Raw genomic sequence first — 115,343 nt, forward strand, 5'->3', positions numbered from 1 at the left:
TAAAACTTTACCAATTCCACTTATATATTCTGGTTCAAATTCCATTTCGTTTTTTTTATTACCTACAACGGTTTTGTATATGATACGTTGCGTGGTTTAGCACGTAATTTAGCAAATAAAAACCGAATAGAAAATCCGCGAGGATTTTCGTAAGTAGGCTCTCACTAGCAATGGATTATATACGTTGTTACCCAACGTTTTTATTCCTAATTTTCTTTTTTCGGTCATAGTTGATTTTCCATAAATGGTATTTTAATTTTCCGAAAAACTTATTCCATTCGTGTCTAATTCCTCCAAGTTCCCAATTAACGTCAAATTTTCGTTCGATTTTGTTCGAGTTTGGTGATTCCGTAATATAAAATGGTCGAGCGACTTTACAATGCAACATTGGCTCGTTATTTATAATTGTCGGATAAAATTCTGTTGTGTGGGAAGTTTTAAGAAAATATCTGATTTCTATTATTGTTTTATTTGACAACGATTTATAAATGTAAAGATTTATGTCATAAAGATTTTCATAAATCTCAGTCAGTTCCGCCACAATTTCGGTCAAAGTTTTTGGGCTTTTTTTATCATTAATCTTTTTTCTAATTTTCGCTTGTTCAAAAAAGTTTTTTCCGATACTCTCATCAATTTCTGACATTATATACTCGCAATTTCTCGAAATTTTATTCCAACAAATATCGGTCGCCATATCAATCAAACTTGATGTTGCATCTTGGATTTTATTTTCGAGTTCTGCTTTTTTCAAATGATGGGTAAAGGATTTAGATGATTATTCGTTGTATGGTATAAGTCCTAGAAAATGTAACGAGATAAGAATAATTGATAATACTATTCCAGCGATTTTACTATAAAAAACACTAATGGTAGTGTAATTAGTATCGTTCTGATATTTATAATACCATTTTTTAATTCCTACTAAAGAGTAAATAAAAAATCCGATACAAAAAATCACAAGTAAGGTTGAACTTTTCATTAATTCATTGTTTTTTGGGGTTTTGTTCAAATGTTGGGTAACGTGTTTGTGTATGATTAGTGGCGTGTTTAAGCACCTAATTTAGCAAATAAAAACTGAATAGAAAATCCGCGAGGATTTTCGTAAGTAAGCTAAAACTAGCCATTAATTATACACGGTGTTGTGCAACGTAATTTTTATTCTAAATAATCTTCAATTTTCTTAATTTCAATTACAATTCTATGATTTTCTGGCAGACATTCAAGTAATTCAGAAGGTCTTGCTAGTCCATTTTCAGGTGTTTTCATATACCAATTCAATACTTTTTCAAAGAATACTATTCCTGCAGTTTCATTTCCTAATTTATAAGTACAAAATCCAATTTGTTCAATCAATTTTACATATCTCCAAAGTTGAAATTTTTTCAGAGCTTTAGTGTCAACCTTTAAATAATTTTTAAGTGCAAGTTCTAAATTTCCGATATCGTGATAAATATGTGCTAAATATAATTGAGCCATAAAATTCGATTTGTCTTTTTCAACTGCTTTTTTAAAATTCTCAATTATTTTTTTTGAATTATTTCTCCAATCGTCACTTCCTGTATCAATTAATCCAAGCAATTGATAATCTAAAGAATTCAATTCGGTTTTAGCGATTATTTTCTCACGAATACTTTTTCTCAATGATTCTTTTTCAATTAGATTTTCCGAAAGAGAAAACTTGTCATATTCTCCCAAAATGTCTTTTTCAAATTCAGATTTCATTCAGTTTCCGTGAGTTTGAGTTATGTTGCACAACGTGTTTGTATATGGTTTGTTGCGTGTTTCAAGCAACTAATTTAGTAAATAATTACCGACCAAGAAAGTCCGCGAGGACTTTCGTAAGTAAGCAAAAAGCCAGCAATAAATTATATATGGTGTTAGCTGTAGTGTTTATATTATCATTTTATTTTTTTGTAATAATTCGAATTTTTTTGAAAGTTCCTCAATCTTATTTCCTTCTGATTCATAATCTTCTACAAACTTTAAACATCTTTTCAAAACAGGCTCAAAAAGAGCATTTATTTCAGGGTTTTCTAATTCAGAGTTTTCAATTATTAACATAATCTCCTCGGCAAAATTAGATGCCGTTTTTGACATAGATAATTGTGAATCGTATAATGATGTTAGATAATTTGTTCGGTTTACAATACTTTCTCTTCTTGCCTTATATTTAGAAGAAATTACTTTCATATTGTTTAGAAATAAATTCTCAAAAGTATTTTCATATTCAGTTTCGTTTTCAGGTTTTTTGGATTCAGTAAATTTTAAGAATCTATTTCTAATTCCAGAATCAAATTTGCCTAAAATATAAGTAAAACTATCACTTTCAATATCGTGTAAGAACTTGTTTCTTAAGTTCATTTGTAATTCTAAATTCTGATGTTCTATTTTGTTCAAAACATTAATATCAAAGAGTAAATCAATTTTACTTTTGAATGAAATACCAGCTTTGTTTCCGAAATTTTTTGTTTTCTCTTTATCAAATATCTCTAAATGTCCAAGTAATAATGTATTTATATGACTTTCGATTTTGAGTGAATATTCTAAAACGAGAGTTCTAATTTTTAAATTCATATTTCTGTTTTTGTAATATCATTCAATTGATTTCGAAATGTTGCTCTCACATTACAGCTAACGTTTATGTATAAGAATAGTTGCGGGTTTGTATGCGAGGATTTTCCGAAGGAAAATCAGACGTTACAAACACGCAACGACCTTTGATTAAGCACTAAACCGCAATTATTTTTATACGGTGTTGTAAATAGTTATTTTTTTCTTACTCTCACTATTTCCTGTAATAAAACATCTAAATCATTCTTAAAATTGATTTGAGTTTTATTTGGTAAAGCCTCTCTTTTTCGGATGTGAGAATGTAAAAAAGAATCCGCTATTTTTCTACTTGAATTATTTAAGTTCTTCATACTCTCTTTGAAACTATGTGTTCCGTGACTTCCACAAACATCTGAAAAATTTGCTTTATTAAAAACTGGCGGAATATGGTCAATTATAGCTCTGACCAATGGTGGAATGGAAAGATAAAGTCCGTGTGAATATGCTACATTTAGTTCTTTTAAATAAGCAGTTAACTTGGTGAAATCAAAGTCATCGTCAACAATATTCGTCAATTCATCAATTCTTTCAGGGTCTACATAATGTTCGGCTGTTCCAACTTCAAGTCTGACATCTTTTAAATAACCATAATCATCTGTAATAAAATCATCAGTTACTCGGTTACCTAATTGTTCCAATATTTTTACTGGAATCCATTCATTAATTCCCAAATAGCCACTTTCATAAAGGTCATTTCTCGCACAAACTTCTAATAAATCTTTCTCGTTTTTAATTTCTGCGTGTTCAAATGTGAAGATTTGAATTTCATAAAGTTTAGTGAACCAATATTTTCTGCCTTTAATGAATAGGGAATCTTTTCCATATTTATAAACGTCAAGAATTTTATTCAGTTCGTCTTCGCTTACGTCCAAAATATTGAACGAACCACTTTGGTTTCTTAAAAATAGATTGTAGTTCACTGTCTCTTATAATTATTTACAACGTTGATGTATATGGTTTGTTGCGTGTTTCAAGCAACTAATTTAGTAAATATTTACCGACAAAGAAAGTCCGCGAGGACTTTCGCAAGTAGGCAAGAAGCCAGCAATAAATTATATACGGTGTTGGCAAATCGTATTTTAATCAAAGTAACCCTCAAATTTTATTGATTCTAAAATTCCGTTTTCAAATAGAAAAAAGAATAATGAGGTTTGCTCTAAATTTCCAAGAGTTACTTTATCAGATTCTATTTTAGTTTTTAATATATTTTCAAGTGTTCTTTTATTAATTCCTATGTTTAATGAATCAACGAACTTTATTTCAGGATTTTTGATAATTCCGCCAATAATTGATTCCCAGTTTTTTGCTTTATAAAATTCCAATTTAGTTTTGTCAAAAGTCAGAGTTTTCATTGTGTCAATAACACTTTTGTCGTGATGGTTTTGATAAGGTTTTAACTCTATTTTGAATAAAGAACTTTTAAGAGCATAATTTTCCAATTCAGATTCAAAAGCAAATGTTAAACTGTCATTTTCTACAAACTGTTCCACCGCAATGTTTTCCTCAACTTTTATTTCCGTTTCGGTTTTTAATTCAATCGTTGCATTTTGTTCGACAATTTCAGTCTTTTTGGTTTCAGTTTGTTTGCAAGAAACCAATAATATTAAAATTAGAATCGATGTTTGTAATTGTTCTCTCATATGTCTTGTCCTGAAATACGGCTACAGGTTAAAATTGAATTAAGCTGATAATTTATATACCATATTTGGTGTTTTATAGTCTAAAGATAAGTGTAATCTTATTTCGTTGTATAAATTAATTGCATTTTTTGCAGCTCTCTTTGCGTGAGCTACACTATCAAAGGTTTGGTCGAGATAAAACTCATCTTTTAAGATGCCGTTTACACGCTCAGCCATAGCGTTTTCGTAACAATGATTTTCTTCTGTCATACTAATATCTATCTTTTTTCTTTTGAGTATTTGTGTGTATTGATTACTACAATACTGTATTCCTCTGTCTGAATGATGTATGAGTCCATTAATGTTTTTAGCTTGATAAATAGCCTTATTAAGCGCTCTTACGCATCCTTTTAGTTCCAAGCTATCACTAATGTCATAACCCACTATTTTTCTTGAATACATATCTGTTATTAAAGCCAGATAACAAAAACCTTTTAGGGTTCTAATGTATGTGATATCAGATACCCAAACTTGGTTAACTCTAGAAACTTCTAAGTCTTTTATGATGTTATTGTATTTATAAAAACGATGATAAGAGTTGGTGGTTCTAGCACTGGTTTTCTTTCTAAGTGTAAGCATGTTATGCTTTCTAAGTACTTTAAATAAAGTGTCTCTCCCAACTTTAATATTAGCATTAGTAAACTCTTTATTTAGAGACCTAATAAGTTTACGTACGCCTTCTCTAGGAAGGGATTTACGTCTTTTACTAACAATATCTATAATCTGTTGTTCTAGGTTTAAACGCTTATCAGCTCTATTTTTATGCTTGTAATAAGCATTGCGTTTAAGTCCAAAACAATGAGTTATCGTTGTCAAAGAAGCAAATCCCTTAGCTCTCTTTTTAGCTTTAATTAAGGCTTTATACTTAGCTTTTTTTTTAGTTCATTAACTGATTTATAGCCGAGATCTTCAGCTGCTACTTCAAGATAACAATCTTGGACCATAGCATCAAGATCCTTTTTAAGTAGTAGCTTTTTAAGCTGTTCCACCTCTTTTTGAAGCGCTTTAATTCTAGATATTTCGTCTTTTGTTTCCACTTTCACTCTGGTATTCATTAAGTCTTTACGATTATATTTTTTAATCCACACATTTACCGTGGTAGGTGCGATAGAGTAGAGTTTACAAAGTTCGCTCTTTGTGTGTTTACCGGTTGTAAGTTCGGCTAAAATTTTTAATTTAAAAGGTTCGCTGTAACGTCTAATTACTTTGTCATTTCTGTACATAATGTTTAAAATTATGTAGCCTTATTTCAGGACGGGTCAATATGTTTGCCAACGTTGTTGTATATGGTTTGTTGCGTGGTTTAAGCAACTAATTTAGTAAATAATTACCGACCGAGAAAGTCCGCGAGGACTTTCGTAAGTAGGCAAGAAGCCAGCAATAAATTATATACGGTGTTGTAAAACGTATTATTTTAAAATTCTTCAAGTAATTTCGCACCAATTCCTTTCAATTGTTTTTTTGTGATTTTTAATGAATAGATATATTCATCTTTATCTATTTTTTCGCCATTTTCTAAATTAATTATAATTTTTAGATTCCATACTTTACCATATTTATATTCTGAAAAAATAGCATTAACATTTTTAACTTCATTTAGTTTCCATTTTTTTAAATATGTTCTTTTTTGCTCTTCAATTATTTTTTCTAATATAAAATCTTTAAGTTCATTAATTTTATATTTTTCCAATAAACTATAGATTCTGTCTTTTTCTATTTTTTCCTTTTCTGCTTTTAGTTGCTTTTCTTCTTCTATTTTTGCAAATATTGGAGAGTTCATTTCTACTTTATAAGTTCCGTATATTTCTTCTTCTTCTCCGTTTTCTAAAACTCCATAAACATCAACGTAACCATATGTTTCAAACATACTTTTCTTTCTTGTTGGTTTAATATTAATTGTCTTGTAAGACTTTCCGTTTTTGTATTCCTTTTCTATTTTGGATTTAAGTATAGATAAATAGGTTTCACCCATTTTTTCTTTTTTAGCAATTTCAACTATTTTCGCGACCTTTTCATTTATTAGTTTTTCTTTTTCCGTTTCTTTAATTCTTAAGTTTTCAATAAGAGTAATCTTATCATTAATTTCTTTTTCTGGTATTATAAAATTTATTGCTTTTGTGCTACCTGTTAAAGAAAAAACAATATCATTACTTCCGTATTTGTCAGAAGTTCTAATAGAAAGTTTAGATGCTTTTTTCAATTTTTCAAGAAATTCATATTTACTAATCTTAAATGAAGAATTTGGATCATTAAATGTGTCAAAAAATATTATTTTTCCATCTGATGAAAATGTAAATGAATATGAAGAATAAATAACATTAGGTTCATTATCGAAAACAAATTTAATCCCTGCATTAGTACCTTCTTGAAAATAACCTGCTCCAGAAATATAAAAGTTTAAGTTTTCATTTTTGTCAAATTTGTTTATTGTTAACATTGGTTTGTTGTAAGGAAAGTTATTTCCTTTTCCAATAACATATGAAGTTTTGTATTTTCCATCAAAATCAGATTTTCCTGATTCAAATTTCCAATTTTGAGCGTTTACATTTATAATTAATAATAAGGTAATTGATGTTAATAGTTTTTTCATTTTCAATAGTTTTTTTTAATTTTAATATGATTCTCTCATATGTTTTACAACGGTCTCGGCTATGAGTAGTTGCGTGGGTTAGCACTTAACTTTGCAAGTACACACCAAACTGAAAATCCGCAAGGATTTTCAGAAGTAGGCGAGAACAAGCAATTACTTATAGCCATTGTTGTGCGCAGTTATTTTTTATTCAGTTCCTCTTTAATTTTCAAATAAGTTTGGAACTGCATTTGTCCTAAACTAAAATCATAATTTGTTTTTCCTCTTACACGAAATTTAACGTCATCGATATTATTAATTTTTTCAATTAATCGAATTGGCAATGCAAATAGTGTACTTTCTTCTGTAAATCCAAAATCTGAATTAACTTCTCTTTTTGTTGTTAGTTCAAATCTTTCTGTTTCTCCATCAGATGTTAATACGATTATCTCGTCCAAGAATTTCCAATTACTACTTTGTGAACCAATTTTCATTAAGAGTTCTTTCTTTTGGTTTTTTATCATTCCGATAAATTCCACGGACAATTCTTCTCCATTTTCAGTTTCCAAAAACAATCCGTTATTTTGAGGAATTAGATAAGTGGTTTTTGAAAATTCATCATATTTCTCTTTAACAAAGATGTTTATTTTACGTATGGTTAATCCACTATACTCAGACATACTACCATAATATATTGCCAAGTCATATTCAAAATCTTTGGATTGGAACTTATAAGTGTTGGTGTAACCATTTTTGAAAAGTTTATTAGCTATTCCATAATGCTTTTCTAGTATTTTATAAATTTCCTCTCCATATTTCTCGATAGTCTTTGAATTTTTGAAATCCAAACTAACACGTTGAAGATTTTGTCGTTGGTCAAAATTGTAATTTACTTCTTTGAAGATTTTATGTTTTATCGTAAAATTTGCGTCCGAAGTTCCATTTTTTAGGATATTAGGTGATAGCTTTAAATCTTTTGATGGTTTTTGTCCAAATTCCAAGTTTTCTATTTCCAAATCCGATGTCAGTCTATCAACATTTTCTTGACTGAAAAGATTAATAACAGAAAAAAAAGCTAAAATTAAAATTACTTTCATTTGGTTTTGTTTTAATTGCGCACAACTTGTTATATAAAAACAAATATAAACGATAATCACTTGTTTTTTCGGGATATCAGTACTTTTTTGTTGTCATATCCATTTCCTTTTAATTGATCTATAGTTACATCCAACGGACTTCGAATACTCATTAAGTCCTTTTGTGCCACATGTGTATATATCATAGTGGTTTCAGGCTTAGCATGTCCCAATAAATCTTGAATATAACGTAAGTCTACACCATTTTCTAACATATGCGTGGCATAACTATGGCGTAATGTGTGCGGACTTATTCGTTTACTAATTTTTGCCACCTTAGCAGATTCGTTTATAAACCGGCGTACAGAACTGTCACTGTAAATACCTCCATCTCGTCCTTCAATTAAATATAAATCTGGCATATAAGTATGTATATAATTATAAAGTAGTGGTTTAATAACCTCACTCATAACTACCATTCTATCTTTTCTGCCTTTACCTTGTCTGATAAGAATTTGACTTCTGTCAAAATCTAAATCTTTAACTTTTAAATTTAATAATTCACTAATCCGTAAACCACTAGAGTATAGTAAACTAATTATCGTTCTGTGTTTTAAGTTTTTAGTAACCTGTATTAAGTTAATCACTTGTTCTTTAGATAGTACGACGGGTAAATATCTGCTCTTTTTGGGGCGTTCTAAATGACTTGCATCAAAATCTTCAAAATTACAAAATGTGCTAAAGAGTTTTAAGGCACTTATACATTGTCGATGACTACTAATACTGTAACCTTCTTTAGCAATTACATCTTCTATAAAATGCTGTATATTGCTAAGATTCCAATTATCCATAGCTATAGTTTTGCTATAGTGTATATAGCGTAAAATAAAAGTACCGTATGTAGAAATTGTAGAATTACTATACCGTTTACCTTTTAAAAACACAATAAATTGTTTTAGGCAATCTCGTAATTCTATGGGTAAATCTTTATAAAGTGTAATGCTATTATAATTGGTTTCCTTTTGTAGTTTAGGTATAGGTTGTAATTTTTTCTGTTTCATAGCACTATAATCTACGTAATAATGTAGTGCGCGTAAATACTTAAATAGTGCATGAGAAACCCCTTCATTATCTTTTATATAATAAGTTTTATAAGATTGAGACCAACGCATTCCAGGGTAAGATTTTATTTGTGTTTTAACAATATTATCAAATTTAAATCCAATAGCAATGTTTTGTTCATTACGATGTAAAAAGGGAGTAAATGTGATAATTGTGCTCATTATTAGTGTTTTAAGTTATTTAAATTTACAATAAAAAATACAATTATCTATTTTGAAACTTCTATTTGTTGATTAGAATTCCCATTTCAAACTTCTGTTTAGGTGTATTAAGCTTATATGTAGCGGGCTCAGAATTTAATAATTATAGATATTGCGTGCCTTTTTTATTAAAATTTATTTTTTTAAAAGGGAGTATTCATACATAAAAAGTATAAGTATATATTTCAATAAACTTTATCGTTAACCAGAGATTAAAGTCTATATTATTCGATATTTTTGTTTTTAATAAAATAAATTTTTAATGCAAAACCTAAAACCTATCATGTTAGTTGGTACAGGTTCCGATGTTGGTAAAAGCTGGATAACAACAGGAATTTGCAGATGGCTTAAACAAAGAGGATTTCAACCTGCTCCGTTTAAAGCACAAAATATGTCGTTAAACAGTTTTTCTACACCCGATAATCTTGAGATAGGTAGGGCACAAGCGGTACAAGCAGAAGCTTGTGATATTCCCCCCACGGTAGAAATGAATCCTATTTTATTAAAGCCTTCATCATTAAATAAATCACAAATTGTGTTGCATGGGAAACCCATTGGAGACCAAACCGCCAAAGAATACTTTTTAGGGGATAATAAAAAGCAGCTTTTTGAAGAAGCTAAAACATCTTTCAGGCAATTAGCGTCAAAGTACAATCCTATTGTTATGGAAGGTGCAGGCAGTATTAGCGAACTGAATTTAAAACACAGAGATATTGTAAACATGCGCATGGCAGAAGCCGCTAATGCATGTGTTTATTTAGTGGGCGATATTGATAAGGGAGGTATATTTGGGAGTGTTTATGGTACCATTGCTTTGCTTGAAGACTGGGAACGTAAACTTGTAAAAGGTATTATTATTAATAAGTTTAGAGGCGATGCCAGTTTGTTTGTTGAAGGTAGAAAAACCTTAGAAACCCTTACAGGGCTTCCTGTTTTAGGTGTTTTGCCTTATGCTAAAGATATTATTATTGAAGAAGAAGATTCGGTTGCTTTAAATCGCAGGTCTACTACAGCTATCGACGGGAAATTGAATGTTGCCGTGGTGAAACTTTATTACATGTCTAATTATACCGATTTTCAAGCTTTAGAGCAAGAGTCACTTATCAATATTTATTTTACAAGAAATTCAGAAGAAATAAAGAAAGCCGATGTTATCATCATTCCGGGCACTAAAAATACCATTGAAGATTTAATCGCTTTAAAAACCGATGGTTTAGATACGGTTATTAAAGATAGATACACGCAAATTCCTGTAATCGGAATTTGTGGAGGCTACCAAATATTAGGAAAATCTATTTCAGATCCTTTTTCAGTTGAAAGCCATGTTAAATTAGAAACAGGTTTGGGTTTGTTTGATATAGAAACCGAACTTTCCCAAACAAAACAAACCATACAACGTCATTTTAAATTTAAGGGTTTTGATTCGGTTTGCGTAGGATACGAAATTCATATGGGTGAAACGCGTGTACCTAAAAATAAACATCTAAACCTTATAGACGAGAAGGAGGAAGGGTATTTTGATGGTGATAAAAGCTGGGGAACGTATCTTCACGGTATTTTTGATAATCAAGATGTCGTTACCGAATTATTGCAATTAAAATTCCCTGAAGCTCAAGCAAAAAATTACAGACAGTTTAAAGCAGAACAGTTTGATAAATTAGCCGACTGGATAGATGAAAATTTAGACATGAATGCGATTGTAAAAAACAGTTCAGAAACATGCTAAACGGACACGGCGATGATCTTCATTTAATTGAAGGCGAGATTAAACATAATTTTAGTTCTAATGTGTATTATAAAGGATGCCCTAAAATGTTGCTCGAAGAGATCTCAAAAAATATTAATCAAATTCAAAGTTATCCCTCTCCTTCGGCAAATGAGCTCAATGTATTAGCGGCTAAAAAATTTCAACTAAATAGTGAACAATTTTTGTTTACAAACGGGGCAACCGAAGCATTTTATCTTATTGCTCAATTATTTTCTAATAAGACGGCAGCTATTGTAGCACCTACGTTTGCAGAATATGAAGATGCTTGCAAGATTTTTAATTTAAATTACGAATTAATAGCTTCAACAGAATTGCAAAATACAAAGGCAGATCTTGTATTTATCTGCAACCCCAACAACCCGAATGGAAACGTATTTTTTAAAAATGAATTAGAGTTTCTTTTTCAGCAAAAACCAGAGACTACCTTTGTTATTGATGAAGCCTATATTGAGTTTACCACTCGAATTGAATCTATTGTGTTATTAACCACGAAGTATAGTAATATAATAATAGTGCGTTCGTTAACCAAAACATTTACCATTCCAGGATTACGTTTAGGGTATGTCGTTTCTAATGCTTCAATTATAACAAAATTATTAAGTTTAAAAATGCCATGGAGTGTTAATTTGTTGGCTATAAAAGCGGGCGAATTCATCTTGAAAAATTATGATATGCTTCAGTTTAATGCCTCAGAATTATTAGAGGAAACAACCTTCTTTAGAAAGCAATTATCAGAATTAAAGGGGATTAAAGTTTGTGAAAGCAATACGTCTTATTTTTTAGTGGAATTGTTACATAAATCGGCAAAAGAATTGAAACACTATTTGATTAAAGAACATCAAATTCTTGTTCGAGATGCCACCAATTTTAATAAGCTAAAAGGGGAGTACATCCGACTTTCAACACAAAGTAAAGACATTAATAATGTATTAATTCAAATTTTGAAAGCATGGATTTAAATACCATTTACATATTAATTTTTGCTTTTGCTTTCGACTTTATTTTTGGAGATCCTGTAAAAATGCCGCATCTTATTGTGGGTTATGGGAATAGTATATCTTTTGGAGAAAAAAGGCTTAATAAAGGCCGTTATAAATTTTTAAAAGGTGCTTTGTTAGTAGTGGTATTAGTTGGTACCTCTTTTGTTGTGCCTTATTTAATAATTAGATGGTTAAACAGTTATAATTATCAGATTTTTGCTATAATATTCTCTGTATTTATGTTGTTTTACTGTTTAGCAAACAAAACATTAGTTAAAGAAGGTTTTGCTGTTTTTAATGCTTTAAAAAATGAAGGGTTGGATGCTGGACGCAAGCGTTTATCTTGGATTGTAGGTAGAGAAACCACTAATTTAAGTCCGCAGCAAATTAGAGTAGCTACTTTTGAAACCATGTCTGAAAATTTAAGCGACGGTGTCATTGCCCCCCTTTTTTATTTTTTAATTTTGGGTGTGCCAGGTGCCATGGCTTATAAAATGATAAACACCTTCGATTCTATGATTGGGTATAAAAACGATCGTTATATATGGTTTGGAAAATTTGCAGCAAAATTAGACGACGTTGCTAATTACATTCCTGCCAGAATTACGGCAGTGTTAATGCTAATTGTTGAATTTAAATTAAATGGATTAAAGTTTGTTTTTAAAGAAGGCGTTAAGCACAGTAGTCCGAATGCTGGCTATCCAGAAGCTGCTTTAGCATATATTTTAAATTGCCAGTTTGGAGGGGCTAATTATTATCATGGAAAATTAGTAGAGAAACCTTTTATAGGAAGCAATAATCGAGAGATAAAACACGAAGAAATTAAAACGGTTAGCCATATTAATTATAAAGTAAGCATCCTGTTTTGTTTCATAATTATTGGAGTGTTATTACTGTTTCAATATGTATAGTCTTCAAAAAAAATATATTATTACAGGAGCTCCAGGCACAGGGAAAACGACGACCATAAATCTTCTGAAAAACACGATTCCTTGTATGGATGAAGTGTCTAGAAAAGTGATTCTAGAGGAACAACAAAATAATAGAAATGGTGTGCCTTGGGGAGATATTCATCGTTTTTCCGATCTTGTATTCCATGTAACGAGTCAAGAATTATTAACTAGCAATGCTCAAGTTTGCGATAGATCGTTATTAGATTTAGAAGCCTATTTAGCATTAGAAAATAAAATCATTCCCCATTACTTACAAGATTTTCCTTACCACGATACTTACCATAATACCGTGTTTTTTGCACCAACTTGGTTTGATATTTACTGTCAAGACGGACAACGGTTACAAGAGTTTGATTACTGTTTGAAATTAGAAAAAGCACTTTTAGAGCAGTATAAAAACAAAGGGTTTGAAATTATAACTTTGCCTAAAGTGTCTCCTCTAAAAAGGGCAAAATTCATTATAGAATCAATCTTATAATTCAAAAATTAGTTATACATTTGGATTGCTTAAGGTTTCTTATTCTTTTAATTAAGAATATCGAATTAAAAGGGAATTTGGTGAGAATCCAAAACTGTTCCCGCAGCTGTAAGCTCTAAAAAAGCTTTTAACATCTAGAAGTCACTGTTCTTAGGAATGGGAAGGCGTTAAAAGTAGAGTGAGTCAGAAGACCTGCCTAAAGAAAAACCTAATTTAAACTTTCGGGATAAAAGTTGATGTGTTTGAATGCCTCGTTTTTGGGCTTTCTACTCTTACTTTTCCCATAATTGTTATACTAATTTAATGGGAAAAAACATAGCCAATACAACACATACATTTTTCTTTTGCGACGGTGGTTCTTGTCAGAAAGCAGGCGGAGAAAAAGTAGTAAGAGCTGCAAGAGCTTATTTACGTAACAATGATAATTGGAACACTACACATACTATTAAAACCAGATGTAATGGTAGGTGTGAAGATGCACCTACTTGTATTGTGTACCCTGGAACATTTTGGTACAAAGAACTTACACCAGAAAAAATTACTCATATTGTTAAAGGACATATACATAATGAATGTCCTTTAGAAACTGAACTATTGTTTAAAGAAGGCTGGGAAGAACAGGTTTCTAATAAAGAAATAGCACCTATAAAGCCAAAGCCTTTTGAATTTAAAAGCGATGAAGAATTAGGAGATTGCCTCATTACAAAAGGGTTTAGTTCAGATCAATATTTATATCCATTATTCTTATTTCTCTTAGATAAACCAGAAGGTGTCACACTTCAAGTGCCTAATAAACCTCACTTAGCGTTTAAAAATATTAAAGAAGTAAACTATTCAAAAGAATTCACGCTAGAACTTCAAACCCAAACCGAATGTTTAGAATTTGTTATTGCTGCTGTTCCAAAAGATGATAAGGAATTGCAACAATTAAAAATTTCGAGTACAGAATATTTTTATCAAAAGGAAACGGCAAAAACAGGGATTCGTTTTAAAAATAAATTCGGAAAAACTTTAGGTAGAATAGAATTTGATTCTATACATACCGAAGCTTGGACATATTGTACAAAAATTCAGTTGCAACGTCTAACTCTAGATTTATCACAGTTATGAATACGCATATCGCTATTTTAGGATTAGGCTGGTTAGGTTTACCACTAGCCTTAGAACTTCAAAAAAAAGGATATACTATTAGTGGTAGCACGTCCGATCTAGATAACTTAAAAACGTTAAGTAAATATTCGTTTCCTGTAAGTAGAATAAAAATAGAGGCTGATAAAATTATTGGAGATTGGGATGCTTTAATAAACGGAGCCTCAACGCTAATTATTAATTTTCCACCAAAGCGTGTTGAAACTATTGAAACGATACACCCACTTCAAATAGAACAAATTATTAAGCATACACCTAAGTCAATAAAGGTAGTTTTTGTTAGTTCTACATCTGTATATCAAAATACCAATGGTCTTATAGATGAAACAATAGGTTGTTACCCGGAAAAAGCTTCAGGACATGCTTTAATTAAAGCAGAACACTTATTGAAACAGCATTTTGGAAGCAATTTAACTATTTTGCGCTTGGCAGGATTAATAGGACCCAAGCGTCATCCTGGTCGGTTTTTAAGTCATAAAAAACAATTAAAAAATCCAAATGTGCCCGTAAATCTTATTCATCAAAAAGATGCTGTGGGTTTAATTGAAGCTATTTTAAAACAAAACTGTTTTGGAGAAGTTATTAATGGTTGTGCAGATGTACACCCAAAAAGAAGGGCGTATTATGAAAATGCAGCATTTCATTTAAACTTACCTACACCTGTTTTTGAGGTAACTACAGAAGAACGTTATAAGATTATAGATAATTCTAAATCGAAATCGTTACTTAATTTTGAATATCAATTTTCTAATCCTGAATGGATTTTCACAAAAACGTATTTACCAGAAATTTCTATTGTTGGTGGAGGGCCTGGAAATAAAAATTTATTAACCTTAAAAGCTTTTGATGCTATTAAAAACGCTGAAATTATTTTATACGATAATTTAATTTCTGCTGAAATATTAGAGATTAATACACTTGCAAAACACATTTATGTTGGTCGTAAGTTTGGAGATACAGAAGATCCAAAAGCGCGTCAGAATAAAATTAACCAATTACTTAAAACGCATTGTGAGCAAGGTAATAGAGTCGTTCGTATAAAATCTGGTGATCCGTATATTTATGGAAGAGCTGCTGAAGAAGCCCGTTTTTTAACGGAACATAATTTGCCTTTTACAGTAGTACCAGGAATTTCTGCAGCCTTAGCGGCTGCGAATGGATTAAACATTCCTATTACCGAAAGAGGACACTCTAATGCAGTTTTAATTTGTACAGCGCATACCGCCGATTATTCAACCGCACAATTTAAAGGTATTGCCGAAATGTTAAAAGCCGGTAACACCTTGGCGCTTTATATGGCTTCTAAAAGTTTAAGTAAAATAATTCCTAAACTTTTAGAAGTTTGTAAAAATCCCAATATTCCAATAAACGCCATATCTAATGTTTCTAGAGAAGATGAAATTTTATTGTCATCAACCTTAGGAAATATAGAAGTCGATATCCAAAAACAAGCACTACAAATGCCCGTCGTATTTTTAATAGGAGCAGAACCAATTACATAAAACAATGAAAAAAGGAATTTTACTTTGTGGACATGGCAGTCGAACCAAAACAGGAACCGATTCATTTAAGGAATTAGTAGCGCTGCTACAAGCACGTTATACCGATTACGAAGTGGACTATGGTTTTTTAGAATTTAACCACCCTGTTTACGAAGCTTCTGTTGAACGGATGTATCAAAAAGGGATTCGTGAAATTTATGCGTTGCCAGTTATTCTTTTTGCAGGTTCTCATGCCAAAAATGATATTCCTTACGAGATGAATACCATACAAAGCTATTATAAAGATTTAACCATTAAAATGGGGAAACACCTTGGTGTAAACTCCTTTTTACTAGAGTTAGCTCAAAAAAGAGTTTTAGAAGAGGAAAGCAAACATGCACCAATAGACAGGAAGGACGTTTGTTTAATGGTTGTAGGCAGAGGAACAACCGATACCGATGCCAATTCCGATGTGCACAAATTAGCCTGTATGTTAGGTGAAGGTATGGGATTTGGTTTTACAACCGTTGCCTATAGCGGTACTGCTTACCCAAATGTAACTAAAAGCCTAGAACTTACTTCTAAGATGGAATTTAAACGCACTATTGCGATTCCGTTTTTCTTTTTCACCGGAATTCTTTTAGAACGTATTTATAAGCAAATAAGAGATTTTAGCGAAACTTCACTTCACGAGTATATTTATACTCAGGCTTTTGGTAGTGATGAGTTGATTTTAAAAGCTTTTGATGAGCGTTTAGATGAAGCCATTAACGGTACGGCAAATATGAATTGCCAACTCTGTAAATACCGTAAGCAAATTGTAGGTTTAGAATCGGAAATTGGTAAAGAACAAATAGGGCATCATTTAGGTGTAAAAGGTCTGTTGTTTGAAGAAGATGAAAAAGTAGGTCAAAAAAACAGTGTGTTTACTAAAATTAAAAAAGGTTTGGGTATATGATAGAAGGAAAAATTTATGGTGTCTCTTTAGGTCCTGGTGATGCTGATTTAATTACCCTTAAAGGATTAAAAACACTGCAACAAGCAGATAAGATATACTATCCAGGATCTTTATTTAAAGACGGTAGGAAAGAAAGTTACTCGTTATCTATCTTAAATCAGTATGATTTAGATTCGAATAAACTAGAAGGTTTCTACTTAAAAATGGATTTGGAACGCGAGCAAGCGAAAGTTATTTACGAAACAACGTTTCAACACATTTTAAGCGATTATAAAAAAGGATTATCCATTGCTATAGTTAGTGAAGGCGATATTAGTACGTACAGTTCTTTTTCTTATTTGTTAGAAAAAATGCAAGAGCATGACTTAGCTATAGATTTAATTCCTGGTATTAGTTCTTACTTGCATTTAGCTTCAGAAAGTAAAATGCCTTTGTGCTTACAAAACGAAAAAGTAGTAGTTATTCCTCGTGTACAAACCAAAGCAGAATTACAAGAAGCTATAGATAATTTTGACACCGTAGTATTAATGAAAATAATATCGGTAATAGATATTATCACATCAGTAATCGATACAGAAAAGCACAGTATCACTTATGCCGAACGTTTAGGAACCGATCAACAATTTATCACAAACGATTGGGCAACTGCAAATAAACGAGAGATCCCTTATTTTTCTCTTATCATTATTAAAAAAAGCACCTCATGAAAATAACAGTAGCAGGCTTAGGTCCTGGAGATATTGATTATATGTTACCCATAGTTAAAAACGCTTTAGAAAAAGCAGATGTGGTTATTGGTTATGACTATTATTTTCAATTTGGAGCCACTTTATTTAAAGCAGATGCAGAACTCATCTCCATGCCCTTAGGTAAAGAAGAAGCCAGAGCTCATAAAGCTATTGAAAAAGCTAAAGAAGACAAACATGTTGTTGTTATTGGTTCTGGAGATGCCAGTATTTATGCTATGGCGGCTATTGTTTACGAAGTTGTTTCTAAAGAAAATCACGATGATATTGAATTGGAAACCTTACCAGGTGTTTCTGCTTTTTTAGCCGCAGGAAGTAAATTAGGTGCGCCATTAGGTCACGATTTTTGCTGTATTTCTTTATCAGATTTAATGACGCCATGGAACAGAATAGAAAAAAGAATTAAAGCGGCAGCAATGGGCGATTTTGTTACCAGTTTATACAATCCGAAAAGTATAAAAAGGCATTGGCAATTAGGTAGATTGCAGAAAATATTTTTATCAGAGCGTTCACCTAATACGCCCGTTGCCATTATAAGGCACGTAACACGACCAGAAGAAGCACTTAAAATTACCACTTTAGGTGAGTTTAATCCTGAAGATGTCGATATGTTTTGCTTGGTGATGATTGGAAACTCTCAAACGTATCGTTTTAAAGACTACTTGGTTACACCACGAGGTTACCTGAATAGAAAACCGCATACGGGTAAAGAAATTCAGCAAGAAAGTTTTAGAATTGTTACAGAACATATTAAAGATTTGCCATTTTCTATCGCTGATAAATGGGCAATGACGAGAGTGATTCATACCACAGGGATTTTAGAAGATTTTAATCATTATTCGGCGACTTCAAAAGCCATTGAAAATTGGCATCATCATCTTAAAAACGGAGGAGAAATTGTAACAGATGTTACGATGGTACAAGCTGGAATCACAAAAGCGTTCACTAAGGAATTCGGTAATCAGATACATTGTTTATTAAATGACGAAGACGTACAACTCTTAGCAAAATCAGAAAATATTACACGTTCGCAAGCAGGTATTAGAAAAGCCATTGAAAAACATCCGAATGCTTTATATGTTGTGGGAAATGCGCCTACGGCTTTATTCGAAATTGTAGACCAAATAAGAGCTAACAACAATTTTAAACCTGCAGGAGTTGTTGGTGTACCTGTTGGTTTTGTAAATGTTTTAGAAGCTAAAGAGCAATTATCACAAACGAATAATACAAACTGGGTCATTATAGAAGGTAACAGAGGCGGAAGTAATGTTGCCGCAGCCATTGTTAATGCTGCTTTTACGTTACCGGAAGCTTCAATCTATTTTAAATCTTAAAAGATGAACAAATTTACTCCAGAACATATTGAAACCTTAGAGCAAATAATACTTGCCCGTAGAGACGTTAGAGGGAATCGTTTTATAAATAAACCGATTGCTAAAGCCGATCTAGATAAAATTCTATTTGCAGGAGTAAACGCACCTTCGGTTGGTTTTTCGCAACCTTGGGAATTTGTTGTCATTAACGATTTAGACATTAGAAATAAAGTTAAAGACAGTTTTTTTGAAGAAAATGAAAAAGCCAAAACACTTTTTGAAGGAAATAAAATAGATGCTTATACCCAATTGAAATTAGAAGGTATTATTGAATCTGCATTGAATATAGCGGTATTCTATAAGCCTAGTGAACACCCTGTTTTAGGACAAACGGCCATGAAAGAAGCTGGTGTATATTCTGTTGTTTGTGCGATTCAAAATATGTGGTTAATGGCGAGAGCGTTAGATATTGGTTTAGGTTGGGTGAGTATTTTAAATCCCGATACCATTAAAACCATATTAAAAGCACCAAAAGACAGACAATTAATAGGGTATCTATGTTTAGGGCATGTCGATGAATTTTATGAGAACCCAGAATTAGAACGTTTACAATGGGAAAAACGTAAGAACATTAACGATGTGGTAATTAAAGAATCGTATATGTAAATGATACAAAATGATACACATATCGATTTTTATTTAATTGGAATTAGCAATCATCCTACTCCAAAATGGAGTGATGATGTCTTGGAGTTAATTCAGAAGTCAACTGTATTTTCTGGAGGGAAACGTCATTATGAATTGGTGAAATCGTTCTTACCAAAAATTCATACTTGGATTGAAATTTCAGGTAAGATGGATGCGTTAATTCAACACTATAAAACGATTGAAGTTTCTATAGTTGTTTTTGCTTCCGGAGATCCTTTTTTCTATGGTTTCGGAAACACGTTACAACGTTTATTACCAAATACAAAACTCAAAGCTTTTCCTTATTTCAATAGTATTCAGTTATTATGTCATAAAACACAAACGAATTATAACAACCTAAAATCAATATCGGTTCACGGTAGAGATTGGTCGGCTTTAGATGAAGCTTTAATTAACAGAACCAAATTAATAGGTGTATTAACAGATAATAAAAAAACACCAGCAGTAATTGCGAAACGTATGTTACAATATGGTTTCGATAATTATTCGATTACTATTGGTGAAGCCTTAGATGGAAATGAAGAACATATTGAACAACTCGATTTATCGGCTTGTACACCCCAAACGCATAACGCATTAAACTGTGTGTTATTAAAACAACTAACACCTAAAAACAAACCTTTTGGTATTCCAGATGCTGCTTTTATTCCGTTAGAAAATAGAGCAAATATGATTACCAAAATGCCTATTCGTTTAAGTACCATAAGTGCATTAGCATTACAAAATAAAAATGTTTTTTGGGATATTGGTGCTTGCACAGGCTCTGTAGCTATTGAAGCGAAACAACAGTTTCCGCATTTAAAAATAGTTGCTTTTGAAAAGCGAGGAGTATGCACAACCATTATTCAACAAAATGCAGAACGTTTTAGTACACCAGGTATTGAGATTGTTATAGACGATTTCTTTAATCTGAATTTAAACGATTTCCCTATGCCAGATGTCGTTTTTATTGGCGGACACGGCGGACGATTAAAAGAATTAATCGAAACCGTTTATCAATTAAATCCATTGGTTCGTTTTGTAACCAATGCTGTAAGAGACACAAGTAGTTCTGTATTTATAGAAACACTTACAGACTTAAATTATGCGATTAGCACGAATAGTATTCAGCTAAACGATCACAATAAAATTAGCATTCACACCGCAGAAAAGCAATAAATGAAAAAAATAGTCATCATAGCAGTTACTGAAAAAGGGTTAGAAAAAGCCCTTATTATTCAGCAAGAATTTCCAAAATCGTTAGTTGTAACAACCTTAAGTTCTACGAATAAAAATGTATCAACCATTGCTTCAATTTCAAGTTATCTAAATGATAATTTTGCGAAGTTAGATGGTATATGTTTTGTAACGGCTTTAGGTATTTGTGTGCGTTTAATTGCATCTCATCTTGAAAGTAAGAGTACAGATCCGGCTGTAATTTCTGTGGATGACTTGGGTGTAAATGTACAATCTGTATTAAGCGGACATAAAGGTGGCGCAAATGATTTTGCTTTAAAGGTCTCAACTATCTTGGGTTCAAATGCTATAATATCAACATCAAGCGATGTTCAAAATATTTGGGCTTTAGATACACTTGGAAGTCAGTTTGACTGGCAAGTAGAACGTTCATTATCCATGAACAAAACCATGGCTCTGTTTGTCAATAATAAACCAACCGCTTTATTGTTGGATGTTAAAGATAAAGGGACACAGCATTTAGAAAAAACGGTACCTGATTTTGTGACTCTTTTTTATAATGAAAGTGATATTGATTACACCCAATTCGAATTGTTTATAGCCGTAACGTATAAGATTTATGAGGTAGCAATTCCGAGTTTATTATTTATTCCAAAAGTACTTTCAGTAGGATCTGGATGTTCTAAACAATTAGATTCAAAACTGTTTGAAACCACTTTAAGACGAGAACTTCAAGCATTACGAATTAATTTTTCAGCGATTAAGAATTTTGGTTCTATAGATATCAAAGGAAAACAACAAGCGTATTTAGATTTTAGTACAAATAATGCAATTCCGTTTAGCACGTTTACTTCAGATGAAATAGATACGGTTACAGTGCCTAACCCAAGTGACATGGTACAATCTAAAATTGGTGTCGATGGCGTTTCAGAATCGACTGCAATGTTACTTTCTGGAAGCAAAAACGTATTGATTGAAAAACAAAAAATTCATTTAGATAATGGTGAGAAATTTACATTTTCTGTGGCTTTAAGTGTTAATGCGGCTCGTAAAACAGCCATTGCTATTATTGGTGCAGGACCAGGAGATGAAGAATTAATAACCGTAAAAGGAAAGCAATATTTAGAGCAAGCAGATTGCGTGTTATACGCCGGGAGTTTAATTCCTGAAGAAATGACCAATTGGTGTAAAGCAGGAGCAGTAGTTAGAAATTCTGCTATGATGACTTTAGAAGAGCAAATTACTTTAATGCAAGCGCATTATAAAAAAGGGAATTTCGTTGTGCGTTTACAATGTGGAGATCCGTCTTTATATGGCGCGATTCAAGAACAAATGACCATTTTTGACGACTTAGAAATGGATTACTTCATTGTACCTGGTATTTCTTCTTTTAGTGCAGCAGCAGCGACTTTAAGATCAGAATTTACAATTCCTGAAGTTGTGCAATCTATTGTATTAACGCGTGGTGAAGGAAAAACACCCATGCCTCCAAAAGAAAGTATTGCTGCTTTTGCAGCCACTAATGCTACTATGTGTATCTTTTTAAGTGTGGGAATCGCTAAAAAAGTACAAGCACAATTATTAGAACATTTTGATGCCGATACGCCTGTAGCTGTGATGTATAGAATTAGCTGGAAAGATGAAGAAGTTTATCAAGGGAAATTAGAAAATCTAGCAAAAATTGTAAAAGACAGTAAAAAAACAAGAACGGTATTAATCATCGTAGGTCACGCAATTGGAGCTCGTAAAAACAGATCACAATTATACAGTCCAGATGTGAAACACATTTTTAGAACCAATAAGAAATTTGTAGTAACAGAATAATCATTCATAATAAAAAGCAAATGATATTAGTTTTTGGAGGAACAACAGAAGGGAAAAAAGTAGCCGCTTTATTAGAAAGTTTGGCTATGCCATTTGTGTATTCAACTAAAACAAATATTCCTTTTGAAGATAATGAAATAGCTCGTTATAGACATGGCGCTTTAGATGAACAACAACTAGAAGAATACCTATTAAACAATGAAATTCATACGATTATAAATGCTTCGCATCCTTTTGCTGAAATATTACATAGTACAATAGCAAAAGTTGCAGAACGTTTAAAAATTCCAGTGATACGATTTGGAAGAAAGTTACTTTCTAAAATAATTAACCCATCTGTATTTTATGTAGATTCTTATGATGCTGCTTTAGAATTGTTTGAAAAGAATCAAATTGTATTAGCGTTAACAGGCGTGCAATCTATTAAAAGATTAAAACCTTGGTGGGAAAAACAGACCACTTATTTTAGAATACTAGATAGACCGGAATCACTAGCTATTGCTGCTGAAAGTCATTTTCCCGAAAAACAATTGATTTTAGGTTTGCCTTCGGAAGATTTAAAAAAAGAGGTTAGTATAATTGAAGCGAACGATATCAACGTTGTTTTAACAAAAGAAACAGGTGATAGTGGATTTTTAAGCACAAAAATTGAAGCTGCTTTACAAACAAATTCACAAATTATTATTATTGAACAGCCAAAAATACCGACATATTTTAAAGTCGTGTTTGATGTTAGTACATTGGAATTACTCATTCTTAAAACATTGAAAATATGAGTTTAAGAGAGATTCCAAAAGGGCCGTTAAGAGAAGGGTTTACAACAGGAACCTGTGCTACAGCTGCAGCGAAATCTGGGTTGATGGCTATTATTCATCAAAAGGAAATCGCTTCTGTAAAAGTTCACTTGCCTATTGATAAAATATTAGAAATTCCTGTGCATCATTGTGAGTTTACAGAAAACACCGCAAAATGTTCTGTAATCAAAGATGCAGGCGACGATCCTGATGTAACTAATGGCGCAGAAATTGGATGTGTTTTGAATTTAACACAAGAAAAAGATATTCAATTTATTGCAGGTGAAGGTGTTGGAACGGTAACGCTTAAAGGCTTAGAATTGGCTATTGGAGAGCCGGCTATTAATCCAGTACCTAGAAAAATGATTACAAGTGCTATTCAAAAACTCTTGCACGCTTACGATTTAGAATGTGGCGTATCTGTGACTGTATATGTTACTAATGGACGAAAGATTGCTAAACGCACACTTAATGAGCGTGTGGGCATTATGAACGGCATTTCCATTTTAGGAACAAGTGGCATTGTTAAGCCCTATTCGTCATCATCTTATATCGCAAGTATAGAGCAAGGTATTGATGTTGCTGTTGCCAATAATGTGACGGAATTGGTCATTAATTCAGGAGCAAGAAGTGAAAAATATTTGTCGGCTAAATTCGATCATTTACCCGAATATGGGTTTATCCATTACGGGAATTGGATAGGGGAAACGCTGACTAAAATCAATCAATGCCCAATTGAAAAAGTTAGCATTGGTATCATGCTTGGTAAAGCTGCAAAATTAGCAGCAGGTATTACCGATACGCACAGCTGTGTATCGAGTTGGAATAAAGATTTTATAGTGCAATTGGCCGAAGAGGTCGGTTTTTATGAAGCAGATAAAATTAAAGCCTTAAATATGGCGGGACGGTTAACCGAATTATTTGATTTTGAACAACACTCACCTTTTTTTCAGTTGTTGCTTAAGCATTGTTACCAGCATACACATATAAAAATGAAACAGGTAGAATTAGATATCTATCTTATAGATAAAAATGGAACACTTATTAAATTTATTAAAAAATGACAGTAATTTCTTTAATTAGGCCATTAATGGCAGGAATACTGCATTCCTTTGAGCCAGATCATGTTACGGCAGTTTCAGTATTAGCTTCCGAAAATAGCATTAATAATAAACGCGTAAACTTTAAATCAGTTTTTAAAGCTTCTCAATGGGCATTTGGACATTCGGCAACTTTATTACTTTTTGGAGGTGCAGCTCTTCTTTTTAAGAGTATGGCAACTTTAGTGGTGCATAATATTTCTTTTTATGCAGAATTAGCTGTTGGCCCTATTATGATTTGGTTAGGGATTGTCGCCATAAAAAGGAATCATGCTATTAATAACATGGTAAAAGATCATAAAAAAATAGAAGCTCACGAACATGATCTTTCTAATCCTATACATCTACATGGTACCAAAGGTGAAGAAATAGCCGTAAATCCAATGAATAAATCATTTTGGATTGGTATGCTGCACGGCTTAGCTGGTACAGGAGGTGCTTTAACATCGGCCTTAGTATTAAGTAGTGATACCATAGGCGAAGCTATTTTAATTCTAGCTGTAGAAAGTCTCGGAATTATTATAGCCATGGGGGTTTATAGTTATGTTTTAATATCTGTAATGAGTCGGTTTTTAGAACGCAATTTATCCATTTTTAAGTGGATGAATGGTATTGCAGGCATGGCTTCTGTAATTATTGGAATGGTTTGGATTTATAACGGTTTTTATGCATAATGAGACAAGGTAAAGCACATATAAATTTTCCGTTTTCTGCCATTGTAGGGCAAGACCATTTTAAGTTAGCACTTATTTTAAATTTGGTAGATCCTCTAATTGGAGGCGTATTAGCAATAGGAGATAAAGGTACAGGAAAAACGACTTTGATTAGATCGTTAACAAGTTTAATGGGAAATCAAGAAAACTATCCTTTTGTTAATTTACCTATTGGTGTTTCGGAAGATCGATTAATAGGAAGTATAGATTTAGAACAATTGATAAATGCTAAAAAAGAAGTTGTGAATCTAGGCTTAATGGCACAAGCACACCAAGGTGTTTTGTATGTAGATGAGGTGAATTTATTGCAAGATTATCTTACCGATATTTTATTAGATGCTGCTGCTTCTGGTAATTATTATTTAGAACGGGAAGGTATTTCACGTTATTTTGAAAGTCGATTTTGCTTAGTAGGTTCTATGAATCCTGAAGAAGGAAATTTAAGACCCCAACTTAAAGATCGTTTTGGTTTAAGTGTAAACATTACAACGTCTGTAGATCCAAAAGTACGTGAGAAAATCATCAAACAACGTTTTGAATTTGATGATGATCCTTTACAGTTTGTCATAGATTATAAAGTTGAAGATGATCGTATTAAATCACGAATTGAAGCTGCTAAAAACAGATTGAAGTCGATACCAATTACTGATGACATTATAGCCTATTGTAGCCAATTAGCCATACAGCATCAAGTAGAAGGGTTACGGGCAGATATTTTACTATTAAAAACTGCCAGAGCTTTTGTTGCCTATCAAAATACTTCTAACATTACCATAAAAGATGTGGATGCTATTGCCGATTTGGTATTAAACCATAGAAGTTTAAATAATGAACCTAATAAGGAAAAATCCTCTCCAGATCAAAACAATCAACCAGAAGAAAAATCTTCAGAAGTTAGTCCTTCAAAAGAAGACAAAGTACAGATGTTGCTTCCTCAAAATAAGTTTCAGAAGTCCAAAGACATCCGTACAAATACCATTCAAAACGGAACACATTCCATTCAAAATTCAGAAGGAAATATTACGTTAATTGATACCAAAAAAACAGTAAGTCAGTATTTAGTAACCGATAAATTCGAATTAAAAAACAAGCGTAAAAATAAGCTTTTAAAACAGCATCATATCTTCTTGATAGATTCTAGTGGTTCCATGTTAAAAGATCAAATTATAGCTTACGCCAAAGGCACGGTAAATAAAATAGCAGAAGCCTCTAAAAATCAAAACACACAGTTTTCTATTATTTCTTTGTTTGACGGAGAAGCACAACACCTTTTAAATAGAACAGGGGCTTTAAAAGCTATTGAAATGGCTTTAACCGCTCTTAAAACAGGAGGGAAAACCAATTTAACCGCTGGTTTTAAACTAGTAAAAGGGGTTTGTTCTGATATAGAATTTAATCATAACCTCCATATTATTACTGATGGTAAATTAAATTCGGAAAACAATTTGGAAGCTACCGTATTGGCTTTTCAAACCTATTGTAAAGGCGTACATACTACTCAAATTATTGATGCCGAACAAGGCATGGTTAAAATCGGTGTTGCTTCTGATTTAGCCAACCGAATTAATGCGAATTATGAACGTTTAATCACAGACAATGAGCACTAAAATAGTACATATTATTACAGGTGGACAGCGCTCTGGAAAAAGTGAATATGGCGAGACAATTGCTTTAAATCTAGACGATGCTCCTACGTATTTAGCTACCTCTAAATATTGGGACGATGAATACCGTAAACGTATTGAAATCCACAAACAAAGGCGTACAGATCATTGGACAACTATTGAAGAGGAACTCAATATTAGTAAAATAACGGCAGTTAATAAGGTGTTGTTTGTAGATTGTATTACACTTTGGATCACTAATGTTATGTATCATTTTAAATACGATGCGACTTTAAGTTTCGACTTTGTTATTAAAGAGTGGAATGTATTATGCGAGAACAACAATATTGTAATTGCAATTACAAATGAAATTGGTTTAGGCGTAATACCTATGGAAAAAGCAACCCGGCAATTTGTAGACTTACAAGGAAAAGTGAATCAATACATCGCCAAGAAAGCAACTAAGGTAGACTTTATGGTTTCTGGAATTCCAATACATACAAAAGGATGATAAAACAACTCATCATATCGGCTCCAAGTAGTAACGCAGGTAAAACAACCCTTACTTTAGGTTTGTTGCGTGTATTGAAACGTAAAACAAAAGCGGTACAGCCTTTTAAAGTTGGTCCGGATTATATAGACACAAAGTTTCATCAATTGGCTTGTGGACAAACAGGTGTCAATTTAGATTTGTTTATGATGTCTCAAGAAGATATTAACAACAATCTAAATTTTTACGGTAAAGATTCTCAAGTAAATTGCATCGAAGGTGTAATGGGTTTATTTGATGGTGCTCAAAAAGACAAAGGTAGTACGGCAGAAATGGCTAAGAAATTAGAAACACCCGTTTTATTGGTGATTGATGCTAAAGCGGTTGCCTATTCTGTTGCGCCGCTTATTCAGGGTTTTGTCAATTTTGATGCAGAAGTAAAAGTAATGGGTGTTGTTTTTAACCGTGTCGGTTCCGAAAGGCATTATACCATGTTGCAAGAAGCTTGTGAGGATATTGGAGTGCAATGTTTTGGTTATTTATCAAACTTAAAAAACATTGAAATTCCATCACGGCATCTTGGGTTAAATATTCAGGAAATAGAAAAATTTGATATTCTGATTGATGAAATTGCTGATGCTTTAGAAACAACCATGGATTGGAAAGCAATATTAGAAGCTTCAAAAGATGTGGTTTGTATCCCTATTTCATCCGAAGAAAAAAATCTTACTGAAAAAATAAAATTTGCGGTCGCTAAAGATGAAGCTTTCAACTTTATATACCCTCAAAATATAACAGCAATGGAACAATTAGGGATTGTTCAGTTTTTTAGCCCTATTCACGATACTGAGATTCCTGATTGTGATTTTATATATTTTCCCGGAGGCTATCCTGAGGTTTATTTAAAAGAATTGTCTAGTAATAAAGAAATGCTTGCTAGTATTAAAACATTTGCAGAAAATGATGGTGAAATATATGCAGAATGTGGAGGGATGATGTACTTAGGGAAATCTATTATTTCTGAAGATAATGAACCTTTTGAAATGGTTAATTATTTTGATTTTGAATCTACAATAGCTGATAAAAAGCTGCATTTAGGATACCGTACTTCTACTATTAATGAGCATATTTTTAAAGGACACGAGTTTCATTATTCTAGTTTGATACATGATAATGAAACAACAAGTAACGCCACCATTACAAATGCTGTAGGTGTTTGTACATCAACAAAAATTTATAAAAAGCAGAATGTTATGGCGTCTTATGTGCATCATTATTTTGGTACAACAGAAACGCTGATACAATTGATTAACGAAATAAAAAATAACAGATGAAAATTTATACAAGAAAAGGAGATAAAGGTACTACAGGCGTTTTTGGAGGAAAACGAACCTTTAAAAATTCGGCACGAATTGAATGTATTGGTACGTTAGATGAGGTGAATTCTACCATTGGCTTAATGCGCTCTAAACTAGGTAACGATCACGAATGGCAACCAAATTTACATCGTGTTCAAAAGGATATGATGAATATGATGTCGCATTTGGCACGTCCGTCGGATTCTAAAAAAGAAAACCCAAATCCAAAACCAGAAGACGGTCCAGAGTTTTGTGAACATTGGATGGATGAAATGGAAGAAAAAATCACGTCTCCTTCAGATTATTTTTTACTACCGGGTGGTAATGAAATATCGGCGCTTTGCCATGTGTGTAGAACACAAACCAGACGAGGCGAAAGGCAATTGGTTACACTAATGCAAGAAGATCCAGACTGTGTTCACGATTATATTATGAGCTATGTTAACCGGTTATCCGATTTGTTTTTCACCATGGCGAGAGCAGAAATGGACAAGTATGGCGTAGCCGAAGAAAAATGGAATTTATTTTTATATAAACGAAAGAAGACAGCAAAATAATTTAAGGCAATTCAGAAAAAAAACAATTTAATACATAACAGTTTAACCTTTAAAAACAAATATTATGCACATTGAACCAGGAATAGTAGATTCAGCGAAAATCGGGCTTTCATACGTAACAGCCGCAGTCGCCATTATGGGAGTAGCAAAAGCTTCATTTAGCAACATTAAAAAGACCAATCCGTTGACTTTTTTAGTCAAATCTGTTGCAACTACAGCTTTAGTCTTTACATTTTTTCAAGTATTACCACATTATTCCGTCGGTGTTTCAGAAGTTCACTTTATTTTGGGATCCACATTATTTTTACTCTTTGGACTCGCACCTGCTAGTATTGGTCTGGCACTAGGTTTATTAATTCAGGGCGCATTCTTTGCACCAATTGATTTACCACAATATGGAATGAATGTTACCACCTTACTTATCCCTTTAATGGCACTTTCTTATGTTGCTAATAAAACGATAACAAAAGATACGCCTTATATTAAATTGAAGTATGCACAAGTTTTAAAATTGTCTTTAGTGTACCAAGCAGGAATTGTTGGTTGGGTTACATTTTGGGCTATATATGGTCAAGGTATTGGCGTAGAAAACCTATTAAGCATTCTTAGTTTTGGTGGCGCTTATATGTTAGTGGTGTTAATAGAACCATTAGTAGATTTGGGGGTATTAGCCATCGCAAAATTCTCTGCAAATAGATTTCATAAAACGACCTTTTTTGAAAAACGACTTTATAACGCTGTACAAGCATAAGTGGTTATTTAAAAGAATTAATAATTTTCAATTTATAAAACATGAATAAAATACCAATTACTATCGTTACCGGATTTTTAGGTGTGGGAAAAACGACCTTAGTACATAATATGCTAAAAAATGCCCATGGAAAGCGTATTGCTGTTTTGGTAAACGAATTTGGAGAGGTAGATGTCGATGGGCAACTTATCGCATCTTCTGAATGTGGTGATGAAGGGTGTAACTTAATTCAATTACCAAACGGATGTATTTGCTGTACGGTGCAAGAGGAGTTTTTACCTTCTATGTTGCGGTTGTTAGAACGTAAAGATGAAATTGACCATATTGTTATAGAAACATCGGGTTTATCTATGCCTAAGCCCTTAGTGAAAGCCGTAAACTGGCCCGATTTAAAACCTCATATTACTATAGATTCTGTGATTACGGTGGTAGATGCTGTAGGCATAGCTACTGGAGAAATTTGTGATAGAGAGCGTGTACAAGCACAACGCTTAGCCGACGATTCTTTAGACCACGAAACGCCTATTGAAGAATTGTTTTTAGATCAATTAGTTTGTGCAGATTTGATTTTAGTTAGTAAAAGCGATTTAGTTGATGATGCCAAGTTTGAAGAAATTACTAAAATAATCACGGCTAAAGCCAGACCAAACACTAGAATTATTCCTGTTGTAAATGGTGAATTAGATAATACCTTGCTATTGGGAGTTGAAGCGTCTGCAGAAGATGATGTAGATAACCGTCATTCCATTCACGAAGCGCATCATAAACACGGCAATCACCACCACCATAATGATGATGTTAAAACGGTTTTACTAGAATATGCTGAAACAGCAGATATTAAAACTTTAGTAAAAGAGTTAAAAGCACTTGTAGCACAACACGAAATTTATAGAATTAAAGGTTTTGTAAACATACCAAACAAACCGATGCGTATGGTTTTACAAGGCGTAGGCTCTCGTTTTGATTACTATTTTGAAAGACCTTGGGGAGCTACTGAAAATCGTAAAACAACTATTGTCGTTATTGGTAAAAACATAGAACTTACGGAAGAGAACAACATAAAGACGCATGCACATAGTCATAGTCACGACCATGAGCACGGGCATTCTCATTAAAAGAGTAATTATAAATTTTTAATGTTAAATTATAAATGATGAAAGTCTTAATTAATTATAAATTTTGATACTAAATTATAAATGATGAAAGAGAACATTATAAAAGATAAAAGTTTTAATTTTTCTTTACAAATAATTCAACTTTATAAAGAGTTGCAGTTTAACAAAGAATATGTTTTGTCTAAACAGTTATTAAGGAGTGGTACAAGTATTGGAGCTAATGTTTCTGAATCAGAAGCTGCTTTAACCAAGAAAGATTTTATTCATAAACTGTCTATATCTTCAAAAGAAGCTAGAGAATCACTTTATTGGTTAGAATTATTAGAACAAAGTAGATTGGTTGATTTAAACTATACCTCTTACATTAGAGATGTAAAGGAATTGATTAGAATATTAACATCAATTATTAAAACTTCTCAAGCTTCGTTAAGTAAATAATTCAACATTAAAAATTTATAATTTAACATTCTTATAAAAAGTGCATTTAATTTCTACCATACCAGGCGGCTGGAATCCTAATGATGAAGGGGTGTTTTACATCGATCAATCTCCGGGAGACATCGTGTTTTTATCTTCGGCAGATTCCGATTTGTTTATGATGAACACTGCCTACAAATTAATACATGATTCTGTAGGCCATGTTCCTTCATTCAGGTTTGCCAACCTTAGCTATTTTAAGCAAGAACTCACTATTGATACGTATGTTGAAGATGTGATTACTACGGCCCAAATTGTTGTACTTAAACTTTTAGGCGGTAAAGGGTATTATAATTATCTGTGCGAAGCGATTTCAGAGTGTTGTGAAGAGCATAACATTCAATTGGTGTTTTTACCAGGTGATAATAAACCCGATTTAGAATTGATGCAATCTTCTAATATTCCATTAAAAGAAGTCGATTTAATTTGGAAATATATACAGTCTGGTGGTATCGAAAATTGTCAATCTGCATTGCAATTAATTAGTAATAGAATTACGAATTTAAATGTAGCTCCCAATCCAATTCAGACCATTCCCGATTTATTTCTGTATCATCCTAATCAGGGAATTTGGGATGCAACACCTATAACAGAAAAAAAGGAGGCAGTTATTTTTGGCTATAGAAGTTATTATTTATCTAATAATTTAGAGCCTATTCATAGTCTTATTAGCGCTTTAGAGGGCGAAGGTATCGCCTCTGTAGTACTTATGGCGGCGGGCTATCGCGATCATGATATTCAGCAACAAATTTTCGACTTATTAAAAACGCATCACATAGAAACCCCTCAAGTTATTATAAATACTACAGGTTTTAGTGTGCAAGGATTTCATGAAACGTCAGAAAGTTTGTTTGATGTGTTTAACGTTCCTGTGATTCAGGCCATCATGGGAAGTTGTAATCGTGAAAGTTGGCAGGAAGGTAGTTTTGGCTTACCACCTACAGATATAGCTATGAATATAGCTTTGCCAGAAGTGGATGGTAAAATTATATCAAAAGTCATTTCTTTTAAAGAAGCTGTAGAAAAAGATGCTTTAACCGATTCTGAAGTGGTTTCTTATGTCTCAAATAATGAAGGCTGCGAATTTGTAGCTCAAATGGCTAAAGCGTGGTTAAACCTTCAGAATACGACTAATTCAGTTAAAAAAATAGCTTTAGTTTTGCCTAATTACCCCAATAAAAACAGCCGATTAGCCAATGGTGTGGGGTTAGATACGCCACAAAGCACCTTGCAGATATTAGCGCAATTGGCAGATGAAAATTATAGCTTAGCTTCAGATTATCCGAAAACCACAAAAGACCTTATACATAAATTAACCAATTCGGTTACCAACAGTTTAGAAACGATAAATACGTTAAACGAACGGCATGCTATTCAGTTAGATGAGGTTGTGTTTTATCGTTATTATAATCAATTATCAGCTAAGCTTCGTGAGACTATTGAAGCCCAATGGGGGCCTCCAAAAGCATCTCCCAATTATCAGAACGGACATTTTTTAATTCCAGGGTTTATTTCAGAAAACGTATTGGTAAGCATTCAGCCAAGTCGAGGGTATAATTTAGATTTACAAGCCAGTTATCATTCGCCAGATTTACCACCACCACCAGCGTATTTGGCCTATTATATTTGGTTACAACACGATTTTAAAGCAGATGCTTTGGTGCATATTGGTAAACATGGAAATTTAGAATGGTTACCCGGTAAAAGTGTCGCTTTAAGTAAAGAAACGTGTTTTCCTGCGGCTATTTTAGGGGCAATACCTCATTTTTACCCGTTTATTATTAACGATCCCGGGGAAGGCACTCAAGCAAAACGAAGAAACCAGGCTATTATTTTAGATCATTTAATTCCGCCCATGACACGGGCCGAGAATTATGGCGATTTATTAAAGTTAGAACTATTAATTGATGAGTTTTATGAAGCCGCTTTAGTCGATAAAAGAAGAGCTACACTTATTAAAACTAAAATTGAAACTCTTGTCAATGAAACCCATCTTAAAGCCGATTTAAATGAAGATGGAAAAGACATTGATGCTTTATTGGAAGTTATTGATGGGTATTTATGCGAATTAAAAGAATCCCAAATAAGGGGAGGTTTACATATTTTAGGACAATTGCCTGCCAATGAAAAACTAATCGATTTAATTGTCGCTTTACACCGTTTACCGCAAGCCGATTTAAAAGGAATCACTCAATGTTTAGCAGATGATTTACAACTTGGCTTCGACCCTATAAACGTAGTGTATTCTGATTCTTTTGAAAAAGAGATTTTAGGTATTCATTGCAGAACTTACGGACAAGCGGTTGAGTTATTAGAGAACAAGGCTAAAAATTTGGTAACTCAATTATTCAATAATGATGTACTTGAAAATATTGGTCAATATACACAACAAATACTAAGTTATATACAACAACATACATTGCCCGTTTTAAATAAAACAAGCCATGAAATAGCGCATTTGATTAAGGGATTAAACGGACACTATATTCCTGCTGGTGGTTCTGGTGCGCCTACACGTGGTCGATTGGATATTTTACCCACAGGGCGGAATTTTTATTCGGTAGATGTCCGTACCGTTCCCTCAGAAACCGCCTATCAATTGGGTGAAAAAAGTGCCAAAAACATTATAGATCGCTATTTACAAGAACATGGAGAATATCCTACGTCTATTGGTCTCTCTGTTTGGGGAACGTCTACTATGCGCACCAGCGGAGACGATATTGCACAAGCTTTAGCTTTAATTGGAGTAAAACCCGTTTGGCAAGGCAGTAACCGACGCGTTAAAGATTTTAAAGTACTTTCTACCTTAGAGTTAAAACGACCACGAGTAGATGTTATGCTGCGTATTTCTGGGTTTTTTAGAGATGCTTTTCCCGATTTAATTTCCTTATTTAATGCTGCGGTAGAAAAAGTAGCGTCATTAGATGAAACCGAGGAACAAAATCCTATTAAAAAACGTTTTGATGAGGAGAAAAAGCAATGGCAAGATGAAGGTTTAGATGAAAAGCAAGCTAATGAAAGAGCGTTATATCGTGTGTTTGGATCGAAACCTGGTGCTTACGGAGCTGGATTACAAGGTTTAATTGATGGGAAAAACTGGACCACATCAGACGATTTAGCACAAGCGTATATTAATTGGAGTGGCTATGCGTATTACGGAAAAAACAATAGTGGCACTTCTGCTCACGAAACCTTTAAAACACGATTATCGTCTATAGAAGTGGTGATGCAAAATCAAGATAATCGAGAGCATGATATTTTAGATTCCGATGATTATTATCAGTTTCAAGGCGGAATGACAGTCGCAGTACATACCATAAAAGGTTCACAACCCGAAACCTATTTTGGAGATCATTCTCGACCAGATCATCCGAAGGTAAAAACGTTGAAAGAAGAGTTGTTAAAAGTATTCCGTTCTCGGGTCGTGAATCCGAAATGGATGCAAGGGATGCGCGAACACGGTTACAAAGGTGCTTTTGAAATGGCAGCCACTATGGATTATTTGTTTGCCTATGACGCAACCACTAACTTGATAGAGGATTTTATGTATGAACAAATTACCGAAAATTATTTGTTTGATGAGGAGAACAAAGCATTCGTAGAAGAACACAATCCGTGGGCATTAAAAGACATGTCTGAGCGCATGTTAGAAGCCATTCAAAGAGGCATGTGGGAAAATCCATCAGAAGAAACCATTGAAGCCTTAAAAGCACTTTATAAAGAATCAGATAATATAACAGAATAACATACTATGAAAACATTTAATATTGAAACACCAGATCAGGCTATTTTAGCAGATTTACATCACAAAGTAAATAATAAAACAAAACCTGTTGGTTCTCTGGCAGATTTAGAAGTTGTTGCTGTAAAAATAGGTGTTATACAACAAACGTTAACACCTAAATTAAGTAAACCAACGATTGCTTTATTTGCAGCCGACCATGGTATTGCCGAAGACGGTGTTGTAAATCCCAATCCGCAAGAAGTGACTTGGCAAATGGTGTATAATTTTTTAAGTGGTGGTGCCGGTATTAATGTGTTTACAAGACAGCACAACATTGCATTAAAAGTGATTGATTCGGGAGTGAAATATGATTTTAAACATTGTAAAGGACTTATTCATGAAAAAATTGATTTAGGCACAAAAAATTACCTGTATCAACCTGCAATGACTAAAGCGCAATGTGATATGTGTATTGAAAAAGGAGCAGCTATAGCCACCCGTATTTATTCGGAAGGGTCTAATATTATTGGTTTTGGAGAGATGGGTATTGGTAATACCAGTTCGGCATCTTTGTTAATGAGTACGTTGTTGGGCATGCCAATTGAAGATTGTGTTGGACGAGGCGCAGGGTTAGATAGTGCAGGTGTTATTGCTAAAAAGCAGGTGCTTAGAGCGGTTATAGATAAACACAGTTCTGTTTCATCTCCGGAAGCCATTTTACAAACCTTTGGTGGTTTTGAAATCGCGATGATAGCTGGAGCGATGTTACAAGCCGCAGAATTAAAAATGGTTTTATTAATAGATGGTTTTATCATTACGTCTGCTTTGTTAGTGGCTTCTAAACTGAATCCAGCAGTGATAGATTATTGCATTTTTGCACATACTTCTGGAGAACCTGGACATCAAAAATTATTAGATTATTTTAAAGCTAAACCTTTATTAAATTTAGGATTACGATTAGGTGAAGGTACAGGAGCAGCCATTGCTTTTCCTTTAGTACAATCGGCAGTGCATTTAATAAATGAAATTGCCAGTTTTGACAGTGCAAGCGTGTCTAATAAAGGGAATGAATGAAAAAAGAAATTCAAATATTCTTTACAGCATTAATGTTTTACACTAGGATTCCCATTCCTAAGAGCATACCATTTAACAAAGAGTATTCAATAGCGTCTGTTAAATATTTACCGCTTATTGGTTTGTTGGTCGGCGGATTTTCTGCAGGAATATTAATGTTGTCGCTTACTATTTTACCTGTTTCTGTTGCGGTAACAATCTCCATGATTAGTGGTTTGTTATTAACAGGCGCATTTCATGAAGATGGTTTGGCGGATACCGTTGATGGTTTTGGAGGCGGATGGAACAAAGCAAACATTCTTTTGATTATGAAGGATAGCACGATAGGAGCTTATGGTGCGATAGCTTTAGTTATGGCGCTTTTATTGAAGTTTCAATTATTAGTGGCTTTGGTCGAGTTACCGGTTGCCCATGGAATTCCTACTCCATATTTTGTTTTATTTGTTTTGCTTGCAGGTCATAGTCTTAGTAGGGTGTTAGCTGTTAGTGTTATGATTACGCATGAATATGCTCGTGTAAATGACGACACTTCAAAATTAAAAGCAATAACACCAGAGGGTTTAAAATGGACCAGTCCAGCATTTATTTTAGCGCTTGCGTTTGCTTTGTTTCCATTGTTTTTATTTCAAACCCCTTATGTTTTTTTGTTGCTTGTTCCTGTTTATTTGGTAAGGCTGTTACTGACTCGTTTTTTTAATACATGGATTGGCGGTTATACCGGAGATTGTTTGGGAGCTATTCAGCAAATTTGTGAAATTATATTTTACTTAAGTATACTTATACTATGGAAATATATTTGATAAGGCATACTACGCCCGAGATTGAAAAGGGTATATGTTATGGAGATAGTGATATTCCTTTAAAAGATAGTTTTGCTTTAGAAGCCGAAACGGTTTTGAGTGCCCTTCCAACGTATTTAGAAAAAGTATATTCCAGTCCTTTGCAGCGGTGTACACAATTGGCTCATGTTATTTCAGAAGATATTACCACAGATACTCGTTTAAAAGAACTTTATTTTGGTTCGTGGGAACTTAAAAAATGGAGTGATATACCTTTTGATGAGATACAGCCTTGGTATAATGATTGGGTGAATACACCAACGCATAACGGGGAGTCTTATCAGGACCTGCAACATCGCGCCACAGCATTTATAGAAGACTTACCACAGCACTACAATTGCATCGCTATTGTTACACATTCGGGGGTAATAAGAAGCCTATGGGCCTATTTTAACGCTATAGATTTAAAAGATTCTTTTAATGATTTGGTTATTGCATATGGTGCTGTTTTAAAAATAAAGTATTCAAAAATATAAGCCTAATATAGAATAGGAGCGTCTTTAAGTTGAGGATGGAAAGTAATGTTACATTATAAAATTTGTAGTCTTATAATTTGTAATGCTATAATTATACATGGGGTTACTATATGTATTCATTACTATAAGCATGGTATAACCACGCTATAACCCCTACGTTGCCCCGTCTTTGCCATATCTGTTGTCGCAGTAAGTAACGGTGTTATTCTGAAATTAAATTGATACTATTAGCGATGGATTTTTATTATAGTCTGAAATTGTTTTTCATGTTTTCTAGTTACAATTTTAAATAGAACGTGATTGTTTTGTCTATCCGGAGCATTTCCGATTTTTTAGTGACAGGCGAACCCACGTTTAAAGATGTGATGGCAATTATTTTAGATTTGGTTTAAACGATACAAGCTCAATGTAGGTCTATACTGCGCTTGTATGTCATTTTTAGCAACTCTATACCATAACTGGCAGAGACTATAGGCGTTTGACTAACAGTTGGTATGCACCTTATTTTGACGTTTTAAATTACTTTTGATGATTATGGTTTTCAGTAAAAAGATATCATAGAAATGTTTTATTTTTAGGAACATTAATTTTAATAGGGCTTTTGGGCTTGATGGACTTAGGTTTGTTTTGGTTTCAAGAACTTGGCTACAATTATAAGAAAACTATATTTATGAAAAAAAAACTACTTGATTTCTTATTAATTGCTTCAAAAACACTTGAAAAATTACATTTTAAATTTTCTGAGAAAAAATTAGAAAAGTTAGATTATTCATCTCTTTCTCCAATTGCTAATGGAGATAAAGAAGGTCATTACTCAAAAGCTTTACAATGGGCACTTGAAAATCGTGAGGAAGAGGATATAAAAAATATAGCACTTACTGGATCATATGGCTCAGGTAAAAGTACAATTCTGAAAACTTTTCAAAATAACTATAAAGGAACTGAATTAGAATTTCTAAATATTTCTTTAGCAACATTTAAAGAAGAAAAACCAAAATTTGATAAACTAGGTAACCCTATTGAAAAAGACAAAGAAGAACTTTTAAGATTAATAGAAACAAGTATTTTACAACAAATATTTTATCACGAGGAAGATAAAAATATTCCAGATTCCAGATTCAAAAAAATTAAAAGTTATAGTGGGAAAAAACTTTTATTTACTACAGTCGGTATTCTACTATTCATAATAGCTTTATTAAATTATTTTAATCCATATATTATACAAAGTGTTTTTAAAGATAACCCTTTAAGTATTTTTATTTGCAACGCATTACACTACAGTAGTATTTTAATAATTATAATTGGCATTTTCTTTTTAATTTATAAATCCATTAGAATTATTAGTTCTATAACAATTAATAAGTTTAAGTTTCAAAATGCTGAAATAGGAATTGGAGAAAGTATTAACAAGTCTATATTGAACCATCACTTAGATGAAATCCTTTATTTCTTTTCAATAAGACCTTATAACATTGTAATTATAGAAGACCTTGACCGTTTTGAAGAAACTGAAATCTTTACAAAGCTTAGGGAAATTAACCTTCTATTAAACAACTCTGAAAAAACCAAAAAGAAAAACATCACATTCATATATGCTGTAAGAGATGATATGTTTTCAGACAATGAAAGAATTAAGTTTTTTGATTTTATAATTCCCGTTATCCCAGTAATTAACTCATCAAATTCAAGTGAAATTTTACTACGCAAGAAGGAAAAATATAATTATGATTTAACAGATACTTTTATTGAAGACATATCCTTTTTTATAGATGATATGCGTTTACTTCATAATATCTCTAATGAATTTTACTTGTATAAAGTAAAACAAGGTGAAACTCCTTTAAACCAAGATAAATTATTTGCGATTATTACTTATAAAAACAAATACCCTAATGATTTTGTTTCTTTAAGTAAAAATGAAGGGCATTTATATAATATTCTAAACTCCAAATCAAAATATGTAAATCAAGAGGTCAATCAAATAGAAGAAAAAACATCTGTTTTGAAAGAAGAGATTAAAAATCTAGAATTGGTAAACATCAAAAGTATTAAAGAACTTCGCCAATTATATATAATTCGAGTAATCGAAACATTAGATAATTTTAATTCTTTAGTCCTTAATAAGGAAACTATCACTATTGATGATTTATTAAAAGATGAAAACTTTGAATATTTAAAAAGTAATAAGTTATTTTATCAATCATCTTACCATAATAGAGGTTATAATAGAACTGAATATCCAATTAAGAAAGTAGAAATTTCATTTTCTGAAATTGAAAAAAAGGTTGATTCAAAAAAATCTTACACTGATAAGGAACAAGAAATTATCGATATTAAATCAAATAAATCAAACTCTTTAAGGCAAGAAATACAAAAACTTGAAAAACAAAAAAATATAACTAGAAATTTAAACATTTCTGAATTATTACAATCAAATAAAAAAATTGATTTAAATATAAATGAAGATTTAGATAAGGATTTTATTACAATATTAATTAGAAATGGATATATCTCGGAAGATTATATTGATTACATTTCTTTGTTTCACGAAGGTAGTATAACAAGAAATGACCATAAATTTATTATCAATGTAAGAAATAGACAAAAATTAGAGTTTGAATATAAACTTTCAAAAATTGATAAAGTAATTTCAAAAATAAATCCAGTTGATTTTAACTCTGAATATATCTTGAATTATGATTTATTAGACTGTTTACTTAAAAATCATAAAACGAATAATATACCTTTAGAATATATTTTTACCAAATTAAAAGATGAATCCTCAGCTTCTATTCTATTCATAAATGGTTTTATTGAGAGAACAGAAAATTTAAATCTATTTATTAAAACATTATGTAGCTATTGGATTGGTATTTGGGGATATTATGTGAATGATGTTTCGTATTCTGATCAACAACTAAATAAAACATTAAAATACATCATAGAATATGCAGATATTGAATCTATAATTAAAATAGATAAACAATCTAATCTAAAAAATCATCTAACAAAAGACCCTGAAATTTTAAACATCACTTTTAACAATGATAAATTAATAAGTGTCATCTCTGATTTACAATTAAAATTTATTGATTTAGACTTTGAGAATTCCCCAGAAAACATTTTAGATTTTATTTACGAGAATAATCATTATGATTTTAACGAAAAAATAGTTCGTGAAATTGTGATAAAATATGGTGAATTTGAACAAGTGAGTTTTGATAATTCCAATTACTCTTCTCTTAAAAACTCCAAATCTGATAGTCTTATTAATTATATAGAAGCTAACATAGATGACTACATAAAAAATATTTACTTAAAGCTTGAGAAGAATATTAATGAGGAACAAAAAGCTTATTTAGGATTATTAAATCACTCAGAATTAAGTTTAAAGCTTAAAAAAGAAGTCATTAAAAAAGTAGTTACAAAAATATCTGATGTTTCACTTATTGAGGATATTAATTTACTATCATTTGCTATCGAAAATAATAAGATAGAACCTAAATGGAATAATTTATTGTATTCTTTTAGAGTTTCAGAAGATAAAATATTAAACTCAACTATTGACTTCATTAATAATATTGAAAATGCAAACAAATTAGCAAAAGTAAAAATACCAACTAAAGTTAATGATGAAAACATTTTTGGTGTATTCTGTGAACTTTTAATCCTATCAAATGATATCGAAAATAAATCCTTTGATTTAATTACAAACTCAGTTCCTTGGAGCTATAGCGGATTAAATATTGATAATCTTGATAAAGAAAAAGTTAAATCATTAATCAAGAATAAAGTAATTAGTCCAACAATTGAAAGTTTTAATATTTTAAAAGAAAAATATCAGACGTCAGCCATTGAGTTGTTAGAGAAATATAAATCTAAATTTATTGAAAAAATTGAGGAACTCGTTTTAGATTCAAATGATGTAGAATTAATTTTAAAATCGACAACACTAAACAACTTAGAAAAACTTAAGTTTTTAGAAACTTGTTCAAATGACACTATTGCATCAAACTCCGAGAATTTAAAATTAATAAGTCAACTTATATTAAATGATAGTTCATTTCGAATAAATGAGTTGCTTTTCAAAGATTTAATCATAAACAAATGTGTACCGATTGCTAATAGAATAAAATTATTCAATAAGAATCTTTTTAGTGCAGATGTAACTTTCATTGAAAAATTCTTAAACAACTTAGATAGCAGTTATGAAAAAATCACAAATAGAGATAAAAGAGCGAAAATTCAAGACAATCCTGATAATAGAGAATTATTGACTAATTTGAAACGGAAAGATTACATTTCAAGTTTTTCAGAAGGTTTCTTTGGCTTAAGAGTAAATCATAAAAGGAAATAATATAGTCTTTTAAAAACACGCACCTAATTACGGTTTTCCCGCAACCCGATTAGTCTAATTTGTTTTACTTTTAAGTTTAGTATATATAATTAAGACTCTTTGCGAGATAGACTTTGGTTTGTTTGGTATAATGGGAGTTGGGCAAAATTAAAGACCATGAAAATAATACCCCTTTTTGTCATATTATTTACACTTTCCCAATCTATTTATGCTCAAAATAAAAAAATTGAAATAACTTATGAAAGAAAAAGCGATAAAAGTATCGAGTTCTATTATAAGAAAAATGTTCCAGGAAGTTATTATTTAACCCTTGAGTTTGATAATCTTGAAAACTGTAATTGTAGTAAAACATATGAAAAAGTAATAAAATATGTTTCAGGATCTTTATTTACCTTACATCCTGCTAACACTAAAAAAGGAATTTCTTTTTCTTATAAAATAAAATATGTAATGGGAAATCCTGACCCCAAAATAAATGAAAACATAGTGTATGTTCTTCCTTTTAAGACAGGAAAATCTATAAAAATACTTGAAGCGTCAAATGTTGGAGAAAAATATTTTGGAAATGAAAAACCTATTGACTGGAAATCTTTTATTGTATACTCAAATCAACCAGACACTATTTACTCTATGAGAAAAGGAATAGTCGTTAAAATAAGTGATACATATAAAAATGACGATGAAATTAATAAGACCTATACCAGTAAAAGAAATCTTATATTAATAGAACATGAAGATGGTTCTTATGCTACTTATAAGGGATTTGATAAAAATGAAATATTTGTAAAATTAGGACAGGAAGTTTACCCGCATACTACTTTAGGAAAATTAGAAAAATTTAATAAAACAAATTATCGATTAGATTTTAATACTTTTCATTATCTCAAAAACTTATTAGATGCTACTAAAAGTACAATAAGTAATAGAGATTATAAAATTAAATATATAAATCCAACGTTTTACATAGATAATTCAAACAGAAAAATTCAGTCCAAAGAAATTTCTAATGTATCATTTAATGAGGACCTCAAATTGCAAGAGTTTTCAAAGCGAGACAAGAAAAAATATAAGAAAAACCCTAATGAATTTGAGTAAAAACTATGTTTAATACGCTACTGCAGTAAAACACAACTAAAACCGTATTCACTCTTCACTTAACTTAAAAATATACATCTAATTACGGTTTTCCTATAATGGTGTTAGGCTAATTTGGTTTACTTTTATGTTCTATTCTGGTACTTATAGCTGCTTTTGTAAAAATAGTTATTACTACAAAAAAAGATGATAAATAATCTTGCTTTTTGTAAAATCCAGCCTTAAAGGTTATTTTAAACGCTTCACTTTATTCTATTTATAGCAGATTAATCTCTCAGTTTTATTTTGTTATTTACGGAAAAATAGATTGTAATTAAGTCTTACTGTTTATTGAATTACCACTATTTATATATTTAATCTTTTTAGGTAATTATTTGGTTTGAATACTAGGGGAGTGGTCGAGACTATTAGTGCAAGGCTAATTATTTGTTCGGTATTATCTGAAAAGAATGTTCCTTTAGATGACCTAAAAGAAATAAATATAAAGGAGGATGCAAAAGTTATTCTTTATGTTAAATGGTTTAATTTAAAGAATAAAAGTTATGTAACATTTATAGTCTTTCTTGATGTGCATGGCAATTACTTGTTACAATCAAGTGAATATAAATTTAAAGCGAGAAAGAAAACTCATAATACATGGAATTCTAGAAAGTTCAATAAAATTATTGTCCCCGAAGGCATTGTAAATATTAGAATAATTTTAGAGCATGAAATAGAAATTAAATATACATTGGAATACTGTATTACAGTACAGGCAATTATCGCGTTGTTTTAACAGCATTGAATGCGATTGAGCATGAAATAATTGCGTGTTCTCCTTTTTTTACCAAGATTAGAATAGAGTATTTGCTAACTTTGGTATTTAAAATGCGCAACAAACCTTTTAAAAAAGTTGTGAGTTACCTTGAATGCGCCAAGGCTTCTTCAATTTAAACTTAATTTTATTCATTTTAATGATAGATTTAGAACATCAATTAAAAAATCCCGTTTGGTATTCCTTAAATGAAACTCATAAAAAATATGCTGTAGACCTTGATGGCGTACAGTTTTATAACCCAGAGATTTGTCCTTTTGGGGCTTTTTTCGATGAAACAAAAACAGCAAAAGCTTCAAATACATATTTAGAAACGTCGGAAGATTTCTTCTATGTTTCAGAGTGTCAAACACCAATTGTAGATGAAAGCAAGGTTTTTTTAGAACGAAAAGTAAATGGTTGTCAGATGGTTTTAAACACGTTAACAGACGTACAAATCACAGAAGAAATTGTGCTGTTAGATGACACTTTTATGGATGAGATTTATGATTTAGTCTGGTTGGTTATGCCTGGTTATTATAAAAAAAGAACCTTTGAAATGGGAAATTACTATGGTATATTTAAGCATGGTAAATTAGTTTCTATAGCCGGACAACGTATGCAAACACATCTTTTTATTGAAGTTAGTGCTGTTGTAACTCATCCAGATTATACTAGAAAAGGACTGGCTAAACAATTAATAGCCTATAATACAAAAGCCATTTTAAAAGCACATAAAACACCTATTTTACATACAAACAAAGGAAACGTAGCAATTTCTCTTTATAAAAAATTAGGATACGAGTTAACTCGAGATATGAATTGGTGGTTGTATCGAAAAAAATAAGTGTTTTGCCAAGTTAACTTAGAACTGATATAAAAAAATACTTTATATTAAGTTAATAGACATTAATAATATAAGCTTACAAAATCTATCACTTGATTTTGTAAGCTTTTTTTATGATATGGTCTTCGATTGCAAGTTGTGGTAATTTAAACAAAACAAAATAATTTGTCTTAAAACATCGTCTTTTACGGTTTCCCGTTTTTATACTTAGTAGTAAAGAATTATATTTAGTAAATAAATTAACATTATCCCTTTTTTTAGTCTTGATAAGCGATTATTTAGTTTTGATAAAAGGAGTTGCAAACAATTAAAGGAGGAATGAACACTTATTAAACGAATGTAAGAGGTATGAGAGAAGAGGACGGAATTATAATTTATGGCTTTTTAAAAAGATTAAGTAATGAGGGAGAATTAATGCTTAATGATTTAGATGTTGATTTTTCAGGCTCTCCTCAGTTTATGAGGATTGTTGATTTTATGAAATCCAATGGTTTTATAAAAAGCAAAGGAAGCGAATACAATGCTAGAAACTATGTTTACATTATGCCTAATGGAGAGTCTGTTTTGAAATTCAATAGTTGGAATGAATACAATGAATACCTAGTAAAAGAAGCAAACAAACTAATTCAAGAAAAGAAAGAAGAAAAAGAATCTGAAAAAAGAATTAGAGAACTAACAGAAGAAAAATTAATATACGAGAAAACTATAAGAGGTTTAGAGGAAGAATTAAAAATATCTAGTTTATTGAAAAATTGGTGGTGGATAATAGCAGCAGCTATAGGACTTGGAGTATATCTAAGAGGATTTCTTTTTTAAGCAATATTAGATAGAAAACTATTAATCCAATCCAAGCAAAAAACGTTTTAGAGTATCTATTGAGTTTATTCAATAATTCTATTCTTTTTTCAAGCTTACGAATTTTATAATGATTTCTTATTATTTCACTATTATATGAATTTGACTTATCACTCATAACTTAAAATAGGATTTTTAAATAATTAACTATAAAACTAAATAATATGGAAACAGAAAAATTAACAGAAGAAGAAAAGATTGATGCAGCAAATTTCGGAAAAAGACACAAAAACAAACCTTTTTCAGATATACTAGTTTTAGCTTACGACCAAGATAAAAGAGAGTCAATAGACTTATTTTTCCAAGAGATAGTTAAAAGCAACTCTGAATTAAGTAGTTATTTTGATAAGCATTTTTTAGAAAAAGCTAAACTTATGTTGCAATCTCTGTATGACAACTCAAATGTTATTGACAAGGATCTTCAAAAGTATCTAAATAACATCGAGATTGGTCTAAAAAGGTTTTAAGCCCGCTTCTTATCGACTTCATTTTTTCTTTTGAGATATGCTTTTTAATTTGAGGGAAAGTTGTGGAATGAATAAATAGAGTTTTACTTATTAATTTAGGTATAATATCTTGACTTAACTCAAGTACATCTTTTGTTAAATCTATGTTTTCAGAAACTTCTTCCAAAACAGACGAATATGATTTATCACTCGCTTCCATAATAATTAACTGTGTGCAACAATGTGTATAATTAATAAGGGTTACATCTTTGCTTTAAATTGATTTTTGTTTTAGTTGTAATCGCTTGATGAATGTTTAGTTTATACTATACCCTTACTAATCATACACCGAGCGTTGTGTGTAATATCTCACTTATACCCTGAATTCAAACCTCCATTCAATAACTTAATTAAGTCTTAATTGTAATTTATTTAACAAATTTGAGGAAACTATTTTTGTAGTATTACTAACTCAAAATAAATAATATGAAATTTAAAATACTTTTATTTACGATTTTTCTTACAAAATTATTAATTGCACAAGACAATAATTATTCTGCGATTCTAATAAACAAAGAAACTAAAAAACCCGTTTTTGGAGCATCAATTACATTAGAAAAAAACATAATCTGTATTAGTGATGAAACTGGAAAAATTGAATTTAAAACTAATATTGAAAATAATGGCAAATACGTAAAAATCACACACCTTTCTTATGAAACCGATTCTATTCTCATTAATAAGATAAATGATAAATCACGTAAAATAAAACTAATTGAGAAATTTACAAATCTGGATGAAATAGTAATTATTGCAAAACTTAAACTTACCAAAAAGGAAATTATAAAAAATGCAGTTAAACAGTTTCAAATTTCAAGCAGAGACAAACCATACTGGGCATCTATAAATTACAAACAAACTTTGAATTATAATGCAGTTCCTCAAGCATACTACGAAATGAATGGACACGCATTTATGATTGGAAAAAAAACAAATATGGCATTTGACCCAATTTTAATTCCAAATCAAATTAGGAGAACTAAAGAAAATGAAAAAATTACAAATTTATGGAATGTTAAAAAAAACGTTGAATTACTAAAAGTGGGTCACGACATTGCACGAATTAATCTATCTAGCTTTAGCTGTTTTAAATCTACACATCCTTTGAGCAAATCTGGAAGTAAATCTTTTGAATTTAAAATTAATAATATCGAGACCATTTATAATGAAGAGTACTATGTTATTGATTTTAAACAAAATAGAACAATTCATAAAAAACGTTATTTGTTTAATATGAATGGCCAACTATGGGTAAGCAAGAAAGATTTTACTTTAAAAAAATTAAATGTAGGGTTTGATTTTGACAAAATATCTTATAACCAAATTGAAATTAATTACGAAACAATAAATGAAATAATTTATCCATCAAAAATTTATACAGAAAGATTTTGCTATAAAAATTTTAACGACATTAATATATCAAATTTTATTGTTAAGAGTTCTTTAATATTTAATAAAATAGATATTAAAGAAAGAGATAACTATAGGAAAATATATCCACCCTATATGTTAGGATTTTTAACATCTAATATTTATCACGATGATTATTGGAAAAACTATCCAATATTAGACGAACAATATAAAAAAGATGTTACACAAATTATTGGAAATCAAAATTGGAATTTAGCTTTTTTAGATGGTGCAAATGAAGTACAATACAATCAAAATTCTATAATAGATAAAGGAATTAAATTATATAAAAAACAAAATTTAGACTTGTTAAATAGAATGAAAAAAGATTTAAACATTGAAAATTAAATAATACTACACACAACACCATATAAACTTTATTGCTAACTATTTGCTTACTTGCGAAAGTCCTCGCGGACTTTCTTCGTTGGTAATTATTTAGTAACTTTACTGCTAAACCAACGCAACAAAGCTTATACAACAACGTTGTAGGTAATTTACCAACCCAAGAAACTGAATGGAGAAAATTCAAAACCAGAGACACTCAATAGAGACTTTTTATTTCAGTTTAGCGCGAATGCTGGAAAGAGCTTCTTACTATGGTCTTCGAGCTCTAGTTGTTCTTTATATGGTTGGAGAAACACTGAAAATGGAAAACACAGAAGCGTTAACTATCTACGGTTGGTTCACAGCTTCACTAGTTTTTTCTCAAATCATTGGAGCTCTTTTTGGAGACTTACTCATTGGAAACAAGAAATCGATAATTATTGGTGGAATTGTTCAAGCATTTGGAGCTTTTGCATTATGTATTCCTTCGATCTACGGACTTTATATTGGTATATTCCTCATTGTTTTAGGAAGTGGATTTTACACACCTAATATTATAGCAAATTATGGAAAGTCATATTTAAACAAAACAAAACTATTGGACGCTGGATTTACAATTTTTTATCTAGCTATAAACATAGGAGCATTTCTTGGTTCTTTTTTAATTGGTTATTCAGGAGAAGAATTTGGATATAATATTGGCTTTATAATTAGTGGTTTATTGATATTAATATCATTGATTCCAATTATAAAAACAAAAGAGAAAAAATTACCAATAGGCGAAAAAACATCAATTGGAAAGAGAATTTTGACTATAGCTATGGCTTTCATAATTGTCGGACTTTTTTGGGGAGTTTATGAAATTTCCAATATTCGGATTTTAGACTTGCAAATTCAATTAGGCGAGAACTCAACATTAGGCATATCCAAAAGTATATGGCAATCTTTGAATTCTGTTTTCACTTTGCCAATCAGTTTAATAGCAATTATAGTCTGGACTTACTTTTATAATTCTCAATTCTTCAAATTGCTAATTGGATTTATTTTTGGTGCAATTGCATTCGGAATTATACTCTATATTCCAGAAATACCAGAAGAAAAACATACGATTTACTTTATAGCATCAATGCTATTCCTAGCAATATCTGAAATTCATATTGCACCAATCATTCATTCAATTTTGACAAAATACTCAAACCCAAAATACCTAGCTATTTTAATTAGTTTAGCTTTTGTACCAACTAAAATATTTGCCATAATTTTTGGCATATTTCACGAGAAGATTTATGACAATCCAACTTTAGGAATAAAATTTGGACTAATAGCAATGATTCTGATAAGTATTGGAATAATTGGATATATAATAATAGATAAAAAAACTACCTACAACAACGTGTATAATTAATTGCTTTGGCAAGTATTTGTTTACTAAATTAGTTACTTAAACACGCAACTAACCATACACAAGACCGTTATAAAATATTAGAGAAAACCAATGATTGAACAATTAATAGAAAGAACAAATACAACAGAATTCTATCAAGATGGACATTTACATTTGACTGAATTAAAAGGTCTGATTGGTCAATATAAAACTATGGAATTCAATTTTATAGCTGAAGAGCAAGACGATTTTGGAAAAATGCATAATGTTGAGCATTGGAGATTAATTGCACACAAAACAATAGATTTTAACGGCATTTATGCAGACTTGTATCTTCCATACATTAAAATGAAAATTTTAACTGACCATCCTCTACTTTGGACTTATAATAAAGCGGAATTGGAATGTGAATTAATAAATTTTCCTAAAAATCCAAGCGAATTTATGGGCGATTTATTCTTTGAGTATGAAAAAGTTGCAGGAAATTGGATTCCGCTTCACAAGAATTTTTGGGCTCTGAATAAATATTATAAACAAAACGGGAAGCGGAATTTATCGATACCGAAACCTTTAAAAGAACCGATTGAAAACGTGTGTAAAAAACACGGAATAGATTTTAAAGTAAAAAAGGAAACGGACGGATATGATAAAGGTTATGCGAATAGACCACATGCTAAACTTCTGATTTTTGGAAATGAAGATGTTACTCCAAACGATCTTAGTTTAGGTCAACCATATATTATTGCAGATGAATTTATAGCAAGTCGAAAATAAAAACATGTGATAATAATGTATATGAAAAAATAGCGAAAATTATTACAAACACAAAGGTTTGGGCATTTTTGTAAAGTTAGCAAATTTTTAAATTTGACGATTTCCAATAAAAAAGATAAATAGTAAAATTTAAAAATTCGGCTTGTGTTTAATCCGAAAAGTTATCGCTTATTTTTAGCACTACTTTTTATATACGAGACGTTGTGAAACATTAGAACAAACATTGAAAACAACTACAAAAATACTATTATCAATCGGACTAATAATTCTTTGGTCTTGCAATTCCACGCAGCCGGAGAAATTCACAATTAGTGGACAAGTAACTGACTTTAATGGAAATCCTATAGATAGTGTTTCTGTTCATCTTAAAAACAAATCTTTTGAAAACATCTATTCTTCTCTAACCGATAAAAATGGAAATTATTCCTTAAAAGTGAACAAAGGAGATTACTATTGTTTATATGCTATAAAAGCATCTGAATATAGAATAAATAAACTTGAATATTGGATGTGGTATGTTCCGGTTCATAATAATATGATAATTAATCCACAATATGACCGAATAGAAATATATGGAATCAATGTTTTTGAGCCTCAAGTTACACCACAAAATACTTATATGATATATTTTAGACCTATGAGTCTTTCAAAAACATTAGAGATTGTAAAAAAACAAAATATCAATTCGGAACAATTTGTAAAAACAAAACAGGCGGAAAATATTATCAAAAATGAAAAATTCATTGACGTTTCACCTATAGTCATTTCTGAAAATGATTTAGAAATTAAAGTCAATGATAAAAACGCACGAATTTTAAAAATTCAAAAAATAAAGGAATATGCAAGAGAGATTTCTATGTATGGTTACATCGTACAAATTGAAAAGCCTGAACAAGAAAATGTAAATAATTTAGATTATGACAAAATTTCCATAGTTTTAAAATCTTCCGAAACTGGTGAAAAAGGAAAAGGAGAAACCTTTGTGAAATTGATAAAATAACGTTGCACAAAACACCCTATGTAATTAATGTCTAGTTTTCGTCTACTTACAAAAATCTTATCGGATTTTCTATTCTATTTGCTAAATTAGGTGCTTAAACCACGCCACTAACTCATACACAAAATCGTTGATTTGTAATTCTAAAACACCTTATAGTTCTTCTCTGTTTCTATCTAAAGATATGTAATACAAGCAAATAAACACGTTGTAAACAATAGAAAACGATTACCTCCATTCAATAACTTAACGCAACAAATCTAAATTAATAGCTTTGTAAAAAGCGAGTAAAAAGACATAGAAATTTGCATAAAGAATACGAAAAGGTAACACAAAAGATACATGCCTTATCCTACTTTTGTTTGAGTTGCAAACCGAAGAAAATAAAGCAATAAGTGTGTCTTTATGTATGTGGAAAACAACTTCACTAAAACCAATATAAATGAAAAACATTCTTCTATTTCTAGCAGTAATAACCACTATGTTTTCATGTAAAGAAAATAAATCTACACCTCAATTAGTAACTATAAAAGAGAATACGTTAACCACAGTATCAAAATTTCCAGAGCGTGTACCTACTTGTGAACCCAATAAAAAACTGTTTGATGCCGTTCCGCATCTTGATACATACGCAGTATATAATTTTAAGCATGTTGGTTGTACAAAACGCGGACTTGTGGCTCAATACGACCACCCTACAGAAGAATTCTACGAATTTACTTTCACCATTAATGAAGAGGTCAATGAAAACAAAACCATGTTCAATTACTTAAGAGTAGGTTACAATGGTGCCGTAAAATTAAACATCGAAGGCACTTACGTTAGCGATCTACATATATTTGACAATGCGTTTATGACCACCACAAGTGAAGCTGAATACGATGAGGTAAAGTACAATGCCACTTATAAGGAGAAATACATTATTATAATCACCTTACGAGGTAAAGACTTATCTAGCAAAGCGGCCATAGATAGTTATGTGAAAAATTATCTTGAAGCGATTAATAAAGACTTTCTTGATTAATACTAAAGGAATAATCTAATGAACCTTACGAGAGAAATATTCATAGAAAAGGAATGAGTAGTCTTGCATTTGACCTTTATTTTGAGTTCTTAAAAGACAATTACGAATTAGAAAGCATATCTAATTACATAATAAATACCAATAATCGAAAAGGAATTACAGACACAGGAAGAAAAAACGACTGCCAACAAAATATATAAAACATTGCTATTAAAAGCTTTTACAAAGTTTTTTATATATTTATGAGACCGCTAAATTTTTAAATTTAGCTCGTGTATAATTCGGAAAGTTAGGGGCTATTTACAGGCCACTAACCATGAACAAAAACGTTACCAGCAAGCTGAAAAAACACTATGGCTTAATGAAAAAATGAGCTGATAATAGAATTTAGAATAAAAATAAGGGATTGCATAGATGACAGAAATAACTTTTGAATACTGGAATAAACTTGCTGAACAAACAATTACAATTAGTTCTTTACTTGGTGGGTTTTCGATTGCTGTAATTGCAAATTTATTAGTTTCGGAAATGAATACTAAATTATCGAAAACAATTATGGTTGTTTCAACTTTAGCTGCAAGCTTCTTTTTAATTACTGTTTTTGCAATGACTAATGTATTAATGAAAACAACAGTTGGATATCCTTTTAAAGTAGTCGATAATGATTTATCTCTTCCGCGAATTTTAGGTTCTATCTCATTTTTTTTAGGAATTGTATCTTTAATTGCCATGATTTCTTTAGCGGGTTGGACTAAATCCAAAAAAATGGGAAGATTTACCACAATAGTTGGAATTACAACATTAGTATTAATATTGTTTATGACAACGTAAAGACAGAATTGAATAAAAGCCATTAGATAACACCGTATCTGAAAATTGCTAGTTTGGTCTGGTTACAAAAATGGATAACGCCAATTTACTAGTCTAGTGTCTTGCAAATTTTATAGAATTTGTAAGCTTTTTCCTTGATGTTTTTTTTGAGTGAAAGTTGCGGTAATTTAAACAAAACAATTTGTCTTAAAACATTGTCTTTTACGGTTTCCCGTTTTTATGCTTAGTTGTAAAGAATTATATTTAGTAAATAAATTAACATTATCCCTTTTTTTAGTCTTGATAAGCGATTATTTAGTTTTGATAAAAGGAGTTATATTGCATTTAAACGAACATCTGAACTGAATGACAGAATCCACTAGAGCACTTATAAATCTAAATGGTAATGAAGAAACAATTACTAATATTGATTTTACTTCTGTAGTTAATATTACCTATACAGAAAATGTTGAACTCGAAAAGAAAAAAGTTGTATTCCGAAAATGTATATTCAGACAAGGAATTGTATTAATGATTGACCTTACTCAAACCAAAATATCTGAAATGGATTTGATGTTTGAGGACTGTATCATTGAAAATAATAAAGAGAAAAATGAAATCAAATCCAATAAACAAAATCAAAAGTTCTTTTTATATTTTAATACTTGTCTAATTCGAGATATAGAGTTAGATAAATGTGATTTCACTAATGCATCTTTTTTTAAAAGTCTAATTCTAGAAAGGTTATTAATAACAAATTCTTCAATTAGAATTATCTCAATTAGAAATAGCCTTGGGTCTGTATTTATTAACAATAATCCCAAATCTAAATTGTTTATTTATTATGCTGATGATAATCTTTTCATCGAGGATTATATTTTGAGAAAAGTTAATAGACTAATAAAAAAAAGAGATTCGCTCAATAAGATATTTTCACACAAAACAAAATTTCACATATCTAATGCTCAAGAAATTTCTATTGAGTTCAAAAAATCAACTGAAAACGGAATTAAGCGAATAAAGAACGAAGATAAGTCATTAAAAGAAGCCAAATACTACTTAAAAGAAAGTGAGCTAAAAGAACTAGACATTTCAGTTTCAATTAGTCTAGAATCGGATATTACTAAAAATATAAAGATTTCAAATTGCATCTTAAACGCACTTTCATTTAAAGGAGATTCAAACACAATTATTGATATTAAGCATACAACTTGTAATCGTTTATTTATTGATAAATTTAGTAGTTCAAAACTATTGCTTTACGATTTTCAAGCTACAAAAGAAGAAAGTAAATTAGAAATTAAAAATTCAGATTTATCAAATACTTGGTTCAACAAAGTTCGATTAAATAGCTTCGATATAGTTAGCTTTTATAGAACTACATTAGAAAACACCAAATTTTCTGCAACTGAATTTCCGAATTCTATTGAAGCTTTAGAAAATATTCATTATCCACTAGAAAAAGAATCTGATTATTTCAATAATCAATATGAAAATTATAAGCAATTAAAAGTTGCTCTGGCAAATCAATCTGACCAAATTCAAGCATTGCAAATGCATCGAAAAATGTACGAAGCAATTAGACAAAGCAAGAAACTAACTAGTCAAGATAAATTCATCTTATTCTTAAATAATATTTCCAACAAACACGGAACGTCAATTACGCATTCATTTTTCTGTTTTTTGGTCATTCTATTTGGTTTATATGTAACTTACACATTAGCATTACCAAAAGCACCATATTCAATTGGTTGGAATGGCTTTGGCTCATTTTGGGAAAGTATTTGCGAAACGACAAATTTTATTCTAAATGAATGGAAAAACTTGTATGCTTTAGCAAATCCAACTCATAGATTGAGCCAGTTAATAGAAAATAATTTAGGACAAGAATTATCAGGAATGAACTATTTCATTTCTTTCTGTTCAAGAATTTTAATCGGTTGGTGTTATTACCAATTCGTAAGTGCTTTTAGGAAATTCGGAAAGAAAATTTGAATAAAAAACGCAATATAACAACGTGTATAATTCATTGCTGGTTATAGCCTACTTACGAAAGTCCTCGCGGACTTTCTATCTGTGATTTATTTGCTAACTTTAATGCTTAAACCACGCAACGAAATCATACACAAACACGTTGTAAGTAATTTAAACAAACCGTGATAATACGAAAGGAAATAAAGGATGACAATGAACTTTACTTATATTTCAATGGAAAATTGATTTATAAAAGATGGTTGAATCTTGGCTATTCTAAAGTCTTTGATAAAATGGCTTATGGAAAAGATACTTTCGTAAGTATTGTAACAGACGAAAACGGAAAAACGAGACATAAGAGAAAAATATTTATAAACGGAGAATTTTGTGAATCTAAACAAGATTTTTGGAATAAATACGTTGCGGAAATCGACTCTGAATCGGCAAAACATTTTGGAAAAAATCTTGATGCTTTTAATGACGCTATAACAGTAGAAGGTCCAGGTTTTCCAGGAGATTGTATTATAGAAATAATTGGAACTGAAAAACTGGAAAAAGTATTCGGAAAAGATGATTATGATTTTATTATAGATTTATTGAGAAACGCTGAATTCGTAGATTTAATAGTGGAAAAATCAGAGGTGTGAAATACAAAAATATTCCTTCAGCAATTCACAATTTTGGACATAGTTTTTTAAGCTATGAAAATTATGTTGATTCTGATTTCGTAATTGATGAATTGAATAAAATAAGTGGAAAGAATTATGACATAAAAATTGATTGGAAAACTAAAGAATTCCAACCAAGGACAATGATTTCTGACCGAATTACTAAGTCAATTGGTTATTGGTATGATAACATAAATGAGCATTTCAAATCACAAAACGTGGAATTTGACTCTCTAAAATCATTTGAATTAATTTGGGAAAATGGAAAAAGACCAAAAGTTATTGCGACTGACGATAGAGGAAAATTTTACGAAAAGGAAATAACAAATACATTATAAACTGAATAAAAAACTACTTACAACACCGTATATAATTTATTGCTAGTTCTAGCCTACTTACGAAAATCCTCGCGGATTTTCTATTCGGTTTTTATTTGCTAACTTTAGTGCTTAAACACGCAACTTTCCATATACATAAACGTTGTGTGTAATTTGAGAACATGAATAGAAAAAGAAAAATTATTCTGGCAATTTCCATAATAATCCTTGGATTTATAACATTTCGATTGTTTTTTATGAGTTACTATTATGACTTTTCGGAATACTTGACCCTTAAGGACAAAATTGTTTGGACGGAGAATAGAAAACTTAAATATTCTGACTTTAATTTTACTACAGACCCCGAATTAAAAGACCTTGACGCAAGAATAGGACTTCACTCCAGGTTTAATGTAAATGACCCGATTTTATTTAGGTCGCATACAGTTTTTGAGCCTAAAAACGCAAAAATATCTGACACAACTGACCCAAGAGATTTAAGAGTTGCTCAAGTTAAATTTGATTTACTTGAAACGTATCGGCGCAGAATGGAAAAAGAAGTTGATAGTTTTAGAAAATTGAGCGTAAAAGATTTAAAAGCATCCGATTTTGATAAAATGCATAGACGTTATTATTCTGATTTTAAAAAAGAATGGTTAAGTTATAATGATTCAATTTATAACATACGCACATTAGAACGTTTGGAAAAGAAAGTAAAAAATGAATTGAAATAAAAACTACACACAACACCGGCTATAGTTCATTGCTTCTGACTTTCCTTGCGGAAAGTCCTCGTAAATTTGCTATCTTCGGTTTACGGCGGAAAATCCTCGCACACAAACACGCAAAATTTTATACACAAAACGTTGTACACAATTTGACTACGAAAATGAAAAAAATATTAACACTGTTAATTCTGACTATCTTTTTTGGATGTGACAAAGATGATGGATATGAATCAATTGAAATAGACAACAGTCCTTTAACACACGCTGAATTAGGCTTTGAATTAGAAGAGCCTGAAACTATATTAAATGATATTGCAAAAGGAAGTTTTGATAAAAATATTCAAAATATTTTACGACAAATGTTTGATAACTTTCCTGAACCAGCGGAAAGATATTGGGAATTTGAATATATAGAAGACACAAACAGACTTTCTAAAATGACTTTTTATTTACCACATTATTCAGGCTGTGAAAAGAATATTTTTGTCTTCCATTACAATCTTGAGAATCTTATTGAGTCAATTGTGTCAACAAGAACTAATCTTTGTAATGAATATGAAGTTATAAAAACTTACACATTTAACTACAACAATAATGGACTTCTAAAAAGTATTTTTATGGATAACGACTATTTCGTTGAGGAAAACTACTTTGGTTATTATCCAAACGGAAAAATCAAGGAAATTTATAATGACCATCGAGGAAGAGGTTTTGATGTTAGTTTTGGACACCAAAAATTTTACTATGATTCTACTTTTTCAAACGTTACGAGAGTAGAACACACAAGTGGAATTAATTACAGTTATACTTATAAATATTTCTACGATAATAAAGAGAATCCATATAAAGACCTTTTTATTGCAGTTTCAGTTTTTATGCCATACATCGGACCAGCATATTTATCTGAGAATAATGTAACAAAAGTTATTGAAAAAAACGAAAATAATGTAAATGGTAACGAATTCACAAATGAATATCTTTTTAATTTCTTTAATTCAAATGTTTTAGAAAGCTATTCTGATATGGACGAGGAAGAGTTTCCATATATTTTATATTCAACGAACCAATAAAAACTGTGTACAACGTACTGTGGTAAAAAACAAGTAAAAAGGCATTAATTTTCCACTAAAACACTTCTATAATTATTATCATAGGTTAATCCTGATTTGGCTATGGCAAAAGCCTGTTTTAGTGAGGGTATTACACACGGCTATTAATGCTAATTTTTTACTCTTTCCTTTGGCAACTATGCGCTCATTAAGTTCCCGACATATACTTATTGGGTTTACAAGCATTAAAGTGCCGCAAAAAAAGCAATTAATCTATACATAGACATACCATTTCATTTATCTTTAGATTATAAAACACCAAATAGGGTATATCAATTATCTGCCTAAAAGCAATTTTAACCTGTAGCCATATTTCAGGACTAGACATTCCCTTATCAGAACTAAATTAAATGCTTAGACCGAAAAGGGAAAGACTTATTTAGCATACTATTATAAACGTAACTAAAGTTAATCCGAATTAATACCATTTATCACTTATTCTTTTTATATCTATTATAGCTTCCGCTATCATTTGATCTGATTTGTCTGCATACTGTATCATCCCAAACTTATTGATAGCCTCAGCGGGAATCCCAAGAAAATCAAAAGCCGTTATTAAAAAAGGAGTTGCAAAATTCACACTTTTGTAAGGTTCCATTCCAAAATCACTTCCACTTGTCATTAATATCAAAGCTTTTGTATCTTCACATAACCCTTTAATACCAGTTTCAGTATATCCAAAAGTCTTTCCGGCCTGTATAACAGCATCAAACCAAGCTTTTACTGTTGCAGGTATTGAAAAATTATACATAGGGCTGGCCAAGACAACAAAATCTGTATCTAATAATTGTTGCATCATTTTATCGTTTTTAGCTAACACTTTCTGTTGTTCATCTGTAAGTGCTGCGCCACCAAAATTTCTATTGACATAAAGATTCAAATTTTCTTTTAATAACAAATCTGGAGCTTCCTCTGCTAAATCAACAAATGTGATTTCTGTTTTTTCTTGATTATTTTCTATAAAAAAATCAAGCATTTTTTTTGTATTTGAATTCTCTCTTGGCGTGTAGCTTAGAATTAATGTTTTTTTCATTTAAATGTTCTTTTATTATTATGAACAAATTTATACTAAATTTGCTATACAAAATATAGCACTATACTAAAGTATATCAGTATCCTTTAGTATAGTGTATTGTTAAAGTAAATCTGAAAATGAACAAAAAAAAGAGTGACACGAGTATTTATACACCCACAGAATGTAAAAAATTTATTCTTCCTGTTCGAGATGTTATAGACATAATTGGAGGGAAATGGAGATTGCCTATTATTATAGCACTTTCTTTTAAAATTCATAGATTTAAAGAATTAGAACGTCAAATTGAAGGCATAACCCCTAGAATGTTATCCAAGGAATTAAAGGAGTTAGAAATAAATGGATTAATAAGCAGAGCGGTATTTAACACTATGCCTGTTTCTGTAGAATATAGTCTTACCGATTATGGAAAATCATTAGATAAAGTCATAGCAACAATGAGAGATTGGGGATTAACCCATAGAAACAAAATAAGGAATGAATAGCAACTATGCCTAATACCATATATAATTAATGGTTGGTTTTCGCCTACTTACGAACATTCCTGCGGAATATTCTATCTGTGATTTATTTGCTACATTAGATGCTTAACCAAGTCACCAATTATTACTGTAGGTAGTATGACAAAAGACATTCCATCTGTTACATTTAATCCTGAAAAACTCGATTCTGAAATCTCTAAAAATTTCGGTTTTGAAATTGTGCCTATTGAAAAAATTGCAAAATTTAAAAATAGGGGGAGTCATAATCCAGAATTGCCGCATCAGCTTAAGTTTTACAATCTCATTTTTTTTACAGCAGGCACTGGAAGACATTTTATCGATTTTAGTTGGTTTCCAGTACAACAAAATAGTTTAGTGTATTTAACCAAAGAACAAGTTAATGCCTTCGAATTTTCAGAAACACTAAAAGGGTTTTGTATCATTTTTACCGAAGCTTATTTTGTGGATTGTTTTTCTAACTTGTCTAAAGATTTTGTGTTCAGATTATTTAATCCGCAACTTTTTTCTCCCATATCACAGATTCCTAAAACTTCAGATTTTATAGATTATTTTTATCTTTTGCAGAAAGAATATAACGCGTCTGGCTCTTTTAATCAGAAAAATATTATTAATGCGTTGTTTACTATTTTAATATCTAAAGCTGAAGATATTAAGCAACACCAAACCTTTCATATTAAGGATGCTTCAAAAGTTAACCTATTTCATAAATTCACTTCGCTAATAGAATTAAACCTATCAAAAAGTAGGAATGCTAGTTTTTACGCCAAAGAATTGGCCATATCCTACAAGCATTTAAATACCGTTTGTAGAGAACTGGTTAATAAAACGGCAAAACATGTTATTGATGATTATATTATTCTTCAAGCGAAAAGAAACCTAATCAATTCTAGCATGAAAAGTTCAGAATTGGCCTATCGTTTAGGGTTTGAAGATCCTACCAACTTCACTAAATATTTCAAGAAAAACACAGGATTAACCCCAAAAGAGTTTATAAATTCACTTATAAAACGGTAATGGTTCAACTTTAACCATTTTAACACCGGTTTTCATCTTTTCTACACGCTGTAGTTGTTTCATCTTTGTACCATAATTAAACCCAAGAACATGAAACACATCATTACAACGGTTGCTGTTGTGCTTTTAACAACTATTAGCCATGCACAAAGTCAACAGCAAATCAATAACAACTTAGAAAAGATGGAAACGACCTCAGTAAAATCAAATAAAGACAAAGCGAAAGCTTTAATTACAAGTTTAGAAACTGGCGATAAATCGACTATTGCCTATATTAATCCAACGCACTACACCCAACACAATCTTGCCGTTGCCGATGGGTTGAAAGGTTTTGGTGACGTCTTACATCATGCTCCAGAAGGCGGATTTAAAGCCAATGTAGTGCGTGCTTTTCAAGATGGGAATTATGCGATTACGCATACAGAATACGACTTTTTCGGACCGAAAATAGGGTTCGACATCTTTAAATTTGAAAACGGTCAGATTATAGAACATTGGGATAATTTTTCAGATTTAGCGCCTACAAATCCAAGTGGAAGAACGCAATCGGACGGTGTTACAGCGGTTATAGATTTAGATAAAACAGAACAAAACAAAGCCTTGGTAAAAGACTTTGTAAATACTGTTTTAATTGATGGGGAGTTCGATAAAATGTACAACTATTTTGATGGCGACAACTACATACAGCATAATACAAGGATTGGTGATGGAGTTTCTGGTTTGGGGAAAGCGCTAGAGGACATGGCAAAACAAGGCATTACTATGGTGATAAACAAAAATCATATGGTGTTAGGTGAAGGTAATTTTGTGTTAACTGTTAGCGAAGGTACTTTTGCAGGTATACCAACATCTTTTTATGATTTGTTCCGCGTAGAAAACGGAAAAATCGCAGAACATTGGGATACCATTGAAACCATCTTGCCAGAATCTGAACGAAAAAACAACAACGGAAAATTTAATTTTTAATTATAACTTTTAAATCAGAATAAAATGAAATCAAAATTAGTCACATTAATTTGTCTTCTTGTCATTGGTATCGGACAAGGTTTTGCGCAAACACAAACAACAGAAGATGCTAAATTTCAGTTTAATACTCCAGAACATTATATGGATGGTTATTCGTTAAATTTTCAGTACCAAGACGGGAAAGCCTTGCATATGGCGTTTGACAAAGGTAAAGCCCAATATGAATGGATAAGCGGACCAAGAACAGGGAAAGGGAATTCAGATATTCCGTACCGTTCTCGTAAAATTGGAGAAAACCTCTATCTCGTAAATTGGCACGAAACGGGGCTAAAAGATTATCTAACTATTATCTTCGACTTAGATAAAATGATAATCCATACTTCGATAATTGTGGGATATGAAAATCAGCCTGATAGACCATTAAAAACGGTTTTTTTAACAGGAGTTATCGATCATTTAAAAACATCTAAATAATATGAGTACAGTAGCAAATTGCCCAACATGTGGAGGCAAATCAGTAATAAAAGAAGCAAACGGACAAACCACTTATGTCGCTTTACAAGACGATGAACTTATAAAAAAAGTGGGTCAGCTTAAGAAAGCGATGCAAAAATTTAAAGCTAAAGCCGAGGCTTTAGAGCAGGAGTTAGACACTTTAAGAATACAATAAATGGACTTTTTAAAACGAAATTACGGCTGGATGATTGTGAGCCTATTGGCCTTATTACCTATGCTTATCATTAGTAAAATGATTCAGGTAGATGTTGGTAACGGACTCTCAATTTCATTAGTTGAAAACACTATAGGTGACGAGCAGACTACACTAGATATGCTATATCATATTTCAGGTGAGTTTGCGATCCGGTGGATGACAGCCGTATTAACGTTAACCCCAGTTTTTATAATTTTCGGAATACAACATCTTTTTGTTAGGCAAGCTATGGGAATCGCTACGGCTATATGGAGCATCCTGCATTTTATAATTTTTATATCGGCCGAAGGCTTCTTAGAAACCTTTACACAATTTAATTATATCGCTGGAGGTATCGCTGTTTTAATACTTATTCCACTGCTTATTACATCTAACAGAAAATCAATGAAACGATTAAAAAAGAACTGGAAAAAACTACAAAGCTTAGCGTATGTTGCTGTTGGTTTAAGTTTACTCCACGTTGCCATTCTCGATAAAACATGGATTATTTATGCGGTTATTGTGAGTTTAGGTTTTGTGGTTAGAATGCCAATCGTTAGAGATAAATTCTTAGAAAGACGCAAACGAAAACAAGGATTAACGCATTAATTTTATAATGAGCATAATAGAAAATATATTAAAAAAGGTCGTTTTAGAAACCGCTAGTATTAGTGAGAAAGGCCAATTATCGGCATCGGTTTATAACATTCAACTTAAAAGCGAGCGTTTTAAAACCGCAGATTTTGAGCCAGGATATTTTTTAAGATTAGGTGTAGGCATTGATAATGATACCCTAGCCATGAAAGATAAGGTACGAAGTTATAGTGTTTGGGATATTGACAACACCAAAGGGACTATAGACTTGGCTATTGCTACAGAAAGCCGCGGCATTGGTGCACATTGGGTTTCGAGTTGTAAACTAGGCGAAACGGTATATTTTAAATGGAAAAAAGGGAATTTCTTATTAGACCAAACCGCAGATAGTTATCTAATGATTGGTGATGTATCGGCATTGTCTCATTTGTATATGCTTAATAGACATTTGCCAGAGAAGCAGGTGGAAAGTATTATTTACAGTGATTTAAATCATGTATTTGAAGATACAGACGGCTCAAATCCATTTAATTTTTATAATTTAAAGCCAAATGCCATAGCAGCCATTTTGAAATTAGTAAACGACATGACACCCAAGTTGAAAGGAAATAGAATGGTTTATATTGCGGGTGACAGTAGAGTTTGTGTGGCTTTGAATGCCTATTTCAAGAATGAATTACAGTGGAATACCAAACAAATAAAAACGAAACCGTTCTGGAATCCTGATAAAAGAGGGTTGGAATAAAACGCTTCACACTTTTATTGTAGTGAAAAAGTGGTCGTTTCGTATATCCATTAAAATAATAAATGACATCATAAAAAACATAGATTATGACTATAGCAGTAACATCGGCAAGCGGTAAATTGGGATCTTCAATTATAAAAAAATTACACACCCAAATAGGAGCAGACCATATAATTGGCCTTGCTCGAACTCCAGAAAAAGCAAAGCATTTAGGTGTAGAAATACGGAAAGGCGATTATAATAAACCACAAGATTTAGAAGCCTCTTTAAAAGGAATAGATGTGGTTATGCTATTGTCTGGCATGGACGAACCTCAAAAAAGAATCCAACAGCATCGCAATGTTATCGAAGCCGCTAAAGCGAATGGTGTTAAAAAAATAGTGTATACCAGTATTATTGGCGACGAAGAACACAATGCGTTTAGTCCGATTGTGCAATCCAATAGGCAAACCGAATTAGATGTTCGGAATTCGGGATTAGAATGGGTAATTGGTAGAAACGGTATTTATATAGAACCCGATTTAGAGTATATAGATACTTATGTAAAAGACGGTGAAATTAGAAATTGTGCTGGCAATGGTAAATGTACCTATACGAGTCGAGACGAACTGGCGACGGCTTATGCACATATGTTGCTAGAGGACAAACATAATGGGCAGACTTACAATCTTGTAGGCGATGCCATCACACAATCGCAATTGGCAACGTATATGAATGCTGTTTACAATACAAATTTAGTATATCATTCTGTTTCGGTTGATGCTTATTTGGAAGAGCGAAAAAACGAATTAGGTGACTTTTTAGGCACCGTGATTGCAGGGATTTACGAAGGTATTAGAAACGGCGCGAATGATGTGCGGTCCGATTTTGAAAAAGCGACAGGAAGACCACATCAATCTACTTTAGAGATAATAAAAGCCTTTCAATAGGCATTTAAAAAACGAAAACACACGAATTAAAATGGCTGGAGAAACAAATTTATCTGAATTATTAAAAGGCATGACGCCAAAACTAAATGCAGGCGACTATGTCTTTTCTACAATACAAGATCTTAGTTTTATTGACCGCAACGATACAATATGTGAATTTAAAGAACAGGAAGGAACAACTATTGTTATTAGAAAAGAAAAAGCAGACCAGCTAAACTTAAATTACGACTATATTGCCTCTTGGATTACACTTATGATTCATTCATCGCTTGACGCAGTAGGTTTGACTGCTGTTTTTTCAACAACATTGGGGAAGCATGGCATGAGCTGCAACGTTATTGCGGGATATTATCACGACCATATTTTTGTAGATAAAAAAGATGCGGAAAAAGCCATGAAGGTGTTGTTGGAATTATCTGAAAAGCAATAATTACTATACCACATATCTATAAATCTTGAATGCAATAAGCTTGGAAAAATTATTCAATATATGTTATAGAAACTACTCAAAGAAATGGGAGAGATAAACAAAACGTCTCTGCATTAAATTAATTTCTATTTATAATTTATTTGTTAACTTTAGTACTTAAGCCATGCAACTAATCTTATACAAAATTATTGTAGGTAATTTAAGAACAACACGACATATGGAATATGGATAACGTTTTAACCGACTTAAAGACTGAAAATAACTTTGCATTTGGTAAATTATACCGAGATAATTATGGTAAGATTTCAAGATTTGTTCAAAACAACAGCGGAAATCAAGCCGATGCAGAAGACTTATTTCAAGAGGCAATGATGGTACTTGTAGAAAAACTTCGACAAGACAATTTTCAGCTCACTGCTTCAATAGACACCTATGTCTATGCCATTTGTAAAAACTTATGGTTTAAAAAACTACGCAATACAAACTTCCAATTATCTATTGATGATATGCAGTCTTTAGAGTTCCAAGACGCCATTAATGACTCTATTGAAGCCGAAAAAACATATTCAGAAAAGTTAAAAGGCTATCTTCTTAAAATTACAGACCATTGCAATAGACTTATTCACGATATGTTTTTTAAAGAAAAAGCCATAGAACAAATTCAAAAAGATTACGGCTATTCTACACGTCATAATGCTCAAAATCAGAAGCATAAATGTGTTGAGCAAATACGAAAAGTTAAAGAGAAAGAAGATATATTAAAAAAAAATAGTTCACTTGGGTGATTTTTTGAGATGATTGGTATAAAGGTATAGATAGTTCATTTTGACTATCATAACCTTTACATATTAAAAACAATGATTTCAACAATTAGAACAATAATTTTAGTAATAGCTATTACAGCTTTTAGTACACTTTCAGTAAACGCTCAAGAAGCAACAATGTGGAAAGTAGATAAGGCGCATACGTCTGTTAATTTTTCAATCAATCACTTTTTTACGGCTGTAACAGGAAAATTTAAAGATTTTGACGGAAATATACATTTCGATCCAAACAATTTAACAGGAAGCAAAGCCGATTTTTCAGTAGCTATTAATAGCATAAATACAGATGATGCCAAGCGTGATAAGCATTTACAATCGGCAGATTTCTTTGATGCAAAGACTTACAATAAAATGACTTTTACATCGACTAAATTTGAGAAAAAATCTGATAAAGAGTATTTAATTTACGGAAAATTAACAATTAAAGATCAAACTAAAGTTGTTGTACTTCCTTTGAAAATAACAGGAGAGATGGAGCATCCAATGATGAAAAACACTCTTATTTTAGGAGTTGTTATTGATACTACAATTGACAGAACAGATTACGGAGTTGGAACAGGAGATTGGGCTGCTACTATGGTTGTTGGTGATGAAGTGAAAATACATATTCCAATGGAATTAAATCGTAAAAAATAAATAACATTACATAAATAATATATTATGAATACAAAAATTCAAAAATCAATAGTAGCTGGAATTATAGGTACAGCTATAATGACCATAGTGATGATGATTGCTCCAATGCTGGGAATGCCTAAAATGTCTCCACCAAAAATGCTATCAGGAATGTTAGGAATGCCCGTTTTTATAGGTTGGATCATGCACTTTGTAATTGGAATAATGTTTGCTTTTGTTTATACCTATTTGTGCATTTTTAAGCATAAAATTAAAAATGTTTGGATAAAAGGTGCCGTATTTGGAGTTATTGCTTTTGTAGCTGCACAAGTTATGATGGCACTAATGGGCATGATGATGCCAATGCCAGAAATGGAAGGCTCTAAGGTTTTAACAGCTATAGGCGGTTTAATGGGGCATATTATTTTTGGAATGGCAGTTGCTAAAACAGTAGGAGACACTTATTGTAATAGTGGGAGTTGCCAAACTAAAACAAGATAGAACATAAAAGAATATGGTATTATATAAACATAATCACGGTTCAGGTGTAAACTTGAACCGTTTCAATGTTTCATTATGCATATCGTTATTTAAAACGAAACACATATAAAATATAACAATAAGTAGATAAGACCTTTAACGTTCTTACAAACAAAAATAATTAATGACATGAGAGGTAAAATATTTTTGGCCGGTTTATTTGGACTTTTGGCAAGTAGTATTGTTGGAATAGGAGAGTTTTTTCTTCATTATAGTCCGCAAATTATAGGTAATGCAGACAATTATCAGTTTTTTCAGTTTGTATCAAGAGACCATTTAATAACAGGACATTTTTTAACGGTATTTGCTATTCCTTTCTATTTTGTGGGGTATTACCATATTTATAAAATGTTAGAACACGGAAATAAAAAATTAGCCGCTATTGTTTTTGGCTTAGGTGTTTTTGCTTTTACTATTGGTGGTTTTTGGATTACTTCTAGAGCCTTTTTAGGCACAATTGTTCATCTTCAAAACGACATTGATGCCAATATCTATCAAAAAATACTAGACAATTATACCTTAATTAGCGAATCTCTTGTTCAGGTTTTAAGAGTCATAATCCTTTTACTTTCTATATTTTTTAGTATTACCATATTAAAAGGAGGGACCTATTATAAAAAATGGATGGCCATTTTTAACCCCATAGTTTTATTACTTTTTGTATTTGCTATATATTTTATAGCACCTCAAATAGGAAAATACATAGCACCCATTGCAATGAACGTGGTTCATTTTATATTATTTAGTTTATCATTATATCAATTTAAAAACGTAAATCAACCATCAGTATGAGCAAAGTAAAAAAAATTTTAGGAGGTGTTTTAGCTCTAATTGTATTAATTATAATTAGTGTAGCCGTTAAATTTAGTACAGATAGGAATAATCCTTATAAAAATACAATAGCAGAGTCTTTAATACCCACATTTAAAGAAATTCCTATCGATTTTACACATCAATTTAACGGCACAGAATCTTTGCCTGTTACAGCATCTGTATTAATAGATATTGATAATGATGGTGTAGATGAATTGTTTTTAGGTGGAGGATACAATCAGCAAGATGAAATATTTAGTTATAAAGCAGGAAAATTTGTTTCGATATCTAAAAGTGTAGGGCTTCCTATAAAAGAGCATAGTACAACTTTAAGTGGGGCTTCAACCGATTTAGATAACAATGGATTTACCGATTTAATTCTGTCTAGAGAAGATGGTATCGTGATTTATTATAATACCAACGGAAAATTCACACCCAAGATATTAGAGTATGATTTGGCAGATAATGCCACACCATTAGGTTTAACTTTAGGAGATGTTAATAAAGATGGATTTACCGATATTTTTGTAGCCAATTATATTAGAAAAAAACAAATGGTTGGACAAAATAATTTCAGTGAAAATTACGGTCCTCAAAGTCTTTTACTTATCAATAACGGAGACCATACTTTTAAAAATACAACCATTGAAGCCGGGTTAGAATATTTGCATAATACATTTATGGGGATATTGATTGATATTGATAATGATACTTGGTTAGATTTGGTTATTGCATATGATACTGGTGAAATTAGAACCTACAAAAATAAAGGCGATGGAACTTTTGAAAAGAAAGAAAACCCATCGACCAACACATTTGGTTATCCAATGGGTATAGCTGTAGGAGATTATAATAATGATGGTTTAGTCGATTTTATGTTTTCAAATACGGGATCAACAGTGCCTCACTTTTTAGCAAGTGGAAATATTGAAGACAAGAGTCTTTTTAATTCTGATTGGATATTTTTCGAGAATAAAGGACACTTTGTCTTTGAAGATGTAGCCGAAAAAACACAAATTAAAGATTTTGAATTTTCATGGGGAGCTGTATTTGCAGACATGAATAATGATGGATTACAAGAATTGATTGTAGCCGAAAATTACATTGATTTTCCACCTCATAAAGTTTTTAAATTACCAGGTCGATTTTTGGTTCAAAAAGAAGACCATACTTTTGTGTCTACAGAAGAAAAAAGTGGCATAGTAAATCCTAATTATGCAATAACACCGTTGGTAAGTGATTTTAATACAGATGGTTATTTAGACCTAGTTTGGGTAAACATAGGGTCGCCTGTTTTAGCCTATATAAACAAAGGAGGTAAGAATAATTTTATTAAAGTAAAATTGGATGATAATGCCAAGAATTTAGGCGCTAAAGTAGAAGTTATAACTACTGGTGGTAAAAAAATAACAGAAGATTTTATTGTTGGAGAAGGATTAACAAGCGATCAATCGGCTACCTTACATTTTGGTTTAGGTAAAGACCAAGTGCAGCAGGTTGTAGTAAGATATATTGGTGGAAGCGAATACACATTTTTAGCCCCAAAAACAAATACACTTTTAACAATTCCGAAAGTTTCAGATTCTATACCAACTACCAATTTAAGTCAAGAGTAGTGCGTTTAAAACAAGTATTACATACACTTTTAATACTTCTTTTTATATTAAGTATTTTTGGGGCAAGCCCTTTAGTTTATAATGAATATGTAAACACTTCTATTTGCCCCAAAATACTTGATATACCAGCGTGTTATATTATAATGCTCTGTTTTATAATACCTTTAATTGCCCATCTATTAAAATTGAGTAATTATATGTATTTTATAGGGACGGCAATTGCTTTTTTAATTGCTTTTTATGGAACAATAATGCAAGTCTCAGAAATTATAGAATGTCCTAAAACCTCTACAGGAATACCTATGTGTTTTATTTCATTATCTATTTTTACAACTCTAATTATTACAAAAGCCTACCTGATAAAATTAAAGCGGTTCTAAGCCAATTACAGTCGTAAAACCAATTATTTCTTTTAAAGTACTTCTATAAATATCCTCTTAAATAATCCTGATTCTGCTATTTCAAAATTTTGGTTAATAGTTATTCTAATTTATTCATCATATTGCTTTTATTAGAGATTTAATATTCCCCTTTTAATTTCAGAAATACTAACTGGAAATCTTCTTATTTAATTTCCCTATTTACGGGAAAACCGTAATAATAAAAGTTAATTAAATAATATATTTATTGAATAGATCTATGCTAATAGTTAGATGTTTAGTTGTAGTAAAGAGGTTTGCTTTTTTTTGTTCTCAATATGGCTAATTGTTATTAGCAGAATAGATAAGTACTTTACTCAACTGATTAAACTTTATCCTGACGCAGATTATAGCGGAATGAAAAAGAAAGCAGAATTGATGCTTAAAAAGAGTGAATCTGACAAAATTAAAGACTCACTTACAAAATTAATTGAGTTAATCGATTCAAAGAAAAACATGGAGGAATAACCAACTAAACAAATAGTAGAAAACAAATTAGCATTAATTTCAAAATATGGAAGACACGAACTTAACCGAAAACTCTTTTGAAGCATTTGAAAAGATTAATACACGCAGAAGACAGTTACTTCCATGGTGGATTAAAGTGTTCTGTTGGATTTTTATGTTCTTCGGTCTTTTGTCTTTTGTTTGTTTATTTCTAGGGTTTACAAATATAAAACCTGACTTAGCTTTTTATGGATTTGAATCAAATGAACCCTTTTCATTGAATGGATTACTTGTGATTTCTGTAGGTGTTTTTAAAGGTTTTACGGCTTTTTTATTGTGGTTTGAAAGCGATATTGCTATTAAAATTGGAAAAATAGATGCAATAATTGGAATTGTTCTTTGTGTAATCTCTATGCTAGTTTTACCATTTTTTCAAGATGGTTTTAATCTTACAATTCGGTTAGAAATAGCTTTACTAATACCTTTTTTTATTACTCTAAACAAGATTCAAAAGGTGTGGGAGGCCACAATACACTAAACAGTGTATACAGCTAATACTGTATATGAAAACACTAATGTTTTACTTAAACAAAAACGTTGTTTATTAACCCAAAAATATCCTTACAAACAAAACGTTATACGCTATTTAATTAAAAATTAAAAATTAAACATTATGAAAAACATCAAATTTATTGCAATTACAATTTTTGTTTTAACAACTCAAATGCTAATTGCTCAGGATTTTGAAATTCCTCAAAACATAAAATTAGAGCAGGAATCTGATTATATTAAATATGAGAAAGATGTTTTAAAAGCGATTAATTGGCTTGAAAATACTAGTGTTGAAGAGCACGTAACGAAAAGAGAACATACCCGTGTTTTTGTTATGAAATGGATTATGGATACGCCAACAATTACAATTGGTTTGCAAGCGTTTCAAATAGATTTAACTGAAAAAAATCCAGAACTATTAACATCGTTTCTCGGAGGTTGGACAAAATTTGCAATTGAAAACCCATCAGAAAAAGAAGATGTAATCAAATCGAATATAGCGGGATTTAAAAGTCTTATGAAAGTTTATTCTGCAAATAAAGGTAAAGGAATTAAAAAAGATAATAAAGTTGAAAAATTGATTAAACTAAGCCCTGAGGAGTTAAATGCATGGGTTAGAAAAGAGATAGAATAAAAACCAATTCGAATTTACTATAGATAAAGAGAAATTGACTAATAATAACCAACTTGAAAGTCACTATATCAAAACCATCTATTTTTAAAACCTAACCAAATAGAAAGAAAGTGCGGGTATGCTTTCTTCCGATTTTCGTATTGAAAAACTTCTGAACCACCCCCGCACTTTTATTATATATAAAATTATTGTCTTTTCTGCCTAATATGTAAAGCAATAAAGAAATTTAATTTATCATCTGCAATAGCATATTAAATATTTAGCGTTCATTTTTTACGTCTAGCAAACTTTCATTAAATAAATTAAATATTCTAGTATATTCATCGGTCCAGCTGCTAGGCTCAACAAAACCATGTCTTTCTACAGGGTAAACAGCCATTTCCCAGTTGGTTTTTTCTAATTCAATAAGGCGTTGCGATAGGCGTACCATATCTTGAAAATGTACATTATCGTCTACCATACCGTGTAAAATTAATAAATCGCCTTTAAGTCCATCTGCAAAGTAAATAGGAGAACTTCTTCTATAGGCAAGACTGTCTGTAACAGGAGTATTTAAAATGCGGGCTGTGTAGCCGTGGTTGTATGCGGCCCAGTCTCCAACAGAACGTATTGCAGCTCCAGCTTTAAAGGTGTCGGGTTCGTTAAACATACCCATTAATGTTATAAAACCACCATACGACCCTCCGTAAATACCCACTTTATCTTTATCAATTCCTAATTCGTTTACCAAATATTGTGCGCCATCTACTTGGTCGCTAAGATCTTTGCCTCCCATATGGCGGTAAATGCCTGTTCGCCATGTACTACCATAACCTGCGCTACCACGGTAATCGATATCTAAAACGGTATATCCATTATCGACTAACATATTGTGAAACATATACTCTCGGAAATAAAGACTCCACCATTTATGTGCGTTTTGAAGATATCCTGCACCATGCACAAAGATTATTGCTGCTTTGTTTTTTACAGTGGTATTGGGGTTGTAAAGGCGGGCATGTACTTTAGCACCATCATTAGCCGTAAAGGTAATACTTTCTGGATCTCTCCATTTATAGGCGTTAAATGCCTTGGTTGTCGACTTGGTAAGTTGCGTTGCTGTTGCTTTAGTTTTACTGAATATGGGATTGTTTTTCAGAAATAATTCTGTTGGTTTATTAGAGTAGGAGTATAGTATAGCCATTTGTGTTTCATCTGGAGAAAGTGTGACATCGTGTCTTCCAACCTTATCTGTAAGTTGCGTAAGCTTACCTCCGTTAAGAGGCATGTAATAAAACTGACGATCTCCTGGATGGTTTTTGTTGGCCGTAAAATACCAGTGTTTTTTATCGTTAGACATAAACGGATCGTAAATTTCATAATCGCCAGAAGTTAGTGTTTTTGTTTTTTTAGACACTGTATTTAATGCGTATAGATGTGAGTATCCAGAGACTTCCGATTGAAACCAAATACTTTTTTGGTCAGGCATCCATCCCAGTTCTCCACCACGATAACCACCAATTCCTGGGCCTGCAATCCACGCTTTGTTGTGCTGGTGGTTTAAGTTGGTTACAGTACCATCTTCAGCATTTAATAACACTATCCATCGGTCTTTATAATCGTTAGCATTGATATCTAAAACAGCTTTGCTTCCGTTTTCATTCCAAACAGGGCCACTGATATATCCAATTCTATTTTCATTTTTATATTCTTTGTCAGGATACTCTTTTGTGTATTCCGGAATGTAATCTAAGCCCTCTAAATTATCTAATACTACAGGATATGTTTTTCTGTGCGCTATATCATACACCTGTAATTGATAAGTATCTGGAGTATCTCCGACTTTAGACCGTGTGTTTTGATCTTCTGTGTAGCCTGATTCTGTGATGTAATGTGGGGTAATTGTACCTTTGTTTGTTTCTCTTTTTACTGTTAAATAGGTTATATATTTTCCGTTTGGACTTATTTTAAGACTGTTAATAGATTGTCCATCTGTATATATAGGCAGTGGTTTTTTTAGATTTTCTTTTTCCTTAAAAAGGGCTTCTTCATCTGTTCTGGATTTACGTGCTTTCAAAACATCAAACAGTCCTAATTGGTCTTGGTATAACCATTCATCTTTGGCGTTTCGTTTGTCTTCTTTCTTCTTTTTATTAGTGAAGTTGGTTAATTGTTTGGTTTCTCCAGAATTGATATCCCAAGTGTATAAGTTGTTATTCTGAACATAGGCAACGTGTTGCTCGTTATTTGTAAAATGCACATTACTTTCTGTAGCCTTGGTATTGGTAATTTGTATACTGTTTCCTGAGGCAATATCCATTAGAAACACATCGCCATGTTTGCTATATATTTTCTTAGTTTTATTACTATTGAAAGTGCCGCGAGACGCAGGTAATTTGTATGCCTTATCAAAAGATACTTTATTGATATCCTTTGTATTGGTGTGGTATGCGTAAAGTGAATCGCTAAAGGCATTTTCCGGATTCCAATTAAAGTAAATCGTGTTTCCATTAGCAGACCATTGTACATTAGACGGTAAGTGTCCAACAAAGGCATCGCCTTGCATAATTTGTTTAATATGTAGTGATGATGTGTTGTGATCTTGTGCTTTAGTCACAAAAAGGCTAGCTGATAGCAGTAGGCTTAGAAGTATTTTTTTATGCATATAAGAGGATGGTATATAGAGTGAATTCAAATATAACCATTTGTGTTAATGCTAAGAAATAGAATTAAAAAATAAGGCTAAACACAGAACCTTCTCCCTCCACACTTTTTACAATAATTCGGCCTTTATGCAGTAACATAATTTGCTTACAAAGACTTAAACCAATACCGCTTCCTGTAGACTTACTGGTAAAAAAGGGAACAAAAATATTTTCTAATATTTCGTTAGGAATTCCAGAGCCATTATCTACAACTTTTATAACAATATCTCTATTTGAATTTTGAGATGCGATGACTTTTATTTTTGGTTGATTACTTTGTTTACAGGCGTCTACCGCATTAATAATAAGGTTAATTAGTACTTGTTCTATAAGATGCGTATCAATATCGAGTTCTAATTTTGGAGGAGTTACTTGAAATTGTATAGCCATGTTTTTAGCCTGCAAGGACGGTTCCATTAACAATTGAATGTTATGAAACAGTTCTGACAGTTTAACCCGTTGCAAATTTAAATGGGTAACTTTGTTTAAACTTCGGTAAGTTTTTGCAAATTTTAGTAAGCCCTCGCTTCTGTTTTTAATGGTTTTTACACCAGCATTTAAATCTTCTAATTCCAAACGTGTTTCTTCAGGATGTTCTATGGCTAATTGTACGTTTTTTTGAAGTGTATCTGCTAACGAAGAAATGGGTGCAATAGAATTCATGATTTCATGCGTCATGACACTTAATAACTTCTTCCAAGACTCCGATTCGTTTTTATTTAAGGTGTCATCAATATTTTGAATGACTATTAATTTGAAAGTATCCTCTTTTACCTGAAAAACAGTATCTGAAATTAAGATTTTAATACTTTCATTTTGAAGTGCTATCGAAATGGAATTGGGTTCTCTGTGGTAGGTTTCAAAAATGGTATTGAATAATTCGGGTTTTCTATTTTCTACAAACCGAATGTTTTTAAACGATGGGATATCTAAGGTTTCACCAAAAGAATCATTACTCCAAAGTACATCTCCAGATTCCAGATTATACGCTATAATACCGATATCTACCATTTCTAAAATCTTTTGTAGGTACACGTATTGCGCTTCGTTTTGAGCGTTTATTTCTTTAATGGTTCTATTAATTTCGTTGAACCCCGTATAGAGAAACCGAATATCTTTTGGACCACGATCTTCAGGAAACCATCTTGAGAAATCGCGGTATTTTACAGCTTCAAAAAAATCGTCCATAGCAACAAAACGCCGTTTTATAAAGGTATACGTATTAATGCATAAATAAAATAAGACCATGCTAATAATAACGGTATAAGTTGTTTTATCTCTGTAAATCGTATACGTTATACCGAGAATTGTACATACAATAAGTACAATTCTAAAAAACAATTTAAAGATGTATGTTTTATAGTTCATACTTCTCTAATCGTCTATATAGAGCCGCTCTTGTAATGCCTAGCTCTTTGGCAGATTTAGAGACATTACCTCTATTTTTTTCTAGTACAGTAAGAATTGCATTTTTTTCTAAATCGTCTAAATTTAAACTCTTCGTTTCTATACTGGTTGTGGTTATAGAACGTTCGATTGTTGAAAATACTAAGTCTTCAGGTTTTAAAACAGTACCATCTGTCATAATCACAGCGCGTTCTAAGACATATTGCAATTCTCTAACATTACCAGGGAAGTCGTGATTTTTAAGTTTTGAAATAAATCCAGAATCGAATGTAAATGGACTTTTATTATATTTTTCGGCATATAGAGCCACAAAATGATGTGCTAATTCTGTAATATCTGTGCCACGATCTCTTAAAGGTGGTACAGTAATATCAACCGTATTGATTCTATAAATTAAATCTTTTCTAAATTTACTTTCGTCGGCTAAAACTTGAGGATTAATATTGGTAGCACAAATTAACCGAATGTCAATTGGAATGGAATCATTAGAACCTAAAGGTGTGACGTGTCTGTTTTGTAAAATGGTAAGCAATCGTGCTTGTTGGCTTAAGCTAATATTTCCAATTTCATCTAAAAATAAAGTCCCACCATGGGCAGCTTCAAAACGGCCTTTTCGATCTTCTCTGGCATCTGTAAACGCACCTTTTTTATACCCGAATAATTCACTTTCAAATAGCGATTCGGTTAAGGCACCTACATCTACTTTTATAAACGGTTTGTGTTGCCTGTTAGAGAGGTCGTGCAATGCACGTGCAATTAAATCTTTACCAGTACCATTTTCTCCAAGAACTAAAATATTAGCATCTGTTGGTCCTACTTTTTTCAGTTTTGTATAGACGTTATTCATAACGTCACTGTTTCCAATAATTTCAACAGCATCACTATGAATGGATTTTTTGTTCGCGTGTTTAGATTTCTTATTACAAAGAATAGCGTTTATAGATTCTATGATTTTTTCATTCTTCCAAGGTTTCATTAAAAAGTCGGAAGCTCCTTCTTTTAATCCTCTTATCGCTAAATCAATATCTGCATAAGCAGTCATTAAAATAACAGACGTCTCTGGATTTTTTTGTAAGATTTTATTTAACCAAAAAATACCTTCATTCCCTGTGTTAACTAAACCATTAAAATTCATGTCTAAGATGATAATATCAAAAGACATACTTTCTATTTGAGACGTAATATTACTTGAGTTTTTTTCGGTAACCACTGTTTTAACAAGAGGTTTTAAAAGCAGGCGTAATGCTGTTAATACATCAACATCATCGTCTATTACCAATATTGTAGCGTTTTTTAATACCATCACTCGATAATCGAGGTTTATTTATTAGGAAGTCTTTTCAAAGCTCAACGTTATTCTTCGTAAATTACGTATAGAGCTCATTCTAAGGTTGTGTTTACAATATTACGATTTTATCTTGGGCTTATGAAAATTACAAAACCTAAATTTTTGGCGTCTTCAAAAGTGTGCGTTTTCGAACATAAAGTGTATCAAAAACGGACACTTTTAGTTTTGGATTTAAAATTAATTAATTGTAAATGAGGTTTTTATGGTTTTGGCATCATCTTCACTATATAAACGGTATAAATAAAAGAGATACAATGGACGTTCCAATTCAAAAGAAGAAATTTTCAAATCAAAAACTAGGATTAGCTTTAGGGGGTATAGCCGTTATAACTTTAATTGTATATGTTATTTTACAGACTTCTGGTGGCTCTAAATTGAATGTAGAAAAAGAACGTATTTCTATACATACCGTAAGTAAAAATGTGTTTCAGGAAAATATACCTGTTAATGGTATAGTACTACCCATTACTACTATTTATTTGGATGCGCTTGAAGGCGGACGTGTAGAGGAGAAGTTTGTAGAAGATGGTGCTATTTTAAAACAAGGAGAGCCCATTTTAAGATTATCGAATACCGATTTGGAATTGAGTTTAATTAATCAGGAAACATCGGTATATAACTTATTAACGCAAATGCAGATTTCTCAAAATGCAGCACGACAAAATACTATTAATAGGCAAAATCAATTTACAGATGTTGAAAGTAATTTAATAGAAGCAGAGCGTATTTATAATTTAAACAAACGCTTATATGAAAAAGGAGCGATTGGACGAATGGATTATGAATCGTCTGAGAATAATTTTGAATATCAAAAACAACTCATGAAATTAGCGAAACAAGTACTGTCTGAAGATACTATTTCATCGCAATTAGAAGTAAGCCAAGCCAAAAACTCGTACGCCAGAACACAGAGCGCTTTAGAATTAATGCGAAAAAAAGTAGGTGATTTAGTGGTTAGAGCTCCAATAGATGGGCAATTAACATCTCTTGATGCTGAAATCGGACAATCTATAAATAAAGGCACACGATTAGGACAAGTGGATGTCACTAGTGGTTACAAGGTAAGAGTTGATATCGATGAGCATTATATTTCTAGAATCTATAATGGCCAAATCGGAACCTTCACATTGAATAACACAACCTACACGTTAGTCATCAAAAAAGTATTTACCCAAGTAAATAATGGTCGTTTTCAAGTAGATATGAAATTTGAAGGCGATGTACCAGAAGGGATTAGAAGAGGTCAAAACTTACAGATTCGTGTGGCCTTAAGTGCCGAAAAAGAAGCCTTATTAGTTTCAAAAGGTGGGTTTTTTCAAAAAACAGGAGGGAATTGGGTGTTTAAAGTGAGTGAAGATGGTAACACGGCCTATAAAGTAAATATCAGATTAGGAAGTCAGAATACAGAATACTACGAAGTGCTTGAGGGATTAAATCCTGGTGATAAAGTCGTGACATCGAGTTACGATTCTTTTGGTGATACGGAAGAGTTGATTTTGAAATAGAAACAAGAGCATAGAGAAATAATTAAGAGTTAACAACTAACAAGCTAAAGGCTAACAGCTAAAAAATATAAATACAATGATACAAATTACGGACTTAGAGAAATTTTATAAAACCGAAGAAGTGCAAACCATAGCTTTAAATAAGTTGTCTTTTAATGTAAAAGAAGGTGAATTTGTCGCGATTATGGGACCTTCAGGATGTGGGAAATCGACTTTATTAAACATTTTAGGGTTATTGGATGATCCAGATGGTGGAAGTTTTTTGTTTAACGGGACTGAAGTCGCTGGTTACAATGAGCGTAAACGTTCAGAATTACGTAAACATAACATCGGTTTTGTATTTCAGAGTTTTAATCTTATCGATGAACTTACCGTTTTTGAAAACGTAGAATTACCATTAATCTACACCGGTGTAAAACCTGCAGAACGTAAAAAACAAGTAGAAGCGGTTTTAGAAAAAATGCAAATTATGCACAGAAGAAATCACTTTCCTCAGCAATTGTCTGGTGGACAACAACAACGTGTGGCTGTCGCAAGAGCTGTTGTGAACAAGCCCAAACTAATTCTTGCCGATGAGCCAACAGGAAATTTAGATAGTACCAATGGGAACGAGGTTATGGATTTATTAATCGATCTTAATGAAGCAGGAACTACAATAATAATGGTAACACACAGTGAACACGATGCGAAATATAGTCATAGAATTATCAGAATGTTAGATGGACAAAAAGTAACAGAAAATATTTTGGCATAAATCGACTTTTATCAATCAATCAATCAATCTGGCGGAAAAGCACTTCAGTTAATCACAAATGAATTAGTCACATATTAATTACTGAAGTGTTGGCGCCAAATCAAAAAACGAACAGTAATTCTTAGAAACTATGTTTAAAAATTATTTCAAAATAGCACTCAGAAACCTCTGGAAGAACAGAACATTCACAGCACTCAATGTCGTAGGTCTTACAGTGGCATTCGGAGTAGCCCTATTATTAGGCATGTTTGCGGTTTTTCAATTGTCTTTTGATCGCTTTCATGAGCATGGAGATGAAATCTATCAAGTGTATACAGAAGATAGTGGGTTAAATGGTATTGAAGCCAATACCTCAAAATCCGAACCTTTTGCGGCAGCACTTCGTGATGAGGTTACAGGAGTAGAGAAAATTACACGTTATAGTGGTTCTGGAGTCTTATTAACGTATCAAGACAAGCAGCTTGGTATGGGGACTGCTTATGTAGATCCCGACTTTTTTGAGATGTTCAGCTTTCCCATTGTAAAAGGTGATACGAAACATCCAATAACCTCAGAGTCTTCAGTTGCGATGACAGAGCAGGCTGCAAAACGCATATTTGGCGATGAGAATCCGATAGGGCAAACCGTTACTATTTTAAGAGATGAAGTCGAAGTGCCTTTTAATGTCACCGCGATTATAGAAGATTTTCCTAATACAAGTTCTATAGGTTTTGATATCGTGCTCAATTTTAAAAGCCAAAATGAACATGCCTATGCCAGAACTGTAGGACGTTGGGACATGGAGAATCATGAGGTGTATATGCAACTTTCTGAAGGTTTAAAACCTGAGCAATTTGAGAAAAGCACAGCAGATTTCACCCAATTACATTATAAAAATGAGATTGATAATGCCAAGCGTGATGGTTTTCAACCCAATGTAGATGGCCTTTACAGACAAATAAAACTATTGCCGTTGGCAGATGTTCGCTTTGCTAATTTTAATCAAGGCGTTGTTAGTGTCAATCGTACGATGCCTTATTTAGTTTTGGGAATTTCATTTTTAATTCTGTTTATCGCTTGTGTGAATTTTATAAATATGAGTATTGCCAAAAGTTCACAACGTTTGCGTGAAATTGGCATGCGAAAAACACTTGGAGCCAATAAAAAACAGCTCTTCTTTCAGTTTTGGGGAGAGAGCATTTTAGTGTTTTTAATGTCTATAGGTTTAGGGATTTTATTAGCTGTGGTGTTACTGCCTTATTTTCAAACACTCTTTAGAACGCAAGCTTCATTGGCAACATTACTAAATCCATCATTACTGACTTTGCTAATTTTTAGTGTTTTGCTTATTACATTAATTGCAGGTGGTTATCCTGCATTACTCATGAGTCGTCTAGGAACTTTACAAAGTTTAAAAGGAAAGCTACAGGTGAATGGTAAAAATCGTTTGCGTAACAGTTTAATGGTTTTACAATTTGGGATCGCTATTTTATTGATAAGTGGTACGCTTGTACTTTGGGATCAGGTCGAATTTATGCGAACTAAAGATTTAGGGTTTAATAAAGATCAGGTCATTGCTTTTCCGCTTAATGGAAAACGCAACGATCAAAAGGCTATAGAATTACTTCGAAATACGCTTCAGGATAAGCCGAATATTGTGAGCATCACAGCATCCAATAATATTTTGGGTATTGGAAAAGATGGTAATCGAACGACAAGTGTCTTAGGTTTTGAGTATAAAGGACGTGGAGTGGATACGCATATGTTAGTTGTTGATGCCGATTATGTTGAAACTTTAGATTTGAATATCATTGAAGGCCGTTCATTTCGAAAGAATCTGGTGAGCGACAGTCTATCGGTTATTATCAACCAAGCAATGGCCAAACAGATGAATGAAGACGATATTTTAGCATCTCAAATCACACTAGATGATGCTTCATACAATATCGTTGGAGTAATTGAGGATTTTAACTTTCAGGAATTAGATCAGCATATTGCACCTATGAGCTTATTTGCACTACCTAATTGGAATCTAAGAAATGCCTACGTTAAAGTTACATCTCAAAATTTAGAACAGGCTTACGATGATGTAAAAACAGCTTGGAATACTATTGAACCTAATGTAGAATTTCAGGGCTCATTTTTAAATGAAAATATAGAACGAACCTTACGTAACGAACGCACCATGATTACCATGATTGGTAGTGGTTCTGTACTCGCCATTATCTTAAGTTGTATCGGTTTGTTTGCCATGTCATTGCTCATTGTGGCACAACGACGAAAGGAAATTGGTGTACGTAAAATTGTTGGTGCGAGTGTCTCTGCAATTACGGTATTGCTTACTAAAGACTTTTTAAAATTGGTTGTTATTGCATTTCTTATGGCTACACCTATTGCTTGGTGGACCATGAATAAATGGTTACAGAACTATCCGTATCGTATTGATCTTAATATTTGGATGTTCCTTGCAGCTGGTGGAATTGCCGTATTAATAGCCATGCTAACCATAGCTGTAAAAACAATAAAAGCCGCAACCTCTAATCCTGTTGATTCATTACGAACGGAATAACTAATCAATCAAATCATACACATTATGATTAAAAATTATTTCAAAATAGCCTGGAGGAACCTTTGGAAGAACAAAGTTTTGTCAATAATAAATTTGTTTAGTTTATCAATTGGAATCGCTTCTGTTTTACTAATTGCTATTTATATTAATAATGAATATAAGTTTGATAATTTTCATAAAAACGAATCAAATTTATATCGTGTTGGATTCCAATTTTTTCAAAGCGGAAAACTAATTGGGTCGGATGCACAATTTATATCTGATTTTGGATCTGACGCCAAAGTTGAATTGCCTGAAATTGAATCTTTTGTTCGTATTTCTTCAGAAAGGGAAGCCTATATTTCTTCAGGAAATAAAGCATTCAATCTTAAAAATATTCATCATGCAGATCAAGGGTTTTTCGATGTTCTTACTTACAACTTATTAAAAGGGAATCCAAATACAGTACTAAAAGAGCCTTTCTCTATTGTGCTTACAGAAACTATAGCGAAAAAATTATTTGGAAACGAAGAAGCTATTGGGAAAACGATAAAAATCAATAATTCAAGTGAATACCTTGTCACTGGTATTGCTCAAGATACACCCCCTAATTCTCATATAAAGTATAATGCCTTGCTTTCCTTTAAAACATTATATAAAGAACCTGGTAATTATTTGGGTTGGAATGGAGGTAATCAATATATAACTTATTTACTGCTTAAAAATGGTACTAATCCTGATGTATTACAAAATAAGTTTCCTGATTTTATGTGGAAACATATTAATGAAAAAAATGAAAGTATTGGCTTTAAAACGGTTGCTTCGCTTCAACCTATAAAAGACCTTCATCTTTACTATAACAACAATTCTAAAACATTACGCACCAATATTTATATTTTTAGTATAGTAGCCTTACTCATTTTAGTTATTTCAAGTATTAATTATATTAACTTAACTACGGCTCAATCTGTAACTCGAATAAAAGAAATTGGAGTAAGAAAAATACTAGGTGCAAATAAGAGGCAAATAGTAAAACAGTTTTTAGGTGAAACCTTATTAATATCTGCAATATCAGGTTTATTTGCTATTATGTTGGTTGCTTTTTTACTTCCTGCTTATGAACGATTACTTGATACAAGTTTAAGCCTTAATGATTCTGAGATTTTACAAGCGCTTCTGTTTTTGTTTATTTTTATTTTACTTGTAAGTACCATTGCAGGAAGCTATCGAGCATTTTATCTTACTTCTTTTAATATAAGTGAAACCTTTAAGGCAAACTTTCCTAAGTTTTCATCATCATTTAATTTTAAAAAGGGGCTCATTGTTGTTCAGTTTGTTATTACAATCGGCTTAATAGCAAGTACTTTATTTATTAGCATGCAAATGCAGTTTATTAAAACAAAAAATCAGGGATTTAATAAAGAACAAATATTGATTTTACCATTAATAGGTTCTAATGCCCAAAAAGGATATACGCTTTTAAAACAAAAGCTATTAGAGTTACCCGAAATTAAAAATGTAACAGGAGTATCAGAAGTGCCATATAATGGTATTACCCAAAATGGGTTTAGACCTGAAAAGAGTAAACAAATTATGATGATCCATCAGTTGGACGTTGATGAGAGCTTTTTAAAAACATTTGACATCAATCTTGTTTCTGGGAGTTTTTTTTCCAAGGAAAGTCTGAGTTATAAAAATGGTTATGTAATTAATGAAGCACTTGCGAAATCATTAGGTTGGAAAAACCCAATTGGCAAAACTATTCATAGAGATGGTGATCATAAAGTTATTGGTGTTGTACAGGACTTTAACTTTGCCGCCTTACACGATGAAATTGAACCGTTAATTATTACGAACCAACCTTTTGATGATTATTATTCGGCATTGGTTGTAAAATATTATGTTGGAGAATCTTTGAATTTAATAGATAAAACAGAGGAATTATGGTCAAGTTTATTGGCTAAGACACCATTTGATTACTGGTTTTTGGATGATGCTTTTAGTACGGTTTATAAAAGTGAAAAAAGGTTTCAGAATATTTTTTATTACTTCTCAAGTCTATCAATTATACTATCTCTTGTGGGGATATTTGGTTTGGTTTTATTAATGCTGAAACGAAGAACAAAGGAGATGGGAATACGAAAAATTTTGGGAGCGAATATGCTCAATATAACAAAAATTGTAGTTACAGATTTTATTTGGCTTGTCTTGCTCGCAGCAATTATTTCAATACCATTAACCTGGTATTATATCAATTCATGGTTACAAAATTTTGCATATCATATTAAAATAAAATGGTGGGTATTTATAATTACAGCGCTTATTGTATTGCTTATTGTCGTTTTAACTATTGGTATACACGTTATAAAGACTTCAATTAAAAACCCAGCAGAAAGTTTAAGAAGAGAATAAGCCTCATTCAAAAAATAATTAATCATGATTAAAAATTATTTCAAAATAGCCTGGAGGAACCTTATGAAGCATAAGGTGTTTTCTCTAATTAATATCATAGGTCTTACTATAGGATTAAGTGCGTCGTTTGTGATTGGTTTAATGGTGTATTATGATGCTACTTTTGATGACTTTCATAAAGATGGTGATCGCATTTATCGAGTCGTTACCGATTTAATTAGTCCAGAAGATACCTTTTCTATTTCTGGAGTCACTTTAGCCTTAGAGGATGAAATAAAGGATGATTCCAATTTTGAAACGGTTGGTAGCTTTTATATAGAACGCCCTTCAAAAGTTGAAAATAGAGAATTAGGTTCCGAATTTAAGTGGCCAAACTTCGTCATTTTTACAGATGCCAATTATTTTAAGATTTTCAATTATACATTTTTAGCAGGAGATGAAACTAACATCTTATCACATCCAAATAGTGTTATACTAACTGAAAATAGAGCAGCAGATTACTTTCCAAATACGGTACCTTCAGATATTATAGGAAAGACTTTAGTTTATAACGATTCCCTTAATGTTACTGTAACAGGTATTGTTGAAAATTTTAAAGAAAGAACAGATTTTGTGTTCGAAGAATTTATAGCAAAACCTCTTCTTTTGCAAACCCGATTACGAGAAAATTTCCTCAATTTAAATTGGAATAATACAAATGATGCTTCACAACTCTTTGTAAAAGTAGCTTCTAATGCCGATGTATCAGCCATACAAAATCGTCTTGATAATTTAGCTGCAGCGCACCAAGATGAAGATTCAAAAAAATATGGTGACGAGCAAAAATTTGCATTACAACCGTTGTCAGATATTCATTTTAATGAAAAATATGGCATCTATGATTGGTCTAAAGGGCAAGCCAATAAATCACTACTGATAAACTTGGCTTTAGTGGCTGTATTCCTCTTATTATTAGGCTGTATCAATTTTATTAACCTCAATACAGCACAAGCATCTCAACGTGCCAAAGAGATTGGTATTCGAAAAACCTTAGGGAGTTCTAGGAAGCAATTGATTAGTCAGTTTATGGGAGAGACCTTTTTATTGGTGCTTATATCTGCTCTATTGTCTGTTTTACTTTCTAAATGGTTAATAAATGTGTTTTCAGATTTTGTGCCAGATGGTCTAAATTTTGAGCTTTTTAAATCGCCTTTAATTGTTGTAAGTGTCATCGTTTTATTAATTATAGTAACCTTTTTATCAGGATTTTATCCAGCCCTAATTTTATCAAAATTTAATACCGTTTCCGTATTAAAAAATCATTTAGCTGTTGGTGACAAAAAGGTAAAACTTAGAAAGTTTTTAACCATTTTTCAGTTTACCATTGCTCAGATATTCATAATTGCCACATTATTGGTCGGTAAACAAATTAATTTTCTGCTCACTACAGATATGGGTTTTAAAACGGATGCTATTATTTCTGTTTATAGTCCAAGAGGTGAGCGTGAAGTTTCCAAAAAAGAGCTTTATGCTGAAAAATTAAGAGCCATTCCAGAAATAAAAGACATAAGTATTGGAGGTACACCTCCAGCATCGATATCCACAAATAGTACCTCTCTTACCTATAATAATGGTGAAAATGAGGTTAACACCGACTTGCAATTTATTTTTGGGGACATTAATTATTCTAAAGTCTTTGAGTTAGATCTTTTAGCCGGAAGACGTATAAGAAATGATACGGTTAAAGAGTTAGTCATAAACGAAACCTGTAGAAAAAAACTAGGATTTAAAAGTCCAGAGGAAGCCGTTGGTAAGATCGTTTTGTTAGGTGGTGAGAATGTTCCGATTGTGGGTGTTATGGCCGACTTTTTTCAACGTTCATTGAAAAGCAATATTAAACCTATGGCATTTCGTGGCGATTGGAACCGTCCAGATTGGAGCCAATTTCAAGCTGTACATTTAGCGTTTCAAAATGAATCTTCCGAAGGCTTAAAAACAACATTGTCTAAAATTGAAAACGCTTATAAATCTGTATATACAGAAACAGATGATTACCGAGTCGAGTTTTTAGACGAAAGCATTCAAAATTTCTATAATCGCGAACGTAAAATGTCTAAACTATTAAATTGGGCTACGGGCTTATCTATTTTAATTAGTTGTTTAGGCTTATTAGGTCTTGTCATTTATACCACAAACCGACGTATAAAAGAAATAGGAGTCCGTAAGGTTTTAGGTGCGTCATTATTTCAAATTAACACAATCCTATGTAAAGAATTCTTAATCTTGGTTGCGATTGCTTTTGTAATTGCGGCACCAATTGCTTGGTATGGGATTAATAACTGGTTGCAAGATTTTGCCTATAAAACGAGTATTAGTTTCTGGGTGTTTCTAGTAAGCGGATTAGCTATGATTTTCTTTGCTTTAATAGTCATCAGTGTAAAGACGCTTCAGGCTGCAAATGCCAATCCTGTAGACTCATTGCGTTCAGAATAAAGTGTTCGATTACGAACAAATAGTGTACTAAAAGCGAACACTATTTAGTTTTGAATTAAAGTTAATTTATTGATAGGTAGTAATTTATGGTTTTGGCATCATCTTCACTATATAAAGAGTAGAAGTAATTAATTCAGTCAAAAAAATAGTATGATTTTAAATTATATAAAAATAGCATTCCGGACGTTACGTAAAAATAAAGGGTATAGCTTTCTGAATATTTTCGGATTAGCCATAGGAATTACGTGTGCCAGTTTAATCTTTCTATGGGTTGAAGATGAGTTGAGTTTTAATTCGGAATTTGAAAAACAAGATCAAGTGTATTACGTGCCAACGCATCAAGAATATGATGGAGAATGGCGAACGTTCAATTCTACACCAGGACCATTTGCGGAAGCTATGAAAACAGAAATTCCGGGAATTGTTAGGGCATCGCGTACCAAACATAGAGACTTTTTATTTGCGGTAAATGATAATGCCATTAATAGCGGTGGACGTTTTGTAGATGAAGATTTTATTGAAATTTTTAGTTTAAAGTTTGTAGAAGGAAATGCTAAAGACGCCTTTAAGAATCCGGAAGCAATCGTTATTACTAAAGCAACGGCAGAACAGCTTTATGGCGAAAACACCAAAGTATTAGGCAAAGTCTTAACCATAGACAATAAAGATCAATACCTCATAACTGGAGTGATTGAGAATTTTCCGAAAAACGTGACGTTTCCTATCAACTGGATTGCGCCATTTGAACGTTGGAGCAATGATAAAGAATGGACCAATGAATATGGTAGCTTCTTTGCAGATACCTTTGTAGCATTATCACCAGAAGCTGATTTTAATGCTGTTGATGCACAAGTAAGATATTTATTAGAGAAAAAAACAGGAGATAGTGACTCAAAAGCATTTTTACATTCTATAAAAGATTGGCATTTAAGAAATCATTTTGAGAATGGAAAGCAAGTTGGTGGACGCATCGCTTCGGTTAGATTATTTACCATTATTGCTTTAATTATCTTACTCATTGCGTGCATTAACTTCATGAATTTATCAACAGCACGAAGCGAAAAACGTGCGAACGAAGTCGGAGTTCGTAAAGCCATGGGCTCTGGTCGTACACGATTAATTTTTCAATTTATTTCAGAAGCTTTAATTCTCGCTTTTATGGCGACTACAGTGAGTGTTTTATTGCTCTTTATTTTATTGCCACAATTCAATTTACTTATAGAGAAAGATTTAGTTTTAGGATTGGAAAAACCATTACATATGGTCTTTTTGTTAGGAATTACATTGGTGTGCGGCATCTTCGCAGGACTGTATCCGGCTTTTTATCTATCCTCATTTAAACCTGTTGAGGTTTTAAAAGGACTAAAAGTTACTCAAGGTTCTGCAAATTATATTCGGAAAGGGCTCGTTGTTGGGCAGTTTACAATTTCAATCGTTTTTATCATTTGTACGATTCTCGTTTATCAACAACTTCAGCATATAAAAAATAGAGACTTAGGTTTTGATAAAGACCAATTGATTTCATTGAATGTCAATGGGACGATGATTGAAAAATTTGATGTCATCAAAGAAGATTTAATACATACAGGAGCGGTTTCAAGCGTCGGTTTAAATAATTCTGGGATTTTAAATGGAGGCAATAATGGTTCTAACTTAACATGGACAGGAGGCACAAACACAGAAGATGTCTTAATTTTCTTTAGATATGTCAGTTCCGATTTCTTGGAAACTGCGGGAATGGAAATCGTTGAAGGTCGTGGGTTTTATGAAAACATGGCAAAAGACAGTGCAAGTGTTTTAATTACAGAATCATTCGCTAAACTGATGGGACAAGGCAGTGCTATTGGTAAGAAGATAGATCGAGGAGATGTGTATACGGTTGTTGGCGTTGTAAAAGATTACCTCTTTGATGACATGTATGGACAAAGTGATCCTGTGCTATTTTTTAACTACCATGGTGAAGCGAGCTATATGTATTTAAAAACAAATCCTAAAATAGGAACTAGCGATGTGTTGTCTAAAATTGAAGCGGTAATGAAAAAACACAACCCAGCGTTTCCTTTTGAATACAGCTTTGTAGATGATGCTTTTAATGCCAAATTTAAAAGTGAACAGCTCGTTGGAAAGTTATCTCAACTCTTTGCTTTATTAGCCATTCTTATTTCGTGTTTGGGACTTTTTGGATTGGCGGCTTATACCGCAGAGCAGCGCAGTAAAGAAATTGGAGTTCGTAAAGTTTTAGGAGCAAGTGTTGCAGGCATCGTGAAATTATTATCTAAAGACTTTTTAATACTCGTTGGTCTTGCCATTGTAATTGCCATTCCTATGGCTTGGTATGTTATGGATAATTGGCTAGGGAATTATGCGTATCGCATAGAAATCAATTGGTGGATTTTTGTCATAGCAGGTGTTGTAGCTATTGTAATTGCGATGGTAACGGTAAGCTTTCAGGCTGTAAAAGCAGCATTGGCAAATCCTGTAGATAGTTTAAAAACAGAATAAAAATCAATCGTCATGATTAAAAATTATATTAAAATTGCATGGAGAAGTTTAAAGACCAATCGTCTGTTTTCGGCAGTGAATATTTTTGGACTTTCTATAGGTTTAGCAACCACATTACTACTTTTTGTATTCATACTGCATGAGCGTAGTTTTGATTCTATGTATGCTAATAAAGATCGCATTTTTCGAGTGCTTTTGCATACTACTGAAGAAGGCATAGAAACTTGGGCACAAGTACCATCTGCTTTAGGTCCAGAACTTACAGAACAGATTCCGAGCGCTGTTAAATCTGGTAGACTATTAAAGAATGATTATGGAGGAAATGCTTTTATTAAAGCAGGAGATAACATTCTTGTAGAGCATAAATTATTTTGGATAGATCCTTCTATATTGGATATGTTTGATGTGAAAACCCTCAGTGGAATAGGAGCAGAGGCACTAAATACTCCGAATAGTATATTACTATCTAAAAGTACTGCAGAGCGTTATTTTGGAACAGAAAATCCTTTAGGGAAAACCTTAACTGTAGATAATAGAAATACGTTTGAGGTTAAAGGTATATTTGAAGATTTTCCAGAACATAGTTCCTTGAATTTTAATGCCGTTGTTCCTTTTATGATGCGGCAAGAAGCTAAAAATCCAAGTTGGGGAAATGCAAGTTTTGAGACTTTTGTTATGCTTAATTCCGATACGCCAAACCTTAAGGATATAGAAAAAAAGCTTCAACATATAATAGATGTTAATATAGAAAAAGAAGCACAATGGTATACGTTTTCACTTCAACCCTTGGAGCGTATTCATTTATATTCTTCCGCTTATACTGATAGTTATTTAGAGAATTATGGAGACATCAGTCAAATAAAGAATCTTACAATTTTAGGCATTATAATTCTGATTATTGCGTGTATTAATTACATGAATTTAATTACGGCACGCTCTCAAAAAAAGGCAAAAGATGTTGGTGTAAATAAAACATTAGGAGCTTCAACAAAACAATTGATTTTAAGGTTTTATGTAGAAACCGGACTTATTACTGCTATCGCCATGTTATTGGGCGGTTTTCTTACCCTATTAATACTGCCAACGTTTAATACTATTGTAGGCAGAACACTAGATATATCTTCTTTATTCTCTTTAGAAATAATTGTATTCTTATTTATTATTTGGTTGATAACAACTCTTATTTCAGGTTCTTATCCTGCATTGTATTTGTCTCGTTTTTCACCTAAAGACGCTTTAAAGCCATCTTCTAATAAAGGAATAATGGCGAGTTTTATTAGAAAAGGATTAGTTGTGGTTCAGTTTTCTGCTTCCGTCGTTCTTATTGTGGCAGTACTTGTGGTGCGTGAGCAATTAGAATTTATTCAGAATAAAAACTTAGGATTTAATCCAGAGCATGTGATGGCTATTTCAACAACAGCTGTTCCAAATTTTGCAACTAAAAATACACTTGTAAATGCTTTTAAGAAATTGCCAAATGTATCTCTTGTTTCTAAAGCACAAGGATATCCAACGGCTAGTGTGAGTTTAAATAGTATTTATAAGCCCAATAGTGATGTGGGTATGAGTGTAAATACCAATTTAGCAGAACGTAATATTGTAGACATTTTACAATTAAAATTATTAGCAGGTCAGCGGTTACCAACGTATAAACAAGATGGCGATTCGCTAGTAGAGGTGCTCATTAATAAAACGGCAGTAGATTTTTTAGGATATACACCTGAAGAAGCAATTGGTAAAAAAGTGGAGACAAATCTTGGTAATAATAGCTATATCTATGGTGTGGTAGACGATTTTAATTTTGCATCGCTACACAAACCTATTGGTGCTTATGTGTTTCATAATGCGACTAACAGAGGGAACTATAATTTTTTATTAGTCAGATTTAAAAATGAAATATTAACTAAAACAGTTTCTGAATTTGAAAGCACTTTTAAAAGTATTGCTCCTAATTCTGCATTTCAATATTCCTTTGTAGATAAAAATTTAGAACACCTATATCAAAAAGAAAAACAGATGGCTACCGTTAGTCTGTTATTTTCAATTTTAGCCATAATAGTTGCTTGTCTAGGTTTGTTTGCATTAGCGGCGTATATGGCAGAACAACGTCAAAAAGAAATAGGAGTACGTAAAGTATTTGGCGCAAGTGTTCCAAAAATTGTACAACTGCTCTCCGTAGATTTTATGAAATTGATTTTGATTTCATTCGCAATAAGTTTTCCTATAGCCTTATACTTAATGAACAATTGGTTGCAGGATTTTGCATATCATATTAATATCAGTTGGAATGTGTTTTTAATCGCTGGCGGATTAGCATTAATAGTTACCTTTTTTACGGTAAGTTATCAAGCTATAAAAGCCGCTATTGCCAACCCCATACAAAGTTTAAGAACAGAATAAACAAAACAACAATCAAAATGAAGAATACTCTATTAAGTTTAAACGAAGCCACAAGAACAGTTAATTCTGGAAGCAATAAAGTGTATTTACTAGATCAAATTAATCTGAATGTTGAAGAAGGCGAATTCATCTCACTTATGGGACCTTCGGGTTCTGGTAAATCTACCTTGTTAAACTGTATTGGGATGTTAGATCATTTTACAGATGGAGGCTATACCTTTTTGGGAGAGCCTGTACATAGCATGAAAGAAAAAAACAGATCCAAATTGTATAAAGAGTATATCGGTTTTGTGTTTCAGGCTTATCATCTTATTGATGAATTAACGGTTTATGAAAACATTGAAACACCATTACTCTATAAAAATGTAAAATCTTCTGAACGCAAAGCGATGGTGGCAGATATGCTAGATCGTTTTAATATCGTTGGTAAAAAAGATTTATTCCCAATTCAATTAAGTGGAGGCCAACAACAATTGGTCGGCATTGCTAGAGCTTTAATCGGACAACCAAAATTGATTTTAGCAGACGAGCCAACAGGGAATTTAAACTCTAAGCAAAGTAAGGACATTATGGAATTGTTTGCTGAGTTAAATAAGGAAGGCGTTACCATAATTCAAGCCACACATTCTGAAAGTAATGCCGCTTATGGTTCGCGAATTATTAATCTGCTAGACGGAAAAATAGTATAGGTCTATAATAACATTTTCAAAATTGTTCCCCTTGATGGAATTTTAGGGGTGTTCTAAAAAACAAATCATGATACATAAACTTGTAATACTAATTATTCTTTATTTAATCAGTTGGGCAGGATTTGCTCAAAAAACATATACGTTAGACGACTGTATTGCTATTGCTTTAGAACACAATCTCGATTTAAAATCTACCCATTTACAAGCCAATTCTGCTAAAGTAAATTATAAACAATCTAAAGCTAATTTATTACCAAGTCTAAATGGAGATTTTAATTTGGGTGTTAATGATGGTCGAAGTATAGACCCATTTACTAACGATTATATAGACCAAGAGTTAACATATTCTAATTTAGGTTTAAGTTTAGATATGACTATTTTTAATGGTTTCCGGTTATTGAATTCTGCCAAACAGAATCGTTTAAATGCGCAAGCATCAGAATTAGAAACGGAAGCAGAGCGACAAGATTTAATATTAAATGTTACTCTAGCCTATTTACAAGTTTTAAATGCTAAAGATGTTTTAGATCTAGCACATACACGATTAGAAACAACAACACAGCAGCTTCAAATTCAAAAAGGATTTTTTGAAAGTGAATCTGGAAATCCTGCAGATTATGCCGATATTTTAGGACAAATAGCTAATGATGAAACAAGTATTTTAGTTTCCGAGAGTAGTTTAAATAGTGCGAAATTAAGTTTAATGATATTATTAAATTTAGAAACAAGTATTAATGTCGATGCAGAAAGTCTGATTCTAGGTTTTGAACCATATACATTATCTGTAGATGCCGTTTATAGAGAATCACTTCAAAATTTAGCCACATTTAAAGCTAAAGATTTACGTATTGAGGCCGCAAAAAAAGGTGTGAGTGTAGCTAAATCTCAGTTTACACCAGAAGTGTCTTTTTTTGGAGGCGTGTATACCAACCATTCTAGTGCTGCAGAATTTTATACCTCTACCGGTACAAGTTTGATTGAAACGGGAGATTTTGTAACGGTAGAAGGACAAGATTTGCCAGTAATTACAGAAGAAACGTCTTTCGTTTCTAAAACGATTAGTTATCGAGACCAGTTAGATAATAATTTAAATACAGCTGTAGGAATTGCTGTTAGTGTTCCTCTTTTTAATGGGTTTAAAGCAAAAAATAATGTGGCTTTAGAAAAAATTAAAGTTGAAGAATCTATTATAGAATTAGAACGTACGCATGTTTCTATTAAAAATGCAATTACTCAAGTGTATTTTGATATGGAAGCCGCTTATAAGCGTTATCAAAGTTTAGAAAAACAAGTGGAAGCCTATCAAGAATCCTATCGTATTAATGATATTAGGTTTAAAAATGGGGTGTCTAATTTCTTAAATTATATAACCAGTAAGAACAATTTAGACAATGCTAAAGTGAACCTTGCCAATGCAAAATATGAATATATATTGCGCGTTAAAGTTTTAGATTATTATAGAGGACATAGTGTGTTGAATTAATTTTTTATTCTGTATAAGTATTTAAAATCAGGAGATTGTAACAGTGTACTGAAGGTTAGAATGTATAATATGTTCTTATTTAGGTTTCAATATTTCAAGTAATTCACTAGAAGTATAATATTCAAAGACACGATTTTGTACAGTAAAATCTTGATTTAAAATAATAGTGGCTGGTAGAGAAAAAGGAAATCCCTCTCTAGAAGCTAGTAAGAGAGGAATTTCATGTATACCGTTACGTTGGGTAAGGGATTGTTTATTTGTAAATGTTACATTATCAAATACAATTGTATCTTGAGTTTCTACGTCCATTTTTACGGCATAATAATTAGTATTAATGATTTTTATAACAGTTGGTTTTGTAAAAATCTGGCGTGTTATCTTTTTGCAATACGCACACCATTTGGCATGAAAAAAGATAAAAATAGGTTTAGGGTTTTCTTTTAAGGCAATTTCTAATTCAGGAAAAGTTTTCCAATGAATCTCATCGTTATTTTGGGCTTTTATACCGTAATATTCTCCGAAAAAAATAAATATAAAAAGTAGAAATTTCATCATTGTATATTTGTTTTAAAAATCACCAAACTTGAAGCCAATAAAGATTGTTCTCGGTCTGTTTGGACCATAAATAAAAGTAGAATCACGTCCCGCACCAGCATCAAAATCATCTTGATAACTATTTAAAATATTCTGTATACCACCACTTATTTCGACATGAAAAGTGTTTATTGGATCAAAGTGATAGGTTAATTTTGTAGTCATATCAAAAAAAGCATCAGAATCTACAAGATCTACAAATCCAGAATCACTTATAACATGAGGCACTATCATTGATCCGGTATAACTACCCGTGACATCTAATCTTAAATCCTTAATAATTTCCCAATTAGAATTCACGAATCCATAAACGTTAGGTGAGCGTGCAAATTCATTTAAAATTACATCTTCTTCTCCTGGGTAACTTCCATCAGCTTCAAAAAACACTTGGTCTTCTTTATATATTGATTTTTGAAAGGTTACACCTGCTTGAAAAAACAATGATGAACTAGGCGAAACACTTAATTCTATATTGGTTCCGGTTACATAAGCGCCCTCTCCATTTCGTGATTCTTCTAAAATAGAACCATTAGATAAAGGAGTTCCTGTGCTTACAATGGTAAAAGGATTTTGTAGTGTGGTATAAAAACCTTCGACTAGAAAATTAGTTTGCGTTTTATTAAAATCTTTTGTAAAATTAAACGATGCGGTATAGGCATTCGAAAATTCACTTTCCAGATCATCGGAAAGGATGACAAAACTTTGCTCGCCACCTACAGATGCAATATGAAGATCTTCATTAAAAGCCTGTGGTGCACGGAAGCCTCTAGCATAACCACCTCTAAATTGAAGGGCTTTGTTAATATCGTATAGAATGGTTAATCGCGGACTTAATACAGTCTCAGTTACATCAGAAGACCGTTCGATATCTTCTATGGTATAATACCCATCTACATCTACATGATCCAGTCTAGCACCTACTAATGCCGTAAAACGTTCTGTGGGTTTCCATTCATATTGACCATAAAGCCCATAATTATTAACTTTTTGGTCTACCAAACGATTATATCCAGTGATAATGTCTTTGGTATCATTTAGTTGGTATTCTAGTCCAGTGGTAAGGACATCTTTATTTTTAAAGTGATGCGTGAATTTTGTTCCCGCAACAAAAGCAACATCTTTAGTTGTACCAAAGGCATTATTTGCTGCTGTAGAATCTGCTGCGGTTCGTCCGCCTCCTAATCCGCCATAATAACTATTGCGATTTGTATGTTGTACAGATGTATAGGCACTTAAAGAATTAGTACGCGCTTCGTTAAATAATTCGTAATCTATGCCTGTGAAAATAGTATTATGATCTAGTTGTTCGGTAACATCTGTAAATTGAGGAGAAAGGTCTAATCGGTCACCACCACGTCTAAATTCTTTAATTGCTGTAAAATCTACTCCAATTCTACTATTGTTATTGGGTTTTATAAATGCTTTTGCTCCAAGAGAATTGTTGGTTAGTTTAGTAATCTCACTAAAGCCATCGTCGTTAGCATCGTAAGCATCTCTATTGCGGTACATACCATAAACGGTGATACCGGTAGTTAAATCTTCATTAACTATAGATGCATTCATGTTAACGCTGCGGTCTGGTGTTTTTTCATCAATAAGCCCTAGATTAGAGCTTATCTCCCAAGTGTTATTTACAGGTTCTTTTGTAATTATGTTAACTGTACCTGCAATAGCATTAGAACCAAAGAGGGCAGAACCGCCACTTCGTACCACTTCTACACGGTCTATAATGCTTACCGGAATTTGTTCTAATCCGTATACACCGTTAAGCGCACTAAAAACAGGACGGCTATTTACCAATATTTGTGTGTATTGTCCTTCTAGTCCATTAAGGCGGACTTGTGTGAACCCACAGTTTTGACAGTTTGTTTCTACACGAACCCCTGGTTGGTAGTTTAATCCGTCTGCTAAAGAAATGGATTGTGTAGCTCTAAATAGTTTTGGGCTTAACACATTTACAATTACGGGAGCTTCTTTTTTGCTAATTCGGTTTCTTGTCGCACTCACAACTACTTGGTCTAAACCTAAAGCGTCTTCGGTGATATTAAAATTTATGGTTTGATTGACACCAGATTTTACTACCACCTTTTTATTTTGAGTACGATAGCCTTGATATTGTACTATAATGGTAATTTCTCCTTCAGGAACTGTTAAAGTGTATTTGCCATTAACATCGGCATCGATACCTTGTGTTCCAGATTTTACATAAATACTTGCAAATGCAATTGGTTTGCCTTCAGAAGAAATAGTTCCTGAAATGGTGGAGTTTGTTTGTTGTGCCGTGACGACAAAACTTATCAAAAAAATAAAGTAAAGTACTTTTTTCATTATTTCTAAATATATTTATTTGGTTAGCTAATTAATTAATTTAGTCTAATCTAATAATTAATTAAGTACTATGAAATATATTTTTACGTTTTGTTTAAAAATGATATTTGCGTGATCTGAAAAAATATTTAAAAGGATATTTTATTTGGAACAAGGCTAGGGGGGATTATAGAGTTGCCTTTCTGAATTATTATAAACAGAAATCGCATTTTTTGTAGAGATGGATATGTTGTTAATACATTATAAATAAAAAACAGAAGGCTATTCTTTTTTTAGAATAACCTTCTGTTTTAGTTAAAAAATATATAGATATGGGTGATAAGAAATATGAATATTCTTCTTTTTTTACATGGGTAACTTTAATGTATCTAATAAATCTTGGGCTTGAGCTTCGGTAATAATAATATCATTTTTTGCAAAATTAGCGACAAGATCTGTTGTACTTGGAGCAGGAGGTCCTGCAACTATAGTTACTAATTTTTCTAATGTCACCGTTATTCCAATTGTTTCAAGATATTTCACTCCAGGAGTAAAATTGGGGCTTCCGGGTGCATCATTTTCTTCAGGTTTTCCACCTGCTTCTTGCTGACCTCTTCTTGGTTGTCTACCATGATTTGTAATACCTTCAGGAAAAGAAACTACACGATCTGGATTAATACTATTAGAATCTCCATTTGGTGTTTTTGTTACATTACCACCACGAACTAAACGGACATGATGATAGAAGACTTCTATACCTGAGTGGTCAGAAACTTCTTCAGATTTAGTATCAAATACTATAGCTCCCGCACCATGTAAATCGTTCCCTTCCATGTCTACACAATATCCTGCAGAAAGAATCCAAGCGTATGTATATCCGGGGATAAAAGCGTCTTCTTCAGGATTAGTTTCAGCAGATTCATTATGAAACGCATCAATATAAGGATTGGTTGTACTTGACCAGTAGAACGGATAATCGGTCTGACCTTTTATGTTTTTTAGTTTACTAAGGTTGAATACGGTGGTATCCATAGCAGGAAATACTCCCGAATAATCTGCAATACTTTGTAATTCTTTAGCATTAGGTAAACGCCAATCGTTATAGCCTGCAACAGTAGCATTTTCGGCATATGCTAGAGCTTTTTTCCAGTTTATGGCTTCCCCATTATCATTTTTAGACCACATTAAGCCCGTAGCTTTATCGCTAACAGTTTCGTCTCCATTATCAACAAATTTATTAATGCCATAGGTTTTGTTTCCACGTACGGCACGTACAAACCGATTTCCACTCATGGCTTTAATATGTCCGGTCCAATCGTTTACAATAAACGCAGGTTCTCCTTCTAATTGTTGGTTTTGATATTCATCTTTTACTAAATAACGATTACTGGTCCATGAATGGTGTTGATTTTGTTCGCTACCGTCTCCAACTAAGTGAAAATAGTCTGTGTCAATCCATGGCCATCCTTGAGAAAAGTCTCTAATAGACCATAATTCTTTTACAGTGGGTAAACGCCAATCGTTATAGCCACCAGTTGTAAGTGTATCGCAATATTTTGAAGCTTCAGACCAAGACATTGCTTTTCTAGACACTTCTTGTGTCCAAATTAAGCCCGTAACATTATCTGTAATAACACCATTTTTACTATCTGTGTAGCTAGGTGTATTCCCTGTATATTGTGCATCTTGTCCATAGAATGCTTCACCTGCTTTGGGCGCCTCTATTTTATTATAATTATCATAAGTAAATCCTTGCTTTGTGTCTACAATCGGATAAGTAAGATCTGTGGTAGTACTAATTTCACTTTTGCAACTCACAAAAAGTAAAACGCTATACATTAAAATAAAATACTTAAAAAATTTTAATGTTAGTCCTAATTTCATAATTGGATATTTCATTAGATTTAAATAAATTAAGAGTTATTGCATAAAAAACATGTGTATTTGTCCATTTTTATCTGGAGATCTTTACATTTTTATTATGCTGTTAATTGATATAAAAATAACAGGAATACTTAAGTTGATAAACACTAATCTACGAGTTGGTTATTTTTATCACTGGATTTGTGTTTTATGAATACGAAGTTTAAATGGCGATGTTAGATTAGGTGTTTGTAATATGATTATTGATAATAAAATGAATGTTTTAGGCGCTAACTCTGACTTTTTTTTTAATTGGAAATACTGAAAATAATTAATGTGATTGAAGCTTTTTCGAGTTTTATAGATTTGTAGAAGTTTGCAATAGTTTATATAGTACTTACTCATTTAGGACTATTTTAGTGTTATTATAACCAAAAAAACAGACAGCAAATACGAATTCGTATTTGCTGTCTGTTTTAATATGCTATTTTCTACTTAAAATATTACATAAATATAAGTTGTGTAAGAATATATATAGGTAATAAAATGATTAATGAAAATTTAATCATGTAACCAAAGAAGCTAGGCATTTTAATACCGTGATCTTCTGCAATAGATTTTACCATAAAGTTCGGTCCATTTCCAATATATGTTAGGGCTCCAAAGAATACAGCACTAGTTGCAATGGCTTTTAATATCCCTTCGGCAACGTTTGCTACTATTGGTATATTTTCGGCTAGAGGTATACTAGAAGCTACACTATGAAAAGCTACAGCTGTAGGTGTGTTGTCTAAAAAGGCACTAAGTAACCCTGTAGCATAATAGAACTGCCAAGCTTCTGTAAGTCCCATATCTGGGGCATGTTGTCTAAGAAAAATTAGTGTTGGTGTCATGGTAATAAATATTCCAATAAACACAACAGCTACTTCAATTATAGGTCCCCAAGAAAATTTATTTTTCTCACGTGTAACTTGTGGTGTTGTAAAGTATGCGATTACGGTTAATGAAATTAGAATTAATTCACGTAAGTGCTTAAGCCAGAAAGGTGCATCTTCTTTTGCCATATCAGGAATCATATCGTGATTGATGAAAGCAACAGAAAAAATAACTCCTAATAAATAAATGAAATTTATTGCACCAGTAATACGGATGGGTTTAATTTCTGTAGCATCTGCAGCTAGATTAGCTTTAGGTTCTTTCTTATAATATTTAGAATCTACTATAAAGTATATAATAAGTAGGAGTGCCCCTGTAAAAGCCCACTCTGGGATTAGACTAAAAAACCAAGTAAAACTTGCACCTCTTAAATAAAGCATTAATAATGGTGGATCTCCAAGCGGTGTTAAAAGTCCTCCACAATTGGCTACAGCAGCAATAAAGAATAGAATAGTATGTACGCTGTATTTTCTTTGTTGGTTAATAGAAATTACAGGACGAATAAGTAACATGGCAGCACCTGTTGTACCCATAAAGGATGCTAAAAGATATCCGATACCTAAAAATAAAGTGTTTACCCAAGGTTTTGCTTTTATATCGCCACTAAGGTGAATACCTCCCGTAATTACAAATAATGATGTTAATAACACTATAAAAGGAAAGTAATCTCCAAGAATTTGTTCTTTTAGATGATCGGTAAGCCCCATGCTTACTAAATAATACATTGTTGGGATACTCAGCACTGCTGAAACCAATAATTTATTTCGATTATTTTCCCACCATTCTTCAGCAATGAGTGGGCCTACGGCTATTGCTAATAAAATAATAAAGAAAGGAATTGAAGGCCAAAGAGGGATTTGTTGTACTAATTCGGTACTAGTATGCATTAACAACATGACATGAATTTTTGAAGGGTGTTTTGGAGTATCTAATTTAAAAAAATTTAATGAATAAGACTCCTAATTTTTTTTCGTTTAATTTTTAATTTTTTGTTCTAAATAAAGCAGTAAATCTTACATAATAATCAGTTTTAAGCAAATTAAAGTATAATAAAAGTTTATATTCATGATAAAAATCAGGAAATGATTAATATTGTTAATTATGGAATTGTTAAAATATAATCAAGATATTTAATTTTAAATCAAGTATTAGCTCAATTAAGTTAATTTTAATAGTGTTTAAGTCCTTCTGAAATTTTACAAAAACATAATTTTGGTTATGGACTATAAAGAATATGATGTTTTCGTAATTGGGAGTGGAGTTGCTGGTCGTTATGTTGCAAAAACCTGCTCTGAAGCAGGTTTGACAGTAGCTATAGCCGATAATCGTGAATTTGGAGGGACTTGTGCAAATAGAGGTTGCGATCCTAAAAAAATAATATTAGGACCAACTGAGGTTTTTGATCTTGCCGAAAATTTAATCGGAAAAGGAATTTCTGCATTACCTGAATTACATTGGAATGCAAATCAGAAATTCAAGAAAAAATTTACAGAAAAAATTCCTGCAGGAACTGAAAATATTTTAACAGACTCAGGCGTTACCTTATATCATCAGTCACCTAAATTTTTAGGAAAGCATACTCTATCGGTAGAAGGAAAAACAGTTGTCGCTAAAAAAATAGTTATAGCTACAGGGCAAATTCCAAGAATATTACAAATGGAAGGTGCTCATTATCTTAAAACTAGTGACGATTTTCTTAAATTAAAATCACTACCTAAATCTATGATATTTATTGGTGCAGGGTATATCGGATTAGAATGCGCACATATGGCGGCAAGATATGGTTGTAAAGTGACCATTATTGAGCATGGGAGTCGTGCCTTAAAAGCATTTGATCCTGATTTAACTTCTGAATTGGTAAATGTTTCTAAAAAGTTAGGTATTCAATTTATTTTTAATGCTGAAATTTCAAGTATAGATAAACGTGTTAAAAATTATAGTGTAAATTATAAAACAGGAACAGATACTGCATCTGTAACAGCCCGTATGGTTTTTAATACCGCAGGGCGTGTGCCAGCAATTCAAGAACTTTCACTAGAGCATGGTGATGTTGCTTTTTCTGAACGGGGGATTAGCGTTAATACTTATTTACAAAATACAACGAATGAAGATGTGTATGCTTGTGGAGATGTTTCAGACCATAGTGTGCCTTTAACACCTCTTTCAGGTATTGAAGCTAAAGTGGTTTCTGAAAATATAATTGATGGAAACCGAAAGCATATTGATATTCCTAACGTGCCCTCTGTAGTCTTTACTTTACCAAATCTGGCATCAGTAGGGCTCTCTGAGGCAGAAGCTAAGAAAAGATATAACGATGTTATTGTTAAGCATGAATTAGTGCCTGATTGGTACAATGCTAAGCGTATTAATGAGAAGACATACGGATATAAAATTATAATTAATGCAGGTACCAATCGCATTGTTGGCGCTCACCTTTTAGGTCCTTATACCGCAGAAACGATTAATTTATTCACAATAGCCATAAACTTAAAACTGACTACTGAAGCTGTAAAAAACATGATTTTTACTTATCCTTCGTGGTCGAATGATATTAAATCTATGTTATAAGTTAAAATGAAGTGTTGATTTATTAAAGCGTTCATTTATTAAAGCGTTCATGTTTTGTTGTTAAAAACACGTAGATTTTATTCTGTATTACTACAGTTAATGATTGTTATTTTTTTACAATTAATCTCATATTCATAATATCTATGGTAATGATTTCACCAATCCAATCTATACCCATAATTCCTTCGTGAATTAATCCTGTTATAAATTGGGCATTAAAATTTTTAATTTCAGATGTGTCTTCTGCATTACTTAATTTATCTACTTTGGTAAAGTAAAAGGTATTGCTATGTTCTGGATTAAACATACTTTTTCTAATCTCTGTTTTGACTTTTAAAGTATCAATATTAAGATTTTCCATGTAACGCGAATTAAACCTATACACGCCAAAACCTGCTCCGCTATCTAAATTTACTAATAGAGAAAGTGTATCGTTCAATTTTATATCTGCAGCAATACCAATTGTAATTTCTTTGTCATAATGCACTTTTATAGGCATTTCGAAATCTGACTCTTTAATTCTATTATTTAGCGATTTTTTGCTTTCTACAATTAGTTGTTTGTTTTTAAAATCGATAGTTATTGGCGTCTCTATAAATGGTGTTAAAGAAATTAATCCATCTATTGGGATGTCTAAATCATACACCGAGTATAAGTCTTTTTCAAATTTAAATTCACCAATTTCAAGTAATTTTGCATTCCATATATCGGTCATTATTGCTTCACCTGTAGCTCTATGTCCTGTATGAAAATGATGTGTTTTTTCTAAATTAGGAATTTTATCTGCGAATTTTTTTAATAAGAGATTCATCCCTGCACCTGTGTCAAATATAAACTTACCTTCAACGTTATTTACTTTAGCTGTTATGAGTATATGACCATTTGGTGTTAAATCGAAAGGGATAATTATTGGCTCATTTTGGTTTTGTGCATAGCTAAGTGTAGAAATTAATATTATAAGCGTTATAATAATTTTATGCATTATACTATTTAAATTTACGTTTATCGTCTTTAAGACGATAGTGTTGTTGTTTTGTTTCTTTGTATTTAAAAATAGGTGTTTATCAACGTTTAATTTTATTCTAATTACTAAATATTTTTATGATATCTACACCGATTACTATTTTAATTACTCCAACGGACTAAAGTTTTTTAAGATCTCGTTAACTCTATTTTTTTATTTCATTCGCTTCTAGAACTCTTAAGAAATTGCCTCCAAGAATTTTAACGATGTCTTCTTCTGAATATCCTTTTTCTACTAGAGCCTTAGTGATTAAAGGGTATCCGGTAACATCGTCTAATTGTAATGGTGTGGTATTAATTCCATCAAAGTCAGATCCTAGTCCAACGTAATCTACACCAACCAATGCAACTATATAATTTATATGATCTATTAATATAGATAATGGTGGTCTGATTTGATCTGCTTCGTCTTTATATTTTTTATATAGGTAATCTTGCATATACCATTCATCCATTCCGCTTTTTATAAGAGAATCTCCTTCAATAGCGTGCTTTTCAAGAAATGCTTTTTCTTTTGGTTTAAAACTGTTATCTATAAAATTAGGATGAAAATTTACCATAATTGTTCCTCCATTTTTTGCAATAGCTTTTATTTGATCGTCTTTTAGATTACGACGACTAGATGTAAGGCTGTATACCGAACTGTGAGATGCAATTATAGGTTTGTTGGTAAGCTTAATTACATCCCAAAATGTTTGTTCTCCAGAGTGACTTACATCAATCATCATTCCTAAGTCATTCATTTTTTTTATCACTTGTACACCAAAATCTGTTAGGCCTTTTTCTTCTAAATCTGGATGTGTTGTTTCATCTGCCGCACTAGTAGCCCAAGCTGGAGCTGCGTTATGTGTTAAAGATAAATATCTGGCACCACGATTATAAAGTGCTTCTAATTTTTCAAGATCACCTTCTATCATGTGTCCACCTTCTACACCAAACATGGCTGCAATTTTATGTTCATTTACCGCTTTTAAAAGCTCTTCCGAGTTCGCTACTTTTGCAATTTTATTTGGATTTCTTGCAACTACAGCGTCTAGACTGTCCATTTCTCTGTTAGCAACAGCATAGGCGTTTTCTGTATTACCATCACAATACACAGAGAATATTTGAACATCTAAACCTCCTGTTTTCCAACGCTCTAAATCGCTATGTGTTTTTCCGGTTAAATCTTGATCTAGAACGACACCTTGGTCTACCGTTTTCATTAGAATATCGTTGTGTGTATCTATTACAATAGCATCATTATGAATCTCTAAATATGTTTTAGTTTTAGTTTTTTTTTCTGAAGGAGATTTACATGCTGATAGTAAAAGAAGTAGGATTACTAAATATTTCATAGTATATAATTTATAATTTAGGTGTTAAATATTTCGATTTAAAACATGGTTATAGGCTTAAGAGTGAGAATATATAACATGTTTTACGATTTAAAGATAAAATAAAAGTTACCTTATTATATAATTTGATTGTTTTTTTTTGAAGTACCAATGGTTAGTCTAAGCCTTGATTTTACGAATACACTACGTATTAACTAAAGGTGTTTTATGTAATTAAAATAGAATCAATTGTTTAGAAAATTTTATGCTTCTTTATTAATTTTATTCTAAAGTTCTACATTATTAAATTAGTGATTTACATTTTTATGATTTGGTCTAAACCTCTATTAAGATTTAAAATAACAGACCATTTTACCAATTTTAAATAAAAAAGCCTCAAGAAATAGTTGCTTTTTCTTGAGGCTTTTTTATAAATTAAGGTTGTGGTTATTTTTTAAACAGCCCAGTTTTTATAATGTCTTTATCTGTTGCGTTTGATGTATTATCAGTAGTTGTTCTATAGGTAGATTTAGGTGTTAAAACAGATATGTCTCCATCTTCATCTATTATTAAAGAGGTTGGTGTTAATTCTGTAATCTTTACAATACCATCAGAATCTTCTCCTTTATCCCATGAATAATAAAGTTCTGTTTGTTTATTATTAGACCAATACCACTTTGCTAAGCCACCTTCATTTTCGCTTAAAGGGCTTGTGTAAGTTACAAAATATGTCCCTGCTCTAGAGAAGATCACTGTCAAATCATCTACTGTTCCAATTACATTTTCTCCGTTAAAAGTTTCCATTTGCCAAGTTCTACAAAGTAAATCTGTGTTTGTAGAATTTTCAAATTCTGCATTCTTGTAAGCTTTAATTTCAATTTCACTTTCAGGATTATTTGTTAATGCAATAGAGAAATTTATAGAATCTTCATCAATATCTGATATTAAAAGTGTTCCAAAGTCTGAAAGTATAACAGTACTAGCATCAATAAGATTATAGGTTCCGAAAAGAATGGTTTCGGTATCTGTAGTTCTTTCTTCTTCCGTGTTTTTTACAATAATATAATTTCCACTCTCATTAAATTCAAAAGATTCATATTCACTTGAATTACTAACAATCCATTTTGAATTTATAGATACATCTTCAGAGGTTTCTTCATCATTGTTATTATCACTATCACATCCTGTTATTAATATTAATGTAAAAAGTGTTAATAGAATTTGACTAATTTTTTTCATTTTAAAATATTGTAGTTAATTAATTTATAAAATGGTAATTATAACATTTTATATGTTTATTTATTAATAATTAGAGGTTGTAAATGTAAAATAAATTAACAAATATAATTTAATAGAGTATTGTGTTTTTAAATAAACATTAGGATGTTTTTTTATCATAAAAACTAGTGTAAATAACAGATAAAGAGTTTTTTTTTGTTAAAATAAGTGTTTAGTATATCATTTTTATTCAATTATTTTGAGAAATACTAAACAATAACTAAAGTTATATTTTTAATGTAGCTTAAAGTTGTAAAATTGTTATGACTTTAAATACAAGATTTTTGTTGAAAATATTATACTGTAAAGCTGTTTTAAAGGATGTAAAGCAGCCGTGTGCTGAATAAAAATATTGTATTCCGTTAAATAGGTTAAGTTTGTAATCCAATAATAATTCTAAACCGACTTAAAATGAAAAGAATAATTTTACTTTTAGCCGTTAGCTTAACTCTTTTTTCTTGTAAAAATGAATCTAAAATTGTAGACGTGAGTGTTGAAGACACTAAACCTGGAATTACTTATTCTACTTTTGGAAAAGAAATAAACGATACCGATGTCTTAACTTCTGAAGACATGATGAAACATTATAAAGACTTAAAAGTAGGAGATACTATTAACTCTAAACTGAAAGGAAAAATTATTGAAGTTTGTCCTAAAAAAGGATGTTGGATGACATTAGATGTTGATGGAGAAAAACCTGTTATGGTTAAATTTAAAGATTACGCTTTTTTTATGCCATTAAAAGCAAAAGGAGATGTTGTTGTTAACGGCATTGCATTTGTAACAGAAACTCCAGTAGAAGAATTAAGACATTATGCCGAAGATGCTGGTAAATCTGCAGAAGAAATTGCAGCGATTACAGTTCCTAAATTAGAATATCGTTTTGAAGCAGATGGTGTTTTACTTAGAGAATAATTGATTATAGTTTCTGGTATGTTTATATTGATACATTTTCGTTTTTAAAAATGAAGTGGTAAGTTACATCTAATCTTTTAGAGATACTTTAGATTTCATTTAGAATTGCATTTTAGTTTTATGTCCTTTTAATTTAGATTATGAAATATTTAATAGCAGAAGATGAAGTTGATTTACGTCAATCTATTGTAGATTATTTGGAGCGTGATGGAAATATTTGTGAAATCGCTTCAGATTTTTTTGAAGCTGAAGAAAAAGTTTCGCTCTACGATTACGACATCATTATTTTAGATATAAATCTTAAAACAGGTAGTGGTATAGATGTTCTTAAGTCTTTGAAAAAAGATAAGAAACGTGCTGGTGTTATTATCATTTCAGCAAATAACTCATTAACCGATAAATTAGAGGGGTTAGATCTAGGCGCAGACGATTATATAACAAAACCCTTCCATTTAGCCGAACTTAATTCAAGAATAAATGCTGTACTTCGTCGCGGTAAATTTGGAGGTGATGAGTCTATAACTTTCAATGAAATTTCTTTAGACACAAAATCTAAAACCGCAACTATTAATGGTAAAGCGATGGCTTTAACCCGAAAAGAATACGAATTATTGTTGTTTTTTATATCAAATAAAGGGCGTGTACTTTCTAAAGAAATTATTGCTGAGCATCTATGGGGAGATAATAGTGACCTATTAGATAATTTTGATTTTATTTATGTGCATATTAATAACTTAAGAAAAAAACTAACTGCACAGGGTGCCAAATATATTAAGACAGCTTACGGCACAGGATATAAATTTTTAGAGGAATAAAACGGTGATAAAAAAGGAAAGACTTATTGCTAAAACGTCTAAAACGTTTCTTAGAGCAGCTGTGTTTTTAACGGTTTTAAGTACGCTTATACTTTATTTTTATACTAAAAATTTACTAAGGTCTGAAGTTGAAGAATCTTTATACACTACAGAATTTAGAGTTATATATGCATTACAGCAAGGTGAAGCAGAGTTTTCGTTACCTCCAATTACAGATGTAAAAGTTGTAGACCGCTTAGGTCCAGAAGTGTTAAAAGACACAATTATTTATGATCCTTCACAAGATGAAATGGAATTGTTTCGAGAATTATCTACTTATAGACGTATAAATAATAAAAACTATAAAATTACTGTTAGAAATCTAGGTGTAGAATATGAAGTTATTTTAATTGCCATAATGGGCTATAATATTGTAATTTTTATATTTGCTTTTTTATTTTTATTCTATATTTCAAGATCAAGAAATATGAAAACTTGGGAACCTTTTTTTTATAATTTAGAAGAAATGAAGCGATTCTCTCTGTTAAAAAACGAGCCTATTAATCTTGTAGATAGTGACATTATTGAGTTTTCAGAGTTAAAAGAAGAACTTGTCCATCTTTCGGATAAGGTAAAATTTGATTATGAAAATTTAAAACAATTTACAGAAAATGTGTCTCATGAGTTGCAAACACCTTTAGCAATTATTCAAGCTAAGATTGAGAACATAATCAATCAATCTGATATTAATAATAAGCAGTTTCAACAAATTACATCCATTCAAAAAGATATTCAGCGTTTAAAACAATTAAATAAACGTCTCACTTTACTTACTAAAATAGAAAATAATCAATTTGTTAATGTCGAACATATAAACATTACAGTCTTAGTAGGCTGTACTATTGAAAATTTTAAAGAATTAACTGAGAGTGATTTTTCTTTTATTGCAGATAAAGAATTAGTGGTTTCAATGGATTCTTATTTAGCCGAAGTATTATGTAATAATTTAATATCTAATGCGGTAAGATATAATAAAGATAATAATTCTATAGCAATCACTATTAAACACAATGTATTAACTGTTTCTAATTATGGAAATCAAGAATTAATGCATCCAGATCATTTGTTTAAACGGTTTTATCGTGAAAAAAATTATAATAATTCCATGGGCTTAGGTTTAGCAATCGCCAAGAAAATATGTGATTTGTATGGATTTCAAATTCATTATACATTTAAAGATAATCTACATCAATTCTCTGTAATTTTTTAAACGATTTAAATTCAACTTTAGTTTTTCTTTAGAATTGGTAAGTAGTTTTACACCTATAAATTAATATATGATTAATGAATAGGTTATTTCCACAAAGATTTGCACTTTTAAAAGTGTTCATCATTTTATTTTTATCAGCATCTTTTATTGTAAGATGTTCCTTTTTTGTATGGAACTTTTCAGAAGTAAGTGCAAGTCTTTTCGATTTCGTTCTCACATTTATAATAGGATTCCTATTTGATGTTGCAACCCTCTCTTTTTTTTTAATTCCATATTTAGTCTATTTACTTGTCTTGCCTCAAAAATGGACAGGATCATTATTGGATAGAATACTTACATATTTCGGGTTTTCTATAACGGTACTTATTATGTTTTTTTCCTTCTTCGGAGAAATTACATTTTGGGATGAATTTCAACGACGTTTCAATTTTATCGCTGTAGATTATCTTATTTACACCTACGAAGTTGTTAAGAATATTAATGAATCATATCCGCTTCCCTTACTAATATCTGGAATGTTAATCCTTGTTGCCTCTAGTGTTTTTATTAGTTATAGAACAGGTAGTTTTCAACAATCATTTACTAATAAAATAGCTTTTAAAATTAAAATTATTGCAGCTGTTCCTTGGTTTTTTATTGCTATTATATCAGGTATTTTTATAACAAATAAACAAGCGGATTGGTCTGTAAATAGATACAATAATGAACTGTCTAAAGCTGGAGTATATTCCTTTTTTGCAGCCTTTAGAAATAACGAATTACCATATAACGAATTTTATAAATCTATTTCTAAAGAGGACGCTTATCTATTTGTAAAATCAGATTTTAAAACTTTAGGCGATCGTTTAATTCACCCCAATACACCTAGTATTTACAGAACAGTAACTTCAAAAACAGATTCAATTAAGCCAATAAAACCAAATGTAATTTTTATTTGTGTAGAAAGTTTAAGTGCACGTTTTATGAAGACTTTTGGTAATGAAGATAATATTACACAACATCTAGATAGTTTGGTAGGTGAGAGTTTGTTTTTTAAAAACCTTTATGCTACAGGAACACGTACCGTTCGTGGTATGGAAGCCATAACGCTATCTATTCCGCCTTCTCCAGGGCGAAGTATTGTGAAGCGTAAACAGAATAAGGGACTTTTTACAATAGGAGAAGTTTTTAAACAGCAAGGATATAGCCGCACGTTTTTTTATGGTGGCGACGGATATTTTGATAATATGAACACCTATTTTGGAAGTAACGGTTTTAATATTGTAGATAGAGGGCGTGGTTTTTTGTTAGATAATACTTTCTCGGTTAAGCGTACAAATATTGAAGATAATGAAATCACTTTTGAAAATGCTTGGGGGGTTTGCGATATGGATATTTATAATAAAGTACTTAAAGAAGCCGATAATGAATATGAAGAAGGGCGACCTTTTTTTAATTTTGTAATGACAACCTCTAATCACAAACCTTATAGTTATCCAGAAGGTAAAATTAATATTCCTTCTAATACAAGCAGAAATGGAGCCGTTAAATATACTGATTATGCTATCGCAGAATTCTTAAAACTTGCTAAAGAAAAACCATGGTTTAGTACTACTGTTTTTGTTATTATGAGTGATCATTGTGCTAGTAGTGCGGGGCGTTGGGAGCTAGATATAGACAATTACCATATTCCTGCGTTCATTTATAATTTACCACAAACAGAGGCTCGTATTGTAGAAGCTCAATGCTCTCAAATAGATTTGTTTCCAACATTGTTTTCTTTGTTTCATTGGGATTATAACTCTAATTTTTTTGGTCAAGATATATTACATATGAAAGCCGAAGATGAGCGTGCTTTTGTTGGGAATTATCGAAAATTAGGTTATTTAAAAGCAGATAAGGTGATGATTTTAGACGAACAATCTAACGCAAATTTTTATAAGTGGAATACGGCAGATAATAGTTTAAGTACACTTCCTATTGATGCCCAATTTCTACAAAAATCTATTTCTTTTTATGAAGTTGCCGATGATTTGTATAGGACTGGTGGATTAAAATTAAATACAACCAAATGATTCACATCCACTTTATAGTGAATCCTATTTCTGGGCAAGGTAATTATGGGTTCGAGAATATTAATTTAGATGATTTTTTTGAAAAAATCTATTATAATATTACCGTAAAATATTCAGAATTTAAAGGGCATGCTATCTGTTTAGCAAAAGCATCTATATCTGAAAAAGCTGATGTTGTTGTTGCATGTGGAGGAGATGGAACGATAAACGAAATAGCATCTGTTTTGGTAGATAGCGGCATTTCTTTAGGTATAATTCCGCTAGGATCAGGAAATGGCTTAGCTTCAAACCTTAAAATACCGCAAGACATTGTAAAAGCATTAGGTGTTATTAAAAAAAATACTAAAACAAAAATAGATGTGGGATGTATTAATCAATTCTATTTTTTTAGTAATTCTGGATTTGGGTTTGATGCCAAAGTAATTAGTCATTATGAAGCATCAAAAAAAAGAACATTGTATGCTTATTTAAGTGCAACATTTAAATCGTTTTTACAGTCTAATTCCAATACAATAACAATTGATGTTAATGGAAAAAAGACAATCGAAAATCCATTTTTAATATTTATTTCAAATTCAAATAAGTTAGGTTACAATATGAGTTTAACACCAAAAGCATCATTAGAAGATGGCTTGTTAGATGTTATAATTGTGCCTACAATTAGCACCTTTAAAATGGTGGTATTTGGAGCATTAATGCTTTTAAAAAAAATTGAATGGATGAAAGAAGTTAAAGGGTTTCAAACCAAAATTTTAACTTTAAAATTAAAGTCAGGCGATGTCTTTGAATCTCAGGTCGATGGAGAATTATTAAGTATAAGAGGCAAATCGGTTGTTATTTCATTAAAAGAAAAAGCACTTACAGTGATTGTGTAACGCTTTTAAACTTGTCTGGGCAAAACGTTTCTGTAGATTCTATATTAAAACAAAAATCAACTAAATTTAAATTTGAAGTATTAATTAATCATACTACGCTTATTGGTTATGGAATAATAGGTTTAGAGAGTCTCATACCATAAAAAATATTAATGAAGGCACTAATAATGAATTAAGAGAGAATATAGATAAAAAAATTATCGTAGATGTTTTAGTCAGTATGCTCCATCTCTATCCGTTTATGCTTTAAATAGATTTGGTATAAAAGGAAACATAGTTTTAAAGATAGAACCATTATTTTTGGCACAGCGTATTTAATAAAGGGATGAACTGTAATAAAACACCTTAAAGTTTAGTAGGATACATTTTTTTTATAAAGACAATCGAGACTAGTGCTGCAAGACTATCTGTTACTACAAACGATGTCCACACACCGTTTAAACCAAACATCCAATTAAGCGTATAAGCAATAGGTATAAACAAGAGAATGGGTCTAAGTAATGCAAAAAAAATCGCAATTCTGTTCTTGTGTAATGCCTGGAAATAACGTGTTGCTATAATCTGAACCATATAAAACGGAATAGATAATGCAAAAATACGTAATGCAGTTTTGGCGAGACTTCTTATCTCTTCGTTTTTATTAATAAAAATAGAAATAATTTTATTGGGCAACAATTCTAACAGGATAACTCCTAAAATACCTATTGAAGCCACTATAATCATAGTATAAAGCAATGTTTTGTAGTTTTGTAAGTGTTTTTTTGCACCAAGATTAAAACTAATAATGGGTTGTATGCCATCTCCAATACCTAAGGCTGTCATCATAAAAAATACATTAACACCAAAAATAATTCCCATTACAGCTACAGCCTCTGTACCTCCAGATTTAAGGAGTAAGTTATTTGCAATCACATTCTGAATACTAGTAGCACAATCCATAATAAATGGGGAGGAGCCTAGTAGTAGCATAGGTAAAATAACATCTTTTTGTAATTTAATGTTTTTCCAAACTAGCCTTATAAGGCTTTTTCCTCTTATATAATATGCAATTAAGAACACGCTATTTACACCTTGAGCAATAATTGTAGCCAATCCTGCACCACGAACTCCCATGTCTAAGCCTTTCATAAAAACAATATCTAGCGTGATGTTTATAACCGAAGAGATTAAAATAAGCTTTGCAGGTAAACGTGGGTTTCCTTCTGCACGGCAAGTAAATTCTAGAGCAATAAAAAAAGACAAAGGAAATCCGAAAATAATAACTTGTAAATATTCGGCAGATAGGTTTAAAAGGTCGCCTTGGGCCCCGAAGAGTTCTAATAAGGGTCTATAAAATAATAATCCAGAACCTGTAAATAACACGATAATTATTAAAAGTCCTGCAATCATATTGCCTAGAGCAATTTCAGCTTTTTCAGGTTTAGATTCTCCTAAGTATTTAGAAATCATAACACCAGTTCCGCTACCAAATAAAAGAACAAAACCAAACTGAAAAAGAAATACAGGAAATACCATGGTCACAGCAGATAGTCCTTCTGCTCCCACAAATTGCCCCACAAATATCCGATCTACAATGTTATAAAGTGCATTAATTAACAGTCCTAAAACAGCAGGACCCACATACTTTATAAGCTGTTTTAAAACAGAATTTTCAGTAATTAACATGGTAAAGATTTATAATTATATGTGTAATGCTAAGCTTGTACTTTACGAAGCATGTTTACATATTTTTTAATATTAATAAGCAAAAGTAGCCGAAAAAAATAGTGTATTGTGTATTGTTATTTTGGTAAAATAGATTGTTATTTAGGTTTTTCTATATTTGTGTAGATTCTGTTTATACTATGAAGATTTACGATAATATAAAAACTTATTTTTTAAATGATATAGATGAAACTACAGATTATAACAATCAGTTTTATATAAGAACATTTAGTGGTAAAAATTTAAATACAGAATTGCCTGATCCTGTATATTTTGAACCGCACAAAAGAGATTTTTTCGAAATAGGTATAATAGCTCGTCATAATAAGAACATGATGATTGGAGATCAGACTTTTTATAAAATGACTAATGGTTTAGCTATTATTTCTCCTTTTCAGACTATTAGTTATGGCAAAAGTAATTCTGGTGTTGACGATGATGATGAAGGATATGTTATTTATTTTAAATCTTCAATTTTAGAAGGTTTAAATCAGCCGTACGAAGTGCAAAATAGGTTTCCTTTTTTTAAAATGCATACATTGCCTTTATACTATTTATCTGAAGACGATTTTTCTGTTATTTCTGTTTTAGCTGAATCCTTATACCAAGAATCTAGAAATAATGAAATTCATAGTTTAGAGGTAATTAGTTCACTACTTAGTGTATTACTTTATAAGGTAAAACGTGTGACATATAACAATGAAGGTATAGTAACCTTAAATAGGTTTGATGTTATTATGTCGAAGTTCGAAAATGCAATTCAATCTACTCATACTAATTTTTTATCGGTTAATGAATATGCCTCCATGCTTAATATAAGTCCAATTTATCTTACCGAATGTGTAAAAAAGGCAACCGGTAAAAGTGCTCAGAAAATTATTATAGATTATAAGGTCTTACAAGCTAAAACACTACTGCATCAAAAAGAAAAATCAATTTTAGAAGTTGCAGATGCTTTAGGATTTAATGAAGTGTCAAATTTTAATCAATTTTTCAAACGCAATGTAGGCATTACAGCTTCCCAGTTTCGTAAGCAATAAACTAGCATTAAAACAGCCTATGTTATAATAGGCTATTTATTTCAGTTTAATTCAAGCCATCCAATATCTATGTATCGATACTGTACTAGAACTAAAAATAGTATATTTAATTTCGTTATTTATTCACCAAATAAAACGCTTTATTTTAAGCGTCAATCTGTGTTATAACCGATTTTATTCGTAATAAAACAAGACAATTTTTTTAATTCTGAAAACAGGTTAAAAACCATTCACCTACACTTTTTGTCTATTCAACTATAGCAAATACCTTACAAACGATTTCAAAATAAAATTTCAAACAAAAGACCCTATTTTTGCAATCTTCCTAAACTTCATTTAGAATGACACATGTTTTAAAAATACTACTGATAGAAGATGATATGATTGAAGTGATGAAATTAAATAGAGCTATTTCGTCACTCCAACTTAATCATAAAATTATCGAAGCCAATAATGGTGAAGACGCCTTACATCTTTTAGAGAAAAAGGAAGACTTACCAGACATAATTTTATTGGATTTAAATATGCCTAAAATTAATGGTATCGAGTTTTTAAATATTCTTAAACAAGACGACGTTCTAAAATATATTCCCACGATTATTTTAACAACATCTAGTAATCAAAAAGATTTACTAGAATGTTACAAGATTGGTATTGCGGGTTACGTATTAAAACCTTTAAAGTATGAAGAGTACGTCTCTAAGATTGAAAAACTTCTAGCGTACTGGAGCATCAACGAATTAAAAAAAATATAGTAGACAATCTGTATTTAAAAAATTTAATTTTATAGTGCTAAGGTGCTCAGGATGTTATATATTACAATCACACTACAAAAAACTTAAAGCATGAAAGGTATTGTTTTTACTGAATTTTTAGATTTAGTTGAAGATAAATTTGGGTTAGAAATGGTTGATAAAATCATTACTGAATCGAGTTTAGAGTCGGAAGGCGCATACACAGCTGTTGGGACTTATAAATTTTCAGAAATGTTGCAATTACTTCAACATTTAAGCGCACATACAGATATCTCTATAGATGATTTATTATTAGTTTATGCCGAACATTTTTTTAGTGTTATAGAACGTAGTTACCCAGGATTATTAGATATATATAAAGATCCTATCGAGATGCTTTCTTCTATTGAAAATCACATTCATATCGAGGTACGAAAAATTTATCCAGATGCCGAGTTACCAACTTTTGAAGTTATAGAGAAAAGTGAAAATTCGTTAATCTTAATTTATAAATCTAATCGTGCGATGCATCATTTTGGTTTAGGATTAATGAATAAAACTTTTGAGCATTTTAATGAAGAAGCAACCATTTTACTGGAAAAAATAAAAGAAGATGGTACAGAAGTTAAGTTTACTATACATAAAAAGTAATGAGTCAGCATCAAATTGACATATTACAACGAGCTC

General features: G+C 31.6%; 104 protein-coding genes, 1 pseudogene and 1 riboswitch (1 of these 106 running past the window's edge). Of the genes and pseudogenes, 81 read left to right on the forward strand and 24 right to left on the reverse strand.

The window, feature by feature from the left end; all coding sequences use genetic code 11:
• Positions 1-187: 187 nt before the first annotated feature.
• The 11 genes from Q1B05_RS06225 to xerA form a co-directional block, all read right to left on the reverse strand.
• Complete coding sequence (locus Q1B05_RS06225) at positions 188-751, reverse strand: hypothetical protein (protein WP_299778749.1); 564 nt, start codon at positions 749-751, stop codon at positions 188-190.
• Between the two features lie 24 nt (positions 752-775).
• Positions 776-979: a hypothetical protein gene (locus Q1B05_RS06230; protein WP_299778751.1), complete on the reverse strand. Its 204-nt coding sequence runs from the start codon at positions 977-979 to the stop codon at positions 776-778.
• Between the two features lie 176 nt (positions 980-1,155).
• Positions 1,156-1,722 (reverse strand): hypothetical protein, encoded by a 567-nt coding sequence (locus tag Q1B05_RS06235; protein WP_299778753.1) that lies wholly within the window; start codon positions 1,720-1,722, stop codon positions 1,156-1,158.
• Positions 1,723-1,890: 168 nt separating this feature from the next.
• On the reverse strand, positions 1,891-2,574 hold the full coding sequence (locus Q1B05_RS06240) for a hypothetical protein (protein WP_299778755.1): 684 nt from the start codon (positions 2,572-2,574) through the stop codon (positions 1,891-1,893).
• A gap of 191 nt (positions 2,575-2,765) precedes the next feature.
• A complete protein-coding gene (locus Q1B05_RS06245; protein ID WP_299778757.1) occupies positions 2,766-3,482 on the reverse strand; it encodes a hypothetical protein in 717 nt (238 codons plus the stop codon).
• Between the two features lie 207 nt (positions 3,483-3,689).
• Entirely contained in the window at positions 3,690-4,250 is a 561-nt protein-coding gene (locus Q1B05_RS06250; RefSeq protein WP_173302539.1) for a hypothetical protein, read from the reverse strand.
• 39 nt (positions 4,251-4,289) lie between these two features.
• Positions 4,290-5,105 (reverse strand): IS3 family transposase, encoded by an 816-nt coding sequence (locus Q1B05_RS06255; RefSeq protein ID WP_299778759.1) that lies wholly within the window; start codon positions 5,103-5,105, stop codon positions 4,290-4,292.
• 35 nt (positions 5,106-5,140) lie between these two features.
• The gene (locus Q1B05_RS06260) at positions 5,141-5,512 is read right to left on the reverse strand and encodes a transposase (RefSeq protein WP_299778761.1); all 372 of its coding nucleotides are present in this window, start codon (positions 5,510-5,512) and stop codon (positions 5,141-5,143) included.
• Positions 5,513-5,703: 191 nt separating this feature from the next.
• Entirely contained in the window at positions 5,704-6,879 is a 1,176-nt protein-coding gene (locus Q1B05_RS06265) for a hypothetical protein (protein ID WP_299778762.1), read from the reverse strand.
• Positions 6,880-7,058: 179 nt separating this feature from the next.
• Entirely contained in the window at positions 7,059-7,955 is an 897-nt protein-coding gene (locus tag Q1B05_RS06270) for a hypothetical protein (protein WP_299778764.1), read from the reverse strand.
• Between the two features lie 56 nt (positions 7,956-8,011).
• Positions 8,012-9,217: a site-specific tyrosine recombinase/integron integrase gene (gene xerA, locus Q1B05_RS06275; protein WP_299778765.1), complete on the reverse strand. Its 1,206-nt coding sequence runs from the start codon at positions 9,215-9,217 to the stop codon at positions 8,012-8,014.
• Positions 9,218-9,518: 301 nt separating this feature from the next.
• Here xerA and Q1B05_RS06280 point away from each other — a divergent pair, with 301 nt between their 5' ends.
• The 44 genes from Q1B05_RS06280 to Q1B05_RS06495 all read left to right on the forward strand — a co-directional run bounded on the left by Q1B05_RS06280 (position 9,519) and on the right by Q1B05_RS06495 (position 57,798).
• On the forward strand, positions 9,519-10,982 hold the full coding sequence (locus Q1B05_RS06280) for a cobyric acid synthase (RefSeq protein ID WP_299778767.1): 1,464 nt from the start codon (positions 9,519-9,521) through the stop codon (positions 10,980-10,982).
• Positions 10,976-11,983 carry an aminotransferase class I/II-fold pyridoxal phosphate-dependent enzyme gene (locus Q1B05_RS06285; RefSeq protein WP_299778769.1) on the forward strand — a complete coding sequence of 336 codons (1,008 nt, stop codon included), beginning with the start codon at positions 10,976-10,978 and terminating at the stop codon, positions 11,981-11,983. The genes Q1B05_RS06280 and Q1B05_RS06285 overlap by 7 nt, the downstream gene beginning before the upstream one ends.
• A complete protein-coding gene (gene cbiB / locus Q1B05_RS06290) occupies positions 11,974-12,915 on the forward strand; it encodes an adenosylcobinamide-phosphate synthase CbiB (protein ID WP_299778771.1) in 942 nt (313 codons plus the stop codon). Before Q1B05_RS06285 ends, cbiB begins: the two co-directional genes overlap by 10 nt.
• Positions 12,908-13,435, forward strand: a complete 528-nt coding sequence (locus Q1B05_RS06295; protein ID WP_299778773.1) for an ATP-binding protein — start codon at positions 12,908-12,910, stop codon at positions 13,433-13,435. Before cbiB ends, Q1B05_RS06295 begins: the two co-directional genes overlap by 8 nt.
• A 15-nt stretch (positions 13,436-13,450) precedes the next feature.
• A riboswitch (cobalamin riboswitch) is annotated at positions 13,451-13,650 on the forward strand.
• A gap of 88 nt (positions 13,651-13,738) precedes the next feature.
• Positions 13,739-14,545, forward strand: a complete 807-nt coding sequence (locus Q1B05_RS06300) for a (2Fe-2S) ferredoxin domain-containing protein (RefSeq protein WP_299778775.1) — start codon at positions 13,739-13,741, stop codon at positions 14,543-14,545.
• Entirely contained in the window at positions 14,542-16,086 is a 1,545-nt protein-coding gene (cobA, locus tag Q1B05_RS06305) for a uroporphyrinogen-III C-methyltransferase (protein WP_299778777.1), read from the forward strand. The genes Q1B05_RS06300 and cobA overlap by 4 nt, the downstream gene beginning before the upstream one ends.
• Before the next feature lie 4 nt (positions 16,087-16,090).
• Entirely contained in the window at positions 16,091-17,023 is a 933-nt protein-coding gene (locus tag Q1B05_RS06310) for a sirohydrochlorin chelatase (RefSeq protein ID WP_299778779.1), read from the forward strand.
• Entirely contained in the window at positions 17,020-17,730 is a 711-nt protein-coding gene (gene cobI / locus Q1B05_RS06315) for a precorrin-2 C(20)-methyltransferase (protein WP_299778781.1), read from the forward strand. Before Q1B05_RS06310 ends, cobI begins: the two co-directional genes overlap by 4 nt.
• Entirely contained in the window at positions 17,727-19,103 is a 1,377-nt protein-coding gene (cobJ, locus tag Q1B05_RS06320) for a precorrin-3B C(17)-methyltransferase (protein WP_299778783.1), read from the forward strand. The genes cobI and cobJ overlap by 4 nt, the downstream gene beginning before the upstream one ends.
• A 3-nt stretch (positions 19,104-19,106) precedes the next feature.
• Positions 19,107-19,748, forward strand: a complete 642-nt coding sequence (bluB, locus tag Q1B05_RS06325) for a 5,6-dimethylbenzimidazole synthase (RefSeq protein ID WP_299778785.1) — start codon at positions 19,107-19,109, stop codon at positions 19,746-19,748.
• Entirely contained in the window at positions 19,749-20,948 is a 1,200-nt protein-coding gene (gene cbiE, locus Q1B05_RS06330) for a precorrin-6y C5,15-methyltransferase (decarboxylating) subunit CbiE (RefSeq protein ID WP_299778787.1), read from the forward strand. It begins immediately after the preceding gene.
• Positions 20,949-22,790, forward strand: coding sequence for a precorrin-4 C(11)-methyltransferase (gene cobM, locus Q1B05_RS06335; protein WP_299778789.1), 1,842 nt, complete (start codon positions 20,949-20,951; stop codon positions 22,788-22,790).
• Between the two features lie 20 nt (positions 22,791-22,810).
• Positions 22,811-23,566, forward strand: coding sequence for a precorrin-6A/cobalt-precorrin-6A reductase (locus tag Q1B05_RS06340; RefSeq protein WP_299778791.1), 756 nt, complete (start codon positions 22,811-22,813; stop codon positions 23,564-23,566).
• Positions 23,563-24,648: a cobalt-precorrin-5B (C(1))-methyltransferase CbiD gene (gene cbiD / locus Q1B05_RS06345; protein WP_299778793.1), complete on the forward strand. Its 1,086-nt coding sequence runs from the start codon at positions 23,563-23,565 to the stop codon at positions 24,646-24,648. Before Q1B05_RS06340 ends, cbiD begins: the two co-directional genes overlap by 4 nt.
• Positions 24,645-25,358: a hypothetical protein gene (locus tag Q1B05_RS06350; RefSeq protein WP_299778795.1), complete on the forward strand. Its 714-nt coding sequence runs from the start codon at positions 24,645-24,647 to the stop codon at positions 25,356-25,358. The genes cbiD and Q1B05_RS06350 overlap by 4 nt, the downstream gene beginning before the upstream one ends.
• Positions 25,358-27,004, forward strand: coding sequence for an AAA family ATPase (locus tag Q1B05_RS06355; protein ID WP_299778797.1), 1,647 nt, complete (start codon positions 25,358-25,360; stop codon positions 27,002-27,004). Before Q1B05_RS06350 ends, Q1B05_RS06355 begins: the two co-directional genes overlap by 1 nt.
• Positions 26,994-27,512 carry a bifunctional adenosylcobinamide kinase/adenosylcobinamide-phosphate guanylyltransferase gene (locus Q1B05_RS06360; RefSeq protein WP_299778799.1) on the forward strand — a complete coding sequence of 173 codons (519 nt, stop codon included), beginning with the start codon at positions 26,994-26,996 and terminating at the stop codon, positions 27,510-27,512. Before Q1B05_RS06355 ends, Q1B05_RS06360 begins: the two co-directional genes overlap by 11 nt.
• Positions 27,509-28,825: a cobyrinate a,c-diamide synthase gene (locus tag Q1B05_RS06365; RefSeq protein WP_299778801.1), complete on the forward strand. Its 1,317-nt coding sequence runs from the start codon at positions 27,509-27,511 to the stop codon at positions 28,823-28,825. The genes Q1B05_RS06360 and Q1B05_RS06365 overlap by 4 nt, the downstream gene beginning before the upstream one ends.
• Positions 28,822-29,406 carry a cob(I)yrinic acid a,c-diamide adenosyltransferase gene (locus Q1B05_RS06370; RefSeq protein WP_299778803.1) on the forward strand — a complete coding sequence of 195 codons (585 nt, stop codon included), beginning with the start codon at positions 28,822-28,824 and terminating at the stop codon, positions 29,404-29,406. The genes Q1B05_RS06365 and Q1B05_RS06370 overlap by 4 nt, the downstream gene beginning before the upstream one ends.
• Before the next feature lie 64 nt (positions 29,407-29,470).
• Positions 29,471-30,157, forward strand: a complete 687-nt coding sequence (locus Q1B05_RS06375; protein ID WP_299778805.1) for an energy-coupling factor ABC transporter permease — start codon at positions 29,471-29,473, stop codon at positions 30,155-30,157.
• A gap of 41 nt (positions 30,158-30,198) precedes the next feature.
• Positions 30,199-31,272 carry a cobalamin biosynthesis protein CobW gene (gene cobW / locus Q1B05_RS06380; protein ID WP_299778807.1) on the forward strand — a complete coding sequence of 358 codons (1,074 nt, stop codon included), beginning with the start codon at positions 30,199-30,201 and terminating at the stop codon, positions 31,270-31,272.
• An 81-nt stretch (positions 31,273-31,353) separates the two neighbouring features.
• Entirely contained in the window at positions 31,354-31,710 is a 357-nt protein-coding gene (locus Q1B05_RS06385; protein ID WP_299778809.1) for a four helix bundle protein, read from the forward strand.
• Positions 31,711-31,750: 40 nt separating this feature from the next.
• Positions 31,751-35,494 carry a cobaltochelatase subunit CobN gene (gene cobN / locus Q1B05_RS06390; RefSeq protein ID WP_299778811.1) on the forward strand — a complete coding sequence of 1,248 codons (3,744 nt, stop codon included), beginning with the start codon at positions 31,751-31,753 and terminating at the stop codon, positions 35,492-35,494.
• Positions 35,495-35,500: 6 nt separating this feature from the next.
• Positions 35,501-36,547, forward strand: a complete 1,047-nt coding sequence (gene cobT / locus Q1B05_RS06395; RefSeq protein WP_299778813.1) for a nicotinate-nucleotide--dimethylbenzimidazole phosphoribosyltransferase — start codon at positions 35,501-35,503, stop codon at positions 36,545-36,547.
• The gene (locus Q1B05_RS06400) at positions 36,544-37,347 is read left to right on the forward strand and encodes an adenosylcobinamide-GDP ribazoletransferase (protein ID WP_299778815.1); all 804 of its coding nucleotides are present in this window, start codon (positions 36,544-36,546) and stop codon (positions 37,345-37,347) included. The genes cobT and Q1B05_RS06400 overlap by 4 nt, the downstream gene beginning before the upstream one ends.
• Positions 37,332-37,862, forward strand: a complete 531-nt coding sequence (gene cobC / locus Q1B05_RS06405; RefSeq protein WP_299778817.1) for an alpha-ribazole phosphatase — start codon at positions 37,332-37,334, stop codon at positions 37,860-37,862. The genes Q1B05_RS06400 and cobC overlap by 16 nt, the downstream gene beginning before the upstream one ends.
• Before the next feature lie 670 nt (positions 37,863-38,532).
• Positions 38,533-42,219 carry a hypothetical protein gene (locus Q1B05_RS06410; protein WP_299778819.1) on the forward strand — a complete coding sequence of 1,229 codons (3,687 nt, stop codon included), beginning with the start codon at positions 38,533-38,535 and terminating at the stop codon, positions 42,217-42,219.
• Between the two features lie 156 nt (positions 42,220-42,375).
• Positions 42,376-43,314, forward strand: coding sequence for a hypothetical protein (locus tag Q1B05_RS06415; protein WP_299778820.1), 939 nt, complete (start codon positions 42,376-42,378; stop codon positions 43,312-43,314).
• 379 nt (positions 43,315-43,693) lie between these two features.
• Positions 43,694-44,089, forward strand: coding sequence for a hypothetical protein (locus Q1B05_RS06420; RefSeq protein ID WP_299778821.1), 396 nt, complete (start codon positions 43,694-43,696; stop codon positions 44,087-44,089).
• Between the two features lie 178 nt (positions 44,090-44,267).
• Positions 44,268-44,954: a GNAT family N-acetyltransferase gene (locus Q1B05_RS06425; protein ID WP_299778822.1), complete on the forward strand. Its 687-nt coding sequence runs from the start codon at positions 44,268-44,270 to the stop codon at positions 44,952-44,954.
• Positions 44,955-45,302: 348 nt separating this feature from the next.
• Positions 45,303-45,770, forward strand: a complete 468-nt coding sequence (locus Q1B05_RS06430; protein WP_299778823.1) for a hypothetical protein — start codon at positions 45,303-45,305, stop codon at positions 45,768-45,770.
• A 203-nt stretch (positions 45,771-45,973) separates the two neighbouring features.
• Positions 45,974-46,276, forward strand: a complete 303-nt coding sequence (locus Q1B05_RS06435) for a hypothetical protein (RefSeq protein WP_299778824.1) — start codon at positions 45,974-45,976, stop codon at positions 46,274-46,276.
• Positions 46,277-46,741: 465 nt separating this feature from the next.
• Positions 46,742-48,073, forward strand: coding sequence for a hypothetical protein (locus tag Q1B05_RS06440; RefSeq protein WP_299778825.1), 1,332 nt, complete (start codon positions 46,742-46,744; stop codon positions 48,071-48,073).
• A 169-nt stretch (positions 48,074-48,242) separates the two neighbouring features.
• Positions 48,243-49,457: an MFS transporter gene (locus Q1B05_RS06445; protein WP_299778827.1), complete on the forward strand. Its 1,215-nt coding sequence runs from the start codon at positions 48,243-48,245 to the stop codon at positions 49,455-49,457.
• Positions 49,458-49,547: 90 nt separating this feature from the next.
• Positions 49,548-50,210 (forward strand): hypothetical protein, encoded by a 663-nt coding sequence (locus Q1B05_RS06450; protein ID WP_299778829.1) that lies wholly within the window; start codon positions 49,548-49,550, stop codon positions 50,208-50,210.
• Between the two features lie 223 nt (positions 50,211-50,433).
• Positions 50,434-51,210 (forward strand): carboxypeptidase-like regulatory domain-containing protein, encoded by a 777-nt coding sequence (locus Q1B05_RS06455; RefSeq protein WP_299778831.1) that lies wholly within the window; start codon positions 50,434-50,436, stop codon positions 51,208-51,210.
• A gap of 439 nt (positions 51,211-51,649) precedes the next feature.
• Positions 51,650-52,231 carry a hypothetical protein gene (locus Q1B05_RS06460; RefSeq protein ID WP_299778833.1) on the forward strand — a complete coding sequence of 194 codons (582 nt, stop codon included), beginning with the start codon at positions 51,650-51,652 and terminating at the stop codon, positions 52,229-52,231.
• A 53-nt stretch (positions 52,232-52,284) separates the two neighbouring features.
• On the forward strand, positions 52,285-52,431 hold the full coding sequence (locus Q1B05_RS06465) for a hypothetical protein (RefSeq protein WP_299778835.1): 147 nt from the start codon (positions 52,285-52,287) through the stop codon (positions 52,429-52,431).
• Between the two features lie 214 nt (positions 52,432-52,645).
• A complete protein-coding gene (locus Q1B05_RS06470) occupies positions 52,646-53,062 on the forward strand; it encodes a hypothetical protein (RefSeq protein ID WP_299778837.1) in 417 nt (138 codons plus the stop codon).
• A 345-nt stretch (positions 53,063-53,407) separates the two neighbouring features.
• Positions 53,408-55,036 carry a hypothetical protein gene (locus Q1B05_RS06475; protein WP_299778839.1) on the forward strand — a complete coding sequence of 543 codons (1,629 nt, stop codon included), beginning with the start codon at positions 53,408-53,410 and terminating at the stop codon, positions 55,034-55,036.
• Between the two features lie 221 nt (positions 55,037-55,257).
• Positions 55,258-55,662: a barstar family protein gene (locus tag Q1B05_RS06480; protein WP_299778841.1), complete on the forward strand. Its 405-nt coding sequence runs from the start codon at positions 55,258-55,260 to the stop codon at positions 55,660-55,662.
• Complete coding sequence (locus tag Q1B05_RS06485; RefSeq protein WP_173282404.1) at positions 55,659-56,021, forward strand: hypothetical protein; 363 nt, start codon at positions 55,659-55,661, stop codon at positions 56,019-56,021. The genes Q1B05_RS06480 and Q1B05_RS06485 overlap by 4 nt, the downstream gene beginning before the upstream one ends.
• Positions 56,022-56,182: 161 nt before the next feature.
• Entirely contained in the window at positions 56,183-56,734 is a 552-nt protein-coding gene (locus Q1B05_RS06490) for a hypothetical protein (RefSeq protein ID WP_044634158.1), read from the forward strand.
• A 155-nt stretch (positions 56,735-56,889) separates the two neighbouring features.
• Positions 56,890-57,798 carry a hypothetical protein gene (locus tag Q1B05_RS06495; RefSeq protein WP_299778851.1) on the forward strand — a complete coding sequence of 303 codons (909 nt, stop codon included), beginning with the start codon at positions 56,890-56,892 and terminating at the stop codon, positions 57,796-57,798.
• 44 nt (positions 57,799-57,842) lie between these two features.
• Here Q1B05_RS06495 and Q1B05_RS06500 read toward each other — a convergent pair.
• Positions 57,843-58,081: pseudogene (locus Q1B05_RS06500) on the reverse strand (IS110 family transposase); the annotation flags it as partial.
• A gap of 174 nt (positions 58,082-58,255) precedes the next feature.
• A complete protein-coding gene (locus tag Q1B05_RS06505; RefSeq protein ID WP_299778853.1) occupies positions 58,256-58,870 on the reverse strand; it encodes an NAD(P)H-dependent oxidoreductase in 615 nt (204 codons plus the stop codon).
• A 119-nt stretch (positions 58,871-58,989) separates the two neighbouring features.
• Here Q1B05_RS06505 and Q1B05_RS06510 point away from each other — a divergent pair, with 119 nt between their 5' ends.
• From Q1B05_RS06510 to Q1B05_RS06595, 18 genes are all read left to right on the forward strand, one after another.
• Complete coding sequence (locus Q1B05_RS06510; RefSeq protein WP_299778855.1) at positions 58,990-59,355, forward strand: helix-turn-helix domain-containing protein; 366 nt, start codon at positions 58,990-58,992, stop codon at positions 59,353-59,355.
• Positions 59,356-59,490: 135 nt separating this feature from the next.
• The gene (locus Q1B05_RS06515) at positions 59,491-60,387 is read left to right on the forward strand and encodes an AraC family transcriptional regulator (protein WP_299778857.1); all 897 of its coding nucleotides are present in this window, start codon (positions 59,491-59,493) and stop codon (positions 60,385-60,387) included.
• Between the two features lie 90 nt (positions 60,388-60,477).
• A complete protein-coding gene (locus tag Q1B05_RS06520) occupies positions 60,478-61,353 on the forward strand; it encodes a hypothetical protein (RefSeq protein ID WP_299778859.1) in 876 nt (291 codons plus the stop codon).
• A gap of 24 nt (positions 61,354-61,377) precedes the next feature.
• Positions 61,378-61,827, forward strand: a complete 450-nt coding sequence (locus tag Q1B05_RS06525) for a hypothetical protein (RefSeq protein WP_299778861.1) — start codon at positions 61,378-61,380, stop codon at positions 61,825-61,827.
• Position 61,828: 1 nt separating this feature from the next.
• Complete coding sequence (locus Q1B05_RS06530) at positions 61,829-62,023, forward strand: hypothetical protein (protein ID WP_299778863.1); 195 nt, start codon at positions 61,829-61,831, stop codon at positions 62,021-62,023.
• A complete protein-coding gene (locus Q1B05_RS06535) occupies positions 62,024-62,653 on the forward strand; it encodes a ferric reductase-like transmembrane domain-containing protein (RefSeq protein WP_299778865.1) in 630 nt (209 codons plus the stop codon).
• Between the two features lie 7 nt (positions 62,654-62,660).
• Entirely contained in the window at positions 62,661-63,383 is a 723-nt protein-coding gene (locus Q1B05_RS06540; protein ID WP_299778867.1) for an SIP domain-containing protein, read from the forward strand.
• A gap of 86 nt (positions 63,384-63,469) precedes the next feature.
• Positions 63,470-64,312, forward strand: coding sequence for an SDR family oxidoreductase (locus Q1B05_RS06545; RefSeq protein WP_299778870.1), 843 nt, complete (start codon positions 63,470-63,472; stop codon positions 64,310-64,312).
• Positions 64,313-64,343: 31 nt separating this feature from the next.
• A complete protein-coding gene (locus Q1B05_RS06550; protein WP_299778872.1) occupies positions 64,344-64,742 on the forward strand; it encodes an ACT domain-containing protein in 399 nt (132 codons plus the stop codon).
• Between the two features lie 224 nt (positions 64,743-64,966).
• Entirely contained in the window at positions 64,967-65,527 is a 561-nt protein-coding gene (locus Q1B05_RS06555; protein ID WP_299778874.1) for a sigma-70 family RNA polymerase sigma factor, read from the forward strand.
• A gap of 72 nt (positions 65,528-65,599) precedes the next feature.
• Positions 65,600-66,202: a YceI family protein gene (locus Q1B05_RS06560; protein WP_299778876.1), complete on the forward strand. Its 603-nt coding sequence runs from the start codon at positions 65,600-65,602 to the stop codon at positions 66,200-66,202.
• Positions 66,203-66,226: 24 nt separating this feature from the next.
• On the forward strand, positions 66,227-66,682 hold the full coding sequence (locus Q1B05_RS06565) for a DUF6789 family protein (RefSeq protein ID WP_299778878.1): 456 nt from the start codon (positions 66,227-66,229) through the stop codon (positions 66,680-66,682).
• A 168-nt stretch (positions 66,683-66,850) separates the two neighbouring features.
• Positions 66,851-67,513, forward strand: coding sequence for a DUF6796 family protein (locus Q1B05_RS06570; RefSeq protein ID WP_299778880.1), 663 nt, complete (start codon positions 66,851-66,853; stop codon positions 67,511-67,513).
• Positions 67,510-69,150 carry a CRTAC1 family protein gene (locus Q1B05_RS06575; protein WP_299778882.1) on the forward strand — a complete coding sequence of 547 codons (1,641 nt, stop codon included), beginning with the start codon at positions 67,510-67,512 and terminating at the stop codon, positions 69,148-69,150. The genes Q1B05_RS06570 and Q1B05_RS06575 overlap by 4 nt, the downstream gene beginning before the upstream one ends.
• Positions 69,151-69,347: 197 nt before the next feature.
• Positions 69,348-69,530, forward strand: a complete 183-nt coding sequence (locus Q1B05_RS06580; RefSeq protein WP_299778884.1) for a hypothetical protein — start codon at positions 69,348-69,350, stop codon at positions 69,528-69,530.
• Between the two features lie 306 nt (positions 69,531-69,836).
• Positions 69,837-70,037 (forward strand): hypothetical protein, encoded by a 201-nt coding sequence (locus tag Q1B05_RS06585; protein ID WP_299778887.1) that lies wholly within the window; start codon positions 69,837-69,839, stop codon positions 70,035-70,037.
• A 46-nt stretch (positions 70,038-70,083) separates the two neighbouring features.
• The gene (locus Q1B05_RS06590) at positions 70,084-70,554 is read left to right on the forward strand and encodes a hypothetical protein (RefSeq protein WP_299778889.1); all 471 of its coding nucleotides are present in this window, start codon (positions 70,084-70,086) and stop codon (positions 70,552-70,554) included.
• Between the two features lie 135 nt (positions 70,555-70,689).
• On the forward strand, positions 70,690-71,202 hold the full coding sequence (locus tag Q1B05_RS06595; protein ID WP_299778891.1) for a hypothetical protein: 513 nt from the start codon (positions 70,690-70,692) through the stop codon (positions 71,200-71,202).
• A 259-nt stretch (positions 71,203-71,461) separates the two neighbouring features.
• On the opposite strand, the gene Q1B05_RS06600 is transcribed toward Q1B05_RS06595, so the two are convergent.
• The 3 genes from Q1B05_RS06600 to Q1B05_RS06610 form a co-directional block, all read right to left on the reverse strand.
• Complete coding sequence (locus Q1B05_RS06600) at positions 71,462-73,846, reverse strand: prolyl oligopeptidase family serine peptidase (RefSeq protein WP_299778892.1); 2,385 nt, start codon at positions 73,844-73,846, stop codon at positions 71,462-71,464.
• Between the two features lie 64 nt (positions 73,847-73,910).
• Positions 73,911-75,254: a HAMP domain-containing sensor histidine kinase gene (locus Q1B05_RS06605; RefSeq protein ID WP_299778893.1), complete on the reverse strand. Its 1,344-nt coding sequence runs from the start codon at positions 75,252-75,254 to the stop codon at positions 73,911-73,913.
• Positions 75,244-76,596 (reverse strand): sigma-54 dependent transcriptional regulator, encoded by a 1,353-nt coding sequence (locus tag Q1B05_RS06610; RefSeq protein ID WP_299778895.1) that lies wholly within the window; start codon positions 76,594-76,596, stop codon positions 75,244-75,246. Before Q1B05_RS06610 ends, Q1B05_RS06605 begins: the two co-directional genes overlap by 11 nt.
• 299 nt (positions 76,597-76,895) lie before the next feature.
• Between Q1B05_RS06610 and Q1B05_RS06615 the strand changes: the two genes are divergently transcribed.
• The 9 genes from Q1B05_RS06615 (at position 76,896) to Q1B05_RS06655 (ending at position 93,385) form a co-directional block, all read left to right on the forward strand.
• Positions 76,896-78,146, forward strand: a complete 1,251-nt coding sequence (locus Q1B05_RS06615; RefSeq protein ID WP_299779742.1) for an efflux RND transporter periplasmic adaptor subunit — start codon at positions 76,896-76,898, stop codon at positions 78,144-78,146.
• A 76-nt stretch (positions 78,147-78,222) separates the two neighbouring features.
• Positions 78,223-78,900: an ABC transporter ATP-binding protein gene (locus Q1B05_RS06620; RefSeq protein WP_299778897.1), complete on the forward strand. Its 678-nt coding sequence runs from the start codon at positions 78,223-78,225 to the stop codon at positions 78,898-78,900.
• Positions 78,901-79,030: 130 nt separating this feature from the next.
• The gene (locus tag Q1B05_RS06625) at positions 79,031-81,448 is read left to right on the forward strand and encodes an FtsX-like permease family protein (protein ID WP_299778899.1); all 2,418 of its coding nucleotides are present in this window, start codon (positions 79,031-79,033) and stop codon (positions 81,446-81,448) included.
• Between the two features lie 24 nt (positions 81,449-81,472).
• Positions 81,473-83,839, forward strand: coding sequence for an ABC transporter permease (locus Q1B05_RS06630; protein ID WP_299778901.1), 2,367 nt, complete (start codon positions 81,473-81,475; stop codon positions 83,837-83,839).
• 24 nt (positions 83,840-83,863) lie between these two features.
• The gene (locus tag Q1B05_RS06635; protein ID WP_299778903.1) at positions 83,864-86,311 is read left to right on the forward strand and encodes an ABC transporter permease; all 2,448 of its coding nucleotides are present in this window, start codon (positions 83,864-83,866) and stop codon (positions 86,309-86,311) included.
• A 150-nt stretch (positions 86,312-86,461) separates the two neighbouring features.
• Positions 86,462-88,813 (forward strand): ABC transporter permease, encoded by a 2,352-nt coding sequence (locus Q1B05_RS06640; protein ID WP_299778905.1) that lies wholly within the window; start codon positions 86,462-86,464, stop codon positions 88,811-88,813.
• Positions 88,814-88,825: 12 nt separating this feature from the next.
• On the forward strand, positions 88,826-91,213 hold the full coding sequence (locus Q1B05_RS06645; RefSeq protein ID WP_299778907.1) for an ABC transporter permease: 2,388 nt from the start codon (positions 88,826-88,828) through the stop codon (positions 91,211-91,213).
• 17 nt (positions 91,214-91,230) lie between these two features.
• On the forward strand, positions 91,231-91,902 hold the full coding sequence (locus Q1B05_RS06650) for an ABC transporter ATP-binding protein (RefSeq protein WP_299778908.1): 672 nt from the start codon (positions 91,231-91,233) through the stop codon (positions 91,900-91,902).
• Between the two features lie 67 nt (positions 91,903-91,969).
• Complete coding sequence (locus Q1B05_RS06655) at positions 91,970-93,385, forward strand: TolC family protein (protein ID WP_299778910.1); 1,416 nt, start codon at positions 91,970-91,972, stop codon at positions 93,383-93,385.
• A gap of 75 nt (positions 93,386-93,460) precedes the next feature.
• Here the strand turns inward: Q1B05_RS06655 and Q1B05_RS06660 are convergent, their stop codons facing one another.
• From Q1B05_RS06660 to Q1B05_RS06675, 4 genes are all read right to left on the reverse strand, one after another.
• Positions 93,461-93,940, reverse strand: coding sequence for a thioredoxin family protein (locus Q1B05_RS06660; protein WP_299778912.1), 480 nt, complete (start codon positions 93,938-93,940; stop codon positions 93,461-93,463).
• A gap of 12 nt (positions 93,941-93,952) precedes the next feature.
• Complete coding sequence (locus tag Q1B05_RS06665) at positions 93,953-96,307, reverse strand: TonB-dependent receptor (protein WP_299778914.1); 2,355 nt, start codon at positions 96,305-96,307, stop codon at positions 93,953-93,955.
• Between the two features lie 345 nt (positions 96,308-96,652).
• The gene (locus Q1B05_RS06670; protein ID WP_299778916.1) at positions 96,653-98,170 is read right to left on the reverse strand and encodes a DUF1566 domain-containing protein; all 1,518 of its coding nucleotides are present in this window, start codon (positions 98,168-98,170) and stop codon (positions 96,653-96,655) included.
• A gap of 482 nt (positions 98,171-98,652) precedes the next feature.
• Complete coding sequence (locus tag Q1B05_RS06675; RefSeq protein WP_299778918.1) at positions 98,653-99,981, reverse strand: sodium:proton antiporter; 1,329 nt, start codon at positions 99,979-99,981, stop codon at positions 98,653-98,655.
• Positions 99,982-100,303: 322 nt separating this feature from the next.
• Here Q1B05_RS06675 and Q1B05_RS06680 point away from each other — a divergent pair, with 322 nt between their 5' ends.
• The gene (locus tag Q1B05_RS06680; protein ID WP_299778920.1) at positions 100,304-101,653 is read left to right on the forward strand and encodes an NAD(P)/FAD-dependent oxidoreductase; all 1,350 of its coding nucleotides are present in this window, start codon (positions 100,304-100,306) and stop codon (positions 101,651-101,653) included.
• Positions 101,654-101,759: 106 nt separating this feature from the next.
• Here the strand turns inward: Q1B05_RS06680 and Q1B05_RS06685 are convergent, their stop codons facing one another.
• The 3 genes from Q1B05_RS06685 to Q1B05_RS06695 form a co-directional block, all read right to left on the reverse strand.
• A complete protein-coding gene (locus Q1B05_RS06685; protein WP_299778922.1) occupies positions 101,760-102,635 on the reverse strand; it encodes a retropepsin-like aspartic protease in 876 nt (291 codons plus the stop codon).
• Positions 102,636-102,822: 187 nt separating this feature from the next.
• On the reverse strand, positions 102,823-104,013 hold the full coding sequence (locus Q1B05_RS06690; protein ID WP_299778924.1) for a dipeptidase: 1,191 nt from the start codon (positions 104,011-104,013) through the stop codon (positions 102,823-102,825).
• Between the two features lie 426 nt (positions 104,014-104,439).
• Positions 104,440-105,231, reverse strand: a complete 792-nt coding sequence (locus tag Q1B05_RS06695) for a hypothetical protein (protein WP_299778926.1) — start codon at positions 105,229-105,231, stop codon at positions 104,440-104,442.
• A 450-nt stretch (positions 105,232-105,681) separates the two neighbouring features.
• Here Q1B05_RS06695 and Q1B05_RS06700 point away from each other — a divergent pair, with 450 nt between their 5' ends.
• From Q1B05_RS06700 to Q1B05_RS06720, 5 genes are all read left to right on the forward strand, one after another.
• Complete coding sequence (locus Q1B05_RS06700; RefSeq protein WP_299778928.1) at positions 105,682-106,185, forward strand: DUF4920 domain-containing protein; 504 nt, start codon at positions 105,682-105,684, stop codon at positions 106,183-106,185.
• A 140-nt stretch (positions 106,186-106,325) separates the two neighbouring features.
• Positions 106,326-107,000 carry a response regulator transcription factor gene (locus Q1B05_RS06705; RefSeq protein WP_299778930.1) on the forward strand — a complete coding sequence of 225 codons (675 nt, stop codon included), beginning with the start codon at positions 106,326-106,328 and terminating at the stop codon, positions 106,998-107,000.
• Positions 107,001-107,004: 4 nt separating this feature from the next.
• Positions 107,005-108,249 carry a HAMP domain-containing sensor histidine kinase gene (locus tag Q1B05_RS06710; protein WP_299778932.1) on the forward strand — a complete coding sequence of 415 codons (1,245 nt, stop codon included), beginning with the start codon at positions 107,005-107,007 and terminating at the stop codon, positions 108,247-108,249.
• 74 nt (positions 108,250-108,323) lie between these two features.
• Positions 108,324-110,303, forward strand: coding sequence for an LTA synthase family protein (locus Q1B05_RS06715; RefSeq protein ID WP_299778934.1), 1,980 nt, complete (start codon positions 108,324-108,326; stop codon positions 110,301-110,303).
• The gene (locus Q1B05_RS06720; RefSeq protein WP_299778936.1) at positions 110,300-111,178 is read left to right on the forward strand and encodes a diacylglycerol kinase family protein; all 879 of its coding nucleotides are present in this window, start codon (positions 110,300-110,302) and stop codon (positions 111,176-111,178) included. The genes Q1B05_RS06715 and Q1B05_RS06720 overlap by 4 nt, the downstream gene beginning before the upstream one ends.
• A gap of 345 nt (positions 111,179-111,523) precedes the next feature.
• Here the strand turns inward: Q1B05_RS06720 and Q1B05_RS06725 are convergent, their stop codons facing one another.
• Positions 111,524-112,843, reverse strand: a complete 1,320-nt coding sequence (locus tag Q1B05_RS06725) for an MATE family efflux transporter (RefSeq protein WP_299778938.1) — start codon at positions 112,841-112,843, stop codon at positions 111,524-111,526.
• Positions 112,844-113,022: 179 nt separating this feature from the next.
• On the opposite strand from Q1B05_RS06725, the gene Q1B05_RS06730 reads away from it, so the two are divergent.
• From Q1B05_RS06730 to Q1B05_RS06745, 4 genes are all read left to right on the forward strand, one after another.
• Positions 113,023-113,922 carry a helix-turn-helix transcriptional regulator gene (locus Q1B05_RS06730; protein ID WP_299778940.1) on the forward strand — a complete coding sequence of 300 codons (900 nt, stop codon included), beginning with the start codon at positions 113,023-113,025 and terminating at the stop codon, positions 113,920-113,922.
• A 341-nt stretch (positions 113,923-114,263) separates the two neighbouring features.
• A complete protein-coding gene (locus Q1B05_RS06735; RefSeq protein ID WP_299778942.1) occupies positions 114,264-114,677 on the forward strand; it encodes a response regulator in 414 nt (137 codons plus the stop codon).
• Between the two features lie 90 nt (positions 114,678-114,767).
• Positions 114,768-115,307, forward strand: coding sequence for a heme NO-binding domain-containing protein (locus Q1B05_RS06740; RefSeq protein WP_299778944.1), 540 nt, complete (start codon positions 114,768-114,770; stop codon positions 115,305-115,307).
• Positions 115,307-115,343, forward strand: the beginning of a protein-coding gene (locus tag Q1B05_RS06745) for a PAS domain S-box protein (protein ID WP_299778946.1). Its footprint extends 1,940 nt past the window's final position; only the first 37 of its 1,977 coding nucleotides appear in the window; it begins with the start codon at positions 115,307-115,309; the stop codon falls past the right edge of the window. Before Q1B05_RS06740 ends, Q1B05_RS06745 begins: the two co-directional genes overlap by 1 nt.

The sequence above is a fragment of the uncultured Formosa sp. genome, from assembly GCF_947500765.1.
GTDB lineage: Bacteria > Bacteroidota > Bacteroidia > Flavobacteriales > Flavobacteriaceae > Formosa.

Coding starts and splice junctions, on each gene's coding strand:
- Q1B05_RS06230 (WP_299778751.1), bottom strand. CDS start 979: ATGAAAAGTTCAACCTTACTTGTGATTTTTTGTATCGGATTTTTTATT.
- Q1B05_RS06235 (WP_299778753.1), bottom strand. CDS start 1,722: ATGAAATCTGAATTTGAAAAAGACATTTTGGGAGAATATGACAAGTTT.
- Q1B05_RS06240 (WP_299778755.1), bottom strand. CDS start 2,574: ATGAATTTAAAAATTAGAACTCTCGTTTTAGAATATTCACTCAAAATC.
- Q1B05_RS06250 (WP_173302539.1), bottom strand. CDS start 4,250: ATGAGAGAACAATTACAAACATCGATTCTAATTTTAATATTATTGGTT.
- Q1B05_RS06260 (WP_299778761.1), bottom strand. CDS start 5,512: ATGTACAGAAATGACAAAGTAATTAGACGTTACAGCGAACCTTTTAAA.
- Q1B05_RS06265 (WP_299778762.1), bottom strand. CDS start 6,879: ATGAAAAAACTATTAACATCAATTACCTTATTATTAATTATAAATGTA.
- Q1B05_RS06270 (WP_299778764.1), bottom strand. CDS start 7,955: ATGAAAGTAATTTTAATTTTAGCTTTTTTTTCTGTTATTAATCTTTTC.
- xerA (WP_299778765.1), bottom strand. CDS start 9,217: ATGAGCACAATTATCACATTTACTCCCTTTTTACATCGTAATGAACAA.
- Q1B05_RS06280 (WP_299778767.1), top strand. CDS start 9,519: ATGCAAAACCTAAAACCTATCATGTTAGTTGGTACAGGTTCCGATGTT.
- Q1B05_RS06285 (WP_299778769.1), top strand. CDS start 10,976: ATGCTAAACGGACACGGCGATGATCTTCATTTAATTGAAGGCGAGATT.
- cbiB (WP_299778771.1), top strand. CDS start 11,974: ATGGATTTAAATACCATTTACATATTAATTTTTGCTTTTGCTTTCGAC.
- Q1B05_RS06295 (WP_299778773.1), top strand. CDS start 12,908: ATGTATAGTCTTCAAAAAAAATATATTATTACAGGAGCTCCAGGCACA.
- Q1B05_RS06300 (WP_299778775.1), top strand. CDS start 13,739: ATGGGAAAAAACATAGCCAATACAACACATACATTTTTCTTTTGCGAC.
- cobA (WP_299778777.1), top strand. CDS start 14,542: ATGAATACGCATATCGCTATTTTAGGATTAGGCTGGTTAGGTTTACCA.
- Q1B05_RS06310 (WP_299778779.1), top strand. CDS start 16,091: ATGAAAAAAGGAATTTTACTTTGTGGACATGGCAGTCGAACCAAAACA.
- cobI (WP_299778781.1), top strand. CDS start 17,020: ATGATAGAAGGAAAAATTTATGGTGTCTCTTTAGGTCCTGGTGATGCT.
- cobJ (WP_299778783.1), top strand. CDS start 17,727: ATGAAAATAACAGTAGCAGGCTTAGGTCCTGGAGATATTGATTATATG.
- bluB (WP_299778785.1), top strand. CDS start 19,107: ATGAACAAATTTACTCCAGAACATATTGAAACCTTAGAGCAAATAATA.
- cbiE (WP_299778787.1), top strand. CDS start 19,749: ATGATACAAAATGATACACATATCGATTTTTATTTAATTGGAATTAGC.
- cobM (WP_299778789.1), top strand. CDS start 20,949: ATGAAAAAAATAGTCATCATAGCAGTTACTGAAAAAGGGTTAGAAAAA.
- Q1B05_RS06340 (WP_299778791.1), top strand. CDS start 22,811: ATGATATTAGTTTTTGGAGGAACAACAGAAGGGAAAAAAGTAGCCGCT.
- cbiD (WP_299778793.1), top strand. CDS start 23,563: ATGAGTTTAAGAGAGATTCCAAAAGGGCCGTTAAGAGAAGGGTTTACA.
- Q1B05_RS06350 (WP_299778795.1), top strand. CDS start 24,645: ATGACAGTAATTTCTTTAATTAGGCCATTAATGGCAGGAATACTGCAT.
- Q1B05_RS06355 (WP_299778797.1), top strand. CDS start 25,358: ATGAGACAAGGTAAAGCACATATAAATTTTCCGTTTTCTGCCATTGTA.
- Q1B05_RS06360 (WP_299778799.1), top strand. CDS start 26,994: ATGAGCACTAAAATAGTACATATTATTACAGGTGGACAGCGCTCTGGA.
- Q1B05_RS06365 (WP_299778801.1), top strand. CDS start 27,509: ATGATAAAACAACTCATCATATCGGCTCCAAGTAGTAACGCAGGTAAA.
- Q1B05_RS06370 (WP_299778803.1), top strand. CDS start 28,822: ATGAAAATTTATACAAGAAAAGGAGATAAAGGTACTACAGGCGTTTTT.
- Q1B05_RS06375 (WP_299778805.1), top strand. CDS start 29,471: ATGCACATTGAACCAGGAATAGTAGATTCAGCGAAAATCGGGCTTTCA.
- cobW (WP_299778807.1), top strand. CDS start 30,199: ATGAATAAAATACCAATTACTATCGTTACCGGATTTTTAGGTGTGGGA.
- Q1B05_RS06385 (WP_299778809.1), top strand. CDS start 31,354: ATGATGAAAGAGAACATTATAAAAGATAAAAGTTTTAATTTTTCTTTA.
- cobT (WP_299778813.1), top strand. CDS start 35,501: ATGAAAACATTTAATATTGAAACACCAGATCAGGCTATTTTAGCAGAT.
- Q1B05_RS06400 (WP_299778815.1), top strand. CDS start 36,544: ATGAAAAAAGAAATTCAAATATTCTTTACAGCATTAATGTTTTACACT.
- cobC (WP_299778817.1), top strand. CDS start 37,332: ATGGAAATATATTTGATAAGGCATACTACGCCCGAGATTGAAAAGGGT.
- Q1B05_RS06410 (WP_299778819.1), top strand. CDS start 38,533: ATGAAAAAAAAACTACTTGATTTCTTATTAATTGCTTCAAAAACACTT.
- Q1B05_RS06415 (WP_299778820.1), top strand. CDS start 42,376: ATGAAAATAATACCCCTTTTTGTCATATTATTTACACTTTCCCAATCT.
- Q1B05_RS06425 (WP_299778822.1), top strand. CDS start 44,268: ATGATAGATTTAGAACATCAATTAAAAAATCCCGTTTGGTATTCCTTA.
- Q1B05_RS06430 (WP_299778823.1), top strand. CDS start 45,303: ATGAGAGAAGAGGACGGAATTATAATTTATGGCTTTTTAAAAAGATTA.
- Q1B05_RS06435 (WP_299778824.1), top strand. CDS start 45,974: ATGGAAACAGAAAAATTAACAGAAGAAGAAAAGATTGATGCAGCAAAT.
- Q1B05_RS06440 (WP_299778825.1), top strand. CDS start 46,742: ATGAAATTTAAAATACTTTTATTTACGATTTTTCTTACAAAATTATTA.
- Q1B05_RS06445 (WP_299778827.1), top strand. CDS start 48,243: ATGGAGAAAATTCAAAACCAGAGACACTCAATAGAGACTTTTTATTTC.
- Q1B05_RS06450 (WP_299778829.1), top strand. CDS start 49,548: ATGATTGAACAATTAATAGAAAGAACAAATACAACAGAATTCTATCAA.
- Q1B05_RS06460 (WP_299778833.1), top strand. CDS start 51,650: ATGAAAAACATTCTTCTATTTCTAGCAGTAATAACCACTATGTTTTCA.
- Q1B05_RS06465 (WP_299778835.1), top strand. CDS start 52,285: ATGAGTAGTCTTGCATTTGACCTTTATTTTGAGTTCTTAAAAGACAAT.
- Q1B05_RS06470 (WP_299778837.1), top strand. CDS start 52,646: ATGACAGAAATAACTTTTGAATACTGGAATAAACTTGCTGAACAAACA.
- Q1B05_RS06475 (WP_299778839.1), top strand. CDS start 53,408: ATGACAGAATCCACTAGAGCACTTATAAATCTAAATGGTAATGAAGAA.
- Q1B05_RS06490 (WP_044634158.1), top strand. CDS start 56,183: ATGAATAGAAAAAGAAAAATTATTCTGGCAATTTCCATAATAATCCTT.
- Q1B05_RS06495 (WP_299778851.1), top strand. CDS start 56,890: ATGAAAAAAATATTAACACTGTTAATTCTGACTATCTTTTTTGGATGT.
- Q1B05_RS06505 (WP_299778853.1), bottom strand. CDS start 58,870: ATGAAAAAAACATTAATTCTAAGCTACACGCCAAGAGAGAATTCAAAT.
- Q1B05_RS06510 (WP_299778855.1), top strand. CDS start 58,990: ATGAACAAAAAAAAGAGTGACACGAGTATTTATACACCCACAGAATGT.
- Q1B05_RS06515 (WP_299778857.1), top strand. CDS start 59,491: ATGACAAAAGACATTCCATCTGTTACATTTAATCCTGAAAAACTCGAT.
- Q1B05_RS06520 (WP_299778859.1), top strand. CDS start 60,478: ATGAAACACATCATTACAACGGTTGCTGTTGTGCTTTTAACAACTATT.
- Q1B05_RS06525 (WP_299778861.1), top strand. CDS start 61,378: ATGAAATCAAAATTAGTCACATTAATTTGTCTTCTTGTCATTGGTATC.
- Q1B05_RS06530 (WP_299778863.1), top strand. CDS start 61,829: ATGAGTACAGTAGCAAATTGCCCAACATGTGGAGGCAAATCAGTAATA.
- Q1B05_RS06535 (WP_299778865.1), top strand. CDS start 62,024: ATGGACTTTTTAAAACGAAATTACGGCTGGATGATTGTGAGCCTATTG.
- Q1B05_RS06540 (WP_299778867.1), top strand. CDS start 62,661: ATGAGCATAATAGAAAATATATTAAAAAAGGTCGTTTTAGAAACCGCT.
- Q1B05_RS06545 (WP_299778870.1), top strand. CDS start 63,470: ATGACTATAGCAGTAACATCGGCAAGCGGTAAATTGGGATCTTCAATT.
- Q1B05_RS06550 (WP_299778872.1), top strand. CDS start 64,344: ATGGCTGGAGAAACAAATTTATCTGAATTATTAAAAGGCATGACGCCA.
- Q1B05_RS06555 (WP_299778874.1), top strand. CDS start 64,967: ATGGATAACGTTTTAACCGACTTAAAGACTGAAAATAACTTTGCATTT.
- Q1B05_RS06560 (WP_299778876.1), top strand. CDS start 65,600: ATGATTTCAACAATTAGAACAATAATTTTAGTAATAGCTATTACAGCT.
- Q1B05_RS06565 (WP_299778878.1), top strand. CDS start 66,227: ATGAATACAAAAATTCAAAAATCAATAGTAGCTGGAATTATAGGTACA.
- Q1B05_RS06570 (WP_299778880.1), top strand. CDS start 66,851: ATGAGAGGTAAAATATTTTTGGCCGGTTTATTTGGACTTTTGGCAAGT.
- Q1B05_RS06575 (WP_299778882.1), top strand. CDS start 67,510: ATGAGCAAAGTAAAAAAAATTTTAGGAGGTGTTTTAGCTCTAATTGTA.
- Q1B05_RS06580 (WP_299778884.1), top strand. CDS start 69,348: ATGTATTTTATAGGGACGGCAATTGCTTTTTTAATTGCTTTTTATGGA.
- Q1B05_RS06590 (WP_299778889.1), top strand. CDS start 70,084: ATGGAAGACACGAACTTAACCGAAAACTCTTTTGAAGCATTTGAAAAG.
- Q1B05_RS06595 (WP_299778891.1), top strand. CDS start 70,690: ATGAAAAACATCAAATTTATTGCAATTACAATTTTTGTTTTAACAACT.
- Q1B05_RS06600 (WP_299778892.1), bottom strand. CDS start 73,846: ATGCATAAAAAAATACTTCTAAGCCTACTGCTATCAGCTAGCCTTTTT.
- Q1B05_RS06605 (WP_299778893.1), bottom strand. CDS start 75,254: ATGAACTATAAAACATACATCTTTAAATTGTTTTTTAGAATTGTACTT.
- Q1B05_RS06610 (WP_299778895.1), bottom strand. CDS start 76,596: ATGGTATTAAAAAACGCTACAATATTGGTAATAGACGATGATGTTGAT.
- Q1B05_RS06615 (WP_299779742.1), top strand. CDS start 76,896: ATGGACGTTCCAATTCAAAAGAAGAAATTTTCAAATCAAAAACTAGGA.
- Q1B05_RS06620 (WP_299778897.1), top strand. CDS start 78,223: ATGATACAAATTACGGACTTAGAGAAATTTTATAAAACCGAAGAAGTG.
- Q1B05_RS06625 (WP_299778899.1), top strand. CDS start 79,031: ATGTTTAAAAATTATTTCAAAATAGCACTCAGAAACCTCTGGAAGAAC.
- Q1B05_RS06630 (WP_299778901.1), top strand. CDS start 81,473: ATGATTAAAAATTATTTCAAAATAGCCTGGAGGAACCTTTGGAAGAAC.
- Q1B05_RS06635 (WP_299778903.1), top strand. CDS start 83,864: ATGATTAAAAATTATTTCAAAATAGCCTGGAGGAACCTTATGAAGCAT.
- Q1B05_RS06640 (WP_299778905.1), top strand. CDS start 86,462: ATGATTTTAAATTATATAAAAATAGCATTCCGGACGTTACGTAAAAAT.
- Q1B05_RS06645 (WP_299778907.1), top strand. CDS start 88,826: ATGATTAAAAATTATATTAAAATTGCATGGAGAAGTTTAAAGACCAAT.
- Q1B05_RS06650 (WP_299778908.1), top strand. CDS start 91,231: ATGAAGAATACTCTATTAAGTTTAAACGAAGCCACAAGAACAGTTAAT.
- Q1B05_RS06655 (WP_299778910.1), top strand. CDS start 91,970: ATGATACATAAACTTGTAATACTAATTATTCTTTATTTAATCAGTTGG.
- Q1B05_RS06660 (WP_299778912.1), bottom strand. CDS start 93,940: ATGATGAAATTTCTACTTTTTATATTTATTTTTTTCGGAGAATATTAC.
- Q1B05_RS06665 (WP_299778914.1), bottom strand. CDS start 96,307: ATGAAAAAAGTACTTTACTTTATTTTTTTGATAAGTTTTGTCGTCACG.
- Q1B05_RS06670 (WP_299778916.1), bottom strand. CDS start 98,170: ATGAAATTAGGACTAACATTAAAATTTTTTAAGTATTTTATTTTAATG.
- Q1B05_RS06675 (WP_299778918.1), bottom strand. CDS start 99,981: ATGTTGTTAATGCATACTAGTACCGAATTAGTACAACAAATCCCTCTT.
- Q1B05_RS06680 (WP_299778920.1), top strand. CDS start 100,304: ATGGACTATAAAGAATATGATGTTTTCGTAATTGGGAGTGGAGTTGCT.
- Q1B05_RS06685 (WP_299778922.1), bottom strand. CDS start 102,635: ATGCATAAAATTATTATAACGCTTATAATATTAATTTCTACACTTAGC.
- Q1B05_RS06690 (WP_299778924.1), bottom strand. CDS start 104,013: ATGAAATATTTAGTAATCCTACTTCTTTTACTATCAGCATGTAAATCT.
- Q1B05_RS06695 (WP_299778926.1), bottom strand. CDS start 105,231: ATGAAAAAAATTAGTCAAATTCTATTAACACTTTTTACATTAATATTA.
- Q1B05_RS06700 (WP_299778928.1), top strand. CDS start 105,682: ATGAAAAGAATAATTTTACTTTTAGCCGTTAGCTTAACTCTTTTTTCT.
- Q1B05_RS06705 (WP_299778930.1), top strand. CDS start 106,326: ATGAAATATTTAATAGCAGAAGATGAAGTTGATTTACGTCAATCTATT.
- Q1B05_RS06715 (WP_299778934.1), top strand. CDS start 108,324: ATGAATAGGTTATTTCCACAAAGATTTGCACTTTTAAAAGTGTTCATC.
- Q1B05_RS06720 (WP_299778936.1), top strand. CDS start 110,300: ATGATTCACATCCACTTTATAGTGAATCCTATTTCTGGGCAAGGTAAT.
- Q1B05_RS06725 (WP_299778938.1), bottom strand. CDS start 112,843: ATGTTAATTACTGAAAATTCTGTTTTAAAACAGCTTATAAAGTATGTG.
- Q1B05_RS06730 (WP_299778940.1), top strand. CDS start 113,023: ATGAAGATTTACGATAATATAAAAACTTATTTTTTAAATGATATAGAT.
- Q1B05_RS06735 (WP_299778942.1), top strand. CDS start 114,264: ATGACACATGTTTTAAAAATACTACTGATAGAAGATGATATGATTGAA.
- Q1B05_RS06740 (WP_299778944.1), top strand. CDS start 114,768: ATGAAAGGTATTGTTTTTACTGAATTTTTAGATTTAGTTGAAGATAAA.